Here is a 115,343-nt window from a genome sequence, read left to right as displayed (position 1 = left end):
CGGTACTTACAAACTCCATCTTACGTTTACGCAAATAATTGATGGATTTGTTGATCACAATTTGCTTTAACCAAAGCCCGAAAGTGGTTTCCTGCCTAAAATCTACAATTCTGGTAAACGCATCCAGAAAAGCTTCCTGTAAAACATCTTCTGCCTCTTCTTCGTAATTTAAAATGCGCAGCGCCACATTATACATAGCCTTTGCATACAATTTGTACAATTCAAACTGTGCTGCGCGGCTGCCCTGCATGCATTTTTTTACTAGCTCTAGGTTTTTATCGATGTATACGGCTTCCAAAATTTCGAATATTCTGATTATAAGACATAAGGGATTTTAAAACGTTGCATCAAGGTAGAAAAAAAGTTTAAAATATATTAACACAATATTAAGGTGAGGACTGAGTATAGCTTTTTACACACAGAAACGTAGCATAAAACAATCTCTTCATTCCCTAAAGAAGTGTTTTACAATGAATAGGAAATGACCGGTTTAGTGTCTCTGGCATTTTTAGCCAGGCAGGTGCAAGGAACCCAAATCTTTCATCCGCCAATAATAAAGATAGACTATTGTAAACAAACCTTTGTTAACTAAACCCGACAGCAGCGAACACGCAGTGAAACGAAGTAAAGCGAAGTAAAGCGAATGGCGGGGCTGCAGAACCCATGAAATACTGCACTTTCATTTCCAAAAAATAGACCGATTTATTAATAGGTAATAGGAAATGAACGGTTCTGTGCTTTTGGCAATTTCAGCCCCGCTTTTTGGTACGAGTTCCGATGCTAATTTAGTGCCTATTTATCGGTAAAGGATCGGAAGCCCTTCCCGACGGGTTTATTTTACCCAGGCCAGTGTAGGGAACTCAAATCTTTCATCCGCCAATGTAAACGGGCATCGAAAACAGACCTTAGTTAATAAACCCGACAACAGCGGGCATCCCGATTTAAGCACTATCTTGTTTTGTCTTTTATTGTGTGCTTGCTTGTTTCACAGGTTTCATCGGGATAAAGCTAATGGCGGGACGATAGCACCTATGAAATGCTGAGCTTTCATTTCCAAAAAAATAAAAATAATTATAGGTAATAGGAAATGAGCGGTTCTGTGCTTTTGGCAATTTCAGCCCCGCTTTTGGTACGAGTTCCGATGAAAGGTCGGAAGCTCTTCCCGACAATCGGGTTTATTTAACCCAAGATAGTGCAAGGAACTCAAATCTTTCATCCGCCAATGTAAACGGGGCATTGTAAACAAACCTTTGTTAACTAAACCCGACAGCAGCGAACACGCAGTGAAACGAAGTAAAGCGAATGGCGGGGCTGCAGAACCCATGAAATACTGCACTTTCATTTCCAAAAAATAGACCGATTTATTAATAGGTAATAGGAAATGAACGGTTCTGTGCTTTTGGCAATTTCAGCCCCGCTTTTTGGTACGAGTTCCGATGCTAATTTAGTGCCGATTTATCGGTAAAGGATCGGAAGCCCTTCCCGACGGGTTTATTTTACCCAGGCCAGTGTAGGGAACTCAAATTTTTCATCCGCCAATGTAAACGGACATCGAAAACAGACCTTAGTTAATAAACCCGACAACAGCGGGCATCCCGATTTAAGCACTATCTTGTTTTGTCTTTTATTGTGTGCTTGCTTGTTTCACAGGTTTCATCGGGATAAAGCTAATGGCGGGACTAAAGCTCCTATGAAACGTTGCACTTTCATTTCCTAAAAAAACATTTTACGTATTGATTGGAAACGACCGCTTCTGTACTTTTGCCATTTGTGGAAAATCAGCTGACGGATCATCATTAATTTGAAAACCCTGATACAAACCATTAACTTCATGCCATGGAAACCGATTTAATTCTTTCAGCAATAAATGAAATACACAAAAAAGCAGATCAGGCTTTAGAAAGTAAAGATGTAACAGCCTACACCGAGATGTTTGTTGATGGCTTAAGTTATACGCCAGCAGAGGGGCCCACGCTCAGTAAACGCGATTATGTGCTCGACTTAAAAAAACACTTCGGTAACCTTAAAGAAGTCCATACCAGTTATTACCGCATCAAGTACTCCTTTGAAGATGAGATTTTTACCGAAAAAATAGCCCGGAAATCGGTTATCCTAAAACCCAAACTACTTATTTTTTCGAAAAAACAAACCATCCAAACCGAAGAAATTTATCATTGGAAAAATATTAACGGAGAGTGGAAGGTTACTGCTGTAGAAATTACCTTGGAAGAGAAGTATTAAAGGTCTCTTTGGAAGATAAGAATATTAAAGCTATACTGTTTACTTGTAGTCTTCCTAACAAGTTGCAATAATAGATCTACCTCAGAAAAAATCAATCTGTTAGACACGGTTTCATTTGAACAGCTCTCAAAAATTTCATGTGAGTACCTTAAAAAACAATAAACCTACTGCCAGAATAAATAAAAATTGGCCAATATGAACGATGGGATTACGATCAATTAACGGGTAAACTCGTATTTAGCGATAAAGGGGTACAGAAAGTTATTATTGACTATGAAGAAGTTGGATCAGTATCACTAAAATCAAACACATGGTTGTGGGCTTGGGGCAATTCCTCAATAGAAGAAAATGTAAAAAAAGAAATAACAAGGGTTAGAACTTATGGTATTAAAAGAGGTTTTGAAAATCTTTTAACTGCCAAATGGCCTGCTGGTATAATGGATGGTTGGGATATGGCCGCAATTTCAGCATATATTTTAAAGGCTAAAGGTGTTTATCGCATTCCTAGCAACGACAATAAACTGTTTTCATTTATGCTTTTCAAAAAGATCACCCTTGTAGATTCTTTATCCAAAAAGAAATCACAATTATAAGTGTTTCCGTTTAATAGAAAAAACATAAAATCTTCTACTCTAAAGTTTAAAACAAAATCGGTATTTTTGCCGCTCAATTTAGATTATATATATGTTAAGAACAGTAACTTGTGGTGCATTAAACCTAAATAACTTAGGCGAAAGTGTTACGCTATGTGGTTGGGTACAAAAATCAAGAGATTTAGGCGGTATGACTTTTATCGACATCCGCGACCGTTATGGTATTACTCAGTTGGTTTTTAACATGGACGATAATAAAGCGCTTTGCGAAACTGCACGTACTTTAGGCCGTGAGTTTGTAATTAAAGCGATTGGTACCGTTGTAGAAAGAAGCAATAAAAACCCAAAAATGTCTACCGGGGATGTGGAGATTAAAGTTTCTGCTTTAGAAATTTTAAATGCTGCAAAATTACCTCCGTTTATGATCGATGATGAAACAGATGGTGGTGATGAGCTGCGCATGAAATACCGCTATTTAGATTTACGCCGTAACCCGGTTCGCAACAACCTGGTTTTACGCCATAAAATGGCACAATCGGTTCGCCGTTATTTAGATGCTTTAGATTTTATCGAAGTAGAAACACCTGTTTTAATTAAATCTACACCAGAAGGAGCAAGAGATTTCGTGGTGCCTAGCCGCATGAACGAAGGCGAGTTTTACGCCTTACCGCAGTCGCCGCAAACCTTTAAACAATTATTGATGGTTTCGGGTTTCGACCGCTATTTCCAGATTGTAAAATGTTTTAGGGATGAAGATTTAAGAGCCGACCGTCAGCCTGAATTTACCCAGATTGATTGCGAAATGTCGTTCATTGAGCAGGAAGATATTTTAAATACTTTTGAAGGTCTCATCCGTACTTTATTTAAAGAAGTACGCAATTACGACTTACCAGAAGTACCACGTATGCAATATGCAGATGCGATGCGTTTATACGGTTCTGATAAACCTGACACCCGTTTTGCGATGCAGTTTGTAGAACTTAACCACTTGGTAAAAGGTAAAGGCTTTCCGGTTTTCGATCAAGCAGAATTGGTAGTGGGTATCAATGCAAAAGGCGCCGCAGGCTATACACGGAAGCAATTAGATGAGCTAACGGATTTTATCAAACGTCCACAGATTGGCGCTACAGGTTTAATTTATGCCCGTCATAACGATGATGACACCATTAAATCTTCAGTAGATAAATTCTTCAACGAAGAAGATCTTAAACAATGGAGCGAGGCTTTCGGAACAGAAAAAGGTGATTTATTATTGATTTTAGCCGGTTCTACCGATAAAGTACGTAAACAGTTAAACGAGCTTCGTTTAGAAATGGGTAACCGTTTGGGGCTACGTGATAAAAATACATTTTCGGCCCTTTGGGTATTGGATTTCCCACTTTTAGAGTGGGATGAAGAAACTGAACGCTACCATGCGATGCACCACCCATTCACTTCGCCAAAACCAGAAGACATTGCTTTATTGGATACTAAACCCGGCGAAGTACGTGCGAATGCTTACGATTTAGTAATCAACGGCACCGAGGTTGGCGGCGGATCGATCCGTATCCACGATAGGGCATTGCAGGCTTTAATGTTTAAACATTTAGGTTTCAGTGCAGAAGAAGCACAGAAACAATTTGGCTTTTTGATGGATGCTTTCGAGTTTGGTGCACCTCCACATGGTGGTATTGCCTTTGGGTTCGATCGTTTAACCTCAATTTTCGCAGGTTTAGATTCTATCCGTGATGTGATTGCTTTCCCTAAAAATAATTCGGGCAGGGATGTAATGATCGATAGTCCAAGCACTATTGATGAGAAGCAATTGAAAGAATTGAAGATTAAGACAGATTTATAAAACCTAATTTAATCGAAGTAAATACCTTTATCCTCCGGTGAATCGGCCATATTCACCGGAGGATTTTTATTTAAGGCTTACATATCTTGATGATGGTAACGGGATTAGGTTTAAAACGAGTATTAATGGTAGCAAAAAACGCTGACAAAAACATCTGGATCACAAAAAGTTTACTGCTTTTAATTCATTAAGATGTAACAATAAACCTGGATTGCCCGAACAAAGTTATATCGTTGTAGACCATGATTTTAGCGCTGTTTAGGTAATCGTTAATCCTTGTATAATATTTCTTATTAAAGTATATATAAACTGATAGAAAAGTTTATATTTATAACAATTTTGTTATTGTAAATATCGTCTAACATTAAACCTCTACGCTAATGCGATTACTTAACGCCCTCACCATTGCTGTAACCATTTTGGTTACACAAAAAACTTTTGCCCAGCTGCAGCCTCAATTTCCAATCAGCATGCCAAGTGCTAATGCGTCAAACCTGGGTATGTATATGGAAGTACCAGTTTCAAAATATACCGGTATACCATCTATATCTATTCCATTGTATACAATATCTGATGGTAGCTTAAAATTACCTGTAGAATTAAGCTATCATGCAGGCGGAGTTAAAGTAGATAATCATCCGGGCTGGGTAGGTCTCGGCTGGTCCTTGCGGGCAGGTGGATGTATCACTCGAATCGTTAGAGGTCTGGAAGATGAACTTGAATCAGACCTAGGCGGCTTTTACGATAACTACGCTTCCAAAGCCGATGCAGATTGGTACACACCAGATAAACTCAAGGCAACAGCAGATAACAATATGGATGCTTCACCTGATGAGTTCTCTTTTAGCGCAGGGGGAATCTCAGGAACATTCTTATTAGACCATCAAAAAAACTGGCAAGTAAGGTGTGATCGTGATGTAAAAGTAATTTTCAATAGTGCTGATTTTATCTCACCATTTGTAACTTCAGCACCACCTAACACGAATGGAATCAGCAATTATCACCGGAACTTTGGTAAGTTTACACTGATTACAGGAGATGGCACCAAATATATATTCGGCGGCACTAACGATGCTATAGATTATAGCCTGGATTTTTTCAGCCAGAATTCAACTCAATGGACAGCAACTTCCTGGTATTTAACACAGGTGATCTCTGCAGATGGAAAACACAACATCAATCTGACCTATGAAAGAGACCAATATACAAATGTATTGTATTGGAGTAAATTCCAGAACTATTCTAATATCGAGCTTCCCAATAACCAGGTATGTACATCAGCGGCTATAACAGACCGAACATCTGCCTCACTTAGCGGTAATCTTATCGCACCGGTCTACCTGAAATCTATAGAAACTACCGATGAGTCTTTACAATTTGACCGCTCCACAACAACGGAACTCCGGTATTCCAATGCTATTTATGGTTCTACTTATGCAGTTTATGATAAAGTGAGGTCAAATAGTGCCGCATCCCAACAACAAACATTTCAAACTGATTCAGAAAGACAGGCAAGCATAGATACTACACTTTACAAGTTTATGCCTTACCTGAGACAAAATGGCCTAACAGCCTACCCTGGCATTTTGAATAACCTGCAATGGAAAAAACTCGATAAGTTCACACTGAAGGATAAATACAATAATCAGGTGATCAAACAATTCAGCTTCAATTATACCAACGACAACGACAAACGGCTTACTTTACTTTCTTTAAAGGAAAGTAACCCCTCCGCAAGTATTGCAGATACACTTCCACCTTACCGTTTTTATTATGAGGATACTTATCCACTAGGCAATTACCTGTCCAAATATGTAGATGACTGGGGTTACCGTACAAGTCCTTCGTCTGTTTCTGATGACATTGGCTCACCGCGTCTTGTAGATCCTGCTTATTGTACAACCGCTACTTTAAGGCGGATCGTTTACCCAACCGGTGGGTACAAACTCTTCTTTTTTGAATCTAATAGCTATTCTTCAACAGTTAATGATGCCAATAAATCTTTGCAAAGCAAAAACAGAATAGGAGGCGGCCTTCGGGTTAAGTCGATATTCGACTACGATCCTTTATCTAAAAAGGTAAAAGGTGTTAAGTATTATTACCTTAAAAACTTTACTTCACCAAACCAATTGGTTAAACTGTCCAGCGGTATAATAAAAAATGAACCGGAACACTACCGGACTTTTACTGATGCCTTACCAAGCGGTGAAATATTCAAATCTTCATTAAAATCACAAAATTCTGTTATTCCAATGAGCGAAAACGCAGAAGGAAGTCCGATTGGCTACTCGGAAGTTGCTGAAGTTTATGCAGATAACAGCTATATGTTAAGCAAATATACCAACTATGATGACGGACATCTTGATGAAAATGTGCTGGGCACACTTTTTTACCAAAAAAGCCTAACCAATAACTTTTCATCGCTTGCTCTGGAAAGAGGTAAGCTGAAGTATTCGGCCTTATTCAACAGTAATGGTACCAAGTTAAAATCAACCACCATCACTTACCAGCCTTTGCGGAATAACAAGACTTATATAAGGCAAAGTGATTCAAAAAAATACCAGGTCTGCAATTACGGCGTTGCGAATGCTTCTCTTAGCGGCCCATACGTATACGAAGGCGGCTCCTATAAATTTTACACCTATCCCTATGTGCCTATAACCGCTGTTGACAGTTTGTTTGACGGCACGGCGCCTGTGGTAAAGACGGTTAATTATTATTACGATAATCCGTTGAACAAGCTGCTTACCCGCACAGAGGTAACCAAAACGGATGGCAAAAAGACCACTGACCTAACTTTATATCCGCAGGATTACCTGTCAGGAACAGGTTTTATTGATCAGATGCTGGCAAATAATATTGTGGAAGAACCAATTGAGAATGTCCGGTATGTAACTGACCCTACTACTGGTGGCACCCGGATCATTTCCGGTAAGATCCAGACATACGATTTAACCAATCCGTTACTTAAAGTTGCTGATTTCCAACTGGAGAGCCTTACAGCTTTAGAGCTTGCCAATTTCAAATTCTCTGGCAGTACACAGGGCTCATTGCCCTACAATACAGGAAAGGGTTCTTTCAGCATGGACCAGCACTACAAAAACATTGCAAACTACACGTACAACCAGACTTACGCCAACCTCATACAAAGTGATGTGACTAACGGTACCTCAAGTTCGGTCATCTGGGGATATAACAACCAGTTACCAGTAGCTAAAGTTATCAATGCCGCCGCTTCCGAAATTTATTTCAACAGTTTCGAAGAAGATGTCTCGAACATATCCAATGACAGTAAAACAGGATTCAAGAGCAAATTGCTGAATGGAAGCACTTATACATTGCCTGTTATGCCCGGTTTAAGTGGTGGCAGAAAATATCTACTGAGCTTCTGGTATAAAAATTCAGGCGGTAGCTGGACTTATAGCGCGACGTCCTATGGTACACTTCCCTCATCAATCGGTGGTTATCAGCTGATAGACGAACTGAGAATCTACCCTGAAACTGCAAAAATGGTGACCACCTCTTATGTTTCCTCCCGTGGACAGCTATCTGCGGAGACAGATGCAGCAAGCCGATCTAAAAGCTATGAATATGATGCAATGTTAAGACTTAAAACCATTCGTGATGATAAGAAAAACATCCTGGAACAGTATGGTTATAACTTTGCGCCAGTAACGACTAATCCCGAGATCTTTTACTATAATATAGTTAAAACAGCTAGCTTCCAGAAAAATAGTTGCGCTAACGGAACGGGAACAATAGTTCCTTACGCAGTTGGTGCTGGGAGCTATGTGTCTGCAATATCTCAATCAGATGCAGATAACCAGGCCCAGAATGAAGTTTCGGCCAACGGACAGGCTAATGCAAACCTATTGGGCCAGTGCGTGTATTATAACATAGCTCAGCAGGGCACTTTTTATAAATCAGACTGTGTTTCTCCGCAGGTCGCTGCTCCTTTTTTGGTTTCAGTAGCGGCCGGAAAATATAGCTCAGAGATTTCTCAGGCCGATGCCGATGCACAAGCGGCCAGTTATATCAGTACCCAGGGGGCAGCGGTTAATGCTTTGGGAAGCTGCTATCTGCCTACCATTACCGTTAGTGTGGCCAATAATCAGAATACAACCAGTACGATTCAAGTGAAGTTTACCAAAACAGGCACCCCCACTAGTTATTCAACTGCAGCCATAGCTAAAGGGGCTTCGGGCAGCTTCAGCATTCCTCCCGGGCAATACAACATCACAGTAACTACAACAGGGCCTATCGGAAGTATCCGGTTGTATCGCAATAACAATTTTCAGAGCTGCAACCCTTCTTCGTGGGGAACGATTACCGTAGGAAGCTTCGGAAACGAAAACCTAAACTTTATGATGACCAGCGATACTTGTTCTACTGCGCCTCCACTAGATTAACTGCTATAACTAGTAAAACCGTAATCCCTCTATCTGTTAACCTCAAAGACCTCAGATCAGTCATGATTAACCTCCAACTAAACAGAATCATTCAGGGCGTTTTTTTAGCGCTGTTCCTATTTTATCATACCACATCAAAAGCCCAGATTTTAGTAACCTCTCCGATGGAAAGCCCAGCGGAACCCGGCGAATATTACAGTCCCACAAGCATTACGCTAAAACCGGGCTTCAGCTTTACCTCGGCTGAGGGTCGCAGTCTGCGACTGTATATCAGCAGCTGTTTTCCACTGAACGGTACCCCTTCCACCGGCCAGAATTACATCCTCAAAAGCATACCAAGAGTAGCCATCAATGATCCGCTGTTACTGAACAACCGTACAGCTTGCGATCTGATGCAAACTGTACAATACCTTGACGGATTGGGTAGGCTGGCACAAACCATTCAGATAAAAGGAAGCCCTTCTGGCAGGGATATTGTACAACCGATCGTTTATGACCAGTTTGGCAGGCAGACAATGAAATATCTTCCCTATACTGCCGAAGCTACCAATAGTGATGGTAGCTACAAAGTAGCAGCACTGGCAGACCAAGCTTCTTTTTACAACAGTTCATCAGGAAGCACAACAGAAGGAAACCGGGTTGGCGGCGTCATACAAACCACATACCCCTACGCACAAACCGTATATGAAAATTCACCGCTCAGCAGGGTTGTAGAGCAAGGCAGTTACGGGCTAGCCTGGCAATCCACAGCTTCTCCCGATAACGATCATACCCTGAGGGCTTCATTTACCAGCAATGAGCAAACCAGCACCTTCAACACGTCCAATACCGGTAATAACCCGGGAAGCAGGCAAGCCGCCTATTACCAGGCTATTGTGAACCCCGATGGCAGTTATAGCCTGCTGAGAACAGGCAATACAGCGACATATGCGCCTGGATTGCTTACCGTAAGCATCCTAAAAAATGAAAACTGGAAACCTGGTGATGGCTGTTTTGGCACCACGGAAGAATATAAGGACAAGGAAGGAAATATCGTACTCACCCGGAGCTATAACATTAAAGGATCTACAGCTGAAATGCTAAGCACTTATTATGTATATGATGAGCGCAATCAACTGGCTTATGTACTGCCTCCCGGGGTGAATGCTGACGACCCCTCTCCGATATCAGCGGCATCGATTAACGCAATGGCCTATCAATATCGTTATGATGCACGGGGCAGACAGACCCAGAAGAAAGTACCGGGAAAAGGCTGGCAATATATGGTTTACAATAAGCTCGACCAATTGGTAGCGATGCAAGACTCGGTGCAACGGATGAAAAGCCCGCAGCAATGGACAGTTACCAAATACGACGCCCTGGGAAGAGCAGTGATGACTGGTATTTATGAGTATGGTACTACTCCTGGTAATAATTACCTTAATGATATCAAAAACGCCGCCGATGCGACAGGTGCCCTATGGGAAACCCCCGCAGCAACAGCCGATGGTTACAGTAATACCGCCTGGCCAACAGTAATGTCCAGCGTACTTAAAGTCACCTATTATGATAGTTATTCGGGCATCCCCGGACTGCCTCCTGTATACGACCTCCAGAACAATAATTTATACACCAGACAAACCATCGGTTTAGTTACGGCTACCAAAACCCTGGTGCTCAATACTTCAGATTATCTATGGACGGTAAATTATTATGATGATGAAGGAACTGTTCTACGCACATTTGCACAACATTACCTCGGGGGTAGTTCTAGTCTGAGTACATTTAACTATGATGATATTACGGTTGAATATAATTTCCTGAAACAGCCGACCTGGGTGCGTAAAAGGCATTACGTTGCTAACGGCGGCAGCTCGGCCAGCCTGAAACTCACCGCCAGCGACGTGTATACGTACGACCATATGGGCCGTAAATTGAGTACACAGGATACACTGACCAATGGAACAGATGCGGCGCAAGCGCCCATTATGATCAGTAAGATCGATTACAACGAGATTGGACAGCCCATCAAAAAAGGATTACATTCGCTAAACGGATCCTCTTTTCTGCAAAATGTAGATTACCGATACAATGCCAGGGGCTGGATAACACATATCAACAATCCGGCACTCAACAACGACGGCGACGTAACCAATGCCGATGGCAATGATCTTTTCGGGATGGAACTGAAATACGAAAATGCAACCAATGCGCAGTACAATGGCAATATTGGTTCGGCAAATTTCAAAACAGCTCCCTACTCTGGTATAGCTTATGATGCCCTGTTATTCAATTATGATCATGATAAATTGAACCGGCTTACGTCTACGGTATCCTCAAGTGCAAGCACCAATGATGGCTTTTATAACGAGAGCGTGAGCTACGATAGGATGGGAAACATCCTCAGCTTAAAGCGCTATGAAAAAAACGGGGCCTCACCAGTACTTATTGATGACCTAAGCTATAGTTACACGGGTCAACAGCATGACCGTATTGATGATGCAACAACAGAGGCAAGCGGCTTCACTGATGCTGTTAAACAGGCGGGCGAATATGCCTATGATGGAAACGGCAATGAGATCAAAGACCTGAATAAGGGATTGACCAATATTGCTTATAACCTGCTGGATCTTCCACAAACGGTAAGCAAATCAAATGGAAATACAGTATCCTATGTTTATGATGCGGATGGGAATAAACTCAGGAAGCTCTCCACTGGCAACGGGATTACCGCCATAAACGAATACATCAATGGGATACAATACGAATATACAGGCAGCACACCCACCATCAGCTTTATACAGACTGAAGAAGGCCGTGCCCGGAGATCAGGCGCTGTATATAAATACGAATACGACATTAAGGACCACCAGGGCAATACGCGGGTTACCTTTACCTGGGATCCTGCTGATGCCACCAATCAGCTAACCCCGACCATGCTGCAGCGAAATGATTATTATGCTTTTGGTTCTGCCATTGCAAGCCGCTCGGCTGTGAACAGTCCAAAAAATGAGTATCTTTATAATGGAAAAGAACTACAGGAAGAAACAGAATGGTACGATTACGCGGCAAGGCATTATGATCCTGTAATCGGCCGGTGGACAGGCGTGGATGCGCTTGGGGAAATCTCTTTGCAATGGTCGCCATATACTTACGGAAAGAATAATCCGGTAAGGTACATAGACCCAAGTGGTATGGCCGACAAAGACTCAAAGGGTGGTGATTCCGACGATGACATGGATGAGGGGATGTTTGGCTCCGGTCAGGACATGTTTGGACGCGACAAATATGACCGTGGGTCGGGAATGTATATACCATCTTTTGAAAGAGGGGATATTGACTGGTCAAATTTATCCCGGATCTATGCTTCACAATCCCGTCCACAGAGGATGGCGGGGGATGAAAATGCTAATAAGGTAGGGGATCCACATGCTGCTGAATTGGCAAAATACGGGAAAGTTCAAACGGCATTTAATATCACAGGTACAGCTTCTATGGGATGGGGGGGAACAATAGAATTTGGCTATGTCACCTCAAGTAAAAACTATGCTCAATATTACTATACTGTTTACTACACAAACACGGTAGCTCTCGGAGTGGGGTCAAGTCTCTCATGGGTATTTAGTAAAAAGGGAAAGAATACAACATTTTCTGATATCGCTGGACCGGTATATGCACTTTCAGGTGGTGCTTATTATGGTTCTCTTTCATATAGTCAGTCATCTACCTACCATACTCTAGGCCCAGGACTCAGTGCAAGTTATGGATTTAGATACTCTGCTTCAGGATCAATTGGATACACCTATCTAATAGGTGAACCAATTCTTATGGCACCAAAAAATGGAGAATTTACAAATAGTTATATTAGTAGATTTGGTTTGAATTGATTAAGAAGCACATTTTTTTTTATAATATGAATTTAAAATTTAAGATCCTTATGTATTCCAGATTGGATTTAAGAGATTTAAAATGTAATATTTTAAAAACATTAAGACGTCAGGGCTATATTATTACAGATGAGAAAGAAAAGACGATTTCCTTTAAGGTAGACAACTTCGCGATAGCCTCAACAATTACTAGCTATAAGCAAGTTGATGGTGGCATATTCAATATTTATAATTCGCAAGAAAATTATATGGTTGAATATACATATTTAGTTTCATTATTTGGCCCAATTTACTTAATATCGTTAGCAATTTTTTTGAGTTTAGTGGTAATCGGTAATTCCTATGGTCTATTATCGGTTGTGCCAGCGATATTACAATTTATGTTTAGAATATCTTCTTTGAAATCGACAAGTAAAGACTTGCTGTCAGAAATTCTATTAGAGTCAAACGTAGAGACTCAGAAAGAATGAGAGTTAGATTTTAAAATACCTGTATTATTTTCGGGTAAGATGATCTTCTGATTTATTATATATAGTGTTTTACTTTACGGCGACAAAAATAATTTAATGATTTTTTACTCTAGTGATAATAAAAAATGATATGAAAAATTTATTATATATAATGCTTGGAATCTGCTTTGTGGGGTGTAAAAATGAAGCAAATAAGACTTATAGGACGTCAGATAAAGGCAATGCAAATTTTACTGTTGCCGTAGTTATGCTTTATCCAAATGAGAGGCTCTTAGTAAAAGTAAACAATGAGGTTTTACTCGATACAGTAGGTGGTATTCCGGGAAACCTCGACTCCCATATCTACTTCAAGTACCCAAAAAGAATCAAGACGGTTTCTGCTTCTGGAATTTATAATGGTCAGAAAACATTTAGTCGTGTTTTTAACGATACATTATCATACGTTCGAAAATTAACACTCGTTATACCTTTCCCCAGACCTAAGGAGATTTTGAAAGGCAATAATATTCACGATAATCGTGTCCCTATGGAAAGCACCCAGCGTTCAATCCAACTTATTGATGCTACCTTATATCCACAAGATAAGAACTTATTATAGTTAATTATTTTGGCATGGTAGTCTATAAAACAGCTATTAACTCTTATATGAGTGCACAAGCCCTAGGTAACAACTCAGCATGATATATTGCAGCTTGTAAAGGATGATAGTAAGATGAATATTAATAACTTGATGTTAAAACATGAGATTTCGCAACATACTAATTTGGATTTAGATATTGTTCGTAAAAAAACAATATCTAAACTGAAGAGGACAAGTATAAGATAACACAACAAACTGATGCATGTATTAGATTTGATAACATGGGACCGCCCACATTTGAAATGCGGGGTGCGTCGGCGTCTAAGCTGCAATCTGGCTCTTTAGAGTTAATGGAGACAAGTGGAAATAACATAAAATTGACTTACTTTGTTTCTTACAAATATATTCTCTTAGCACTTGCCGTGATATTGGTACTCGCTTGTTTGTACAGTTTAATCTTACTTGTTCTTGGAGCATTTTTGATAATTACGTTTGGTATTGAGCTTCTTAGTCAAAAGAGTAATGCAAAAGATCTTATTGCGAGAATATTATCGGCAGAAGAAAACTAGATTTTTCTTTCTTATCAAATGGGGATTTATCCTTTGGACAGGAAATACATTTAATTAGCATGACAGTAAGCTTTTAGGAAATTAGTAATTATGAGATTTAATTATAAAATAGAACGAGCATCAAAACTGGAGGGGAAAGCTTTAAGAGAAAAGATACTTTTATGGTTAAACAAAGCTGATTATAATTTAATTGCGCAAAATGATGAAAGCATTTCCTTTGATCTTCGGGGCTGGGGATCAAATGGTAAACAATTTGACAAAGTAAATGGAGGAAGATTCGAAATAATTGATTCTGGTGAAGAAAGGATAATAAGGTTCAGCTACTATTTAACATTTACATTCGAATTGTTTTTCATATCACTATTAACCGTAATGAGTTTTTTTAAAGGAGGTCCATTTCTATTTTTATTGATTGCTCTTATTTTGATCTTATTAGTTAGACATTTCATGGCGAAAGCCAAATGTCAAGAAGTGCTTGAAGTAATAGCAGCTGAAATCCCTTTACACCAGCGCGAAGTGCAAAAGGAATAATATTAGCGAATGGTCAATCAAGGTTTATTCCCTTTTTGAATAAGCATTTGCCTATAAACTGATTTAGTTTAGTACTTTAAGCTATACTTTTGTGGCACCAGAAACCTACTTGCCTTCACTTGTGGCCAAGGGCATTATGATCCTGCAATTGGCAGGTGGACTGGCGTAGATGCGCTGGGGGAAGTCGCTGTGCAATGGCCGCCATATACTTACGGAAAAAATAACCCGGTAAGGTTTATAGACCCAAATGGTATGGCCGATAAAGACTCCAAAGGGGGACACGACTCGGATGATGACATGGATGAGGGTATGGTTGGCTCGGGTAAGGACATGTTTGGCAGGGACATCTATGATAATAAGTCGGGATTGTATATACCATCGTTTGAAAGAGGGGCGGTAAATTGGTGTCACAGCTTTCGATAAATAACGCTGTAAACCCTCCCAAATTCATGATGAGTGATGGAAAAAAAGGTGATTTGTCTCCTGCTCAGGAGCTGGCTAAATATGGACAAATAAGCTGGGGATATAATATTACTGCTAGTGCTTCACTGGGAGCAATTGGCGGGTCGATCGAACTGGGCACACTTATTACAACTAAAGGTTGGGCCAGAGACTACAAAACTATTTATTATGCCCCAGGCTTTGCTTCACCTTCCGCATCACATAGTTTTTTCTTTGTATATTCGATGGCTGGCAAACGTCTACCCACATTTTCTGATTGGAACGGTCTAGCACAAGGCATATCTGGCTCATTTGATTTTATTGCATTGGGTGGTGGACTTGGATCAAATTATTCAGTTGGGAGTCTTGGTTTTAGTTTGGCTCCAGAATCACTTAATTTTATGAAAGAGAGCCGAGGAACCAGTAACCTTAATGTTGGTGTTACTTCTTGGCTAGGACCCGCTTATAGGATCCCTAATGATGGAGCAAGTCAGAGATATATTAACACAATGGAATATCAGGGAGGCTATTGATATGAAATTTAAATATAAAATAAAAAAAACACTACAAATTGAAGCTGACTTGTTGGAAGAAAAAATCAACAGGTACCTAATAAAAAACTCATATCGGATCACCGAAAGAGGCTTAGGGTACATAATCTTCGTTGAAGATGAATTTAGTGACAGAAGGAGGTCAAAATCAGATTTCCATACCCGAATAGGAGAAGGTAAATTTGTGTTTAACTCCATCAATCATGAAACAATTGTAGAACTAATTTATCTTACATCGGTTTCTTACTTTGTTGTTCTAGTAATGCTGGTTTGTGCATTTGGCATTTATACGAATAATATAGTTATGCCCATTCTTTCTTCATTTGCGCTAACACTACCTATTTTATTCAAGATTTTTTATCTGAATGAACACGTATTTAAAGAAATTATGGAATCTTGAGTTAAGCAGTCCGGTCACATAGCCGGCTTTTAATACATATAAGTTTTCGGTATAGTCTATCTAACATCAATACCCTAAAAATAAGAACCTCTACAGCGGACAAGGAATTGCGGGAAGAAATTCGATGGTCTAATGGTATAAGGTCTTGTATACTTAATCTTTCTGAGATCTTAATAGGATTGCGATTAAATATTAAGTACTAATGATAGCAAAAAAGCGCTAACTAAACCTGTTAAGCGCTTTTTAATTTTAAATTTGGTATTCTGATCTAATAGCTAACCAACTTTTGTTATTCAAAAAGTATGCTTAGACTGTATTAATACGTTTCACTATCAGGTGGAATCCCATAGTCTATAAATTTTTTGTCTTTTTTATCTTTCTTTTTCCCCAGCCAGCTCTTCACAGAATTAAAAATTGCCGACAGATGTTCCGCATCAAGCGATTTACCGATTTTTCCTGAAACCAGACCTACAGCTGCTTTGGTTAAAAAGCCTGCACCTCTAAATATGGTTTTATTCATAAACATGGGCAAAAGCAACGACATCGCTGTTCCGCTAATATTTAATTTTTCGTCGGCTTTAAACAGGTTGCTCGGTGTAGCATACCTCTTTATCAGCGCACCTAAGGTAAATTGATGAAAATAAGCTTTCGTATCGGCCTTAAGCATATTCTGCTTAAGGGTATATTCAACCTTAAGTTCCAATTTTCTAGCCTGCAGGTCTTCTAGGTTACGGATGTCTTTATACCTTTTCATCTTCCTCCTTATCTGCAAGTTTATCAAAATATTTCCTAATGGCTACATTAATAATTGCCTTCTCTATATACTTATTCTTGGTTAAATAAACGATTATTGCCAATAGAATATAAAATAAGGAAACGCAGCCAAAGCCTCCGGCGTAGCTACCTAAAAGAGCAGACAGATAAAGCGCCAAAGTTACCGAGCCAAATAAAAAGGCCAGTATAAAACAAACAATAACTGTTGTACTGGTTACTAGATCGGCAAATAGTTTAGAAATTTTTTCTAATAGGTAAAGTCTGGTATATTCAACCCTGGCCTCTAAAAAGTCTTTAGCATCGTCTACAAGATCTTCTATACCTTTATCTTTATTTTCCTGCATAATTCAGATTGATATTTAACCGGGCGATTGCCCGGCTATGCAATATTTATTTGTTACGCGTGCTCTACGTCGTCGCTGTATTCTTCTTCTACACTTCTTAATTTTGTTTTGATCGAGCTTACCACTTTATCCTTTAAACTGGCAAGGTGGTTAATTTCATCAGCAGCTTTATCCTTGATAGAATCGCCTAAATCTTTTAGAGATTGGCTTAGTTTATCACGGGTTTCATCACCTTTATCTGGTGCGAACAAAATTCCTAGAGCCGCACCGGCAGCTAATCCGGCTAAAAGCGCAACTACAACTTTTGAGTTATCATTCATAATTAATGTATTTTAAGGGTTTAACAATATGTACAATATAAAACTACTACATTATTTATTGTTAAGCTATATTATAACTCAGTATGCTCATTATTTGTTTTAATTCTTTCCAATCTTTCTGATGCTAGCGTACTGGTTTCGTAAATCTTAACGAGCAATATAAAATAAGATAACAGTAGCGGGCCAAAAACAAGGCCCAATATTCCAAATAAAGGAATACCAATAATTACGCCAATTACTGTAATTATCGGATGAATATTGCCAACTTTTTTTGCAATGATAAACCTAAGCACATTATCGATATTGATTATGACCACAAAACCAAAAATAAGCATGGCCCAACCGGCAAAATTATTCCCGTTTACAATCTGCAAAATCGCAGCCGGAACAAAAACAACTGGTGGCCCTAAAACAGGCACAAAAGAAATAAATGTTGTAATTACCCCCCAAAACACGGGGTCTTTATAACCCAAAACATAAAATGAAAGACTCAAAAGCGAACCCTGAACAAGGCAGATCAGTCCTTGCCCCAATACATTTGCATAAGTTGTATTGCGCATTTCATCGCCAAAACGAAGCGCATTCTGCTCCCTGAATGGCGCATATTTAATCAATGAAAATTCGAATTTTTTCCGCTCTATTAACATAAAGTAGAGTAAAAAGTACATCACCAATAAACTTAATATAATATTTACTGCACTCGATATTAAAGACGGAAAAAGCTGAGTGGCCCAATTCCCTAAACGGTTTAATCCTTCTTGAATAAGATCCTGATTAATTTTAACTGGAATAAGGTGCTGTAATTTAACCAGTAAATTCCTGAAAAAAACTTCATTGTTCTTCAATTCTGAAATTTTACTGATCACCATACTGCTTAATGCATAAAAAGGCATTATAATGAGTATGATAGAAATGGCGATAAGGAAAATAGCCGTTACTCTTTTATTCCAGCCCTTATTTTCTGCCAAATGGATATAGGCTGGCCGCATTATGGTATAAAGCACCAAAGTACTTAAAATAGCACTAAAAATACTTTGCAGGGAATATGCAATTAATACCCCAAGTGCAATAATAATAACCAGGTTAATATTGTTGCGTTGCTTATAAGAGAATACTGACATATTTAGATAATAAGGTATTCTTTAAATGCTAAAATGGCTAATTTTGTTTTTCCCGATTTAAAATTTATACACCATCATCAATCTCAACAAATTTGATTTTGTTGTAAAGTGTTTTCCTATCGATGTTTAAGATTTTTGCTGCCTTGGTTTTATTAAAATTAACTGCTTTTAAAACTTCTAAAATAGCTGTATATTCTGCTTCTTTGGCTGCATTTCGCAAATCAAATGATTTAACATTATTTAGTTCCCGCTGAAAAACAAGTGTTTTTTTCTCCTGCTCTGTCTTAGGATAATCACTCATTCCAAGCTCCAAGGGTAAAACATGGGTTTCTATCCTATCTCCATCAGTTAATAAGGCTGTCCGCCTGATCACATTCTTCAGCTCACGTACATTACCTGGCCAATTGTATGCTAATAAACATTGCTTCACTTCATCAGAAAAGCCTTCAATGTTTTTATTCAATTCTTTGTTCACTGTAGCCAAAAAGTGTTCAGCAAAGATAAGGATATCATTACCCCGGTGTTTCAATGATGGGACGTGTATAGAAAATTCATTAAAGCGGTGGTACAAATCTTCCCTGAAAGCGCCCTTCCTAATGCTTTCTACTAAGTTTTCATTTGTAGCTACAATAAGCCGCACACCCAGATCGATCTCCTTTGTACTTCCAATCCGCTTTATTTTCCGCTCCTGTACAGCCCTGAGTAAAGTTGCCTGGATTTCATAGGATAGGTTACCGATCTCATCAAGAAATAGTGTGCCGCCGTTGGCTTGCTCAAAGTGGCCGATTTTAGTGAAGGCTGCTCCGGTAAATGCTCCTTTCTCGTGTCCAAAAAATTCACTTGCAGCTAAATCTTTGGTTAAAGAACCACAATCCATAGCGATGAAAGGTTCTTTGCCGCGCGAACTGTTTAGATGAATGGTTTTAGCCACACATTCTTTTCCTGTGCCGCTTTTCCCTGTTAAAATGACAGTATATCCCGTTGGTGCTATGAGCTGAATTTGTTTCAATAAAAGCGCCGAAGCATCACTTGCACCATTTATATATTCAGGGCAATCTTGAAAATCGGGAATAGGCTGACCACCTGCATGTTCAAAATTTTGAGGTGGTTTTAAATCCTCTTGTGCTTCAAGAGCTTTATTTATAGTATTTAAAATTTCATCCGGGTAAAGGGGTTTCACAATATAATCAAAAGCGCCCAGTTTAATTAATTCTACAGCAAGCTTAATATCCGAATAACCTGTAATAATTATCACACCAGTAGCCGGATAGTTTTCTTTAATATGGATTAAAATTTCTTTTCCATCTGTATCATCCAAACGGTAATCGCATAACACCAAATCGAACCGCTCTTTTTCAAGAATTTGCAGAACCGTTTTACCAGTGGTTACATTTGAAACTTCAAATCCATTTTTAGTTAAAAATTTGGAGAGCAATAAACCGATGCTGATTTCATCGTCAACTATGAGTACCTTCTTTTTCATGAGTAGCGTTATTATAAAAACCAAAATGTAAGACAGCTACATTAGGGTTAGTAATGAATAACTCACAAATTACTCAAAAAAAATTGCTTTGGAAAACTTTTGCAATAATTTCACGACATAAATCATCAAATTAATACTACGCGCCTACTACTTTCCGGTGAAATTTGCTTTTCTCTTTTCAACAAATGCGGTTACTCCCTCCTTAAAATCAGTAGTTTCGAAACATTTGCCAAATTCTTCAATTTCTGTAGCGTAGCCATTGTTGTTATTTACAGCTGCAATTACAGATTTTATTGCAGCCGAAATGGCCAGCGGCGCACGTTGCTTAATCACATTCAGTATTTCTTCAGCCTTGCTAATTAGATCAGGCTGCGGAACAACATAGTTTACCAGGCCTATTTTTTCTGCCGCTGAAGCTGTAATCATATTTGCAGTGGTAATCAGCTCTATCGCTTTACCTTTACCCACCAGCTGGGTTAAACGTTGTGTACCACCATAACCAGGAATTAAACCTAAAGTAACTTCAGGCAGTCCTAGTTTTGCATGATCTGATGCAATACGGATATGGCAGGCCATAGCCAACTCTAGTCCGCCACCTAGAGCAAATCCGTTTATTGCGGCAATAAATGGCTTTGAGGAATTCTCAATAGCATTAAAAACCTGATCATGACCACGTTGCGCTAATTCTTCTCCCTGTTTGCCACTATAATCAGAAAACTCTTTAATATCGGCTCCGGCAACAAAAGCCTTTTCGCCTGCTCCGGTTAAAATAACGCCTCTTACTTCATCGGTTTTACCCGCAAATGCAATTACATCAGCCAGTTCGGCTAAAGTATCTTTATTTAAAGCATTCAGTGCTTTTTCGCGGTTGATGGTAACGTATAAAATATTTTCTTTTATTTCTGAGATTAAATTCTGGTATGCCATAGCTTAAAAATTTCTGTTTTCTGTAACCCAATTCTGAATATATTCTACAATGCTTGCCATTGTTGTACCTGGAGGAAATAGTTCTCCAACACCCATATCGGCCAGTTTTAACCGATCTGCTTCAGGGATAATCCCTCCTCCGGTTAACAACACATCATCTAACTGTTTTTCTTTCATAAAGTGAATAATCTTTGGAAAAACCGTCATGTGTGCGCCTGAAAGGATAGAAATACCGATGGCATCAACATCTTCCTGAAGCGCTGTGTTCACTACCATTTCGGGTGTTTGGCGCAGGCCTGTATAAATTACTTCCATGCCGGCATCACGCAAGGAAGTTGCAATTACTTTGGCCCCCCTGTCATGGCCATCTAATCCAACTTTAGCTACTAAAACGCGGATAGGCCGATTTAATACTTTGCTCATCATTCATATTAAGTTGACGTAAATGTATCGATTTTATTAGGTAATTGAGAAATAGGGAAAAAGCAGTTAGTGGTTAATCACTCATTGTTCATAGTCGTGGTTTTCGATGGAGAATTAGCCTATAATACTAGCTTATTTGTTCTTTCATAGTACTATAATGAAGTTCTGGGCTGCTAACTATCAACTATGGGCTAATAAACCCACAATCATTGTATAAATCCGCTCAATCTTTTTACATTTGCATTCCTAATTTACAGGTTTTTATGAGTGAAGAAAAGTCATTGAACTTTATTGAAGAAATTGTTGAGAACGACTTAAATAGTGGTAAGTATGAAACTTTGGTTACGCGTTTCCCGCCGGAGCCTAATGGTTATTTACACATCGGCCACGCGAAAGCGATATGCTTAAATTTCGGACTAACACAAAAATACGGCGGCTATACCAACCTACGTTTTGACGATACCAACCCGGTAACTGAAAAAACAGAATACGTAACCAGCCAGCAGGAAGATATTAGATGGCTGGGTTTTAACTGGAAAAATGAATTATATGCCTCAGATTACTTTGACGAGCTATATGGTTTTGCCATTAAGCTGATCGAAAAAGGTTTGGCTTATGTTGATGAAAGCTCTGCAGATGAGATTGCAGCCTTAAAAGGTACTCCAACTGAACCAGGACAGGATAGTCCATACCGTAACCGCAGCATCGAAGAAAATTTAGACATTTTCACGAAAATGAAAAATGGCGAATTTCCTGATGGCGCATATATTTTGAGAGCAAAAATCGATATGGCCAGTCCGAATATGTTAATGCGCGATCCGATTATCTACCGCATCAAGCATGCCGAACATCACCGTACAGGTAACAAATGGTGCATTTACCCGATGTACGATTTTGCTCATGGACAAAGTGATAGTATCGAAAACATCACACATTCTATCTGTACGCTGGAATATGTTTCGCACCGTGAACTGTATGACTGGTTTATCGAAAAATTAGAGATTTTCCCTTCAAAACAATATGAATTTGCCCGTTTAAACCTTACCAGCACGGTAATGAGTAAACGTAAGCTCCTTCAATTGGTTAACGAAAACTTAGTAAATGGGTGGGACGATCCGCGCATGCCTACCATTAGCGGTTTACGTAGGAGAGGTTTTACACCCAAAAGCGTACGTGAGTTTTGCGAACGTATTGGTATTGCCAAACGCGAAAATTTAATCGAGCTGAGTCTGTTAGAATTTTGCATTCGTGAAGATTTAAACAAAACGGCTAACCGTGTAATGGCAGTTTTAGATCCGATTAAATTGGTAATTACGAATTACGAAAAAGGAACAGAAGAGCTGATTGGCGAAAATAATCCTGAAGCTGAAGATGGTGGGGGTACACGTGTGATTCCTTTCAGCAATGAACTTTGGATAGAACGTGAAGATTTTATGGAAGTGCCAGCAAAAAAATGGTTCCGTTTGGCTCCAGGTGCAATGGTACGCTTAAAATTCGCTTATATTGTTAAATGCGAAGATTTTGTGAAAGATGAGAACGGAAACGTAACCGAAATCCACTGTACTTATATTCCTGAATCGAAAAGTGGAAACGATACCAGTGGCGTAAATGTTAAAGGAACAATCCACTGGGTAAGTGTAGCACATGCTAAAACTGCCGAAATTCGTTTATACGATCGTTTATTTACTTCAGAAACACCAGATGCTGAAGAAGGAGATTTTAAAGATTACTTAAATCCTGAAAGTTTGACGGTTTTACCTCATGTTTATATCGAGCCGGCATTGGCAGCAGCAGATCTGGAAAGCCGTTATCAGTTTATCCGCAAAGGTTATTTCTGTTTAGATAAAGATTCTACAGCTGATAAATTGGTTTTCAATAGAACGGTAACACTTAAGGATACATTTAAGAAACCGAATTAATCGTTTTTTAACCACAGATAGGCACGGATGAACGCAGATTTATCCGTGTTTTTTTGTTTTAAACTGTTTATTGACCTTTTGCTCTCTGCTCTTTCTTTTTATAATAAAAATATCTAGCATCTGCAAATGTCAAATAGGTGAGAAAAATAGTTATTATTGTCCCAAAAATAACGGCAAACCACCTTTCTTGATTTGCCTTTTGAATTAAAACGATTATAAAAACAAAAAATAAAACAGAGCTTAGCATATAAGTTTTGTATTTAATCTGTTTCAATCTGACTTCGTTAAGGCCATTTACCATATTGGTTGCTACGAACCAAACTATAAATGAAAAAACAGTTAAATGTGCTGCGATCTCTTCAACTGGTTTGTCAAATTCTGAATCTTTAACCCATTGGATTCCGATTAGACAAAAAGAATAAACTAGCAATAAAGAAAAGACTATTCTGAATATTCCTTTAATTCTAATGTGTTGTTTTTTATTCATTTCGTGCCTCCGTGGGAAAAAGCTTATCTAGTATTTCGTATATACATTATACAACACTAAAATATCCACTGGCGTTAAAGTAGGCGTAATATCACTTTGGATAAAATGAATTTTGAAAGCTGTAATTGCAGCAGGAAGGTTGCTTGTATCGTAACCAATATATTTTAAGGCCATTTCGGTATTAAAATCTACCGGTGGGTTTTTCAGCACATCATCATACCAATAACCAAAACCTTTATCGGCCAGTTTTTTCCAGGGCAAGTTTTTTGGATCGTTTTTACGTTTAGGTGCAATATCGGCATGACCAATAAAATTCGCCGTTGGGATGCCATACGTTTTCTTTAAAGTGGCCAACAGCTTTAGCAGACTGTTGATCTGCGCATCAGGCCATGGATCTGTTAAACCATTGTTATCCAACTCAATACCGATTGAAGAAGAGTTTAAGTCGGTATCTTTTCCCCATTTACTCACACCTGCATGGTTTGCGCGTAAATAATCATTCACCATATGCACTACTTTACCATCACGACCGATGACGTAATGTGCACTTGTACCAGCTTTTGTAGAGAAAAAAGTTTTTATCGTTTGTGCCAAACTATCCTGAGCGGTATGGTGGATGACCACAAAATTAGGTTTACGTATCCCAAAATTTACAGAACCAATCCATTCCTGATTTGTTGCTTTCAAAGAATCGTATAATTGGCCAACAGGCGGTGTGGCGTTGATTATTTTCGAAAAATCTTTTGCCTTTTCTTTATAGATTTTTTCTGTTGCAGCATATTTGCTGCTTCCACAAGCAGAAAAGATAAGCACAAGGGCAAAAGCTGAAACAGATAATGATTTTGATGACCTGGAAAATAACATGGCTTGAATTGTTAGCAAGTTGAAGTTACAAAGTTATGTTAAACTTCACCCAATGCATCAAACTTTATACAAAGCTTTCAAAATTTACTAATTTAGCGGCCATATACTTTAATATGAAGAATTTATACAAATCTACCCTGTTTTTATCGGCAGTAGCTATTTCTGTAGGCACTTTATCGTCTTGTACCGGCAATAATAAATCTAAGGATGAAAAGGCTGTGGTAGTACAAAAAGATAGTCTGATCAATTATGTTGCTCAACGCCTGCCTATTTACGAAAGGGTAAAATTAACCACCAATATTAACCAACTAAGTGTTAACGATCGTAAAATTTTGCCTTTGTTAATTCAGGCCGCAGAAATTATGGACCAGCTTTACTGGAAACAGGCCTACCCGCAAAGAGATAGCTTGCTGGCAACAATTAAAGATGAAAAAACACGCGACTTTGTTAATATTAATTATGGGCCCTGGGATAGATTAAATAATGATAAACCTTTTGTTGAAGGTGTTGGTGCTAAACCAGAGGGCTCATCTTTTTATCCATATGGAATTACAAAAGAAGCCATAGAGAAATCGGACCTCGCAGATAAATTTGGTGCATATTCGGTTATTCAAAAAGACAGTACTGGCAAATTATCAACTGTACCTTATCATGTATTATTTGCCTCAGAGTTACAAAAAGCAAGTTCGCTATTAAAACAGGCTGCTTTAATTGCTGAAGATGCCGGTTTAAAAAAATATTTAAACTTAAGGGCCGATGCTTTGGTAACGGATAATTTTACCGCAAGTGATTATGCCTGGTTAGATATGAAAACCAATGGTTTAGACATTATAATTGGTCCGATTGAAAATTACGAGGATAAACTGTTTAATGCACGTACCAGTTACGAAGCCTATGTTTTAATCAAAGATAAAGAGTGGAGCAAGCGTTTGGCCAAGTATGTAAAAATGCTTCCTGAATTACAGAAAAACCTGCCGGTTGCAGCAAAATACAAAACCGAAACACCTGGAACCGACTCTGAGTTAAATGCTTATGATGTGGTTTATTATGCAGGAGACTGTAATGCCGGATCAAAAACCATCGCTGTTAATCTCCCGAACGATGAAAAAATTCAACAGGAAAAAGGTACACGTCGCTCGCAATTGAAAAATGCAATGCAGGCTAAGTTTGATAAGATTTTGGTGCCGATTTCAAAAGAATTAATTGAAGCCGATCAGCAGCAATATATTAAGTTTGATGCTTTTTTTGCAAACGTCATGTTTCATGAGGTAGCACATGGTTTAGGCATTAAAAAAACCATTACCGGAAAAGGGTTTGTACGTGCAGCATTAAAAGAACAGTATAGCTGGTTAGAAGAAGGCAAAGCCGATATTTTAGGCTTATATATGGTAACCGACTTACTTAAAAAAGGTGAATTAAAAGGTGATATAAAAGATTATTATACCACATTTATGGCCGGCATTTTACGCTCTGTTCGCTTTGGTGTTTCTGAGGCACATGGAAAAGCCAATATGCAATGTTTTAATTATTTCCAGGAAAAAGGGGCTTTTGAGCGTACTGCTAAAGGTACTTACAAAGTAAACTTCGATAAATTTGCAACTGCCATGAACGATTTAAGCGCATTCATTCTTACCCTTCAGGGTAATGGCGATAAAGTTGCAGTAGGAAAAGCACAAAAAGAAAAAGCGGTTATCCATACAGCACTTCAAACAGACCTAGACCGGTTGACTAAAAAGAATATTCCGGTTGATGTTGTTTTCGAACAGGGTGTTGATGTACTTGGGGTAAAATAGAAATTCTTACTCAAAAATTAAAGGTCATGGATAGGCAAGTCTGATCGTGTTTGTCCATGACTTTTCTGCTTATAAATGAGGTTTACTGTTGAAACCCATTAATGTAATAATAAAAAGCTAAATAAGGGCTTGCATACTCTAAAGCTGTTGCAAGGCTTGCTTTACAGTATTTTTATTGGGCTTAGAAACGGGTATCTTTTCTCCGGAGATTAAGAGTAAAATACCACCATCTTCCTTTAACCAGCTTTTTACATATTTTGGATTTACTAAATGGCTTTGGTGCGTTCTTAAAAATCCGCTGGGGCGTAGTAAATCTGCATATTCTTTAAGTGGTTTAGAAACCAATATTTTTTCATTACTTGATAGGCAGAAGCGGGTATAAGTATTGTCGGCCTCGCAACGTATAATTTCTGATAAAGTAACATACCTTATTTCGCTTTGCATCTGCAGGGCAATCTTGCTAACATTGGTTTCTGGCTTTTTTAATTGTTGCAGCAAAAAGTCAAGCTGTAGATTTTGTATTTGTGCTGCCAGTTTATGTTCTGCTTTATTTACGGCGTTCATCAATTCCTCAATGTCAACGGGTTTTAAAAGATAATCTAAGGCGGCAAATTTTACGGCTTGTATCCCATATTGATCGTAAGCAGTAACAAAAATAACTTCGAAATTACGTGTTGGGAGCAGCTTTAGTACATCAAAACCTGTTTGCTCGCCCATTTGAATATCCAGAAAGACTAAATCAGGTGAATATTTTTCAATAATATCAACCGCATCATTAATATTTTGCGCCGTTGCCATTATAGTTACCTGCGGACAGTGCTTTTCTAACAAAGTCCGCAAGTTTTCTAAGTTGGAAATTTCGTCATCTATTAAAATTGCTTTCATTATAATGTTATAGCCACTCGGTTAATGTTAAGCTTATTTTAGTGCCATTAGTGCTTGATTGTATCACTAAAGTAAAGCGATTTTCCTTATAAATACTATTTAAGAGTGCTATTCTACTGTTGCTTAATTGAAGACCTAAACCATCGTTCTTTTTTTCTGTGTCAAATCCATTTCCATTATCGGTAACCGTTAACACCAAATCATTTGCCTGCTTGGTAAATGTGATTACAATTTTTCCGTCAATAGCTTTTTTCGATATGCCGTGCTTCACTGCATTTTCAACAAAAGGTTGTAGCAGCATGCTTGGTATTTCTATGTTATCTAGATCTAAGTTTTCGGAATGGTTAATTTCGTACTTAAAACCGAACCTCAGTTGTTCCATTTGCAGATAATCGTCTAATAAAGTTTTTTCCTGTGATAAACTAATCAGTTCCTTATCATCAAGTACATTGCGGGTTAAGCGGGCAAATTTAGACAGGTATTTATTGGCATTGTCTATTTCGTTTTTGTTCATTAAATTTTGAATGCCAGAGAGTGCGTTAAACAGAAAATGAGGGTTTAATTGCGCACGGATGGAGTTAAGCTGAAGCTTTGCCGTGTTTTTTTGCTGCTCTTGTTCTGCTAACCTTTTTTTGTTTCTTTTTTTGATAAAGTAAAGGATAATAAGAAAGATTAATCCAATAGAAAATGCTACTATAAATGCATATATAAAAAGTTCTTTTTTGGTATAGTTTTCTTCCTCTAAAGTGATAGAAAGTGTATATCTAGTTACGTATTGTTCTGTTTCTTTTGGTGAAATATCGCAATTAAGGCAATTAGTCCAATTAATTGATGGCTGAATAATAATTTCATAATCTCCCGATTTTTTGAAAATGTTCTTGTCGATATTTATTTCAGGTAAAGACTCATTTTTTTCATCAATGATGCCACCATATTTCCAGGTAGTTGATTCGAAAATTATTTTATTGGTTTGCTTGTCTTTTATTGTGGTGTAGTAGAGATAATCAATATCTGTTCTGTTTTTTACAATTGTTAGTTCGTCATCTTTTTTCGTGAGATTAAGGTTTGTTTTTTCTTTTGGGTCGGTTATGTAGCTGTAGTCAACGCCCTTTTCAATTATAAAACGCTTTCCAAATGCTTTGATTTTAGCTTTGGGAATAGGCTTTCCATAAAAAATAGTTTTGTAGACATCCTGAGGCTTTTTAATGTCATAAGTTATTATTGTAATGATTTTATCTTTTATAGGGAAGATACCAAGTGTTGTTGTACTAAATAATTCCTCATCGCCCTCGGCATGGGTATCTTTCAGTTGCGACATGTCGATTGACTTATTGAGCACAATTGGTTTATTATCCACTAAGATGGTGTACCGGTAGTTTGGTATACTAATATTTTTTCTAAAATTAATCGAGACACTTACATTGTGGACTTCGGGTAAGAAATTGAAAGATGTATAAGGTTGATTTGGAAACCCTATGGCGTAAAAAACATTTTTGGCTGCACTATCTACACACATGAGCAGTTTTCCTCCTGCAGGATATGTGTGATTAAAGTTGATGTCTTTTTGTGCATTTACGGTAGATACCGCAACAATGAAGCTGAGAAATATAAAGATGATCTTTTTCATAACGTTAAGTTTAATTTTCATCAAACTTGTAGCAATAATAACAAAACTAAAACCATAAAACAGTAAAGGCAGTGTTTGAAATAGCAGATGTATTGTTTTGCGCAGTATTTGAATATTGACTATGGAGAATTTTTTAAATAACGCAACTTCCAACTTTTTCAAAATCCCTGTAACCTTTTTAAAAAACGGTCGTCTTACCTATAACTAAACAAGCGGAAACCTTTCGTTTCCGGGCTAAACTTTAAAATAAGCAAGCAATTAAATTGAAAGCGCATGCACATGCGGTATAGAAATCTTTTTGCCCATTTTTTTAAGAATAAACACCTAAAAATGAAAACATTATACAAAATATCACTTATTGTTACTTTCCTTTTTACCATTACAGTGGGTTTTGCGCAAACAAATTCTAAACCGAATATCAGTGGCGTAATTTTAGATGAAACCAAAAAACCTGCAGATTACGTTACGGTTGTGCTCTTTAAAGCATCCGATTCGAGCGTGGTCAAAACAGCATTTACAGATCCGAACGGCGCATTTAATTTTAATGTTTCGGGCAAGGGGAGCTACTATTATAAAGCCAGTAACATGGGCTATAAAACGCTTAAAAGTAAAACTATCGTTTTAACAGAAGATAATCAAAAGGTAGATTTCGGAACCGCACAGCTTACCGCAAGCACTCAAAACTTAAAAGAAGTGAATGTAGCTGTAACTAAACCATTAATCGAGAGAAAAATGGATAAGATCGTGATGAATGTTTCCAATAGTTCGATCATGACAGGTTCTACTGCGTTGGAGGTTTTGCAAAAAGCACCAGGCGTAACGGTAGATCAGAATGATAAGATTTCGATGATGGGCAAACAGGGTGTTCTGATTCAACTGGATGGCAAGCAGACTTATATGAGTAGTGCCGATGTGGCCAACCTGCTACGCAATATGCAGAGCTCTGAAATCGAAAGCATTGAGCTAATTACCAATCCTTCTTCAAAATACGATGCCTCGGGCAACTCGGGCATTATCAACATCAAAACGAAGAAAAACAAAAATGGCGGAACAAACGGCAGTATAAACGGATCTTTAGGATATGGTAAAAACCTAAGGGCAAATGCGGGTTTAAACCTGAACCACCGTACACAGAAACTTAATCTTTTTGGTAACTACAACTATGGTAAGTTTGAGCGTGATAACCTGATCGCTATCGACCGGATTTCGAATGGTACACCCGACATTTACTTTATGCAGGTAGGTGAAAGCAAAAGAAAACAATATAACAATAACCTTAAAGCAGGTTTAGATTACTTTATCGATAAGAAAAATACCATTGGTATATTGGTAAACGGCTACTTTAATCATGGAAATGAAGCTGCGGGAAACAATACTTTAATTGGCCCATCTTTCAACCAGGTAGATTCGAGCCTGATAACCAATTCATTGCAGGTAAACAAATACAATAATGTTTCTTATAACTTAAATTATAAATCGGTTCTGGATACCGCCGGTTCAGAAATCTCGGCAGATGTAGATTATTCTAAATACAAAGGAAACGATGGTTCTAATTATGAAAACGATTATCGGTTTCCCAATGGAGACAGAATCCGCCCGATCAGGTATACCCGGAACAACACTCCATCGATAATCGATATTAAAGCATTTAAAGTCGACTATAATGTATCACTTAACAAAACGGTTAAACTCGAAGCTGGGGTTAAAAGCAGCTGGGTTAAAACGGATAACGATCTCCAGGCAGAAGCGTTCGTAAATAATGCCTGGCAGAACGATGTAAAACGCAGCAATCAATTTGTATACGATGAAAATGTAAATGCGGCTTATACCAATATAAATAAACAGTTTAAAAATACCAGCGTACAGATTGGCTTAAGGGTTGAGCAAACCAATTCGAAAGGAAATTTGATTACCAAAAACAATGTTGTAGAAAGAAATTACTGGGATTTCTTTCCAACATTGTTTGTTCAGCAAACGCTTTCAAAAAACAATCAGTTGGGTTTTTCTTATAGCAGAAGGATAGACCGGCCAAGTTATGATGCTTTAAATCCCTTTATTTATTACTTGGATGAATTTACCTATAGCAAAGGAAATCCCTTTTTAAACCCACAGTATACACACAATTTTGAGCTTAGTTATACGCTATTGCAAAAATACATGCTCTCAATAGGCTATAGCAGGGTTAATGATGTAATTGCAGAGGTAATTCTGCCCGATGCAGCAACCCAATCGTTATATCAAACCAATGCAAATATTGCCACCAACATTAGCTATAATGCCAATTTAAACGTACCTGTTCAGATTACGAAATGGTGGCAGACCAATAATAACTTAAATGTTTTTTACCTCAGTTTCAAATCGCCAGATTTGGCCGGGAGCGCTTTAAAAACCGGAAAAACCTCTTTCCAATTTAAATCGCAACAAACCTTTACCATTATGGATGGTTTTACGGCAGAAATAAATGGCAGTTACGAATCACCGCTTGATTATGGTACCTTAAGCTTAAAGGCCCGTTATTATGTTGATGCGGGTTTGAGCAAATCGCTGTTCAACAAAAAGGCAAGTTTGAAGCTGGCCTTATCAGATGTATTTAATATATCTGAAAACAATTTATCAAGTGCCTATCCCGGCTTAACTTACACGGTACATCAAAAAAACGAATCACGCATTGGCCGAATCAGTTTTACCTATCGTTTTGGGAAAAATGAAATCAAACCAGCTCGTCGTCGCTCAATAGGCACCGAGGCAGAACAAGGAAGGATGAAGAATTAAGGGTGATTTTATCGTCATTTCGACCGTAGTGGAGAAATCTTTGAACTATGGTAAAAGATTTCTCTCCTAAATATTCGGGACTGCACTTCAGTCGAAACGATTTGACTATACCTATCATAAATAGAATTATCATCCTGAGGGAATTTATTGTATAAAAATCAATATTAATAGTAGCCTATTGAAGAGCCTGCCATTATACCTGTCTCGGGCGTTTTGATACTTCGTCAAGCCCCAGTACAAGCTAAGCTCAACGTAACAAATTTAATGGAGGCTACAAAGTAAAATCTATTTCAGCATCTATCCTGCTATGAGATCCTGAAACAAGTTCAGGAGGACGGCCCGCAGGTAATTAAAACTTATATTCCATTACATAATCATCCATAAAATAACCATCACCTATATCAAGTTTTACCGATTCTTTAATGGTAAAACCGCCTTTCAGGTAAAAATCTTTGGCTTTATTATGTTTGTTCACATTCAATTGTAAAGCGCTTCCTCCTGCATCTTTCACCTGGTTAAAAACTTCGTTGATTAAGATTTTTCCAACTCCTTTGCTATGTGCAGACGGCAATACATAAAGTTTATGCAGCTTGTAAATACGCGCTTCATGTCCAATAATAGAATATCCTGCAAAACCGAACTGATTTTCGTCCTCTTCTGCAATCAGGAAAACATGCCCTTCCATAAATTGTTTCAGTAGTTCTCCTTTGTTGTACATTTTGTTCAACATGTAATCAATCTGTGCCTGCCCGATAATATCGAGGTAGGTTGATGGCCAGGTTGCCGCAGCAATATCCCTGATAATTTCTATATCTTCTTCTTTTGCTTTTCTGAGGGTAATCATATAGGTTCGCTAATAAAAATTGGTTGGCCTGAAAAGGTAAATTCTACAAAGCCATCTTTAACCACTGTAAAAATTTCTTCCTCATTCTGCTCAAGGTTAGTTACTTCGATGTATCGGTTACCATGGATCAAGAATTCGCTTCCCGCAGGTTTCCAAACCGAGAATCCCGATTTTATGGGATAGTGCTTTGCTCTTTCGGTAAATACAACCAGGTTAATTTTGTCTTCAAATCCTGCAAATTTCTCCAGATCGAATTTCTTTGCAATTACATTTACCGCAGGATATTTCTCTTCATACAGATAATTTACGGCCACCATGAAAGCATCAACAGGCCCCTGAACAACCTTTGTATCTTCCTGCGCTTCCTGCCCGTTACCATTTACCAGTACATCTACCTTTAAACCTAAAGAAAAAATCTTATCGTAATTTTCTCCGTTAACTAAAAGCGTAGGGCACCATTCAAGCAGTTGCCCTAAAAGCTCTTCGTTAAAATTCCCAAGCTCATCGATGTATAAAGCTGGCTCTTGTTTTTCTTTTACAATATGGTGTGAAGACATACTGCGAATATATAAATTTCACTTTAAGTACCGTATAAGAAGAATCAGCCAGGCGTAAAATGATTAACGATTGTACGGATATTCACTTATCCAATGGAATCCCCTATTGATGAGCTTAAAATCTTTAAGGTTTTTTCGCTTAAAACTGACCAGTATAGAGTCTTTCTCTTTTAGGCCCGATAGAATCAACCTATCTTTTCCGATAAAATTATAGTTTAGAACATAATTAGTGGAGTCTTTATCGGTTGATTTCAGTATCAGTTCTTTTTTCTTCTGATCAAAAACAGTAGTAAAATTAGCGGAACTGTCGTTCATCTTCTTTATCCGTGCATACCCCGAATAATTGATAATCATCTGTCTCCATCTCGTACTATCAGTAGTTAAAGGCGCTAAGGTTTCACCTTTAACTTTCATGCTTTCAACATTATAAATGCCGTACATAAATGGCTTAGGCGCCGCACTGCCATAAGCTTTCCTTTGTTCAATTAATGATGAGATCAAGAATACCAGCGAAGCCATAATGTACAGATATTTTGCACCATAAGCAGTAAAGTAAAGCCATCGCTTTTTAAACGTTGGGCGATACATTTTTTCGAGCTGCTGACTTTCGTATCTGATAAAAAAGCGATATAATTTTAAGAAATGTGGGGCCAAAATAAAAAGGCACATCACCACAAGTGCGGTTGAGAGTAGTTTTACAGGAACGTCGAAAAAATAATTCATCGACATTACATGTGCCGTTGCGGCCAGAGATAGAAAGGCACCCACAATAACCGTTCTCCGGAACAAAAGCATGATGGCTGAAACTTCTATAATACCCATAAAAATATTATAACCTTTTGAAAAACCGAGGAAGGTCCAGGCGAGGCCCATTGGAGATGCGTTTCCAAAAGGTTGAAGCAACCTCATTAATGAAGGATCAGGAAACTGGAGTTTGATTACTTTTATAGCGCCGTATAGTAGCAAAGTAAAGGCTAGATAAAACCTTACCAGTACCACAAGCCAGTAATAAGCGGCATTGTAGCTTTTGCGTTTGCGGTCTAAAACTGACCAAATGATGCAACCAATTACCGATACCAAAAATATAAAGAGCAGCAATACCCAATCATAAGAGGTATCGCCACTGCCGTTAGTGTAAATGGTAAAATCGTAATTATAGCGGATAATGTGTTTAGAGAACCAAGGAATAAAATCGTGCAATACCAGGTTTGGTAACTGCAGAACACTCGATAGGAACGTAAAGGCTCCATTATTATTCAAGATGATGAAAAGAGACAAGAGAATGAAAAAGAACCTGAAAGAGATTTTTTTATAACTGTTCCAGGGCGCATTGGTTTGAAGAGCGTTTTCAGACATATTTAGATGGGTTTTATCCAAAACTAAAGATTATCTTACTCGCTTCAAATTATAAAATGTTAATTAACAGCACTTTCTTTAACTAATGTGTAAAAATCATGATAGGCTTCAATAAAATCATCCGCAAAATTAATGGCCCCGGCAACGGCTATGCCGTAAATACCAGTTTGCATTAAAGCTTCTACGTCATAAGTTTTTATCCCGCCTACAGCCAATACCGGAATGCTGATGGCCTGAGCCTTCAATGCTTTTATTATATACTGATAACCCTCTATACCTAAGCACGCGTAATTATTGGGTTTGGTTTCAGTTTCAGCAAATGGACCATAGCCAGCATAATCTGCCCCTTCCCGGGCAAGTCTGATTAAATTTTCTGCTGTATTTGCAGATCCACCAAGGGTAATATCATTACCAACCAGTTTGCGCAGGGCAATAAAATCAGCATTCATATCTTCCATATGAAAACCTTGGATATCGGCCTTTCCGTTTAAATGAATATGATTGGTAACGATTAAAGTGGTACCCCAATCATCACAGATTTCGGCTATCGCTTTAATATCCTGTAAAAGTTCCTCATCATTTTTGCTCAGGCAACGGTACTGGATCCATTTTGCACCGGCCTCGCAGGCCAGTTGCACCTGTTCAATGTGCGAGAGGTGTGGGATATCGTGGGTAATATACTGGAGCTTTTCGATGTATTTCATTCTGGTTCAGGATTGTTGAGATTAAAAGTTTTTAAGATCAGGAGGCAAGATAAATAAAATCGCCATTGCAAGCCTATCCCGCAATGACGATCCTAGTATTTTTAATCTTTAGTCTTTTAGCTTTGGCCTTTCTTAAAACTTAACGTTCAAGCTTAGTAAAAAGTTGGTTCCTGCTTGTGGATAAAAGAAGTTTTCGGTTACCCTGCTTCCACCTGCCTGGTAGCCATAAGTATAACCATTGTTCTCATATTTCTTATCGAAAATATTGTTTACCAATAAACCCAGGTTAACGTTTTTAACGCCTGCAAATTTAAAATCGTAGCCTAAACGCGCATTGCTTACCCAGTAGCCGTTAATGGTCCTATCGTTGTTCTGCGTATTATCCAGATATTGTTTACTAACATATTTGCTCTGTAAGGCTACAGCAAAACCACTAATAGGTTTATAAACCAGCTCCCCAAAAAGAACGGCATTTGGAGAATAAGAGATATCGGTTAATTTATAATTGTTTACTACCTGTCCACCATTATCATAATCATCATAATATTCGGTAAAGTTCTTGATTTTGTTTCTGCTCAAGGCCGCATTGGCATTTAATGCAAATTGCTGGCTAATGGTGTAAGCTCCGTCTACCTCAATCCCTAAACGGTAACTTCTATCTACATTCTGACGGAAATTTCCGCCCACATCGTTTATTTTCCCCGTAACCACTAATTGGTTTTTATAAAACATACCATAAGCATTTGCGCCGACATTAAATTTATCGTTTTTAAACCGGTAACCTAATTCTACATCATTTAAACGTTCGGGTTTTGGCGAAATACCAACGGCAGCATCGGTATAGTCATCGCGGTTAGGCTCTTTGTTGGCCACACTGAATGAGGCATATACATTACTTTGTGGATTAATAAAATAAGTGGCACCAAATTTAGGGTTAAAGAAATTTAAGGTTTGGTTGATGGCCAATGTGTTTAACTTATTTTCTGTTCCGGCAATATCATAATACACCCGGCGGTATTGTAGGTCGGCAAATAGACTTAAGTCTTCAACAGGACTGTAGTTTACCTTACCATAAACGTTAAAATCGGTTTTGAAACCGTCATTATCATAATAATGCCTGTCTATATTTCCATTTGATGCATATTGTGCCCAGATTACCTGTCCAAAATGTGCGCCTTTATATTCATTGTAGGCACCACCTAAAGTAAAGTTTAAATTCTTTTCAGGCACATAATTGAAAGCGTAAGTAATACCGTAAAAATCATTATCCAACCAGCGCCTGCGGATCAAATCTGTTTCGGTAACCGGAGTTCCGCCAGGGATAACGACCGGATTTAAACCATAATTTTTCAACTTATCCTGTACCCTGTATTCTTCATAATAACCTTGGCCCTGGGTGTAATGTAAGGCGCCATTAAAAGAAAACTGATCAGAAAACTGCCTGGCATAAATTAACTGGTAATGGTTCTGCGTATAGTTATCTGTTTGGTTATTGTACAAGAAACTGTTATAAGTTCTGCCCGAATTTAAAAGGTTTGCGGCATCTTCTGCACCCAATCCATTTCTGGCAATATAGGCATTCATTCCGGCTACATCATTTTCTAAACGTGATTGCGGAATACCATTCCAAGATTGATAGGTTTTCTCATTTGCTGAAAAAACGTTTACACGCAACAAGTCCTTATTTCCGTGGTAAGCACCAGATAGGAAATATGATTTAAGCAACGACGAACCGCGGTCTACATAACCATCAGAGCTGATTCTTGATAAACGACCATCAAAGCTAAAGCGGTTATTAATCAATCCTGTTCCAACCTTAACGGTATTCTTCCAGGTATTGAAACTCCCGTAAGTACTGTTTACTTCGGCATAAGGTTCCGTTTCGCTTGCGGTAGTTTGGATGTTTAAACTTGCACCAAATGCACCTGCACCGTTGGTTGAAGTACCTACACCGCGCTGGATCTGTACGTTATCTACAGATGAGGCAAAATCGGGCATGTTTACATAAAACGTGCCTTGGCTTTCGCTATCATTTATCGGAATGCCGTTAACCGTTACATTGATCCTGCTATTATCGCTCCCACGGATACGGATGCCTGTGTAACCCACACCGGCACCAGCATCAGAATTAACCACAACACCAGGTGTATTTTGAAGAATAAAAGGCAAATCCTGTCCGAAGTTATTCTGTTGGATTTCTTCTTTGCCAATATTCTTATAGGTAGTGGCCGATTTTTCTGTCGCCCGTGTTGCACGAACAATTACCTCATCTGCCAAGAAATTTTGCGGCGAAAGGCTAAAATCTACGCTAGCATTCTGTTTAAGTTCAACAGCCTTTTCAATTGTTCTATAGCCTACATAACTTACCACAATAGTGTATTTTCCGTTAACAAGGTTGGTGATGCTATAATTTCCAGCGGCATCACTTACAACTGCTGTTTTTTGATTTCTTAATTTAACGGTTGCACCTGCAAGAGGCTGCTGGTTTTGATCTGTTATTTTACCTGTAACAGAAATTTGTGCCGATACAAAGAAGGGCAACATTGCAACAAGCGCTGCAAAAAGTAAATTCTTCAATTTTATTGTTTTTTAGTTAAACTCATCGGAAAGGGGCATTGCCGATTTTCAGTTAAACTTCCATAACTCCAATCCCTACGCCGGCATTACCCGGATCAGGTGCATTCGAGGTTGATGGCTGAAAGGTTTTAAGGCTGATGGGATTTACCCTCTACCTTTTTACCCTCTACCTTTTACCTCAAAATGGGTATGATCTCAGCCTGTTTTTGTGTTTATTTAAACAAGGCACCCCTAATGATAGGGCAAATGTAGAAAATATTTAGCAATTCGAATGTTTTTTAATGTATTGGCGGGTTAATTAGGAAAAAAACTGACAACACAATGGAAAGATCAGTTTTTTAGCTTTGGAAAATGAGGGTTTCTGTGTGCCTGGCAGCTACAGCTATCAATAGCAAATTAACCAAAAGTTCCATCAGGGCAACTGTTGGGGGCACCATGGTAACAGCCCTTGTTCAGTAAATCCGACAGTAGCGGCAGCCCAGTCCCATTTCTTAAAAAGAAAAATATTTTATTGTTAATTGGAAATGAGCGGCCCTGAGCTTTTGGCATTTTCAGCCCCACTTTCCTTATTCCTAAACTACAGGTCCAAAAAATCATCAATGGCTTTAATTGCATTCGCTACCCTTTCATTACCCAAACCACCAACTACTTTGTAGTTCGCATTTAAGGCGCGGAGTTCGTTATGCCAAACCTGCATAAAATATTCGCGCTTATCGGGGAAATCGCGAAGCGGATCGTCTTGCCATGGCAAATCGATATCCATTAACAGGTACAGGTCGTATGGTCGTTTCGGCAAGGCATCTAACACAATCTGGGGAGTTTCACCAAGCACTTCATCGCTCCATATCTTTACTGTAATAAAAGTGGTATCGCAAATAATAAAATCGTTTTCGGTAGTCACTAAAATGGCATCCTCTAGCGCTACCTGTCCGTAGTACATATTCACTTCATCTTGTAGGGTATAATCTGCAACCAGGTTTTCGCAGTAATAGCGGGCATACTCTGGTACCCACGAAACTTTATAGTATTTGGACAGCAATTGAGATATAGTAGATTTTCCCGTACTTTCCGGACCAACAATAGCAATCTTTTTAATATTTTTATTCACGATATGTTTTCTTGAATACAGTCAAATGTAAAAGAAAAAGCCTTAAAAGAAAAAATCCGGTTGAGGAGGGCTCCTCTAACCGGATAATAAACCAAACAAACTATTTATGAAGAAATCCTCATGGCGGGTAACTAATCCGCGGAGGAAGCTTTAGATCATTGTCTAAAGTATATACAAAACGTATATATGTTGAGCTTATTACAACATTATTGCCAATATTTCGATCATCACAACTTCGTGACTTAATTCTGACTCACAACGCCATTTTTACGAAATTCTTTTAACAATAATTAACATTTACAATAAAATTGTACATTTGGTTTTTACATCTATGTATAATTTATAGTACAATCAGAAAAATAGTGTTCACTATTTAAAACTATTTGTACTAAATGCCGTTACCTATTTAAGACATCAACAACTAAAACGTTATACCATGAAAAAGTTATGTGTTGTATTATCTCTTCTTATTGTGTTTGCTTTAGGTTCAATTGCCTTTACAAATATTAAACTGGGTGGGATAATAGGGAAAATTACACCAAGTGATGCGGCTTCTGCTGTTTCGCTTGTAGCGGCGACAGACACGCTAAAAGCGCAGATTAATCAAGGTGTTTTTACTTTTACTAACCTCAAAGAAGGCGTTTATACCGTTGTGGTAAAAGCCAATGCACCATATAAAGATGCTGTAATAGAAAAGGTTGCCGTAAAAGATAGCGCGACTACAGACTTAGGCGAAATTAAATTACAACAGTAGCTTATTTCTCAGAAGAAAAATCTAAAAAGAGCGCCCAAATAGTGCTCTTTTTTATTTTAAAAAAAACGGCTTAAAATCACATCTAAAGATGTATCTTTGCATCCCGACAGAACAGTTGGGATTTTTCTTCTTACAAGCACAAAATCTCGTTGCTTTCAGGGTTTCAAAAGAACCAACACTTTAGAATTTTAATTATTGTTTAAGCTTTATCATGCCTAAAGACACTTCCATACGCTCAGTACTGATTATCGGATCTGGACCAATTATTATTGGCCAAGCCTGCGAATTTGATTACTCAGGTTCGCAAGCGGCACTTTCTTTAAAAGAAGAGGGGATTACCGTTTCTATTATCAACTCCAATCCGGCTACTATTATGACGGATAAGGTTATCGGCGACCATGTTTACCTACGCCCACTAACTGTTGATTCAATAGAGGTTATTTTACAAGAGCATATCGACTCTGCTGATTTACCTAGAATTGATGCAGTACTTCCTACAATGGGAGGCCAAACTGCACTAAACCTATGTAAAGAAGCTGAAGAACGTGGCGTTTGGGAAAAATACGGTGTAAAAGTGGTAGGTGTAGACGTTGCAGCAATCGAAAAAACCGAAAACCGTGAAGCTTTCCGCCAGTTAATGGTTGATATAGGTGTAGGTGTTGCAGAATCGAGAATTGCCAACTCATTTTTAGAAGGTAAAGAAGCTGCACAAGAAATCGGTTACCCATTGGTAATCCGCCCTTCATATACTTTAGGTGGTTCTGGTGGTGGTTTCGTACACAAAAAAGAAGAATTCGACGCCGCTTTGAAACGTGGTTTAGAAGCTTCGCCAACGCACGAAGTACTGGTAGAGAAAGCGGTTTTAGGCTGGAAAGAATACGAGTTAGAGTTGTTGAGAGACAGCAACGATAACGTAATCATTATCTGTTCGATCGAAAATTTCGATCCGATGGGTATTCACACAGGAGATTCGATCACTGTTGCCCCGGCAATGACCTTATCTGATCGTTGTTACCAGGAAATGCGTAACCAGGCGATCAAAATGATGCGTGCAATCGGCAACTTTGCCGGTGGTTGTAACGTTCAGTTTTCGGTTAACCCGGTAGACGATGAAATTATCGCCATCGAAATTAACCCTCGTGTATCGCGTTCATCAGCTTTGGCAAGTAAGGCAACTGGTTATCCAATTGCAAAAATTGCCGCTAAACTGGCCATCGGTTATAACCTGGATGAAATTGAAAATCAGATTACCAAAACTACTTCAGCATATTTCGAACCCACTTTAGATTACGTAATTGTTAAAGTACCACGCTGGAACTTCGATAAATTTAAAGGCGCTAACAAAGAGCTTGGCCTGCAGATGAAATCGGTTGGTGAGGTAATGGCCATTGGCCGTACTTTTATCGAAGCATTACAAAAAGCTTGTCAGAGTTTAGAGATCAACCGCGCTGGTTTAGGTGCAGATGGCAGACAGGTACGCAATATAGAAGAGATTATGGACGGTTTGGAGCATGCTTCGTGGAACCGTTTGTTCTTAATAAAAGATGCCATGGCAATGGGTGTACCTTTGGAGTCGATCCGTAAAGTAACCAAAATTGACAAATGGTTCTTAAACCAGATTCAGGAGCTTGTACTCCTTGAAACAGAATTAAAAAGATATTCACTAAACAATATCCCTCAAGATTTCTTCGTAACGCTTAAACAAAAAGGGTTCTCTGATGTTCAGATCGCCTGGTTGTTAGGCAATGTTACTGAAGATGAAGTTTACGACCGCCGTAAAGCATTAGGCATAAACAGGGTATATAAAATGGTTGATACCTGCGCTGCGGAGTTCCCGGCCAAAACACCATATTATTACTCTACTTTCGAAGAGGAAAATGAATCTGTTCCATCCGACAGGAAAAAGGTAATTGTATTGGGTTCAGGCCCTAACCGTATCGGCCAGGGTATCGAATTCGATTACTCTTGTGTACACGGCTTATTGGCTGCCAAAGAATCAGGTTTTGAGGCGATCATGATTAACTGTAATCCTGAAACGGTTTCAACAGACTTTAACATGGCCGATAAATTATATTTCGAGCCGGTATTCTGGGAACATGTTCGCGAAATTATCGATCTGGAAAAACCGGTGGGCGTTATCGTTCAATTGGGTGGACAGACAGCCTTGAAAATGGCCGAAAAACTGACCGAAAAAGGCATCAAAATTATCGGAACATCTTTCGAGAACATGGACATTGCGGAAGACCGCGGCCGTTTCTCAGACTTGCTGAAAGATTTAGATATTCCTTATCCAAAATATGGTGTTGCAGAAAATGCTGAAGAAGCAATTGTTGTAGCAAACGAAGTAGGTTACCCAGTGTTGGTTCGTCCGAGTTATGTATTGGGTGGACAGGGCATGAGCATTGTAATTAACGATGAGGACCTGGAGAAAGCAGTAGTAAAATTATTGGGCGATTTACCGGGCAACCGTGTATTGATCGATCACTTTTTAGATAGGGCAGAAGAAGCAGAATCTGATTCGATTTCTGATGGTGAGGATGTACACATTGTAGGTATGATGGAACACATCGAGCCTGCAGGTATCCACTCAGGAGACTCATTCGCCGTATTACCTACATTCAGCTTATCGGAAACGGTAACTAAAGCAATGGAAGAATACTCGATCAAAATTGCTAAAGCATTAGATGTTCGTGGTTTATTAAACATTCAGTTCGCCATTAAGGATGAGAAAGTTTATGTAATCGAGGCAAACCCTAGGGCATCGCGTACGGTTCCTTTCATTGCAAAAGCTTACGATGTTCCATACATCAACATTGCGGCTAAAATTATGTTGGGCGTAGCAAAACTGAAAGATTTTACAATCGTTCGTAAACTTAAAGGTTATGCCATTAAAGAACCTGTTTTCTCTTATGAGAAATTCCCGGAGGTGGCGAAAGAATTAGGCCCTGAAATGAAATCTACAGGTGAGGCCATCCGTTTCATCAAAGATTTAGAAGACCCTTACTTCCGCAAGCTTTACAAAGATAAATCGATGTATCTGAGTAAGTAATCTGCTTCGAAAACTTAAATAAAAATGGCCAGTAAAAAAATCACTGGCCATTTTTATTTGTTCGATTCGTACAAACATCGCGGGTTTAAATATGATCGTCACCCTGAATTTATTTCAGGGTCTTAATAGCATGATAGATGCTGACCACGTAGTAGCTACAAGACAATTGAAAATACTACCCCTACTTGTAAAATAAATTCAGCATGACGAAATGCTACAAAAAACCCATCAGGCTTGAATGTTTTATTATTGCTTCAATTTCGGTATCCTGGTTGGGGTATCGGTGCCATTAACAATGCTGGTTGCACTCTTAGCAATTGCTTTAATAGTAGAAAGAATATTTTCTACATCTAAGGAACTGTATTCGTCTTTCACACTGTGGTATAGCTTATCAATATCGATTTTATCGGTACTGATGGTGTGCGCCGGAACACCTAAAGCAGCTAAAGTTGCATTATCACTTCTATAAAATAAGTTTTGATCTGGATATGGATCTGGATGGAAGGTAAATTCAGTTCCGGCTAAGTTTTTCTGCAAAATCTTACCAAAATCAGATCTTTCGTAACCGGTAATAAAGGCAGTATTCTTACCGAATTTCGAATCCTTACCAATCATCTCAATATTAAACATGGCCACAACATCATCCGGATTCAGTTTTTCAGAGAAGTATTTTGCACCAAAACCACCGATTTCTTCAGCAGTAAAGGCAACAAAGATTAAAGTACGCGCGTTGTTTTTTTGCGCTTTGTAATATTTGGCAAGAGCAATCATAGCAGTTGTACCCGAAGCATCATCATCTGCACCATTGGCAATACTATCACCTTCTACAGGCTTTAAGAAGCCTAAATGATCGTAATGGCCAGAGAAAACCACAATTTCTTTCGCTTTCGATTTACCTGGAATTACCCCTGCAACATTAAATAAAGGCATTTTATCTACCTTACTTTTAAATGTTGCCGAAAAATCAGTCGCGGCATCTTTGCCCAAAACAAAAACCTGTACAGCACTAGTAGTTGCTTTTACATCTTTTTCATCAACAGTTGCCGGTTTGCCGAAATAGCCTCTATAACGGTTAAAAAGATCTGCAAATTTGCTATCGACCAACACGATCTGATTTTTCTCGGCTCCCATCATTGCTCTTAGTTGCGCCACAAAAGGTTTCTCGGGGTCTAACTTAACAACAGTGGTATTCGATTTATCGAGGGTAACACTTTCTGAGGTTACGCCTGAAACGATTAAATTTTCTGGAGCAACTTCCTGTCCATCAATCTTAACACTTGTACTTAGATTGGTAACCTGGTATTTGTTAAAAGTTTGTCGGAAAGTTTTCTCACCAGCTAAAGGTTGCAAACCAATCTTTTTAAATTCAGATTCGATAAAAGTAGCCGCTTTATCAATGCCTGGCGTAAAGGTTGCACGCCCCTGCATATCATCGGCACTTAAGGTTTTAATCAGGTGATCGGTGTATTCGCGGGTAATGATTTTATCGATGTTCTGCGCTTTAAGCTGCAAACTTGCCATCCCGATAAGGGTAAAAAAGAATATTTTCTTCATATAATAAGTATTTTTAATGCTATTTAGATTTTACCTGCGATGTTAGCCATTTATCTCTAAAAGCCTGCATAGCTGGTGTTAAATTCCCACCTGTTTTTTCAACCGGAACAATTTCTAAAGTTGGATCTTCTATCAAGGTTAATTGAGCGGTTTTCTGCGCTCCACGGTAAAGATAAGTAACCTTCAGCACATCACCTGGTTTGTGGGCATCGGTAACGGCAGTAACCGCAGCTATATCTTTTAATGCCACACCATCTATGGTTAGCAATACATTATTAACATCTAAGCCTGCCAGATAAGCTGGTGTACCCATCAGCGTTTGCCCTAAAATCAGTTTCCCATCCAACAGATTAATTTTGCCAAAGCCAGCAAAAGCTTTACCAGGATTTGCTTTACGCAACACAAGGCCTGCATTTAAAAGTAGCTTGGCATAATCGTTCTTTTCTGTGCCATAAATATATTTTTTAAAGAAATCGGCAGCAAAAGCAGGATCCTTAGTTAGCGTTGCTAAGGTTTTCTCCAAATCGGGTACGGTATAGGCTATTTCTGCTTTGCCATAAGCTTTCCAAAGGGCACGCATATAATCATCAAGGCTGAGTTTAAATTCGGTTCTTAAACGAAGATCTAAAGCTAAAGCTGTGGCAGCACCATAGGTATAATAGGAGGTGAAAATATTATCTTTATTGGTCTGATCGATAGCCACACCCGCATCAGCAAACACAGCATATCTACTGGCCTCAATAGGCGAAAAGTTTTTTGCACCTGGCGATAGTAAAACAGTATTTACTAGTCCGTTAAAAGTCTGTATGGCATTGTCTGTAGTTTTTAAACCGGCCCGCGCCAATAACAGATTGCCATAATATTGGGTAAAGCCTTCAGCCAGCCAAAGTTCATCACTCATATTGGCATGTTCAAAATTGAAGGGTTCTAAGGTTTTCGGCCTTAAACGCTCTACATTCCAACTATGGAAATATTCATGCGAAAAAGTACCCAGGAGGTTAGACTCATAACCTTCTATTTTGGGCGTACGTTGTACAATGGAGGTAGAATTTCTGTGCTCCATTCCGTCGCCTGCGTTCTCGGGATATACATCATCCAGAAAATAATAATTACCATAATCATATGTGGGGAATTCGCCCCAAACGGCAAAATGTTCATCGACCATTTTTTTAAGCATTTCAGCATAATGATCAATGGTTTCCTGACTGTCGTTAGAATGCGTAATGACATGGATGGTTTGCACTTTACCATCGGTATTTTTAACCTGCCAGCTTGCCGTTTTATAATTAGAAATTTCTGTAGGGCTATCCATAAAATATTGGAGATTTGGGGCAAAATAGGCTCCATTGGCCATTGGTTTAAGCTGTGTGGCCACTTTCCAGTCCTGTTTTTCGGCATAATTGAATTTCACCAACCGCGGCCTGTTATCCATGCCTACAGGAAAAGCAAAAGTTGCCGGAATATTCATGTGTGCATGGGTTTCGTCGAAACCAGCGTAGGTTCCGTCAATCCAATTTCCAAAAAGTGTATAGGCTACTTTTATGCTGCTGCCGTGATTGGGGATTTCATAAACATCGCCCGCAGATTGTTTAATAATCAGCTGTTTTCCTGATGCATCGAATGCTTTCAGGTGATACACATTTTTTCCAAACTCATGTGTAGCATACCTACCCGGAGAAGATCTGCTCATTCTAATCTTTAGTGTACCTGCCGGAACATTGGGGATAAACATGCTGATTTCAGCTTCATGATGGATAGCATTTGGAAAGGAAACCGTATAACTGATCTCATTTTGGGCAAAAGCCTGAAACGATAGTAGACCAAATGCTGCTGCACCTAAAAATTTCTTCATAAAATCGGGATTATAGGGGCAATTTAGGAAAAAGGTGAGATGTTTGATGGTTCATAGTTAATTGTTTTTGGGTTGATAGTGTATTGTTCATAAGATAAGGTATAGACTATTAACCATCAGTCATCATTAATTATACATTAGCCCTCGCTGTCCCAATCGTGTTTTTCGAGGTCGCGGTACGCTTTGCCTTTTATAATTTCTTTCTTCTTTGACGATTCGGAATCGACTCTCGTTTCGTGAATATTATCAGCCACTTCAAAATGGAAATCTTTATCCTTTTTCGAATGATATATTGATACCTCATCTCCATCCGCTATCGCATAGTCATAAGGTCCGCGCGCGCTCATCAGTTTTACAAACACAGGCAAACATTCAAAAAAGATAAACAGCAGCCCGATAAAAGTAACAGCAATTGCCGTATTGTTATCCCGTGTGCCATCTACATTAAATTTAAGTTGCCCCAATGCCCAGTTGCGATCAGCAAAACCAGCAATATCCGATAAACTGTCTAACTGCTTTTTCGTATACAGTTTTTCGGTAAACAGTCCATCAAATTCTTTGCGTTTATCTACAAAAGCTTCTGATTTATTGATATTACCCTTTAGCGAGTCTAATTCTGCAGTGCGCTGTGCAATTTCGGCTTCCTTGCGTTTGGCATATGGCCCATAACCCATTACACCCGATGTTTCGGTGGTTTTGTTTCCGAAAATCTCGAAATTAAGTTTCTGTCTATCTGCTTTAATTCCTTTTTCAAGCGAATCCCTTGTGGCTTTCTGTTGATTTAACCTGCCAAATTCTACCTGATATTTTTTCTCGAAGGCTTTGTTCAGGGTATCAATTTTAGCACGCTGACCATTTAAGTAACTCACCTTTAGGCGCTCTTTAATTTCTTTATCGAAAATTTTAAGCTCTATGGGCCTCGAAATTACCATACCGATCATAATGGCCAACAGAATACGCGGCGTAGCCTGTAATAATTGTTTATTGGTACTGGCACTTTTATTAATACTCGATACGATATAACGGTCCATATTAAAGATGGCTGCCCCCCATAAAAAGCCAAAAACAATAGCGAAAATTACGGCCAGATCATCGCCTTTAAACACAAAATACATGGCGTAACCCCCAGAAAGTGCTGCAAATAAGCCAGTAAAAAAGATGGTGGCACCAATGCCAGTATATTTATTTTGTTCTGAAGGATACTTTTCCAGTGTCGGGATGTGAGCGCCAGAGCAAAACCAAAAGAAACGGTTCAGTTTGTCCATTTGTAACTATTTATAATTAAACGCCTAAGGGTTAAAGTTGTTACAGTTTCACACGAAATTTTATGGCATTTTTTTGATGGGGAGCGTAAAGTTGATTTTCCTATATTTGCATAAATACATTTAATAAAAATGAAAGAAATATCAGTACAAGAACTAAAAGAGAAAATCGATAACAAAGAAGATTTTCAATTGATTGATGTTCGTGAAACATTCGAATACGAGGTTTCCAATCTTGAAGGGGAGAATATCCCTTTGGGTGGAATTTTAATTGAGGCTGATAAGGTTGCTAAAGATAAGCCAGTAATTATTCAGTGCCGCAGCGGGAAAAGAAGCGCAGCAGCAGTGATGCAGTTGGAGCAACAATACGGATTTGAAAATCTTTATAACTTAAAAGGCGGTATTTTAGCTTGGCAAGAGGCTTTTGATCCGAGCATGCCGGTTTACTAATGATAGAATGAGTGAATTTTGAATGAGTGGAGTTATTACCGCTTATTCAAAATTCATATATCTTTTCCTTGCCCTTAGGCTGCCATTCAATCATTCTCTAATTTCGTCATTCAATCATTTCTACCATGGGTAAAAAATTTGCTTTAAATATCTTCTATAACTTAGCTATTATCCTTTCTATTTTCGGATTGGTATGGTGTTATAACAACGCTAAATATCTTCCAGCTGGTTTCTTGGTAGGCACTACGGCTTGTTTGTTCTACTTTAAGTATCAGCTTACTAAAGACATCAGAAAAAGCTTTAAAGAAAAAGATCAGAAGTAGCACCTGCTAAGCCCAAACCTGGCAGGTCTTTTAAGATATACTTACCATTTTCGAAAGCTGGATCGGTAAAGGGGTTATTTTTGGTCAGCCATGGCCCATCCAAATCTGCCCAGTTGCATAGGGGAGCTAAAGCAGCCGCAGCCAAAGTGGCGCAACTGGTTTCGCTCATACAACCAATCAGCACTTTCATTCCAAAAGAACGGGCTTTCAAAATCATCTGATGCCCTTCGTACATGCCGCAGCTTTTCATCAGCTTTACGTTAATGCCATGGTAAGCACCTTTCAATTTATCCATGTCGGCTAAACGCTGTACAGCTTCGTCAGCTAATAATGGAATCGGACTACGTTCGGTTAACCAGGCATTCCCATCGAGGTTATTTTTATCCATAGGCTGTTCAATTAACACCACACCCTGGTTATGCAGCCAATAAATTAAATCGATTGCTTTAATCTTATCTGCCCAGCCCTGGTTTGCATCCACATATAAGGGTACGTTGGTCATGCTCCTAATCGTTTCGATAATTTCCTGGTCGTTATCCCTCCCCAGTTTAACTTTAATCACTTTAAAAGCTTCGGCGTCTTTCAGTTTTTCGCGGATGACCTCAGGGGTATCAATCCCGATGGTATAAGAAGTTACGGGCATTTTAGCCGGGTCTGCACCGTAAATTTCATAGCAAGGCTTATTTAAAAGTTTCCCTTGAATATCGTTAAGGGCAATGTCTACAGCTGCTTTAATGGCCGGTTGGCCGGGCGCAAGGCTATCCAGGTAGGTAATAATTTCTTTGAAATCGAATGGATATTGGATTTTTCCCCAATCTACAAGGCTAAGAAAGGCTGCCGCACTTTCGTAACTCTCGCCCATATAAGGTACCATAGAGGCCTCACCATAACCTATTACACCTTCATGCGTTATCTTTAATAACATTAAGGGGGTACTGGTACGGGTAAATTTCGAAATCGAAAAAGGATGTTTTAATTCTAACTCAAATTGCCTGCAACTAATCTTCATTATCAATCGTCTTCTAAATAAATAAGGTAATTATCGCTTTACAAATTTATCTTTGTTTTATTAACGCAACTACCACAGCCATGAAAAACAATTCAAGATTACGGTATTTTATTTATTTATCCTTAATAATTATTGGAGGATGTACCACAGGAAAAAAAGCCTTACAAAAAGGCGATTATGATGCTTCGGTTGCTAAAGCAGTAAGCAGGCTGCAAAACTCGCCCAAAAATAGCGAAGCCATGGAAGTGCTAAAAACGGCATATGATTTAGCGCTGCAAGACCATTTGCGAAAAATTGAAGAAGCTAAAATGTCTAACGATTTATACAGGTGGGAATCGGTGATGTACGATTATCAAAAAATTAATCAATTGGCTGATGATATTAACAGCTGTCCTGCCTGCTTAACCATTGTCCCAAAGCCTTCAAAGTATATCAATGAGCTTGCTGATAGTAAGTATAATGCTGCTGGAGCACGATATAATTCGGGCTTAGGTTATTTAAGAGAAAATAACCGCAAATCGGCAAAAAAAGCCTATTACGAGTTCGAGAAAACACAGAATCTTCAGCCAAATTATAAAGATGTTAAGGCTAAAATGAACGATGCCTATTGGGCAGCAGTAACAAGGGTTGTGGTGCAGCCAATTATAGTAAACAGCAGCATATACAAATTAAGCGCCGATTATTTTCAGCAGCAGATCGATCAGTTTATTGGAAATTACTCGAGAAATAAGTTTGTGATTTTTTATGGCGAGGCCCAGGCTACCGATCAAAAAATTGTTCCTGATCAGGTATTGAGTTTAAATTTTGATGATTTTGTGGTAGGCCAAACCTATGTAAAAGAAAGGGTTGAAAAGTTAAAACGCGACAGCGTGGTAATCGGTGAAAGCCGAGATAAAAAACCAGTTTACGGTACCGTAAAGGCCACCTTAAGCATTTTTGAAAAGAATATATCATCGTCTGGATTATTGGATATGAGCATTACAGACTGGAATACAAAAAAGCTGGTACGCCAACAAAAATTTCCCGGAACTTACATTTGGCGCGATAGCTGGGCCAGTTTTCAAGGCGATGATAGGGCCCTGAGCAAGCAGCAATTGGCTATTACCAGAAGAAGGGAACAATTGCCTCCACCACCAAGTGCTTTGTTTTTAGAATTTACCAAACCCATTTACAACCAATTGGTTGAAGATATAAGCTATTATTATAATAACTACTAGCGCTTAAGCATCCTCCTTTAAAAGGAAGGGAACTGGAACCTCATCGTGTTAAGACCGCTGGTATGGCAATGTCCTTTGTCTCCCTATCCTCTAGGAGAGGGAAGCTGCTGAAGTGGGTAAAGCAAACCCGCTCACAGGGCGAAGTGGTTGTAATCCTTGCGTTAAAATAAAATATCGGTGCAAAGCCCTAAAAATATAATGGCTAATATTGCAGTAATGAATACCGGCTTATACAATCCTTTCCAAAACTTCGATTTTTTATACAAAATCTGCTTCCTAAGCGGCAAAACCTTTCATTCGCCTGTTGTTCAGGTGCCGTTAATTCCAAAATGGTTATTGGAACAGGCGGGCTTGAGCGGCGAAGAGCAGATTCAGTTTCTGGATGAGAGCATCCGTTCGTATAATACCTTGGTTATTCCTGTAAACACTGAGGTAAACGAGCAGTTTTTAACTCCGCTTGAACACCAGATCGAAGCTGCTTTTGCAAAAGGATATGATGCCGTTTCTACCTTGCCCGAGCTGGATCTTTTTAACTGGATCGGCAAGTTTTTATATGGCTTTGTATATATCGAAATGCATTCGGCATTACGCAAAGAAATGACTGCTGAGGGTTTAAACATGTCGCAATCGTTAATGATGAAATTTGCCAACCTGAATTTCATGCTACAGAATCTTTACACCAGCCTGGAGTTTGAAGATTTCTCGCCATGGTCTATCACAGTAGTGAAATTAGAAAACGGAGAAACACCATTCAGTTTCCGTGATGAGATAAACACTTTAACCTTCTCTTTAAAAATGAAAGATTTTGGTATAGTTGCCTGTTTACAGGATAACGGCACCAATAAGCGCTATCACCAGGACATTATTAACGAAATAAAAGGAAAAACCTTAACAGCCGAACAGTTTGAAGAGCTAAGCGCCCGTTTTTATTACTCTGCCTATCTGTTTAACCGCCTGCCCGAATATACTTTTATGCCTGTAGAAGGTACCACTTATATTGAGGCTATGCCTTTACGCGGAAACATGACCAAGCCGCTTTTTGATGTTTGGCAAAATAAGGTGTATGCGCAGGTATTGGAAAACTTCTGGAAACCTTGGGGTTATGTCGTATTCGAGATTATTAAAAATCCAGATGAACCGATGAGTTTCTTCGATAAGCCTTTTTTGCCTACGGCAGGGTAATCTCTTTGTCATTCGTCATACCCAGCTTGACTGGGTATCTTAAAGCGAAACACATCTAACTTCTTGCATTACGATTCCCGTTTTCACGGGAATGACAATTTTTCGCAAAAAATACTACCTCCCGCCCGTTAACATCGTAATAAAGTTCTGTAAAATACCCGGAACAAAAATGATCGTAAAAATCAATCCGGTTAAGGCACCAAAAAAGTGCGCATCGTGGTTGATATGGTCTCTGGAATTGCGGGAAGCGTAAGCACAATAAATTAAATACAAAATCCCAAATACTACAGCAGGAATCCCGATTGGGATAAACATGATGTAAATTTTAGCCATTGGATTATATAAAATATAGCTGAAAAGCACCGCGCTGATTGCTCCTGACGCGCCTAAACTATTATAGTTAAAATGATCTTTATGTTTGATCACCGTTGGCAAATCGCTCAGCACCAAACCCAAAAAGTAAAGTATACCAAAGCGCCAGCTACCCATCAAACTTTCGAGTGTAAAAGCGAAAGCATAGAAAGTAAACATATTAAAAAATAGGTGCATCCAGTCGGCATGAACCAGTCCGCTCGTAATTAATGTATATACATTCTGCCCTTTCGAAACACTAAAGGGATGCAGCATAAACTTTCCGTAAAGTGAATGATCGTAGAAAGCATAAAGGCTGGTAATAATGGTAAAAACAAAAATTAAGGATGCAACCGGTGCGATATTGAAGTATTCCATTTTGGCTATTTTAAATCAAGTTTTACGTCTGTAATTAAACGGGCTACCGGATATCTATTGTGTGTTTTTTCGTAATAATCAGAATTTTTATACACAAAATCAAGTTGTGCAGCTGCATTCTTCGCAAATTCGGTGTCTGAAGCTTTTTTCGCTTCCAGTTTACTTTTTAGTTCAGGGTTATTTTTTAGCAGTTCTGTAGCCGTATCTTCAAAAACATAAGCTGAATAATGCTCTTTCATATCCAGAATAGAATCGAAAAAATTCCAGTTGAAGTAAGAATCAGTAGCCATAGGTTCTAATGTTTCTACAATATACCGGTTACCCGGCTGGTTAACATATATCACAAAATCGCCTGCGTAATATTGCAGGTTTTGCTTAACCGGATTCACCTTTACGCCAGCGTGCAGGTAATGCCCCTCATACGGACTAGTGCCGGTTTTAAAATCGCCGATATAATAACTTTCTACCGCAATTTTCTGATCGGCTTTTAGCTCGTTGATTTTAACATTGTTCAGTTTAAGCAAGGCAATTACACGGTCCCAGGCTTTTGGAATGATATAGGCAACCGGTTTTTGAACGGAAACTGCGGGTTCGAATTTATTCCATTCCTTTATGGTTCTGGTGTAAGGCTTACTGCGGTCGTAATATAAACGATCAGCACCGCTTACCGTGCTGGTTTTTTGTCCGGCCTCGAAACCTTTAAAAGTCAGATCGTTTACCCCAGTTTTATCCAGCTTCCATGCTAAAGGAAATTCTTTCTGTGCGGCTACAAATTCGTCGGCCTTTTGCTTATTCTCTCCAATAATTTTTGCATCCCGTTCTACAACCTTAATATAGGTTTGCAAAAGCTTGTAAGTAGCATCCACGCGCAGATCGTACGATTTTAGCATATGAGTTTCTGGCATAAAACCGATGGTGTTGTGCAGCGTGGTATAACCAGTGGAGTAACGGGGCGATTCGATAAAGCCTGTTATCCCGGTTTCGGGGGTTTCGCCTATTGAGTTTACATAAGGAATCATTGGGTAACCTAGTTTTTCCATACCGGTATATAAATCAGGCACCAAAGTTTTGGTTAAATAATGAGAAAGGATTGGGTTTAGCTTATCTTTTTGTGTCGGGATAAGCGTCATCACATATTGATAATCGGCACCATTGCTGGTATGGGTATCTACAAATATTTCGGGTTGCCAGGTGTTAAAAATAAGTTGAAACGTTGCTGAATTTTTGGAATCGGTTTTAATGAAATCACGGTTCAGATCCAGGTTTTTGCTATTCCCCCTAAAACCATAGGCAACGGGGCCATTCTGGTTAGCTCTCGAAGTTCCGCTACGGTTAAAACTGCCATCTATATTGTAGAGCGGAATGATGCATATCACCACATCTTTTGGCAGCTTGCCCGCTTTAAGCAGATCGCGGGCCAACATCATCGATGCATCTATTCCCTCTGGCTCGCCCGGATGAATCCCATTATTGATTAACAAGATTCTTTTATTTTGCTTCCTGATTTGTACTGGATCGAAAACCTTATCGCGTGATAAAACCAATAGGTGTAAAGGTTTTCCAAAGTCGGTATCTCCATAGGTTAATAGTTTGGCTTCGGGGTAATTTTTAGCCAGGTTTTCGTAATAAGATATTGCTTCAGTATAAGTTGTGGTTTCAGTTTTTCCGCTTAATTCGAAAGGTGTTTTTTGTGCGATAGCTTTTAGCCTCATCGATAGTAAACACAACACAAAGAGTTTTCTCATACCTTAAAGCTAAGAAATGAAATGCTGTTATTAAAGTGTTTTACGATAAGATTTAATGTTACCCAACATGTATTTAAAACCTATAGTATAGGTATTATAAACATCAGGAGAGTAGTTTTTAAATTTCGCGCTCGAATCGTTATAACCGTCAAGTCCTTCGCCAAAAGTAAAGTTAGATTGCGCATTGATATTGATTACATATCGCATATAACCATAGCCATCGTTGATGTAATAGTTAAAACCGAAGTTTAAGGGTACCACCATGTTAAGGCTCTTATCTTTTCCGGGGAAGGGGCCATATCCGGGATCCACCGCAGCCCAGCTTGGCTTATACCGTACAATATCGGTAATCTTATTGTTAATTACCCCAAGGCCCAAACCCACATACAAACCCCGTATGTTGTATAAAAATTCACTTTGATTGTAGTCTACCACTTCACCAACCATCAATTTTACATTGGCTGTAATGGCCGTATATTTATTTACAAACTGGCGGTTGTGTGGGTCGGTTTCAATATCTCCGCCCTGAACCATGCCATACTGGCCCTCTAAACCTAAGGTTACAAAGGGAGTGATATAATAATCGAATACGCCATAGGCGGTGTAGCCAAAACTTCCTTTATACACATCGGTATATGATTTGTTTACTCCTCCACCAAAACCGTACGACATTTTAAAATAATTAGATTGAGCAAAAGAAAAACTTCCTATAAAAACAAGCAGAAGGGTTATATACGTAGCTTTCAGCAAATTAAAAATCATATCGTTTTTTTACAAAAATAATATGTTTATCGAATATCTATAACTTTTAACTTTGAATTATGAGCACATACACCAACTTTAACAAATCTCTCACGCAGCGATTTATAAAATATGCGAAGATTGATACACAATCAGATCCAAATTCTCCCTCTTGCCCATCAACCCTAAAACAAAAAAATTTAGGCAAAGAACTGGTTCAAGAATTATTAGAAATCGGCGTTTCTGATGCAGAAATGGACGATAACGGTTATGTGTATGGTACAATCCCATCAAATACACACAAGCAATTACCGGTAATTTTCTTCTGTTCGCATATGGATACCTCGCCTGATTGTAGCGGTGAAAATGTTAAACCGATTATTCATGACAAATATCAAGGCCAGGATTTAATTCTGCCAGATGACAACAATATTGTAATAAAACTGTCTGAGCACAAAGACCTAAAGCACCAAATTGGTAACGATATCATCACGGCTAGCGGAACAACTTTATTGGGTGCCGATAATAAAGCGGGGCTAGCAGAAATTATGGAAGCAGCTGCCTTTTTAATGAGAAATCCTGAGGTAAAACATGGAACTATAAAGTTACTTTTTACTCCTGATGAAGAAATAGGCCGTGGTGTAGACAAGGCAGATTTAAAGAAATTAGGTGCTGATTTTGGTTATACTATAGACGGGGAAACACTAGGCTCAATTGAAGATGAAACCTTTTCTGCCGATGGCGCCACCCTTAAAATTTATGGCGTAAGTACGCACCCGGGGTTCGCAAAGGGAAAAATGGAAAGCGCCATTAAGATTCTCGCTGAAATTTTAGACTCCTTGCCAAAAGATACGCTTACACCAGAAGCTACACATCAAAAAGAAGGGTTTATCCATCCGGTAAGTATGAACGGACAGGTAGAAGAAGCAGAAGCTCAGTTTATCATCAGAGATTTTACCGATGAGAAACTAGTCGCGCACGGACAGTTTTTGGAAGAAACCGTAAAAAAGGTAATGGCCAACTATCCAAAATCAACCTACAAGCTTAATATTAAAGCACAATATCGCAATATGAAACAGATTTTAGACCAACATCCTAAAATTGTGCAATATGGTATTGAAGCCATTGAAAGAGCTGGTGTGGTACCCAAGCAACAAAGTATCCGTGGTGGAACTGATGGCTCGCGACTTTCTTATATGGGTTTACCATGCCCCAATATTTTTGCGGGAGAACATGCCTTTCATAGCAAACAAGAATGGGTAAGTGTACAGGATATGGAAAAAGCTGTGCAAACCATTATTAATATTGCTTGTATCTGGGAAGAGAAGGGATAAGTCTTCAGTCAGTAGTCATGAGTCTAATAACCGATTAACAAGGACTCATGACTAACAACTTTGGACGCTAGACTAATAAGAAGCTTGCCCAATATCTAACCTCGCTATTTTTCCTTCCTTATTCAGTTGAAATTTAAAATAGGTTTTAAAATTGCCCCATTGGTCGGAGTGGAAATGACCATACACCTCCAGCCCATTGTTTTCAACTTTATCTATACTGGTAAAACGCTCATGGCCCAGCGCTTTCTTAAAAAAATTATTAAATTTCATCTGGTTCCCGTCATCATAAAAGGCAACCTCGGTAGCAAATAAAGGAAACCATGTTTTTTCGTCCCCCTTTTGCAATGCAGTAATAGCGGCCTTTACTTTTGCATTTGATAATTTTGTTAAATCTATCGCCATAGGTATCTGATTTTTTTTGAGCGAATTAAATGCGTAGTAATAAAATACAGGACATTAAGCTTTCCACTAGCTTAAGCTTTAAGTATAATGATCAAAATTAATAAAAAAGATGTTTTTAAAGCACATCTTTTTGTTACTTTTAGCTTGTAATGATAACTCTCGAGAACGACTATATAAAGGTTAGCCTGGCAGCTAAAGGCGCAGAACTTCAAGGCTTATTTAGTAAAGAAACCAAGCTGGAATATTTATGGGATGCCAACGCTAAGTATTGGGCAAAACACAGTCCGGTTTTATTTCCCATTGTTGGCGCATTAAAAAACAATAGTTTTATTTACCAGGGTAAAAACTACGAACTACCCCGTCATGGTTTCGCTCGCGATCATGTTTTTAATTTCGAAAAAATAAGTGAAACCGAAGCTGTTTTTACGTTAACCCAAAACGAAGATACCTTAAAAGTATATCCCTTTTATTTTGAGCTGAAACTGAGGTATCAATTAATAGATAGAAAACTGAACTTAACTTACGAGGTAAAAAACACAGGTACTGCTGAGCTTTTATTCTCAATTGGTGCGCACCCGGCATTTGCTGTACCCAATACGCCCAATACCGTTTACGAAGATTACTACCTGGCCTTTAATAGCGATGAGAAATTAACTTTCTGGAAACTTGAAGATGGATTAGTAGCCAACGAAACGGAGCTTATTGAATTGGGAGGCCACAGGTTAAACCTTAAACATAGCCTGTTTTATAACGATGCATTAGTTTTCAAAACTCTGCAGAGCAATTGTATTAGTTTACTTAACACCAAAAACGATTATGGCCTGCATTTCCACTTCGAAGAATTTCCTTTCTTTGGCATATGGGCCGCTACCGATGCACCATTTATTTGTTTGGAGCCTTGGTGCGGCGTTGCTGATGGTGTTAACCACGATCAGGAATTAGCACACAAAGAAGGTATAATAAAACTTGAAGTAGGCGAAAACTGGTCGCGGTTTTGGGAAGTAGAGTGTTTCTAAAACAAGTACTGGTGTAATGAAAAAGCACAGCCGTTTTTTGCTAACACTTATTCAATTCACATTAAAATTCTGTCGCAACGGTGTAGTGAAAAACACTACCCACAAAGGGGTATTTTTACCTTTTAATTTGATGTTAACATGTTGATAACTATATTTATTATGTTAAAATTAAATCAACGGGACGATTTAGATTAGAACACGAAGCCTTTCAGCAATGAAAGGCTTTTTTTTCAAAAAAACACGCCCTCAAAAAAGGACGTGTTTACTCAAACTTAAAATTATTTTGGGACGATTGAGAATTAATTCAAATAACTGTTTAATACCCTGATACAAATATGAAAAAGATATGGGACTTATTCCCGTTCAGTTTTATTCATCTGTAAAACAACAATTTACCAAAAAAGCACATAGAATGAATAAAACATTTTATTTTGTCAGAAAACGATTCTTTCTCAAATAGATTACCTCAATTGGGGCCATATCAATAAAGCCAGTTTTAACCAAAGTCTATTCATCTATGTCAAAAACGCCCTCACATTTGTCTCAAGCGCACCCATTTTATCATTACTAAGCGCCGTAACTTAGTTGTAAACAAAATAAATAAGATTATGGCAACCATGCACCCATACTTAAACTTCGACGGCAAGGCCGAAGAAGCTTTTAATTTTTATAAGTCGGTTTTTGGAGGAGAATTTACCTTCTTTGCAAAAATGAGCGATGCACCTGAATCGGACAAATTAACGGAAGCGGAAAAAAACCGTGTAATGCATGTAGCGCTACCTATTAATGAGCATACCACTTTAATGGCGTCTGATTGCGTACCTTCTGCAGGGCATGTACTTAAAGAAGGTAATAACATGTATATTAACATCCAGGCAGAGAGCCGCGAAGATGCCGATCGTTTATTTAATGGCCTTTCAGCAGGTGGCATTATCGAAATGCCAATGGAAGATATGTTCTGGGGTGATTACTTTGGTAGTTTTAAAGATAGGTTTGGCATCCAATGGATGGTTAATTTTAGAGCATAAATAAGTGATTTCACGTTTTTAATCCCGGATGCACACAGGCAATACGAATTTCCGTGTTGTCCGTATGCATCCAACAAAATGAAAACTTCTCATACACACCCAACGTTGTATATTTCCGTTCTTTTTCCTCTCTGCAAATTTTGTGGTTAAAAGTAAAGGAAGCACAAATATGGAATTAAAGGGATAACCTACTCAAAGTTTCTCTGGTCACGCCAAGATAAGATGCAATAAGGGTTTTCGAGATTCTTTTTTGCAAAGATGGGTATTGGTTACGCCATTGCTTGTAACGCTCGCCAGCATTGTTGCTTAATAAAGCCAATACCCTTTTTTGTAAGGCCATATTGCCAGTTGTATACTTTTTCCTGAAAAAATACTCCATTTTGCGAGATGAGGCGCAAAGTTTTTCCTTATTTTCAAAAGAGATAGAAAACGTTTCGGTATCTTCTATACAATCTACATTTAAAGTGGCGGGCATACCCGTATTAAAAGCATTTGGATCAGAAAACCACCATTCTTCCATGGCCAACTGTAAAATATATTCTTTTCCTTCATGATCGGTATAAGAAGATTTTACAATACCCTTTAATACAAAATGTTCCTGACTGGCCGTATCACCTGCCTGGATAATATACTGGTGTTTTTTATATTTTCGCTTGGTAAAAAAAGATGCAGCATGCCCAAATTCTTCATCTGTTAAACCAACGATCTGATGGATGTGTGCTCTTAAAAAATCTAATTCCATGTTTCTGATGCAAACAAATGTACTGTTTATTCAAGATTTTTAAACCTGATAGGTTTGTTTTGACTAAATATTTGCGTGATAATCATCACATTAAAATAGTGATGTATGTCCTTTCCTAAAATTTTTTCCTGCACTATGTTTGCGGAACACAACACACAAACACACAAATGAAACTTAAATCACTTGCCATAATTGCAGTACTACTTTCTCTAATTAGTATAAAAACCTATGCCCAGAGTTTAGGCAAAATGAACTGGTTTAACGAACCTGAAAAATGGGAGATTAAGGATAAAAACACATTTAGCATGTTTGTACCTGCCAAAACCGATTATTGGAGGATATCGCATTATGGCTTTACAGTTGATGATGCCCCTTTTTACTATGCTACTTATGGAGGTGAGTTTGAGGTAAAAGTGAAAATCACCGGAAATTATGTAACCACTTTTGATCAGATGGGGCTGATGCTCCGCATTAACGAAGAAGAATGGATTAAAGCTGGTGTTGAATTTGTAAATGGGAAACAGAACGTAAGCACAGTGGTAACACATAAAACCAGCGATTGGAGCGTAGTAGAATTGGAAAAAGCACCGGCATCAATCTGGATGAAAGCTGTTAGGAAATTAGATGCAGTTGAGATTTTCTATTCACTAGATGATAAAAAATATACCATGCTGCGCACCTGTTACTTTAAAGATAATGCACCTGTAATGGTGGGTCTGGTGGCGGCCTGCCCTGATGGTAAAGGTTTTAATGCCATTTTTGAAAATTTTAAGGTAACAGCTACACCCGACCAGCGCAGGTTGAATTGGGCAAAAAAACAACAGAATTAATCTGGTTTTAATAAGATGGTCGTCATTTCGACCGTAGTGGAGAAATCTTTTAACATGATTAAAAGATCTCTCCATTTCGCTTTGCTTCAGTCGAGATGACTTTTTCTAGAAACTCAGACTAACAGCTTGTTATAATTAAATCTGAACCAACGCCTTAACCAAATCCCGAAAACCAGGCCTCGCTAACGGCGATGCAACTAAACAAGCATCTCTTAAGGCAGCCAAAGCATCCGAACATGTTTTGTTTACCGCTTCGTTTTTTAAAGAAAGTAAATCATCAAGCAGGTAACCAAAAGCACTCACTTCTATCCGCTCTAAGGCAAAAGCAAGCGTAGCATCAGCCAGATCATAAAAACTTGCGGCACCGAAATCCCCGAACAAGGTGCTACCCTCATCATCAATTAGAATATTGTGTGCATATAAATCGCCATGCATAATGCCCGCTTCATGCAATTGTGCCGCTAATGATGCAATGGTTTTGGCAATGCTCAATAACTGTTTTTCTGACAATTGCATAGCTGACGGGAAAACGTCCCTAGTGCAGCTTTCTAAACTCGGCGGATGACCCAGATTATAGAAATGGTGCGGGATCAGATCCATCACAAGGCCTTTTTTATCTTCAGGGTGCAAAGCAATTTGCCCGATTAAATTAACCAGACCGGGGTGGTAACCCGCAGCAATATAGGCTGTCATTTCATCTTCTGGCAAGCCATCACTCGTTACATTGCCCTTAAATATTTTAACCGCCACCTCCTGGGTCTCATCACCAATGGTCCTGTTTGCTTTTGAAATAATGCCCGAAGCACCTTCGCCCAATAAATGATTAATCTCTAAATCGTGCCAATTAATTAACGAAAGTGTTTCTACAGCCGGGGTTTTGCTAAAATTGTTTCCCGAAAATGCAATCCACGAAAGTTTAGGCATAACAGCAATCCATTGTGGCAGCTCGTGCAGTTTATTGGCAGCAATACGCAATAACGATAAATTTTGGCAATTGCTTAGTTCATCGGGCAATTTTGTTAAGCGGTTGCCCGATAACATCAGCTTTTGCATCCGTGTACATAGACCAATTTCTTTTGGTAATTCGGTAATGTTGTTGTTTGTTAAAATCAGCCAGCGAAGATTAGGATTCAATGATTTTGCGGGCACCGATATAATCTGGTTAGATTTAAAACCTGCAATATCCAACAAAGGGCAATCGGCTAGTACCTCAGGTAGCACCTTAAAAAGGTTTTCAGAACAAAAGAAAATCTTCAATTTCTTTAAACGTCCAAAATCTGCCGGAAGGGTACTTAGTTTGTTAAAAGAAAGATCCAATACTTCAAGGGTATCAGCCAAATCGAATATTTCCCTTGGGAATTCCGTTAAATTTTCAGAAAGTTTTAACGATACCGCTCCTTTAAGTTTTCCGCTTTGTAATGCTAACACGTTTTGCATGGATTGTGCTGGTTTTAATTTAAAACGAAGATAAGGCTAAGTTTTGTTTAAAGATCAATTTAAGTCTATTGTATGCGCTACCGCTATCTGTTCTAAGAAATATTCATCATGCGATACCACCAAAAGCGTTCCTTGGTATTCGTTAATGGCTGATGTTAAAATTTCTATATTCTGGATATCGAGGTTATTGGTAGGCTCATCGAGGATCATGAGGTCAGGCGATTGGTTGCCGATGGTTAACGAACAAAGAATCAACCGCATTTTTTCGCCACCACTTAATGCCGAGCAGGATTTATCCCACTCGGTTTTATCAAATAAAAACCAGTTTAAGCGGATTTTTATTTCATGCTCCTGTAATGCGCCAAAGTTATATTGTTGTGCCTGTCCATAAACGGTAAGTTGATTATCAATCAACGAATAATCCTGATCAATATATATAGAGCTAATACCCGTTTGATTTAAACTCCCCATCGAGGGCTGCAGCTGCCCCAAAATAAGTTTGATCAAAGTGGTTTTGCCTGAACCATTTCTGCCTTTTATCACGTAACGCCCACCACTAAAAATCTGAAAGCTAATTGGTTCTTTCCAAATTAACTGATCGTGGAAAGCAAAGTTGATTTCCTTAGCCACTACAATACTTTTTCCTTTATGCAATGTAGACTGATTGAAACCGATTTTCATTTTATCGACATCGGGTAATGCCGAACGCAGTTGGCTCATTTCGGTTGAAATATGTTCGAGTTTTTCTGCGTGCACCCCTTTCAGTTTTGCGGTACTTTTTTCTGCATTATTTTTTAAGGTATTCATAGAAATGGTCGGTAATCCGGCTTTTTCCTGTTTTTTCTTCCCCCTGGCATCAGGCTTCTGTTGCCGTTCCAGCGATTCCCTTTCTACCTCTTTAGCCTTACGCAGTGCTTTTCCCTTCGCTTTTAAATCATTGTGCAAAGCCTCATTTTCAGTTTTCTTTTGTGCGGCATAGAAATCGTAATTTCCGCCATACAGGGTTATTCCCTGCTTACTTAATTCGTAAACTTTCTCCATTTGGTTTAATAAAGTCCGATCGTGACTCACTACCACTAAAGTAGCCCTGGCCAACTGGATATAATTATATAACCTGTTTCTACCTTCCAGGTCCAAATGATTTGTCGGCTCGTCCAGCAAAACAACATCAGGGCGATGTATGGCGATGCCCGCTAAAAATACGCTGGTTTTTTGCCCTCCGCTTAAACTTTCCATTTTCTGGCTTACATCTAAATCTTTCAATCGCCAATGGCTTAAGGCTTCTGCGCAACGTTCCTCAATGGTCCAGTCATCATTGAGCATAGCCATGTTTTCGTCGGTTACTTCTCCGTTGAGGATCTCATTCAATGCCTTTAGTTTATCTTCGATCCTGAGTGCCTGCGCAATTGTCAAATCATTACACTGACCAAAAAGCTGAGGTATATAGTAGGGTGGCGATTCTGTTTTAACATGCCCGGTGGTTGGCATGAGTTTGCCAGCTAAAATTTTTAAAAGTGTCGATTTCCCTGCACCATTATGGCCAATGAGTGCAATTTTTTCGTATTTGTTGATGGTGAGATTTAAATCTGAAAACAGTAAATCTCCATTAGCATGGATATAGCTAGCCCCTTGTAGATTAAGCATAAATTTCTTTTTTTATTGGTAAATAATTGCAGGAACGGAAATGCGCTGCCTGTTATCTATTTTTCTGAAAAAGAAATTAATCTTACATATATGAGGAGATTTTGGTGATGACGCAAAGATAAAGAATTTTTGCGTTTTGCAAAAGGTGGTTGGTGTGGATTGATGAGTTAGTCTGATTCGGGAGTTAGGGAAAAGTGTCGTCATTTCGAGCGGAGTGCAACGCAGTCGAGAAATCTGCCTAGGTAGATCTCTCCATTCCACTACGTTCCAGTCGAGATGACGAGTCGATAAGGTAGTTCTATATGTAAATTTTAATCAATAGATTTTATCTATATCAATTTTTATTTGCATTAAAAATTTAATCGCATATATTTACAAAAAACTTTAGGGGTGCCTACGTGCTGAGAAATACCCTTTGAACCTGATGCAGTTAGTACTGCCGAAGGGAAAAGTGAAAGCAACTTACATTGCTGTCTTTTCGATCTCCATTTTGGGGCAATCTCTATAGTTTTTCCAATTTTTTTAAAATTATGGAAGTAACTATAAACAATCAAAACCATCTTCTTAACGAGGCCTGTTCTATAGAACAGATGCTGGCTCTTGTACTCTTTTCAGAAACAGATGGCCTTGCCATAGCTGTAAACCAAACCATTATTTCTAAATCAGACTGGGCTACACATGCATTAAGCCAGGGCGATCAGATCATCATCATTAAAGCCACGCAAGGCGGATGAAAGAATACGGAATCATGAAACCTATGCCCAATTAATTATTCCCATTAATTAACAATCCAACCTACCCCCATATATGAAACAAGAAAAAATTCCAAACCAGGAAGTAATCAGCCGTAGTCCTTTTCCGGCTTCGCGCAAAATATTTGTACCAGGCAAAATCCACAATATCCAGGTGGCCATGCGCGAGATCAGTTTAACGGAAACCAAAATCCACAATGGCTTTGGCTTAACCGAACCTAACCCGCCTGTAACCGTTTACGATACCAGCGGACCATATACCGATCCTAATGTGGTGATCGATGTAAAAAAAGGCTTACCACGAATCAGGGAGCAATGGATAAAAGACAGGCTTGATGTAGAAGAACTCCCGCAATTGTCTTCTGCTTACGGACAACAGCGCCTGGCCGATGAGGAGCTTGATGCCTTACGCTTTAATTTTATCAAAAAACCTTACCGCGCGCAGGCCGGTGCTAATGTATCGCAGATGCACTATGCCAAAAAGGGCATTATTACAGCCGAAATGGAATATATCGCCATTCGGGAAAACCAACAGATCGAACTGCTCAACGCACAACTGGGTGAGCAGCATGAGGTAATGAACCACCAGCACCAGGGCAATAGCTTTGGGGCAAATACCCCTAAAGGTTACATTACACCTGAATTTGTAAGGGCAGAGGTAGCTGCTGGCAGGGCGGTAATCCCATGCAACATCAATCATCCCGAGCTCGAGCCTATGATTATTGGCCGGAACTTTCTGGTAAAAATTAACGCCAATATCGGTAACTCGGCCGTTACTTCTACCATCGAAGAAGAAGTGGAAAAAGCCGTGTGGGCCTGCCGTTGGGGCGCCGATACCATTATGGATTTATCAACAGGGAAGAATATCCACGAAACCCGCGAATGGATTATCCGTAATTCGCCTGTGCCTATTGGTACCGTTCCCATTTATCAAGCCCTTGAAAAAGTAAACGGAAAAGCTGAAGATCTTACCTGGGAAATTTTCCGCGATACTTTAATTGAGCAGGCCGAACAAGGTGTAGATTATTTTACCATCCATGCTGGTGTTTTACTTCGTTATGTACCCTTAACCGCGAAAAGGATCACCGGTATTGTTTCGCGTGGCGGATCTATTATGGCCAAATGGTGCCTGGCCCATCACAAAGAAAACTTCCTGTATACCCACTTCGAAGAAATCTGCGAAATTATGAAAACTTATGATGTAGCCTTTTCCTTAGGGGATGGTTTAAGACCTGGCTGTATTGCCGACGCTAACGATGCCGCACAGTTTTCGGAATTAGAGACGCTTGGCGAACTGACCAAAATAGCCTGGAAACATGATGTACAAACCATTATAGAGGGGCCAGGGCACGTACCCATGCACCTGATTAAAGCCAATATGGAAAAACAGCTCGATCATTGTGGCGAAGCGCCTTTTTACACTTTAGGGCCCTTAACTACCGATATTGCTCCGGGTTACGACCACATTACCTCGGCCATTGGTGCGGCCATGATCGGTTGGTTTGGAACAGCCATGCTCTGTTATGTAACCCCGAAAGAACATTTGGGCTTACCCAACAAAAAAGATGTTAAAGATGGCGTAATTACCTATAAAATTGCGGCCCATGCGGCCGATTTAGCTAAAGGCCACCCAGGTGCGCAATACCGCGACAATGCTTTAAGTAAGGCGCGGTTCGAGTTTAGGTGGGAAGATCAGTTTAACCTCTCACTCGATCCTGATACGGCAAAGGAGTTTCACGACGAAACCTTACCGGCCGAAGGTGCAAAGATTGCGCATTTCTGTTCTATGTGCGGCCCCAATTTCTGTTCGATGAAAATTACGCAGGACGTTCGCGAGTATGCGGCGCAACAAGGGCTCGAAACCGCCGATGCACTGGAAAAAGGAATGCTGGAAAAATCGAAAGAATTTACCCAAAAAGGAAGCGAAATTTATTCTTAAACTACTATGGAACTGATTGTAATCGCCGAGCCTACCGTTTTTAAGGAAGAATGCCATCTTGTAAACCGGCTTTTCGAAGCCGGTTTACCCGTTTTCCATTTGCGTAAGGATAATGCCGATGAAGCCGGGTACCGAAAAATTATAGAAGGGATCTTACCCGAATACCATCCACGCATTGCCCTGCACCATTTCCATGCCTTGGCCAACGATTATAACATTAAAAGAATCCACCATACCGAAAGCTTCAGAAAAAATTTAACGACCAATATATTACCCAAAAACCATATACTAAGCACTTCTATCCATCAATTATCGGCGATGGATGCTATTGCCCCGTATCATTACAGTTTTTTTGGCCCTGTATTTAACAGCCTCTCCAAGCCAGGTTATTTAGGCGTTATCCCTCCCGGCTTCCGGTTAAACAAGTATAACATCAAAACAAAACTAATTGCATTAGGTGGCATTGGTTTAAACCAGATCAGCCAGGTAAAAGAAATGAACTTCGATGGTGTTGCACTATTGGGCACGATATGGAACGATCCCGCTCAGGCTTTAATCAATTTTAAAAAAGCACAGCAACTTTGCCTGGCGCATCATCAACCACTTTAAAAATATCAATATGATCCACCCCTTACAATATATTTCGCAGGCAGCTAAAACAGGCACCCATATCGATGCCATTGAGCAGGTGCTTCAAGCTGGCGGAAAATGGATACAGCTCCGCATTAAAAACCAAACCGAAACCGAAATCCTGCCTTTTGCAAAAGCAGCGCAAGCTTTGTGCGAAAGTTACGGCGCCAAATTAATCATAAACGATTATCCGCAACTGGCAAAAGCCGTAAATAGTTATGGTGTGCATCTGGGCCTGCAGGATATGCCCATTCTCGAAGCCAGAAAAATTATTGGCAAACAGCAAATTATCGGAGGTACAGCAAATACTTTCGAACATATCCAGCAGAGAGTAGCCGAAGGAGCCGATTATATTGGTTTGGGGCCATTCAGGTTTACGCATACAAAAGAAAACCTGAGCCCCATTGTAGGTTTGGAAGGCTACCAAAAATTAATGGAAAAAGTGCGACAGGCAGGCATTAGCACCCCAATTATTGCTATAGGTGGTATTGAAGCAGCTGATATTCCGGCTATACTAGAAACCGGCATTTACGGTATTGCCGTATCGGCAGCACTTACCAACCAAATTCAAACTTCGGCTGCATTAGCAGAAATTAACAACAAAATTCACCATGCATTCGCTTTAAAACAATAGATATGTTAACAATTGCAGATCAAACCTTTAGTTCGCGTCTCTTTACCGGAACAGGAAAATTTTCTTCGGCCAAAGAAATGGAAAGCGCATTAATCGCTTCGGCCTCCGAACTGGTTACCGTAGCCCTTAAACGGGTTGATTTAAAAGGTAAGGATGATGATATCCTCCAGCACCTTAAACATCCGCATATTAACTTACTGCCCAATACTTCGGGTGTTCGTAATGCCAAAGAAGCAGTTTTTGCCGCACAGCTCGCGCGCGAAGCTTTAGCAACCAACTGGATTAAGTTAGAAATCCACCCGGATCCAAAATATCTTATGCCAGACCCCATTGAAACCTTAAAAGCCACTGAAGAACTGGTTAAACTCGGTTTTGTAGTTTTGCCTTATATCCATGCCGACCCGGTTTTATGCAAACGTTTAGAAGATGTGGGCACCGCAGCGGTAATGCCCTTAGGCTCGCCCATTGGCAGCAATAAAGGTCTAAAAACCATCGATTTCTTAGAGATTATTATCAGTCAGAGCAGGGTACCTGTAATTATCGATGCGGGTATAGGTGCACCATCTGATGCAGCTAAAGCCATGGAAATTGGAGCCGATGCTGTTTTGGTCAACACCGCCATTGCCATCGCCCAAAACCCGACTGATATGGCCACTGCATTTAAGCTGGCTGTAGAGGCCGGCAGAATGGCTTTTGAATCTAAATTGGGCAGCCAACAGCATTATGCCGCAGCCAGTAGCCCACTAACCGCATTTCTTGATGAACAGTTTTAACGGAGTATTCGAATCCTACAATTGGGACGATACCAAAGCCAGTATTTACGATAAAACAGCAGCCGATGTAGAAAGGGCACTGAACAATACACAGCGCAACCTGGAAGATTTTAAAGCGCTTATTTCGCCTGCTGCCTTGCCTTACCTGGAAGATATGGCGCAGGTTAGCCAGCGTTTAACTTTAGATCGTTTTGGTAGGGTAATCCAGATGTATATCCCCTTATATCTCTCCAACGAGTGCAATAATATCTGTACCTATTGTGGTTTCAGCTACGATAATAAGGTAAGGCGCAGAACGCTTAACCCGATGGAAATTATGCAGGAGGTTGCGGTAATTAAAGAGATGGGTTACGACCATGTTTTATTGGTTACCGGTGAGGCCAACCAAAGTGTACATACCGATTATTTTAAAAAAGTATTAGACCTCATCAGTCCACATTTTGCCCATATAGCTATGGAGGTACAGCCTTTGGATGTAGCCGACTACGAAACCCTCATTCCGCACGGGCTAAATACGGTATTGGTTTATCAGGAAACCTACCATCAGGACGATTACCGAAAACACCATCCAAAAGGCAAAAAAGCTAACTTTTTATATCGCTTAGAAACCCCTGACCGGCTAGGACAGGCGGGTATCCATAAAATGGGACTTGGTGTTTTAATTGGACTGGAAGATTGGCGGACCGATTCATTTTTTACGGCCCTGCACCTCTCTTATCTCGAAAAACAGTATTGGCAAAGTAAATTCAGTATTTCTTTCCCCAGGTTGCGGCCTTTTAGCGGCGGTTTAGAACCCAAGGTAGCGATGAACGATAAGGAGTTGGTGCAGCTCATCTGCGCTTACCGTTTGTTTAACAGCGAGGTAGAACTGTCTATCTCTACCCGCGAAACCATGGCTTTCCGTAACCAGGTGATAAAACTGGGCATTACGGCCATCAGTGCGGGCTCCAAAACCAATCCGGGCGGTTACCAGGTAGAACCACAATCTTTAGAGCAGTTCGAAATATCTGATGAACGTTCGGCACAGGAAATTGCAGCCATGATCAGAAAGCAGGGTTACGAACCCATCTGGAAAGACTGGGATAGGAGTTTAATCAGAAAATCATGTTAGTTAAAGAAGAATTAAACCGTTATACCCGTCAAATGATTTTGCCCGAACTGGGCCTGGCGGGGCAGGAAAAACTGAAGGCTGCCAGCATACTGGTTATTGGTGCCGGTGGACTGGGTTGCCCGGTATTGCAATACCTGGCTGCAGCAGGAATAGGCCAAATGGGTATTGTAGATAATGATGTGGTGGAACTGAGTAATCTGCACCGACAGATTTTATACAACCACATGGATGTCGGCCAGCCAAAAGCAAAGGTAGCAACCGAGAAACTCGCCTTACTCAACCCCCATGTTCAGCTCAGTGCCTATCACGAACGTTTTATGGCAAATAACGCTGTATCTATTTGCGAGGCTTATGATATAGTGATCGATTGTTCTGATAATTTTACTACCCGCTACCTCGTAAACGATACCTGTGTAAGCTTGGGAAAAACACTCATATTTGGCTCCATTTTACAGTTTGAAGGTCAGGTAGCCGTATTTAATCATCAAGGCGGACCAAATTATCGGGATCTTTACCCTGCACCACCAACTGAAAATATTAATTGTATTGAAGGCGGCGTAATTGGCATTTTACCCGGTATAGTTGGTTTATACATGGCTAACGAAGCAATAAAACTAACCTGCGGTATTGGCGAAACTTTAGCTGGTAAACTAATGACCATTAATGCACTGAACAATACTGTATTGGTATTTAACCTTGCAAAAGAAAAACCAACCAAAATAGTTAAAGCCGAAACGACAGTTAACACCGCAAAAGAAATCGATAAAGCGACTTTAAGTCAGTGGCTTTCTGAATCTACTGATGAAATTTTTCTGATTGATGTACGCGAAAGCTACGAACATGAAGAAAACAATATTGGAGGCATTAACCTTCCACTATATGAATTAAGGGAATCATTTTCAACTATTCCAAAGAACAAAAAAGTAGTTTGTTATTGCCAAACCGGGCAAAGGAGTAAAATGGCGGTGCAGTTATTGGCAGGGCTTTATGAAGGAAAAGTATATAGTTTAACTGGTTCGTTAAGTTAATCCTAGAAATTGGGAGCAGGGCAAAGCGGGGTGATTATCTTAAATTTAATATTAAAAACATCTCTTTCAGATCACCCATTCTGAACTTTCAGACTTATCCCTATGCAGTTCCTAATTCAGTCCCATTTATTATACGTTCCGCTTCTAGTACTGACTGTGTATCCGTACCAGCCGCTTCTTCCGGTTTCCTTACTGCCATCTCTTCTTTCTTTAATCTACTTGCCCAAATACCGCAAATGCTTATAAAAAATGCAGCACATAAAAACCACACTAACCGTGTAAGCATATACCTGTAATTGGAAATGTACTTGGTTAAGATTGTATTTGAAAGTGGTTTTAATACTCTTTGTGTATCTAAAGGATACGCGCCACTATCAGTAAAAAATTCATGATTCTTTCCATATCCTTTATACCATACTTTACCAATCGAATAACTGGTTAACGTATCAGGTAAATTGATTTTTCTTTGACGCGTTAACGTTTGAACATTTAACGGAATGATTGGCGTACCAACATTTTGTTTATCATCTTTAATTGGCTCATAGTGATCTTCATCCCAGTACATAAATTTCTCAACCGCATTAGGCATTCTAATTGGAGTAGGTAAGCGTTCCCAAACTGCTAAAGAAGTGGTGCTAACGAATAATAAAATAGTACAGGAAATAGTAATGTAGCGGGGTGAAAATTTTGGTACATAAACCGGCTGCTTAGGTTGTTCCGGTCGAGTCACATCTTCACCATTGCCTCCGCCAGTGGGCTTACCCATAATAAAAATTGGCTGAGGTGGCGGCGTGGATGTAATGTCAGGTACTTTAACCTCACCGGTAGGTTTAGTTGTAATTGGTTCAGTTATTTCTTCTTCGGGCTTTTTAGCCGCCTCCTCAAAAATAAGTTTTAGTTCCTCTTCACTAAGTTCTCTCCACTCATTATATGTAGGGAAATCTATTAACCAAGCCAGAAGTTTAACCAATTTTTCATCCCTAATGCTTGTTCCCTCTACCATAAAACTTACTAAAGATCTAAACTTATCTAGTTTAAATCTTTCAATACTTCTTACTTGATCATCAAATTGATTTTTGGGGTCGAAAACTAATCGGATTAAATCTTTATCCTTCTGCGTATTTTTTCTTAGAAAAACCTCTACACATTCAATTCTTATTTTTTCTCGACCAGGGTCTTCCAAATTAATAGAAAGTCGGTGATTTTTATTCTTTATCCAATAAAAATCTAAGAGTGATAATTTATAATTCTCAAACATTTTCTTTAAAAATTTAGCGTAAAAATAAGGCGGAAAAAGTGGAAAATTTACGGGTTCCCGGAATCTATGCGGAAACAAGGGAAACATCGGAATATATTAATAACTAATCTTTTGACTCCCCTCATATTTGTATCGTTGATCAGCACAGGCGGCGATTCATTATCAAAGCTAAATTAAAAAACTGATTAATAAAAGAGTGGAAATCGCGGTAGTGAATAGCCGGTTTGGGAAGCAGTTACTAGCTCCCGCGACAGACACTCAACACTTCCCAAATTTTCAGAAGGCCTTCTGATTTACAAACTGCAGAAAGGCCCGCGAATGGTTCGCGGGTACTCTGCCTAATAAATCAATTCTAAAAATTAAAGAAATGTTCATTCCATTATTTATTGCGATCCTATTGGGATTAGCAACACCTGCAAATACAAACAACAATTGTAATCCTAATGGTGGTACAACCGTAACCACTGCCGATACTGATCCGACCAATCCTGGTGACCCAGGCGACGGCACAGGAGAGGCTGGTGGAGATACTGGTGGCGAAACCGGACAAAATCCACCGCCTAAAATAGGTTAATTTAAAAGGTAAGGCGGTAAATCTGCCTTGCTTTTTATATTATAGTTAGCTTCAAATGAGAAGCTAACTATATCCCAATTTTAATAAACAATCGTTATTGTTTATTTTTTTAACTTAGGGGAAAAACTAAAAATTGTGAACCGCTTCTCCATCTTATTATTATTATTACCACTGGGACTTTTATTTTCTTGTTCCAAACCTCAACAAAAAGAGAAAACTAAAAAAGAGAACCCATTATACGATAAGGCATTTGAGTACCGGGAGCTTGGAAGAATTGATAGCGCTTTTAGCTATTTCAATCAAGCTAAAGATTTATTCTTATCGCAACGAGATAGTTTAGGTGCAGCAAAGTGCTTAGTAAATATGGGTATCATCTCGACGGATAAAGGAGATAATTTTGGAGGACAGGAAATTTCTTTAAATGCGCTTAAATATCTTGATAAGACCGATAAAACTCAATACCCATTCATCCATTCCAATTATAATAATCTTGGTATTGCTACCTTTAGATTGGCCGATTACTTAAACGCTTTAAAATTTTACGACTTAGCCATCGCCTTTTCTGAAAACCCATTAGATAAAAACTTATACCTAAATAACAAAGCCAAGGTTTATCAAGATGTCAAAAATTATGAGGCAAGCTTAAAAATTTATAATCAAATCCTATCTCAAAACAGCAAAAACCAAAAAGAATACGCTAGAGCATTATCTAATTTAGCTAAAACCAAATGGCTAATTAATCCTAAATATAATGCTGAAACTGAATTTTTAAAAGCATTAAAAATCAGGGAGCAAGAAAGAGATCTATGGGGGCTAAATGCCAGTTATGCACATCTTGCTGATTATTATACCTCTAAAAATCCAGGGCTTGCAATAGATTATGCAAAAAAAATGTACCACGTAGCCATTCAGATTAGTAGCCCTGTCGATCGGCTACAGGCTTTACAGAAACTAATTAAGTTGAGTTCACCAATAGCAACTAAACAGTATTTTGAGACCTATGAGGAATTAGCTGATAGTCTACAGACTGCCCGTAGTGCCGCCAAAAACCAATTTGCGCTTATTCGCTACGAAACCGAAAAAAACAAAGCAGATAATCTGGTGCTGCAAAAGGATAATGAAAAGAAAAAATATCAGGTTATTATTCTGGCTTTCGGTATCCTTTTGTTTGCAGTTGCAGGAACACTCTGGTACAGGAAACGAAAACAAAAACTAGAACTGGAGGCCAAAAATTCGATCCGCGATAGCCAGATTAAAACTTCCAAAAAGGTACACGATAAAGTGGCTAATAAAATTTACCGGGTAATGTCAGAAGTTGAAAACAAGAATGACCTAGACAGAAACCATCTGCTCGATCAATTAGAATATATTTATAACACTTCAAGAGATATTTCATACGAAATTACTGACAATAGATTAAACAAGACATTTAGGCAACAGCTTTCAGAGCTGTTCTCCGCCTATGTTGCCAGTACACGTTCCATTGATGTTATCGGTAATGAAGATGATCTTTGGGCAAATATTCCGGAAAACACAGCAAGTGAGATCTTTATTATATTATTGGAACTCATGAATAATATGAAAAAGCATAGTCAGGCAACAGTTGTCAAAATAAGGTTTAATAGAAACCATAATATCATATCTATAAAATATCATGATAATGGTATAGGACTACCGGAACAAGTGATACATAATAATGGTTTACGAAATACGGAAACCCGTATTAAAAATATCTCAGGCACTATTACTTTTGAAACCATGGATAAAAATGGTTTAGGAATTTCAATTTCTTTTCCAATTCGTTAATTAAGAAAATTATGTTTCAAAAAGTATTAATAGCTGAAGATCACGAAGGAATGAATTACTCAATGCAAGTTACATTGGAAAATTTAGGTATTGAGCACGATTTCAAAAATTATGTTTTTTACTGCGACGACGCTTTGAGTCGCATCCATAAAGCCAAATCGGAAAACAAACCTTATGAATTGTTAATAACAGATTTATCGTTCAATGAAGATTTCCCAAAGCAACAAATAACAGACGGTGCACGATTAATCAAGGCTGTAAAGGAAGTACAACCAGAAATAAAGATCCTGGTATTTTCTAGTGAAGGGAGGTTGTCAGAAGCTCAAATTCTCTTTGAAAGTTTGAATATAGATGGCTTTGTTCCAAAAGGGCGTGGCGATGTCAAAGATTTGAAATCTGCAATCCAGGCTATTTTTGATAATAAGAAATATATTTCCGCGAATCTCAAGAAAACAATAAACGAAAAGGTATATGACTTCGAAAAATTGGACATTGCTATTTTAACGCTGCTAGCTAAAGGAATATCCCAGAAAATGATGCAGGCGCATTTGCAAGAAATGGGTATTAAACCTAATAGCCTAAGCAGTATTGAAAAACAGCTAAAAAAAATGAGGGAAGCCCTTGAATTTCAGAACAACCCGCAGTTAATTGCCTATTGTATAGATAGAAAAATCATATAGTTTTCAATTCCATAAGTAATCTATGTTTGCAAACTCATCCCGAGATATAGTTATTCGGAATTTGTAATTTCCTCTTTTGAGTTCGATAATGGCGACCTGATTACCTATAAACTATTAACTACCTGACCAGTATACGGTTTCCCGTAAGGATACACCATATTCCTCCCATACTTTTGAATAGCTAAAAAAACAATTATGGGAAAATTTATCATTACCAAAAGAACAAACGGGCAGTACCAGTTTAACCTCGAAGCAGCAAACGGAAAAGTTATTCTCACCAGCGAGGGCTATACCACAAAAGCAGGTTGCAGCAAGGGCATCGAATCTGTTAAAGCCAATGCACCAACAGATGCAAGGTACGACAGAAAAATCGCCAAAAACGGATCACACTATTTCAATCTAAAAGCTACGAACGGCGAAATTATCGGTACCAGCCAAATGTATACCACTGCTGATGCCAGAGATAAGGGCATAGAATCGGTTAAAGAAAATGCGCCTAGTGCTGAAGTTGTTGATGAAACCATTTAACAAAACGCTATGGATCTTAAAATAAAATTAGAACAACTTCATCAACGGGTGGTTGGATTAAAAGACCAGATCAATACCGAAGAGGCTACAAAAAATGCATTTGTAATGCCTTTTATTCAAATCCTCGGTTACGATATCTTTAACCCTACCGAAGTGATACCCGAGTACATTTGCGATATCGGCACAAAAAAAGGTGAAAAGGTGGATTATGTAATCCGCAAAAATAACGAGCCCATACTCATTTTCGAATGTAAACATTGGAAAGAAAGCGCCGATGCACACAACTCTCAGCTGCACCGCTACTACCATGTTTCGAAAGCGCGATTTGGCGTATTAACCAACGGCACTGTTTATAATTTTTACGCCGATTTAGAAAAGCCAAATATTATGGACGAGAAACCATTCTTAACCATCGATATTGAAGACCTGAAAGATAACGCCATCAAGATCCTAGAGAGTTTTACCAAAAACGAATATAATTTAGAAACGATCCTCGATTCGGCCGAAGGCTTAAAATATATTAAAGCCATCAGAAAAGAATTCGAAAAAGAAATCGACAGCCCCTCTGATGAAATGGTGAAATTATTGGTGAACCGTTTTTTCGACAAACCTTTAACGGCAAACCGGATGATCGCCTTTAAAGAATATACTAAAAAAGCCCTTACCATTTCCATTAACGAATCTATTAGCGATCGTTTAAAATCGGCATTGAATATTAATGAGAAAATAGAAAAAAAGGAGGAGGGCAAGGTGGTTCCGATTAATGAAGACCTCGATATCTCTAAAATCGTAACAACTGAAGAAGAGTTAGAAGCCTTTCAGATTGTAAAAGCCATTTTACGCGAAAAGATTCCTTCGGCACGCATTGCTGCCCGGGATACACAATCGTACTTTGGGGTATTATTAGATGACAATAACCGTAAACCCATTTGCAGGTTCCATTTCAATACGGTTAACAAGTACATCGAAACCTTCGAGAAAGGGAAAGATGCCGGCGAAAAAAAGCAGCTGTTTAATCTCGATGAGCTTTACGATTACAGAAACCAGCTGCATCAATCTATTGAAAATTACTAATTAACACCGCTCAACACGCTCTTAAAATGTAGAGGTTGCTTCTCTGTCTGTTTTCGAAACAGGCAGGGCAATCTCTCATTTTCATATAAACAACCCGCTATCATTCCCTTTACTGTTAGCCGTAAGGAAACTGTTTTTAGCCTGAATACCTTAGGGGCATGAAACATCTTATTACACTGCTAATTTTAACATTCGCAACGGGCATGGTCCGGGCACAAAAAAAGAAAGTGATCACCTATCAGCTAATGGAACCTGGATTTAACACTAAAGTAATTAAAGGAACCATCAGCGAGGTATACACGACAAAACGTTACGGCAAAACTTTCTGGTGGGTAGTAATTGGTAGCGATACCATTATCCATGTTTGGCCCAGGCACCTCGATACCGCAACCATGAAACCTGGCATAAACCGTGGCTTCTATTCCATTAAACGCCTGGATAATAATTGGTGGAAGAAAGAAAAATCAGAAGATTATGTGAAACCAAAAACTAATTGATTCAGGAATGATTCGTCGACTTTCGATAAGTCAAATTACACCCATAACCAATTGTTAATGAGTTATCTAACACAAAAAAATATTATTCAAATATTTAGTTGGCTTTTACGGTTTCCCGTAAGGACGAGGGTTTTAGCTTGAGTACTTTTGACTAACAAACTCAAACACTTATAAAACTAATTATGGAATCACAATTACAAAATGAAATTACATTTTATCAGGATGTAAATGTTACAGTTACACAATCCAGGTATATAACTAACTCAAAAACTTATGCAATGAGGAACATATCCTCTGTTCATATTTTTGAAATAATAAAAAACAGAACACTACCTATTGTAATGGTCGTAATTGGCGTTCTGATGCTTTTTTCAGAATCGTCGAGGGTTTTGGGTTTTATTCTTATTGCTATAGGCATTCTCATCTTAGTCCTTACCAAAAATGAATTCACGGTAAGAATCAGTACAAATTCTGGAGAAGTGAATAGTATTATCTCAAAAGACAGGTCATATATTCAGAATATTGTAAATGCACTTAATGATGCAATTGTATTCAGAGGCTAAAACAATTTAATTCCTATAATTATGAGAGTTTTTCTCGTCATCTGCGCTCTTTGTTGTTTTGCGGCAATATTAAAGTTGCCTATTGAATACTACACCTTTCTTAGAGCTATTGTATCACTTGGGGCCTTATTGCTGATTTACATCTGGATAAAACAAAAAAACTATTCTTTAATAGCAGTTTTTATACTCATTCTTATCCTTTTTAATCCGTTATTCCCCATTTATCTGCACCGAAAAGGTATCTGGATCCCTCTTGATGTAATCACCGGATTACTCTTTTTACTAATCGCCTTTTATAACAAAAAACAATCTGCAAAAAAAGAAGAAAAGACTACTGAGGTCTTACCCGTTCAAAAATCATACGCCTGAGACCGGATTGTTTCCCCACAGCGTGAAATATAATCATGAATTAATAAATCAAACTCAAAACTTAACATTATGATTGCCCAAATTGAAGAATTTTTTAGTCCAAAAAAAATTGAAGCACCTCAAGATGAAAATGTAGAGATCAAAGAACCCGTTGCAGAAGAGACAGAGGAAGTTAGAAAAAGAACTTACCACGAAGCAGGCTTTAGAGATGGATCACGAAACAGTGGTAGCCCTTTGGCGCTTTCGATATGCCTGAATGCCATTTATGCCAAATTCCAAAACGAAGAAAAGGAGCTGGTAGAAAAACAGCAATTGGCCAAAGAGCCCTATATTAACGAGCAGAAAACCAAGGAAACCGAAATCAAAACGCTTGGCATCAGCAAAGAGAATAAAGAACAGCAGATTAGCAGGGTAGAAACCGATATCAGGGCTGTAAAGGACAATATTGAAGAATTAAAGTTCGAAATTAATGATCTGGCCAGGAACCCCGAAAAATATCACATTAGTACTTCAAAGGGTGCTTCAACCAAATTCTGGATCGGCTTGATCATCTTGATGCCCTTAAGTCTGTATTTATTTACCTTTTATATTTCTACCTCTTATTCGGCCTTTTTTAAACCTTTTGATGCCAATAGTACTATCATTATGAATGTACTCGATTCAAAGGCTTTTTCAAAAGCATGGCAAGATGGATCACTCGAAGGTGCCTTTGTAACTTTTATCCCATTTGTATTTTTAGGTTTAGGGTATTTAATCCATATGTTTGGCGAGAACAAAAGCTGGAAAAATTATACCAAAATAGGTTTGCTTTTACTTACCACCTTTGTTTTCGATGCTATTTTGGCCTATCAAATAGAAGAAAAGATTTACGAACTCACCAAAACTTTTGATACGCCTGCATTTAATCTCCTCATTGCCTTTGGCAAAATCCAATTCTGGGGAATCATCTTTGCAGGTTTTGTGGTGTATTTAATCTGGGGGGTGGTATTCGATTTTATCATGAAAGAGCACCGCGAAAAAGACAAAATCAAACACGAACAACTTCGCAGAAAAAAGGACATTCAAATTCATCAAGATAGGATAGGGGATATCGAACTCCAAAAAGCCAAATTGATAGAAGAACTTAATGAGATTAAAAAATCATCGGTTGAGGCGCAAGGACGTGTTACTACACTACAGCGCATAATTGACGCTGTAATTATTCCCACTAAAGAATATGTACTGTATGCCTCAGAATATATGCAAGGCTGGATTACATTCATCAATCAGAAACTGCACATTTCTCAATACGAAAAAAGTGCACTCGAAAACGAATGTATTGCTTGTTACCATGAGAACCTTAAAAATGTAGGGGCGAGCGAAGATTCACAAAATTCTGTTTATGTATCTACCTTATAAACTCGCAAGCATGAAAAGAAAACTACTAAGTTTATTGCTGATCTTTTTGATCGCCAGTACTTTCGCCGAACGAATTAAAGCGCAAAATCAGAGCCTGAACATTAGCTTTTTGTTAGATTTATCAGATAGGATTGCGCCCAAAAAGAACCCCGATTTTTTTCAGAGGGATCTTGGATACATAAAATCTATAGAAACAGCTTTTGTTAATCATGTAAAAGGGAAAAAAATAATGCTTTTAAATGATCAGATGCAGGTTTTCTTTGATCCCATTCCTAAAATTCCAAATATCGATTACTTGAGTCAACTATTGAAGGTAAGCTTTAACTCAAAAACAAATAAAAAGGACATTCTTAGCGTAGATAATGTTTACACACAAACTTCTTCAAAAATCTATTTACACACTATTAAAGAGAATAATTATGTTGGTTCCGATATCTGGAAGTTCTTCAAAAATAATGTTCAGAATTACTGTATTAAAGACAAACAACGAAATATATTAGTGATACTAACCGATGGTTACATGTATCATAAAAACAGTAAATTTTTAGATAAAGGTAAAAGCTCTTACATCACCCCTGCATTTATCCAATCAAAAAAGCTTATCTCTTCTGATTATCGGGCAATCATGAAAAAGAATAATCTGGGTTTCATCTCTTTTCCTTATAATTTAAAAGATCTGGAAATTATTGTTTTAGGCATTAATCCATCAAAACAGAACCCATATGAAGAAGATGTGATTAAACAATACTGGGCAGATTGGTTTACAGCTATGAAGGTGAAAAAATTCCACTTAATCTCAACTGATCTGCCTGCCAATTTATCTCCCGTGCTCCAAAAAATTATTTCGGAAAAATAGTTTATCTATTCACTAATTTTTAAACCAGCAACATTCACCTATATCACAACTTGTTAATTAACCCTTTTCAATAATACCTTTCCACAATCATGAAAACGCTTTCCCTATTACTCTTTTTCTTTACCAACATTACCTGCAAAGAAAGTACAACCGTATACATCTGCAACAGTCCTGGTGCTAAAAAATACCACTATACCTCCAGTTGCCGCGGTTTAAGCAATTGTACCTATAAAATTATAAAGGTGGATATAGAAAAAGTCAAAAAAGACGGAAAAACACTATGCGGCTGGGAAAAGTAAGCCTGCTGATCTTTTTTCTTGTGTTTCAGGCTTGCAACATTCAGCCATGGGAGAGTAAAGAGCTGGATTACACCCATCTTGTTTTTACAGCCAAAGTCATCCGGATTTTAGATGGAGATACGATGGAGGTCCTGTATCGGCATCAGCCTATAAAAATCCGTTTAGCACATATCGATTGCCCTGAGAAACGCAGATCGCAACCATACGGCAATAACGCTAAAAAAGCCTTGTCCGATTTATGTTTCGGGCAAATGGTTAATGTTCAAGGCCAAAAATACGATCGTTATAAAAGGTTAATCGCAGTAGTCGTTAACGGGAACAAACAGGTGGTGAACCAGGAAATGATTAAACTCGGAATGGCCTGGCATTTTAAAAGATACTCCAGCGATCCGCTATATGCGCAATTGGAAATCATTGCAAGGAAAAATAAAGTAGGCCTTTGGCAAGAAGCAGATGCCGTAGCGCCTTGGGCATGGCGGGAAACGAAGCATAGTTTGGCAAAGTAGTGCCATTATTTCTCGGTGCCATAATCTAATCGTGTTACACAAGAAAAATTATCAAGCTATAACCAGCTGCAGAATATTAAGAAAACTATCTGAGTTCGATCAATCAGCATTACAAAAATTTGGTTTGATGAATCTATTTTTGATATGATACAAAATAAACACTTAACACTGCACGATGTTTAGTCAATTTCCTAAAATAGACTTTCTTTTACTCCCAGAGGCAGCCCTATGCAATATTTTCTAGATACCGAAGCACTTCCTCCTTTTTCCTGCTCGAAACCGGAATATTTTCCTTGTTTTCCATTTGTAAATAACCTTCGCGGTAGTATTTTTTAACGTATTTAAAATTAATCAGGTACGATTGATGGCACCTTAAGAAACCAAAGGGCGTAAGCAAACTTTCATATTCCTTTAATCCTTTAGAAACCAAGATCTCGCTATCGGTATTCAGGTAGAATGTGGTGTAACCTTTATCACTTTTACAGTACATAATATCATCAATGGCTACAACCTCTATATATTCAAGGCTTTTTAACGCAATCCGTTTCGCAGCGGCCATTCCCTGGGCAAGATAATGCTCTTTAGCAATAGCAAGCTGTTGCTGCCCTAAAGTTTCCTGCTCACGGTGATGGTAACATTTGTTTAAATGTGCCGTTAGCGATACCTCATCGATAGGTTTGAGCAGATAGCCAAAGGCTCCTAAATTAAGCGCCTGTATAGCATATTGATCGTAGGCGGTGAGAAAAATAACCTGAAAATCGGTAACACCGATTTCATCAAACAGGTGGAAACTATCGCCATCCTTTAAGCGGATATCGGCCAGAATAATATCTGGTTTTAACACCGGTATTTCTTTCGTAGCCACTTTAATTTCTCCAGCCGTGCCAACTACTTCCAGGTATGCCAATTTCTTAACAATTTGTAAAATGTGTTGCAATATCCGGATTTCATCTTCTAAAATATAAAGCTTCATAACTGCTATTTAATGATTAATTATGGGAATCTGGATTTCGGCCAACACACCTGTTGCAGTGTCCCCGCCTTTGTTATTTACATTAAACTCCGCTTTCTGCCCTTTAGCAGTAAAAAGTAAATCAATTCTCTCTTTTAAGATTATCTGGGCCAACGACTGCTTCTTTTGATCTTCGACTGTTTTTTTGGTCAGCCCGCTGCCATTATCCTCAACTTCAATCACCAGCAAATCGTTTTTTACCTTGAAAGATATGGTTAACAAGCCTTTGTAAGCAATATTTCGGAAACCATGCTCAATGGCATTCTCTACAAAAGGCTGAATGAGCATTGGCGGGATGAGCGTTTCGTTTTGGTCCAGCTGATCATCAACAATAATTTTATAATCGAAAGCATCAGCATAACGCATTTGCTGTAACTGAAGATAATTATTTAAAGAAGCTATTTCTTCTTCAATTTCGATAAAATCTTTTCTGTTTTGCTCTAACACCCCGCGCAGCAAGCCCGAAAAAGACCGCAAATAAGATACTGATTCTTCAACATGCCCGGAGGCAACCAGGCTTTGCAAATTTGCAATGGCATTGAAAATAAAATGTGGATTTAATTGTGCCTGAAGCATTTTCTGCTCTACATTTAGCCGCTGGTTTTCTGATTTAAGCAGTTTATTTTTTTCTCTTAAGCGCTGCTGGCGATAAAAGATATAAAAGAAAGAAACTACACCCAGAAAAACCAGCAGGGTTAAAAAAATTGTTAAACGTTGCTGTTTAATAATGGTTTCGTTCAGTTTATTGCGGTTATTTAATTCTGCTATATTCCGGTCTTTTTTCTCTGCCTCATATTTTTCATGAATTTCGGCAACCTTAACGGCTTCGACCGCTTTAAAATTGCGCAGTTCGATCGTATAGGCAGAATCTGCGGCCTGAAGCGCATGGGCAAAATCGCCCTTCATTTTATAAGCTTCGATCAGGCCGTTGTAATAGATATCTTTTTGCCTGGCTGATGCATCGCGTTTTTCGAAAGCTATACCTGCCTGGTAATATTTAATGGCAGAATCGGGCTCATGATTCTGAGAAAATGCAGTAGCCAGGTTATTGTAAGCAATACCATTTAGGTTATTGTTTTTTTTAAGGTAGTTGAAATAAATTTTACTGCAGGCCAGGGCTTTGACAGTTTGTGATTGCCGGCTGTAAATCTGTGCTTCATTATCGTAAGTGCGGGCTATTGCCAGGCTATCGCCAACCTGCGCTGCCAAACGCCTTGCCTGGGCGTTATAATATGTCATTTTTTTAAAATCGCCCAACCGCGATGCCAGGAGGAACGAAATATCAAAATAGCGTTGTTTAATTACAGGGTGGTTATTAAAGGGATGATGCTTAAAGTAAATAGCCGCATATTCAATTGATTTTTTTTCGTTATTGTTCTGAAAATAGGCCTGTGCCAGCAAATCATAAAAAGAATAGGTTAACCGGCTATGGGCCTGTTCAGAGATTTTCAAAGCCGCAAAAATCTGGCTCATTAAAGCAGACTCTACCATAGATCCACCGACCATTTTATGGTTTAAAATACGATAGGTTTTCAATAACTCAATATCATCATTCGGGTTTAGCCCCTTCATTTTCTGGTAAGCAATTAAGGCGCTGTCTCTTTTCTTTTCAAAAACATATTTTCTGGCATGGAAATAATGATAATAGGGATTTGATTCTTTATCGGGGTCCTTGTCCAACAGGCTGTCTTGCTGGTAAATTATCTTTTTTATCGCCTCAGTTGATAAGGTATCGAAAGAAAGGATAAGCGATAAATTATCCCGAAAAGCAGTTTTTTTAACCATCTGGTGCTCAACATCAGGGGTATTTTCCTTATTTCTGCAAGCTGGAAGAATAAGAAAACAAATCGTAGAAAGGATAATCAGGGTTCTCGCACAGGTGTTCATTAACGAAAGAATTGGCTTATCATACATTTAACACCACTAATTGGGTGCGGGTTGAATTATTCTTTAAAAGTATAAATAGTATACGCTAAAAAAAACAGCAGACAAATATCTGTCAGGTTTCATTCTATATCTGTACCGATTTAATATTTATCTGAAAATTACCGCAATATACCAACAAAGGCCCGGATATGGATATGCAGCTTATTGGCGGTGTTGTATGCGTTTTTCCTTAGAAAAAAGGCAATTAACTTAGGGGTAAAAGACGGTGCTTTAAAGCCTTTGAAACTACCGGATAGCAATCGTTTTTAGCTGAAAAATTTGTTGGTCACCTACCAGGAAAGCCGACAAAAAAGCCGAATTTGATTACCCTTTCTGTACTTGTTGTTTACCCTTTCTTGCTACCAGGTTAACCCCAGGGTTACCTCACGGTTACCCTGGCTGTACCCTTTGGTTACCTAAAAGGTAAAGCCAGAGCCTGCTTTGGCCGATTGGACACACCCGTTATGGTTAGGCTGCCCTAAACCAGTCTGCAACAAATACCCCCGCTTCCCGCACTACGGACCAGCTATAAGGGTCCATTTTAGTCCATTTTAGCTCAAAATGTGGTGCAGTGTTGTCAAGTAGCTAAGTTTGAGCAGGGATTTAAACATAGTAATATAAACAGCGGTCCTTTTTTAAACAAACATTATCTCACTTAAAAAGCAAAAATTATGGCAACGCATTCAAAAGGCGCAAATAACATATTTTCCGGGCAATTAGACCGTGTAACTGGCAGCAATTGGCAAATTATAGGATGGGTAAACTAAAAGTACTTTAAAAATGAAAAACCCCAAAAAAAACAAGAGTGGCGGTCAATTTATAGGTTTTTTGAATCTCCTTCTTAAGATTAGCCAAAGGGGTATTTCTATATTTTTCATGGCAGGTTATCTTGGTGTAGTCCAGAACAGTTCAGGATTATTGGTTTTATAATTGATAAATTTAACCCCTGTTTTCTGATTTATTGATTCTCTCTTCTGCGGCCCCTGAACAATACCGTCCAATGGCAACAGTTCCACATAGGCCACCTCTTTTCCGCTGGTCCAGGTTTCGGTATCATACTGGCTAACTACGGGTGTTTCCAGGCGGTAAAGATTCTTTGCCATATAGGTCTGGAGGTAATATTCCTTGGATTGTAGCGCGGTGCGGTTCCAGTTTGCATCCGCATTTAATACCAGCGGCATACCTTTTACCAATCGCTCCCTTACTTCCTGTATACCGAGCAGGTTGCCTTTTTCATCCATCACATACGAATTAAAGGTGGGGTCAATCCATATCCACTTGCTAAGGTCCTTGCTGTAGACCATATTAATTACATGACAATCATCAAAGTTAGTCTCCTTTGGCATACAGGTAATATATCTGGAAGTGATGCCCATAGCGAGGTAACATTCGTTAAGTACTGTGGCCAGCATGCGGCAGTTTACCCCACGGTTCTGCTCCCGGCACACCCTGATCAGCTCAATCGCATTTTTAAGGTTCGGGTTATCGCTGTTTCCATCGTGCCTGATGAGATTATGTACCCAATGCATGAGGTTGAAGATTTGAGAAAGCTCATTTCCTTTGCCCGCGATTGAATCCAGCCTGAGCTCCTTTCTGATGCGCACCAGATTAGGGTTCTCCATTGATTGGTAGGTAAAGACCGGGACTTCACGTCTGTCTGAAAGGTTATATTTTCCCGCCTTTTGAAGAGTATCCAGGTAGGCAATGGGTTTCCGGCTTGGTGCCTTTGCATCGTATTTAACCTGTGTTCTTGCGGTATCGGTTCCATTTACCAGAATAATAAAATCATATTCCCCGACCTTTGGATCGACATTAAAAGATATGGATTCCTTGTCCGTATAGAAAGTTACTTTTTTGGCTGAGGTTGTATATACATCTAATTTTTCTTTAGGCATGACCGTCCAAGCGTTCTTTCTGACCGGGTAATTATCATCTTTGATATCAACACTGGTAGAAGTTGCCTTAACAATTTTCAGTTGCTTTTGGGCGAATGTGATTGTTACTGGAAAAAGGAGTAAGAATAGAATAGTGCGTTTCATTTTCAATTAGTTTAAGGTTCAGACTTAAATCAAAGACGTCCGAAAACTTTGAAAGGTTGCATCGAATCAAAATAATAATTTCCGACTTAAAGTCAAGGTTACTAGGCAGATATAAAAACGATCCATACCTAATTCTAAAACATACAATCATTATGGTTTCTCATTATACAGAAATATTCTTTGAATCCTCCTTAAATAAAAAAAGCCGCCCAATGGGCAGCTTTAGCTTATCTGATTGGTATTCTATTTTGCCAAAACCATTGCATTTTGCTCTGCTTCCATAATCGCTTCTGAAGCATATGAGGCAGATTTGATACTGGCAAAGTCAGCTAGTTTTACATTTTTCATGTTGCTTGCAATCATTGTACTTTGATCGGCAGTACCATTTAATTTTAATACCGCATCATCCTTAACGATGGTATATAAACTGCCTGTGGTAGTTTTAATTTTCGCTGTAGCACTTTGGCCCAAAAATAACTGCAGGTATTTTACATCAAAATTATTGCTGGTTACCACAACCGATTGTCCATAGGCTTCGATTCTTTCTAAATCTTTTACGGTAATATTCAGTGTTACCTGACTTGTTTCCATTGAATTGATGAACAAGGTTTTTCCATCAGTTGATACTGAGGTTTTTGTAGCGTCATAGTTGCTGGTACCTTCTACATTTTGTTTATCACCTTGCGTCAAGATAAGCTTCACGTTACCACTCACCCAGATCCTATCAAACTTTGATAAAGAAGAAGTTTTTGTTTCTGCTTTAACTGGCTCAGCGGCAAAAGTTGCCATGGCTGATGAAGTAAATACTACTGCTGTTAATGCTGCTGCGAATATTGTTTTTGCTAAAGTTTTCATATCTTTTATATTTTAGGTTTTTACTGTTGTTTTGTTATTAAGACGCAACAAGGCATCAAACGTTGCAGGCAAAAACCCGTTATTATACCAGCGTTGGTAACTGCTAGACCAACGCCTGTAATTTCTAGACGAACTGTTATTAGTGATTAATAGCTTGAACCTCGCTTGCTCATATTAAGTTAATCTTCAAGCTTATCGCATTACGGTTTCCTATCAGGTTAGAACGACGAATCGCCTAAACATTATTAATCCAACCCTTTTTGTAAAAGTGAATTCGGAATGCTGATCAATGCATGCCACTTTAAAACCATATAAGTTATTTAAGAAAATATAAGTTTAAATAACCTGATGTACTAAAGGTTCGCAGTTGAGAGGAAGAGAAAGATTATTCGTTTGATATTTTCTGGAAAAAATCAGGTTTCCACTTGCCAAACAAAAAAGACAAGAACTTTTGCAAAAAATTACAAGGTTCTTGTCTTGTGGTCCCGACGAAGCCAGAACAAGCTTTACCTAAATAACTTTCTGTATATCAAATACTTGAAAAACACAATTACGACTCACTAACGATCCAAAATGACTGTTATTGAGCTCAAATGTTATCACTCAAATTTACGAAATGAATTCGTTTAACACAAGAAAAATCATCTAAACACAACCTAGCTACAAAATATCAGGAAAATTAATAAATGATTTTCACGAGCATTTCAGTAACAACAACACATACATTTACCCTAATTCTATTACAATTATTAATTAAATTTACCCTAATTCTGTAACAGAAAAGCAATTAATTAACCCTAATTCTGCGACGAAATATTCATTAATTAAGCCTAATTTTGTAACAACAAGTAGTTTTGGAATTAAAATTTGTCAAATGTTCGATAGGATAATATTTACAGAGTTAGAAAAATGGCTTACTAAATCAAATCGTAAGCCATTAGTGATACGAGGTGCTAGACAGGTAGGTAAGACGACCGTTATTGGGCAATTTTCAAAAAAATTTAAGCAGTATATCTATCTCAATCTGGAACTTGCTGCTGACAGAAAGCCTTTTGAAGAGTTCACAACGATCGAATTACTCGTGCAGTCTTTGTTTTTTATTAAAAACCAATCGCTTACCAAAAGAAACGATACACTTTTGTTTATTGATGAAATACAGGAAGTGCCTGAGGCCTTAAACATTCTACGTTATTTTTATGAAGACCAACCAGGGATTGCGGTAATAGCCGCGGGTAGTATGCTCGAAACTTTATTTGATAAAAACATTAGCTTTCCGGTCGGAAGAGTGGAATATATGGTTTTAAGACCTGTTTCTTTTCCAGAGTTTTTGAGTGCTATGGATGAGCGGGAAGCGATAAATTATTTACAACAGGTACCCGCACCATCCTTTACACATGATAAACTCATGCAGCTATTTCATACCTATGCACTTATAGGGGGAATGCCAGAAGTTATTGCAGCGTATAGTAAAAACAAAGATCTACTGGAATTGTCATCAATCTTCGATTCGTTGATTACGGCATATCTGGACGATGTTGAGAAATATGCTGGCACAAGTGCACAGGCATTACATATAGGTCATGCGATAAGGGCATCATTTGGAAAGGCCGGTCAGCGTATTAAATTTGAAGGTTTCGGAAATTCGCCCTACCGGTCCAGGGATATGGGAGAAGCATTAAGAACGCTGGAAAAGGCGCTGTTAATTGAGCTCATTTACCCGTCAAGTGATGTAAAACTGCCTTTGCTGCCAGACTATCGGAAATCTCCAAGGCTTCAGGTGCTGGATACTGGAATGCTTAATTATTTTGCTGGTATACAGACGGAGATTTTAGGAACTGATGATTTAAATAAAGTTTATCAAGGGACCTTAATTGAGCACTTGGTTGGCCAGGAATTATTAGCCACACAGTTTAAATCCTTAAGTGCACTCCATTTTTGGGTACGGGAGAAGACTACTTCAAGTGCGGAGGTGGACTACGTTGTACCTTTTGAAGGGCAACTCATTCCGGTAGAAGTAAAATCAGGAGCTGAAGGTAAATTAAAATCTTTGCGTATGTTTATGGATCTGTCTCCACATCATATGGCCATCCGATTTTATGCAGGCTCGCTGCACATTACTGATGCCGTTACCCCCGGCGGAAAGAAATACAAACTATTGAATCTCCCTTATTATCTGGTATCTCAAATCGAGAATTACCTAACCTGGTTCAAAACACAAATCTAGATTAGCAAGTTTACACGAATTTTTTCAAAAGATTTAAAATTGACTAAATCGTAGGCTTAATTGGATAAACCAATTTTTTTGACCCCGTTATACCAATCTTATCTTATTCACAATACACTGATAATCAAGACCATACAATGAAACTATCTTTTAGCGAGGCAGGGTCGATAGACAGTGGTTTATCCAGTTTAACTAAAAATCCTTGTCACATTGGCTTGAACCAAGTGGCCATTTTTGGAAAATCCCATTTAGTGACTATTCATCATTTTGGTTATATTTCTGAAAAAACGTTGGAGTAGCGAACTTTCCTCTGTAATAATTTCCGCATCTGCCTGCATACCGTTCTTTAATACGATTTTATGCTCTTTGTCTTTATTCTCGAAATGTTCGAAGCTTACTTTTGCGACAAATACACTGTCGCGATAAGCCACGTCAGAAATATAGGTTAGTTTTCCCCTGATCATCCCATACTGTTCATAGGGATAACTACGCAATTTAACCAAAGTGCTCGCACCCTTTTTTATTTTTCCCATGTTGTACTGGGGAATATGTATTTCACCGAAAAAATCTGTATTGCCCGGATTGATAATGAAAACCTCTTGACCCGCTTGTATATTTTGGTTTTGTTGTACGATGCCTGCAAAACTTACCTTGCCATCAACAGGGGCAAATAAGATATGTTCCATCATCCAATTCTCACTCTCAGTAATACATTGGTTTAACGCCTGGACAAATTTGGCCTGTTCTTCTGAGATAGTATGGTTCAGTTCCAAAAGCTCTTTTTCTTTAGCGCTATAAGTCCCGGAATTATTAAGGATGGCTGTTTCAGTTTGCTGCAATGGGTATTTTGAAGCTAAATATTTGTTTTCCTGTTGGGTAAATTCGCTTCGGGAAATGACCTTGTTCTTATATAATTTTTTATACGCCTCGTACTCCTCTTCCTGGTTCTTATATTCCTGTTGTTGGATTTTCTGCTGTTTTAAGATCTGGCTGTTCAACGCCTTGATATCTTTCAGGTCCTTTTCAAGAAACGCCATACGGTTAAGGTAATACCCATTTTTGGTGGTTGCCTGATATTGCAGATACTGCCCGTAAAAGTTCTGATAGCTGCCCTGAAGCTCGCCGATATTTAGCCCCTCAGGTAGTAAAATAGCTTCAAATTGGCGTTTCGCAATCCTTAATTGTATTTTTTTCAGCTCCTGATTCAACCTCACCACATCCTTAGCGTTTGCAGTACTTTCCAGATACGCCAAGGCTTGTCCCGATTTTACGGACTGCCCTTCTGAAACAAGCAAGGCACTAAGCTTTCCCGTCTGTTTGGCAAGTACGGTTTTAGGGGCATTTAGGCAGTTGACCTTCAGGCTGGTTTTAACGATGTCGGGGTAATTGATAAATGAGGATAGTAAGATTATACTGCCCAAAATGCCGAATACCAGGGTAATTCCCCACTTCAATATCCATGACGGCACCGCAGTAATAATTTCGTCAATTTCCTCGCTGTTAACCTGCGGTTGTAATCTATTCTCTGGCATAACGATAAAAATTAATCACCTAATTCCAATTGGTTTTTCACAAGCTGAAAATACTCGCCCTTCAAGCTGGTCAATTCAGCGTGTGTTCCCTGTTCTATAATGATACCCTTGTCCAGCACCACGATATTATCGGCGTTTTTAACCGTGCTCAGCCGGTGCGCCACTACGACGACCGTCCGTCCCTTGAAAAAGTTCTCCAGATTCTGCATGATTACCTTTTCATTATTGGAATCCAGGGCGTTGGTTGCCTCATCAAAAAAGATGTATTCGGGATCTTTATATACTGCCCGCGCTATGAGTATCCTTTGCCGTTGCCCCTGGCTGATGCCGTTTCCTTCGGTGCCGATTTTCGTATTCAGGCCAAGAGGCAGGCTCTCTATAAAATCTGTTATATTCGCCATGTGGACGGCGTGCCTAAGCTTGACCATATCCGGATATTCATCTGCAACAGCAATATTCTTGGCAATGGTATCTGAAAAAATAAACCCGTCCTGCATCACCACCCCACATATGCCGCGCCAATAACGAAAGCTGATCTGGTCAAGGTAACCGCTACCGACTTTAATATCGCCCTTTTGCGGTTGGTAAAAACGCAGCAATAGTTTTAATATGGTTGTTTTACCGCTTCCGCTCATGCCTACTATAGCTGTGGTTTTACCCTGTGGTATAATCAGGTTTATCTTTGAAAGGACAGCTTCGTTTCCCGCTCCCGGGTAAGTAAATGTGATATCGCGTAGAGATAAGCTCATATCATCCGGAAGCTCTTTCACAAAGCTTTTTTCAACCGGCTCCTCATCTGCGAGTTCTCTCACTTCATTCAAACGTTCCAGCGAAATCTTCGCATCCTGTAGCTGCTGTACAAAGCCCAGCATCTGCTCAATAGGACTGTTAAGCTGGCCGATAATATATTGAACTGCCATCATAGCCCCCAAGGTCAATTGGCCGTCAATAACTGACTTGGCGACCAGAAAGGTAATCAGGATGTTTTTACCTTCGTTGATAAAAAAAGTCCCCGCCTGTTGGTACTGTCCAAGCTTCAGGCTGGAAATACTAAATCGGAAAAGCCCGGCTTGCAGATGCTCCCATTCCCAGCGTTTCTGTTGCTCACAATTATTAAGCTTAATCTCCTGCATCCCATTGATGAGTTGAACGATCGAACTTTGATTTTTGGCAGAGAGATCAAATCGTTTGAGATCAAGCTTACGTCTTCTCTTAAGAAAAATGACAACCCATAAACTATATAAAATCGTGCTTACCAAAAAAATGAGGAAAATGGTCACGTTATAATAAGCAAGTACAAAGCTAAATATAGCCAGGTTGAACATGGAGAATATAACACTCAATGTAGAACCTGTCAAAAAAGATTCTATCCGTTTCTGGTCGTTCATGCGTTGCATGATATCTCCGGTCATCTTCGTGTCAAAGAAGCTGATTGGCAATTTCATCAATTTGATGAGAAAATCGGTTAGGATAGAAATATTGATGCGTGTACTGATATGCAGCAAGATCCAGGACCTGATAAAGTCTACACTCATCCGGCCAATGAAAAGCATGGTCTGGGCAATCAGAATAATATAAATAAAATTCAGGTTCCTTGTATTGATCCCGATGTCCACGACAGACTGGGTAAGAAAAGGCAAGATCAACTGTAAGAGACTCCCAACGCCAAGACCGACTAAGATCTGGACCACCAATGCTCTATGCGGCTTTAGGTAGCCGAGAAGATAAGAAAGGTCTAATGGTTTTCCACCATCTCCCTGTTGCTCATAGAATTGCGGCGTGGGGGTAATAATTAGCCCAAACCCGTCAAGACTGCCATCATAAGCTTTTCCAATCCAATATTGCATCAATTCACTTTCAGAGTATGTTATCAGCCCGTTTCCCGGGTCGGCAATATAATATCGGCCATTCTTTATCCTATAAAGTACTACAAAATGGTTTTTATTCCAATGCAGTATAAGCGGGAGCTCAACTTCATTTAAAAGTTCAATATCCAGACGTGCTCCGTTAGCCCTGAAGCCAATCTTCTCTGCCGCCTCGCTGATGCCCAAAAGCGAAACACCCGCACGGTTGATGCCAGAGAGATCTCGCAGCTTTTGAAGACTAAAGTTTTTGCCGTAATGCTTCGCTATCATGCGCAGACATGTCGGGCCACAGTCCATTTGATCGGGCTGCTGGTAGTAGACGAAGGACTTCAATTTCGGAATTGGTTAAATAAATAACAGTAAAGTAAGCAGTTTTATATTTAGGTATTGATCATTTAGGAAAGAGCTCCTGGAGCTTCTTTTCCAGCATGTCACCCCGCAGGTCCTGGGCGATGACCTTGCCTGTAGGGTCTACGAGAAAATTTGAGGGAATGGCGGTGACACCGAAAAGTGATTTAGCCTTTTCATCGAAATCACTCACATTCGACCATAAATCTATACCGTCTTTATGCATGGCAGCGATCCACTTATCCTTATCCCCCTGGCGATCAAGCGTCACGCTTAAAATATCAAAGCCTTTTGATTTAAATTTTTGGAAAGCTTTGATCAGAGCGGGATTTTCGTCCCTGCAAGGCCCGCACCAACTTGCCCAGAAATCAAGCAAGAGATACTTCCCTTTATAATTTGACAGCGCAATCCCCCTTTTTCCCGTTGGATCCTGCAAAACAAGATCCGGTATATTTTCCTGTACTTTTACGATTGCTTTTGCTTCATCAATTTTAGCAGATAATATCTTCGCGGAAGGAAAACTTTTTATCCCTGTATCAAGCGATTGATAGAGTGAACGGATGAAGTCGGGCTTAGATTTTATTCTTGGAGACGCGATTGGCGTCATTGCGTATTTCCAAAGTGCATATAACCCTACCACAGATGATTTGTATATGAGCGCATTTTTTTTATATGCGTTCTCTTCAATAACAGTAGCAAGGGAATCTTTTAATCGGGATATTTCACCTTCGACCTGTTCAATGGACCTGTTTTCATAGCTGACGTTTTTGAGTAATGAATCCCTTTTGAATTTGATGGAACGCTCCTGCCTGTCTATTTCCAAAAAATCCTGGTTAATAGGTGTTTTGTTCCTCAATGCGGGCTGCAGGCCATCTTTAAAATAGAGCTCCTGCATGGAAGGTCCCGTCCAAAAACTTACTGACGTTGACTTCGATTTTTTCCAATAGAAAATAAAGCTAAGGAGCATTGGTTCCTCCAGAGCCATCGCAAAAGACAGTTTACCATCGATAATGGTACCACTATCATATCTGCTGGGAGCGCTGCTGATCGTATTGATCACAATAGCAATCTTTTGAACAGAGTCCTGCAAACCTTTTAGATCTGCAATAACCTTCAAAGGGCCTTGATTACTTGTCTGCGCAAATAAAAGTTGTGATTGAAAACAGACCAGGAAAAATAAGGTTAATAATCGCATCCTATTTATTTACTTTACAAAAAGACGATCCATTCTTTTCTTTAATGCAACTCCCTGCTTAGTTGACCTTAGCCGCTCGGACAGCAATTGATAATATGCCCGGGGATCTCTACCCTGAGCTTCAAGCTGGGAACGCAGTGGAAGTTCATACATCAAGACAACATATTGCAATTGAAAGAGACTCATTGGTGAATCAGGATATTTTTTTAAAAATCCAATCTCTTGATCATTATTCAACATCTGATAGTATTCTTCCATTTCTTTGGTCAGCTTCCCATCTTTTGTAATGCGCGCTGATGCCAAAGAATCCTTATTTTTTATTTCCACTGTCAAATCTTCCACAACAATATGCCTTGCCTTAGCAGACCAGATACCTTCTTTTACCTTGGAAATTGTTTCAGGCATGGTAATGTTAGCCCTATCGTCAACAAAAATATACGCAGTCTTTAAAATATCATCACCCAAGTCAACTGTGCCCTTGAATTCGGCGATCCCATCGTTGATCGGGACAATCAGGAACTTTCCCGTATCCTGGGTGGAGCTCAGATTTTTGGGCATCGCTAAATAGGCATACTTAGCTTTAACATTAGTACCGAGAACTGTCTTGATCTGATAGTTCATCGCTTGTCCACAGGTCACAACAGGCAAGAGCAACAAGAATAGGGTTTTGGTATATTTCATATAACTTGGTAGTTGATAATTGTAAGATAGGAAAAATAACAGGTCATGCGACCTGTTATTTTACTTTTAATTTAAGTTGTCTGACTAGTTTGATAACGCGCGCAGGAATTCGCTGCATGCTCCGATGAAAGACCATACGCAATGCTGCAATTATAGCAGATATCATAACTCGCCCAATTACCAGTTGTACATACATTTCCACCGGTTACATTTTTCATCTCAGCTTTGCTGAGTAACATTACTTTTTTCATTTTTTAAAGGTTTACGTTGTTGTAAATATTTTTGTCGTCCATCACGCAGGAGCAACTTCAGCGATGCAGGTAAACGCCGGCATTCGTTTTTCGGACAGCTTCGTTGCAACTTATCTGCCCTTTTTGCGCAAAAATTCCTTTCAACTTCGATTCGCTATGTCTCTATCAGATATTTCAGTTCAGAAGAAATCTGAGATCTTCAGGACTATATACACTCGGCAACTTATAACCGTTTATGAGAATGGTCGGCGTAAAAGTAATATCCGCCATTTCACACCACTCTTTTTGTATTTTCCTCACATTGTGACTGTTATCATTGTCAGATATTGGATATTTAACAGACCAGTTTTCATAGGTTTCTTTTTTCGAATACCAATGTGCCAACGCCTGTCCAGCAAGCTCCTTGTCATCTGCTAAGGTCAGTGCCGATAAATGCCGCGCGGCTTTCGTGCGAAAATCATCATCCCGGTCGGGTGTTGAAAAAAGGACTTTTACCAGTATATCCTTTTTGGTTTTCAATAAGTCTTCCATAAGGGCGTGTGCTTTAGCGCATGGATCACAGTATGGATTGCTGACCATAGTAATTACTGTTGAAGCGGCTGGATTTCCCAATAAAATAGGAAAAAGCTCATCACCGACTGCATATCTAGGCTGGCTGGTTAAAACCTGTCGGAATAGGGAAGTATTATATTTAAACTTATTCAATTGTTGCTTGAAGGGCCGCACCGCTCGTTTAAATGATATTTTTAACAATGACCATACGACAATGGGCGTCAAAAAAGAAATCGGCAGCATATATAAGAGTGCTACGTCAAATGTTTTACCGAAAGAATGAAAACTCACATTCACCAGGAACTCAGCCCAAAGCACAATTTGGATAAGAGAACATAAAATACACCACTGCTTATTCCAAAACTGGTAGCTTAGTGACCAGATGGTATATGGTAACGTGAGCACATTCAGCCATGCCAGTAAACCGATAGAAGAAGGATATATCAGTAATAGTAAAAACGAGCCCGTAAAATAATACAATCCGATCTCACTCCAGCTCAACCAAGAAGACAATTGCGCGAACTTCGATTTTAAGATGGTATCACAACCGCCCTTACCGCTTAGGCTGCATAGATTTTGTACAAGTGAGTTTCTTGGGTTTACACTCTGGATAAGCAATAACATGCTAATTGCGCAGCCAAAACATTTGATCAGGCACACAGCGAGATAACCACCTAAAAAAGAATGAGAAATAATTGTTAACCCAAGGATTGAAAGCCCTAAAACAAACGCGGTGGGATAAAGCATTTTTTGTAGAAAACCAAATACATACTGTCCCAGGTAACCCTCCTCGCCGCTCTGATCGGTTTTTTCCGCGTAAAGTGCAACCCCATCCCATCTTTCAAGAAAAATATTTTCATTCATTAAAGCATGTTTCTGGTATTCATCGCTATAATGTATGTTTCCATCTTCAATTCCATGTACGAGAATAAATCTTCCGCCATGTTCAGGGAAATGCGCAGTGAAAGGGAATAACAGATCATCACGGTCATAATCCGCTTTGTCAATTTTAAAGGCGTCATTTTTTACATCCCACTTATATAAACATTCACTCAATGATAAAATACTGGGATATTCAGGATGTTCCTGTACACAATTCTCCGCCGTCAGCTTGGTCACCCTAACATGCAAGTGTTTTAAAAGGTCAGTAGCAATACTTTCCAGGTTTTGTTTCTGTGTTGTAAAGAAATTCATGTTAAGTTGTGATCGCTTATATTTATTGTTCAGGTAATTAATAAGTAGGTTGCAAATAAAATTTTTGTAGAATAGGCCACGCTCGCCTCCCCCTCTTTGTTTTTTACTAAGTTTCTCACTTTTTATCTTTAATCAAAGGGGCCAGAACCACAATTACACCAAACCGTCTCTCAGATGGACAACATACCTACTGCTGATTGACCAACACGAAAAAAAACTGATAAGAAATGCTTTTTTTATGATGAAATCGAACCGCCCAAGCGTTCTTTATCGAACAGAAATTTCGAAAAAAAATCCTAAATGACACTTTCGACTCATAAAAACTACGTGGAATCGCAGAAAATCTGTAGTGCAATTGGATCAGGTCAGATATATTTTTTTATAGATCTTGGAATTTCTATTTAAAAGATGTACCGACCATACACGTATTTCGTCCTGAAATATAACCGTTTGGTGTATTACACTTGGAAACAATACTAATAAATTATACTTTTAATTAATTTCACAGATACTTTATACCTATTATTATGAACAACAAGAAACTAATAAAAAAAGTACAATTCGTTTTCAAAAGAAAGCCGATCATGAACCTTACAAAAGAGCAAATGCGACAAATTTACGGTGGAGACACCACGGTAACAACAGGCCTATCTAGCGAACCTACTTGTGTGGAAAACAAGCCAACGGTTGGTACTGTCAGCAACTAATAAAGTCAGGCACGCATTTTCAAATCATAAAAACTGAATACTGATAAAAATCAATATGTCCAAATATGTAAGGAATCTCGTTCCATTTTTTTTTATTTTCATTTTTTTTTCTTCAAAAGCCCAAAACTGCAATTGTGGGGACAATTTTAAGTTCGTTGTCGAAAGAATAAAAAAAAATTATGCTGGTTATAGCGACAAGGTAAATTTATCAAACAAACACAAATTTGAAAGATTTACCGATAGTCTACAGAATGAAGCCAATAAAGCAGCTACCTATCAGTGCCTGCCGGTTTTGAGGACATGGCTTGCTTTCTTTAATGATAAGCACCTTGGTGTCGCTTACGACGATAGTAGCTACAGCAAGGAACAAATTAGAGCCTATTATTCGAAAGAGGAGAAAACGAATTGGACAGATTCGCTCTACGCTACTTATCTAAACAAAAAGCAAACTGGTCGGGACAGCTTGGAAGGCTTGTGGAAAGATCAATCTGGAGCTTACCAGATAGGGATAGTCAGGGACAAAGGAAACAAAAATGATTTCATTGGCTTTATTATTAAGGCTGACGGTGCGCGATGGGTGCCCGGGCAGGTAAAACTAAAGATCTCCCAAAAAGGCGGACAGTATTTCCTTAAGTATTACAGAGCTATTGATCACTCGCTTAATTCTCTTTCATTTAATAAAAGAAATGATACATTAATACTTGGCGATGCCAATGTTACTGTAAAATGGTATAGGCACTCAGTTATTGTTCCTCAGTCCTCTCAAAATGAGCAGAACTCTGCCGTATCTTCGGTGTTTAGGGTTTTGGATGACAAAACCTGTTTATTTGAAATGCCTGCATTTGCATCATTAGAGAATGTAAAAGTGATGGACAGTCTTATCAAAAAAAACGCTGGTGAACTGGACAAACGAGATCATTTAATAATCGACCTTAGAAACAATTATGGTGGCTCAGTGCTCGGCTATGATAAATTGATTCCGTATCTCTATACAAATCCTATTTTAACTGAAGGCGCAAACGTACTGGCCACCGAAGAAAATATCCGGGATTATTATGGCAAGATCCCATCAAATGCTTCCGACACCAGAAAAAAGGTACTGGAGAGAAATCTCAGTATTCTCAAAGCACACGTTGGTGAGCTTTATCCTTTATATCCTGTCGATACGGTCAGAATGCCTAAAATCTTAAGTTATCCAAAATATGTATCTCTGATCGTCAACAAGAGCACGGCGAGTGCTGCGGAACTTTTCATCTTACAGGCAAAACAAAGCTCTAAGGTAAAAGTTTACGGCACTAACTCATCCGGGGCTATAGACTATTTGGAAGTGGTCAGGGCTGAACTGCCTTGCGGTTTTTATCGCCTTGGTTATCCGGCCTGTAAATCATTAAGATTGCCCGGGCAACCACTGGATAACATTGGAATCAAGCCTGATATAGAAATTCCACTCAAAATATCTGACTGGATAGATTTTGTAAGAACGAACAGGACAAAATAAAAGACATGAAAAAAAATCACAGAATAATACTATTCCATGTCATTTTTTGGTTGGTGTATATGCTGATAAGTACCCTTATTGAATTTGCCCTTAATCCGAAAGACTATGCATTTAGTATCGGAGATTTTTTCTTTAGCCAGTTTGCCAATATCTGTACCTTCTACCTATGCATTTTTGTATTCGCTAAATATGTCAGTCCGTTAAAAATCATTCCTCTGATAATTGCGATAATTGCTGTTTACCTGTTTTCATATGTACACTGGTTTGTAACAGCGTACCATATCCGGCCTTTGATAAAAGCCAATGGCGGGCCCACCACCACTTTTCATGTTTGGACGTTTGCAATTGCCGTTCTTTGGCTATATATCAAATATTCATTTTTTGCGTTCGGGTATTATTACTCCAACGAAACCATTAAACATCAAAAAAGGCTTCGCATTATCGAAAAAGAAAAGCACCACGCGGAGTATGCCTTCCTCAGAGCCCAGATCAATCCCCATTTTTTAAACAATACGCTTAATTTTTTCTATGCTAAATCATTGCCGCTGTCTTCAGAACTGGCCGACGGAATTATGGCGCTGAGTGAGATCATGCACTATTCTTTAAAACAGGACAGGGAGGACGAGACCACATTGATCGAAGAAGAGATTGCACACATCAGGAATGTGATCAACATTAATCAGCTCCGTTTTAATCATGAACTGCAAGTACTTTTCGAGGTACATGGCCGTACTGCAAATGCACGTATTATCCCCCTGATCCTGATTACCATCGTCGAGAATGTATTAAAACACGGTAATTGTACCGATGAGTCAAACCCAGCGAAAATCATCCTGAACATTAGTGAAGAGGGAGGTTATGTACAGTTGAAAACCTATAACGCAAAGAAAAAAGGCCCTAAAGAATTATCCAGTGGCATAGGCATGGAAAATATCAGAAAACGGTTAAGCCATCATTACGGAAAAGACTATGTGCTCTCTATCCAAGAAACAGAAACTGATTACACGTTTGAAATGACTTTATATCAGATCTACCACAACAAGGCAACAGCATACAATACCAACAATCACTCCACTTTATTTCAGCCAGTAAGCACTAAACCACAATATCCTTTAACATGATAAACTGTATTATTGTTGACGATGAAGCGCATGCTATAGAAGTTTTACAGCATTATATCAAATCTATTCCCCAGCTTAACCTGATCGCCAGTTTTACAAAACCCATGGAAGCGATTACTTTTTTGAATGGTCAGCAGGTAGACCTAATATTCTTGGATATCCATATGCCGGAAATATCAGGAATAGAATTCATTCAAACCATCCGCCATGAAAATTATCATTTTATTCTGACCACGGCATACCGCGAATTTGCTCCCGATGGATTTGATCTCGACGTGGTCGATTACCTCATTAAACCCATCCCCCTGACCCGATTTTTGCAGGCTGTTACAAAAGCCCAAAAGGCAATCAGCCAATCAAAAACAAATTTGATTAAAGATTCGATAGAAACAGATTATTTCATGGTTAAAGGGCAGATCAAAGGTAAGATGATCAAAATAAATCTCATCGATATTGATTATATCGAAGGCATGAAAAATTATGTTGCTTTCCATCACAACGGTATCCGTACCATAGCTCTGACAACCATGAAGGACATCGAGGGAAAATTGCCTGAACAATATTTTATCCGGGTTCAAAAATCATTCATCATCGCATTAAATAAAATTACTGCTCTTGACGGTAACCGGGTTATTCTTAAAAATATTTCATCAGAAATTTTAATTGGCGAAACCTATAAGCAACACTTCATGGAAACAATCAAGAAAAAGCAGATTATATAGTTCCTTCTTTACATTTAAGTAAATCAAACTTGATTGCGAGGAGGCTTTGGATCGTCTAGAGACATCTCTTTAAGGAAAAGTTCTTTTTAAAGCGGGCCGTTGTTATCAGCATTCCCGATAAGGGGAATATTTCGTAGCTCACTACCAGCCTTGGGCTAAAATACAATGTCCTTTCACTAGACCAATCTTACCTGATCGGTACACCCTCCAATAATCCAATGGCAAATACGCTTCGATTTGGCTTGCAGGCAAATTTTGGCAACAGAAAGCAGTATAATCTATTCACAGTGTGAGCTCGCCTGTGATTATGTCATTTTGCCGGGAATAATACCCATACATAAGGGTAAGAGATTAGTGCTAGGTCAGATTAGGGTTAAAAGTAGTAGGGATTTGTGAGAAAATATAAGAGCTGCCCATTTGGACAGCTCTTAATTCATTTGAAAGATAAGTTATTATTTTGCTAAAACCATTGCATTTTGTTCTGCTTCCATAATTGCTTCAGAAGCATATGATTCTGATTTAAGACTGGCAAAGTCAGCTAATTTTACATTTTTCATGTTGCTTGCAATCATTGTACTTTGATCGGCAGTACCATTTAATTTTAATACCGCATCATCCTTAACGATGGTATATAAACTGCCTGTGGTAGTTTTAATTTTCGCTGTAGCACTTTGGCCCAAAAATAACTGCAGGTATTTTACATCAAAATTATTGCTGGTAACCACAACCGATTGTCCGTAAGCTTCAATTCTTTCCAAATCTTTTACGGTAATGCTCAGCGTTACCTGACTTGTTTCCAATGAATTGATAAATAAGGTTTTTCCATCAGTTGATACTGAAGTTTTTGCAGCATCATAGTTGCTCGCACCCTCTACATTTTGCTTGTCACCTTGGGTTAAGACGATTTTCACATTCCCGCTCACCCAGATCCTGTTGAATTTTGATAATGAAGAAGTTTTTGTTTCTGCTTTAACGGGCTCTGTGGCAAATGTTGCCATGGCTGATGAGGTTAATACTACTGCTGTTAATGCTGCTGCGAATATTGTTTTTGCTAGAGTTTTCATATCTTTTATATTTTAGGTTTTTGCTATTGTTTGTTATTAAGACGCAGCTATACAGCAAACGTTGCAGGCAAAAACCCGGTATTATACCAGCGTTGGTAACCACTAGACCAACGCCTGTAATTTCTAGACGAACCGTTGCGAATTCTATAGCCAGATATGCATAAATCGAGCATTTGTGTCTATACCTATGTTTTTTGGCCTTTAAAAAATGTGGTGATGTCCATTTTATTCGTCTGTCAACATATCATGAACAGCTTGATTTCTTGAACACATCAGGATATACCTTAAAGGATATAATTTAGCGCGTTGAATTGTTGTTTATACCCTTTAGGGTATATTAATTTTTTCAGCACATTAAAACTAATAAGGGTATAAATAGACCTGCCATATCTTGATCGAACTGACCGACATAGATGTCGGCCAGTTATGATGCAATATCTTCAAATCGCATAAATAAAGCCGCGCTATACCTTCGTTTTTCTTGGGACTTGACAAAGAAAATAGGCCTTAAAGCTAGATCAATTGAATCAAATAATGAATTATTATGGCATTCCTCTGTTCAAACTCCATAATACGTTCTGACTTTCTTACCTGGAGGATTTATGCCACCCACAAGCCGGTTCAACGAAGCATGCCATAAATTTTTCATTGTATCATTGAACCTCTGACTTATCGGCAAGGAAATCGAGTACAATTTTATTAAAAAGGCCTGGGTTTTTCAGTGGTAGATAATGATCCTCACCCGCTATGATTTCTGCTCTCGAACTTTTGATAAGCGCGCGGATCAACATGGTATGTTCGGTTTTTATCACATCAGATTCACCAGCGAGGATAAGTGTAGGCATGCTTATCCTACCCAGGTCATCTGCATTTATCTGCGGTTCCTGCAATACCAATTGAGTGAGTCGCAATTGGTTATTAGATTCTGCATCTTGAAGATTCATCAGGCTATCTCTACGTTTTTCAAACATTCGGACAATATCTTCCTTTATGGCCCTGGTGCCCGGAAAAATATTTGCGCCCATCAGTACCATTTTATCTATTTTTTCAGGGTGTTTCAAGGCAAACTCAATGGCTGTATTTCCCCCATCACTCCAACCCAGTAAACTCGCTTTTTGGATGTGGATGGAATCCATCACCGCCTTTAAGTCATCCGCAAAAAGCCAATAGCTATAGGCAGTTGTATTTCTATTGATGCTGTTGCCATGGCCCCGGGTATCCATGGCAATGACCTGATAATGCTCAGATAGGGGCCCTATCTGGTTTCTGAACGAGCTGATACTCTCACTGTTTCCATGGAGCAGAATGAGTGGACTACCTTTTCCGTATGTTTCATAGTAGATTTCTCCGCCTGCTACCTTGATGCGCTTTCCATTGTTGTTTCCATATAATGCCCTGGATATCTCCGGATCAACTTTCGTTGTTTCATCCAGGTTTTCCTCTTTTTGTTCTTCTTCTTCAACTTTTTTTGTTTTCATGGTTGACACTTCTATGCCAATAAGCAAATGGGAACTGGAAACTTTTTGCCATGTCGCTTCACTTTTCATTCTGTAAAGGCTTGAGCGCAATGGGTTGGGGAATGAAGGTATAAAAAATGCCTGCCTGCTCGTATCTCCGGGTAAAGACTGGAGTTCAAGAATGGATAAGGAGACGGCAATTTCTTTTCTTCCCTTTATCTCTATCTGATAAGGACGCAAATCTATGGTCTGAACCTTTGGCATTCCCTGCTCAGATGAGCCAGACACATCGAACACTACATCTTTATCCAGCAAAGAGTGATCGGGAATTCCATTTTTAATTCCGTATACATTCAATCTAAGCTTTATCCTTTTAAAATGTCTTCTGTTAATGCCGAAGTTAAGTTTCCTTAAGTAAACATCCGGGCCTATTTTGAGAATAGTTGCCTGCTCACGGCCCTTTTCGTCACTAAATTTAGGTATTGTTTTGTACATTGCAGGAAAGAAAACAAGATTAGCCGACCAGCGTCCATAGCTTTTCATTTTTCTCACCTCAGCCTTGATCTTTACCGTTTTAAGCTGCAGCGGTAGTTCTTTTAACATAATGGTCTTGTTCCCGCTTAAAAATTGCTCGAGATCCATCTTTACAGTGTGGAAACCAATTGCAGAAAAAATGAGCGAATCTGTTTTTGAGATTTCATCTTGGCGATAGCTCAGGATGTAACGCCCTAAAGAATCAGAAACAGTACCGATAGCCTTGTTTTTAATGCCAATACTGACAAAAGGAACTGGCAGCCCGGTGAGTGCGTTTATAGTTTCCCCTGGTAATTCTTGGCTCTGGGCCCGAACTTTAATTGCAAAAAGAAAAAAAGAAGCGAGGATAAAAAGGACAGAAATTTTTAATGTAGCATATCGGGAAGTGATATTTTTTTGCATATTGAAGGACGTTTCAATAAAGATGAGATGTATGCTAAAAAGGTTGCAAGCATATGAATTTTTAGCATCTTGTATTCCAAAAAACACGCTGTGGGATAGTGTTGTCTAAATAGAATCCTAAAAAAGCAGAATAGCCATGAAAACTATATTGAAACTGCCGCTGATTTTTGTGATACTTATCGCTTCACTAACAATAGTAAACCACAACATGCTGACATACAGAGAATTACAAAAAAATAGCAATTTTCGACTCACTAAAATTAACCATTCAAAATGGTCGAAAACAAGTCTTAATGTGCTATAAAAAACCAAAACAAAGTCTTGAAAATCAACGATTTGCGTGACAGTGTTCTGGTTTGAATCTAAGGAAGTGGTCCCGACGAGAATCGAACTCATATCTAAAGTTTAGGAAACTTCTATTCTATCCGTTGAACTACGGGACCAATATTATTCTAAAACAAAGAAATTCAATGCAATAGAATGATTATCAATTAATTAAATGCTAATCACAGCTTTTAAGGCTTAGTTCATATTTTATTAATTGCTGCAAATATATCAATTTATATCAAAAGTTTATGATCATTTTGCCTCATCTGATGCCCCAAATTTTCATACACAAATCATTGTTTAAATTAAGATAGAACATTATTTATTAAACATTCAATACCAATTCTTTTTAAATCAATGCCGTAGTAATAACTTTATAGCGGGGGTTAAATAGCTCCGCTATAATATGGAATACTCGTTGATAATAGAACCAATAACCGGTATTAATGCCAATCTAGATTTAATTGCTAAATATCATAACGGTACTAAAATACTCCTTAACCCCAATCAAGAAAACAAAGTTAAAACACAGGTGGACTTAAAGCTAATGTTTGCCACCGATAATAATGGTGAATCAAAGATTGTAAACGATTACCATTATGGTAAGATTGTGGCAGAAACTTTACCAGATGTAAACCATGCTGGAAATTTACTGGTTTTAGCAAGGAATATGATGGATATAGATTGGCTCTACTATCAAAACCATACAGCAGAAACAATAGAGGGATCGGATATAAATCTTCATTCAGAACTAGAGCAACTCTTGAAGGATCTGAAAGTTTTAAAACTGCAGACCGCAAGTGATGGGATTTTACAGACCAAGGTTAAGCTTCGTGAACTAAGAAAAGTCGGTAAAAGTGAAGTTCCATATGATGTTGAAGATATGGGAGTAACGGTATACAACTTACATGAAAACAAGGAAATTGTAACGCTGCTTTTAAATAATAGACTTAAGCTGATATCTGAATTGGACTATTTGTATGTTCCGTTAATAGACACAACGCCAAACGAATGGAAAATCTCTGACATTGATGAACTATTGGCATATCTTAAACAGCCTTTTCCTGATTACAGAGCGAAATGGTTATTCGGTCGATACGCAACACAAACAATATTGACATACTTAAAAGGCGAAATGGATTGGAATCAGGGCGATGTTGAAGTTACCCAAAATCAAGGCGTCCTAATATATACACTTTTATTACTTTTTGGGGTTGTTCATTTGGATATAGATGAGGCCAATAATCCTAAGTACAAATCAGACCGTGATAAAGCCAAACTTATCCGCTCATTTCTTCGACAGGATCTAAAAGATAAGGAGGTTGAGTTCTATAATCTCATGTTTACTCCATTCTTAAATAAAATTTAATCGACTGATTATCAGTTGACACAGATTTCTAAAAAGGTAATTTTCTGTGGCTTTTTTCATTGGTGGATAATTGTACCAGAAAGCGAGACGGACGGGTTCGCTAAGTACAAAACAAACATAAATAAAAAAGACAATGAAAAATTTTCTTAAAGCTTTGCAAGCTAAAAATGCTGAAAAAAAAGGTACAGTAAATGAAGTGAATGAGACTTTATTCTTTACTGAAAACAATGTAAATGGCTTCTTTTCTAAAGAAGATTTTGCGAATTATTTTAATGCATCGAGTGATAGTGAACGTGATCATTTGGATAAATCTCTAGATGCAATATCCGAGGGTGCCAAATTGAATGAAATCCTAAAAAGCTCATTTGATAAAAATGATGGCCATGAAATAATGTGGCTAAAAGCTAAATTCCCAAATGCCGATTTACCACCAATGAGAATACTCTTTGATGATAGGATGCTAAGATTCTTTAAAACCTATCAAAAAAGCGAATTACGTTTCAACTTAAGCCTTGAAAAGCTTTTAATCATTGCAGGTGTAATCCCAGTCGAGGAACAAGCCTAATTCTTACGGGGGAAGCGATTGCTTCCCCCATTATTCTAAGCAACTTCTATAAATGTAAAATATGCGACAGGCAACGCATGGGAATCTTATTGCCAAAATATTATGAAAACTATCACACATAAAATAAATAAAAACCAATACTTAAGTCAAATTGAACCATTCAAGTCAAAAGGAATACCAAGCAATATAATACTATTCAAAGAATTGCCTGGATGTGGTGCAACAAGGTGCGAAATTGAGTTCCCTCGACACAGCATAATTGTCGAACCAAATGTACCCGTAATCAAAGGGAAGAAGAAACAATTTGGCAAGCTAGTGTGTGGAATATTTGAAGGAGTAAAAACAGATCATATATTAGAGTATTTAGAAAATGATGTGGAATTTAAAAAGCTAATTGTGACACCAGAATCATTTTGGAAGGTAAAAGAAGCGATCGAAGATTCTAAATTCAAACTTTACGCTGACTTCTTCTTATTGTTTGATGAATGCGAAAAGATAATCCAAGATGTTAGCTATAGATCTGATATATCATTGCCGATGGAAGACTTTTTTCAATTCCAAAATAAAGCGTTTGTGTCTGCAACTCCAATTTTACCAAGCGATCCTAGATTTGTTAACAACAAATTTAAAATACATACAGTCCAGCCCACTTTCAAATATGCACAACATCTCCAACTAATTTGCACCAATAACATCATTTATTCAATTGATCGTTACATAAAACAAAATCCAAGTGACAAATACTTCATTTTCTTTAATAGCACAGATACCATCCACGAGGTCATTGATAAAATGAAGATTATGAATGAGAGTATGATATTTTGTGCAGATAAGAGCCGAAAAAAGCTTATTGCTAACGATTATAAAAGAACTCAAGTGATGACTGATATTAGCACTTTCAAGAAATACAATTTCTTTACCTCTCGATTTTTTTCTGCTGTCGATATTAATTATGAGCTTTTCAAATGTGATCCAACGATCATTTTAGTAACAGATGTTGTATCCGCGGAGCACTCTATGCTCGATCCATCTACTGAGGCAGTACAAATTCAGGGCAGATTTCGAGAAACAGAAGACAACCCTATAACGAGAAAGATAATCCACATAGCTAACATTAAACCTGATTACACATCATTATCAAAATCCGAAGTAATTGAATATCTAAACGAATGCCATACCATTTATAAAGCTGTTCATAGATTCCACAGTTCAGCAACTACACCATCTGCAAAGGATGTACTCTCGCAGGTTCTTGAACGAATAGACTATGCCAAGTACTTAAAAAAAGGTACTATGGAAAGAAACTTTGATATGATTGACAATCTGATTTTCGAAGAGCAAGTTAAAGGGATTTACCAAAGTGCTAATCGATTGAAAACAGCGTATCAATTGTGTTCACATTTTCTTGTGGATTTTCAGGAAGAAAAATATTCTTTTTCAGATGAAGACCGTAAAAAGGCTACAGACAAAAACACACGATTAAAAAGCCTATATACAATAATCGGTGAAGGATTAAAGCACCTCCATGATCGCCAAAGCAAAGGCCATGTATCAGACTTTGAATATGCGAATGAGATTGCAAACTTTCAGATAGACTTTCCCGATCAAATGGCTATTATAAATAAATATGGTATCGATAATTCTTATAAAGTTGGATTTAACATTTACCAGATAAAAGCGATACTAATAAAGGAGCAAAAGAAAGTCGACCACTTCGGCATGATGACATTTATACACCAACAGTTAAAAGTCGGTAAAGTCTACACCTCCAACAAGCTCACGTCAATTCTTCGTGAAGGCTTAACAAACAACAAAATTGGTTTCCAAAACGCCACTCTACAGTATCTCAGGAAGAATTTTGCCGAAATAAGCGATCCGAGAGATCGTGTATATATGGGTAAGAATGAAAACGGTAAGGACATTAGAGGATATAAAATTCTTAGATTCCTAGACAAAGGTTTAGATTAATAGTTTTTAACGTGCAGTTTTGAAAAAAAGCTAACTCTATATGACCTGATTTAGAAACTGTACGTTTGTTCTAGAAATCACGTAAGCGATAAATATAGCTTCCCATTTAAAAATATTTTTTTTCTAATTTCAACTAGCCACTTAAATTGAACTCTGTACACCGCATTTACTGGGTGTATCATATCAAACCCCCGTACCTTGCTCTAAGGGGAGATACAATGATTTCCAACTTTACCTCAGAAAAACCAAGTCTGAACGTCGAACAAGGAGCCTAGCTAAAACCACCACTTTGAATTTAAAAACTGATGGATTACGACTTATCATTTACCAAAACAACACTTTATACCGATACGACATTTTAACTATAAAAGGATCTAAATAGGGTTAAATCGAATAAAAATCCTTAGCAATACAACTATATCAAAATCGACAATAACACAATGCACCGTCTGAAAATGGTGCATTTCCATTTATATACCAATTCAACATAGATGCTTCCAAATGGAGGCATTTTTCATTTAATCCAAGTTTCACATTTAAAATTCTATTAAGATGCAAACAAAAGCAAGAACTGCAAAGACAGTACCAACACAGACACAATTTGTTGTTATAAACGAACAACAAGTATTGGTAAACCAAGAAGTACAAAAAGCATACAATTTAATTGTTGATGCAGCTACCGAACAATTAAGGAAGTTCGACTTAGCCAAATATCGTACCTATGCAACGGTTGACCATGTAAAGAACGAATACAAAAGCAACATGATTTCAGAGCATCTAAACTACTTCTGGAACATTACACTATCCAACAGCAAGGATGGACGATCATTTATATTTATAGATCTTGGTGCTGAAGCCCTAGAACGCTTCGGATCAGGTTTAACGAATATTTTCCTTCGTAAAGCATATGAACTTACCCAATCAAACGACAATACAGGCGGAATCGAATATGCTTTAAGGGTAAACTTTCGGGAAGCGGATCAGCACCACAATTTCTTTTATCGCAGGGTTGCTGAAGGAGAGAATTCGTACGTGAGCTTAGCGACAGTTGACAAGCTTCCATCATAATTTAGGGGCAGAAATGCCCTTAATTTATTATTCAATTACGGTTTCCCATAACATAATACCATCATTGTAAAATAGCTTTGCAATAAGAAGTTATCTGTTTATGTTGGTTTCTGGTAGAAAATCTTTAGGGGAACAATTGAATATTACTGAAAGCTTATCAATATGGTCTAAGTTGTATTTAGACGGAGAATTAGGACTTTCTACCTGCCCTATGAAACCGTTAGAAACATTCAGCTTAAAAGCAAGCTCAGATTGACTAAGATTTGCTTGCTCCCTTAAAGCTTTCGCTTTACTGATTACAAACAATTCTATTTCTGATTTTACCGCCTCTTTAGCCACATACTAAAGAAGAAATTAATTTACAACCCTATACTTAGCAATAACTAAGTATTTATTACTTTTACATTAAATAAGATTCGATATGAAAATTAAATTGATTCTCTCGTTATTGCTCATATTTTGTACGTCTATAACTATGGCGCAAATAGAATTTCCAGTTTATAAGCCCTTACCCCCAATTCAGAGAGTACCACCACCTCCAATACAAACATGGGAACCTCAAAGGCGAGAGAGGATTTCAGAACAACCAGTACAACAGTCAGAAACAAATGTAATAGCTAAGTTCATTATTCAAAAGGCTACCGTGAACGGTAAAGATTATTCTGAACACTATGTTAATAATGAGGCTTGCTTAGTGATCTACACAGAAAAAGACTCAAAAGAGATTTTCTTTGCAAACTATTTACCTCTAATTAAATCGATTAGTACAGGGATGATGATTAATCCTGAACTAAGCAGTAAAGCAGCAACTTCGACGAGTTATAAGACTCAAACATCCAAATTTAAGTGGTCTTTTAGCAATAGTTATGATAGCGTAAAAGGTATAGCGGATGTTCATCTTCTAAAGATATATACTAATGAGGGAACAAGCTTTTCCTGTACAATTAGCTCAAAGGACACCTTTCTAAAATTCACTGGTCAAATGGAAAACCCTAACGATAATTAAAATGAAGAATGTAATTTCAGGACTCATAATCTTATTTATGTCTATACTTGAGTCAAATGCACAATCCACAAAGCTTGACGAAAAGAATGGCTTTAACGTATTTGTTCTTGGATCATCCTTAAAAGAAGTGAAAGCAGTTGCGTCGCTTCAAAAACTTAAGGATAATTCCGATAAGAATTATATCTATTACGGAGTAAAGAACCTTGACAAGTATAAGCTAATTGATAACAATTTGAGCAGCATACAACTTGTTTTCGTTAAGGATAGACTATTGGAGATAAATCTTTACCTCTCATATTTTAAGACTGCAAAAGACAAGTTTGTTTCAACCGAACTTGCACAAAAGATTAGTAACGAATACGGCTCTTGGCATGAAAGAGAATTGAGTGCAGTAGACCGATCCTCTGGTTTATCAATGAAGTTTGACATAACTGGTAACAATGTGACATTAATCCGGTACGTTTTTATTCACACATTCGATAACAATACATTTGGTTCTTACGGGGATCGATACTGTTTTATTAGCAACCAAGTTTACAGAGAGGCAGAAAAGCAAAAAGGAAACGGTCTATAAAAACACCTCTTTTAGGAAAAAGTTTAACTCATTTATTCTAATGAAATTTACAGCAGGAGAGCTACCATTCATTTACCAAAGTGAATTTTATAGCATAGCATGGGGAATGGAACATTATGGTTTCTTTATCGATCCACAAGGACGGAAATACAACTATAGAATATCCAAAGATTATCGCTATGCAGTTACCGGTAAATGGAATTGGTTTAAAACCGCCAAAACAGGTGACCCCTCAGATGATACAGTTTATACATGCGAAGAATATGGGACAATAACGCCAAACAACCTATTTGAGAATCTTATGAATTCGGTGGAGTATAAACCGTGGTTTGGATATAAAAAGAAAACCAATATAATAACCGAAGAAATGATAGCGGATCTACTACAGTCACCAATTAAGGATCATGGAGATATTACCTGTGATGCAGGATCATTTACCAATTCTTTATATGTTTATGATGCTGAAATGGGCATTTACAAACGAATTCTATTATCAATGGACGGAGATATTAAAAAAAGTAACCAAAGTATTTATACGCACAATATAGTTAAATGTTTCGGACAGACTCGGCTAAGCTTTCGCTAGACAACCAGAGTTGTTAAAAAGAGAGCCACCTAATGTGGCTCTTACTTTACTTTGTTTTAATTGGAGGTTTCTCCTGTTTCTCTCTCCTCACAGGCGATGCTGAGGGAGGTGGCGGTTTTGGTTTCTCATCTTTAGCCATTATTTATGTGGTTTTATTGGTGGCGGTGTTGGTTTTGGAATTGGTTGATTTCTCTCTCTCTTAACTGGACTTGCAGGTGGAGGTGGTGGTGGAGCCTTAGTTTTAGACATACTATATTGATTTGATGAAACAAATTAGGATTAGAAGTGCAAGACCAATGCTAAGTGATATACATATCGAAAGCTTTGCATAGAACAATGAATTTCCGCGAGTGTCATTTACAGCTGTATTGTTATTATTACAATCTAAGTACCACTCAATAGCCCTATCTTTCAAATTATCCATTAAAACTTCCTCAGACGTTTCAGGATAATTCTCTTTGGCATATTGTTCTAAAGCCTTAAAGTCGCCATTATAAACAGTATTACTGTCAGGAAAGGAGCAATAACGTCTTTTAAATCCGAAATAGACTACAAATAAGAAAATTAAAGTAACTACCAAAGCAATCAGCAATAAGATAACTAGGATCCATTTAATTGTGACTAAAGAACAGTTAATACCGATTAAACTAGAATCGCTAACCACAAAGTACGACCCAGCAAACAAAGCCGATAATACTGTAATAGGAGTACCTAATGAACTTTCAAAATCTTCTTTGCGCTTCTGCTCATATTCATACTTATCTCTCAATAAGGAAATTACGTAATCTTTACTAGTATCCATAAAGCTAAAATTACGAAACTGATTGTACTGTTTGGCTTCATTTTATCAACATTTAATCATTCCTAAGAGTAATCCATTCACTCAAAAAGTGGCTTAAGTGAGGAATGGATTCCTTTAGTCATTGGATTTGGTACTATGGCAACGATCAGCATTCTTTTAAGTTTCTGCGGTTACTTTTAGTCAGTGGTGCATCGGTGGGGCACTACTAAACCGATAGGAAGATAGGAATTCCGCACTGTCTAAGCTCACGAAAAACAGCACGCCATCGCTACACTCTGTCATGGTTTTTCTTTTGAGCAAGCGGAGTGCTGCATGAGCCTTCTCTCTATCTTTATCTAGGATTTGCTTCGCTTTATCCTGGATAAATCTAGTCAGGCTCCACTTTTCAGCTCACCTGCGCAATCGAAAATGCTGCACAACTGTCACGATATTTGGTGCAAATATCTCGCCAGTTGCTTGTGTAAAGAACATAGATCGAACCTCATTGCTACGCAATTACCAGTTCTCACACATTTTCTCAGTTCGCAAGCGGTGAGCGCTTGTACAAGTGTATTAATAGCATATATTTGTTTTACATCTTAATCATAGATATCATGACTCTAAAATATCTCGTTCTCACAATAATTGGACTCTCCTTTTTCAATAGTGTAAAAGCACAAATCTCTGACTGTCTAAAATTCAAACAGGGGAAGTTTAATATGATGTATAACGGAAAGTTATTAGTAATAAAACGCGATGCGACCCATCAATATGAATATTATGATGGTTCAACCGTTCCGAATTCTTATAGTATTGAATGGATTAGCAATTGTTCATATACCTTGAAACCTGATGCAGATAACTACAAGAGGTTCCCAAATACCCCCAAAAATGCACTTATTACCGTTAATATAATCAGTTACAGTAGAAACACCTACAAGATAAAGGCTACGTCAAATTTTAGCTCTCAGATACTTAAAAGTGAAATAACAAAAATCAACTAAGGTTTCGTTTTATCTATTTCAAACTATAATATTACGTCATTATTAAGAACTTTACTGCAACGACCTTCGCTCCATACGCGTGTCGGTACGCATACTCACATATGAGTAATTACGGTTTCCCGTATTGAATCTCATTTATTTAGTTAGATCTTTACCCAAATCGATATCAAAATGAAGGCACTATTTACTTCGTTATTAGTGTTTGCTTACTCGTAAACATCAGCTGGCTGTAATGATTTTCATTTGATTTATTAATTTACAGATAAACTAAACTAAGACAAACATGAACGTAACAGGAACATTTGCGATTACTTGTGACCATTGTGAAACGGAACATAAATTCTCACCGGATGAAACAGACTTTGAATCAGAATATTCATCCGAGAGATCGATGGGGGAAGAAATTGGATGGGAATGGAAGTATGAGTTTAATTGTGATAATGCTGAGTGTGCTAAAGAAATAGAAATTGAGTATCAAGTCTGGGAATATCCAGTTGGTGCTTATAATCACGAGATTATTAATGTAAACGGAGCACAAAAGACCGAAAGTTTTCAATATGACTTTCACTAGCCAGCGGATTAGGAAGCCTAGAAATAATTATTGATTGATAATATCAATAGAATAATCGGATTAGCATTAAGATACAATTTAAATAACACTTACAAACATGAACAAATTGCTTGTAAAATCGTCTGGATCTAAAGGAATCTTAGATGACGACTATACTTTGTATGCGGATGGAACAGTTTTGCATGAATATGATAGACACTCTTATCCAGGTGGACAAAATTTAACCGAATTATTAACCATTTCAGACCTTTCTGTTTTAATAAAAGAAAGATTGTACAAAGCATCATCTGAGGAAAACAAAAGTTATATCAGGAAGTTACTTGAGCTCGATGACCTAAACACCTCCCTATAGAATACTTTACTACTGCTATCTAGATAACCTCAACCCAATGGACAGAATTACCCAAAGCTTGATATCAGAGCTTATAATAAATTTAGAACTTCAAAGTGAAGGAGAATCGAAAGACTTTGAACGCCTTTCAAATTACTCCATCATTTCTAACGAGTATAATAAAACATTTGAGATAGATACTATAACAGTTGGTGACGGAAACGACACTGGAATTGATGGTATAGCAATAATCGTAAATGGTCAATTGGTCGAAACTGTTGAAGAAATTAAAGACTTATTGGAAAGGAACAGCTTCCTTGAAGTTACTTACATTTTCATTCAATCTAAAACATCCTCGAGTTTCGACAGCGGAAGCATGGGGACATTCCTTTTTGGTGTAAACGATTTCTTTCAAGACGCACCAAAATTAGTCAGAAATGAAGATATAAAAAGATTTGCCGAGGTTTCGAATTACATTTATGATAATGCGTCGAAGTTTAAAGCAAACCCAACTCTGAAATTATTCTACGTTACCACTGGAAAATGGGTAAATGACACCAATCTAAGAGGTATAATAGACAATGGTGTTAACACCTTGGAACAGACAAATCTTTTTGAGCAAGTTATATTCAATCCATTCGGAGCGAGAGAATTAGCTGCTTCATATCGCAAGACAAAAGAAGCTATAAGCACAACTATAACATTTAATAACAGAATAACACTGCCCAAAATAAATGGTATATCTCAAGCTTATATTGGTTTCCTTCCATTCAGTGAATTTGAAAAAATAGTTTCAGATGCTGAAGGAAATCTATTAAACGTATTTGAAGACAATGTTCGTGATTTTCAAGGCGATAACAATGATGTTAATGGTGGTATTGCCACTACAATTAATAACGAAGATTCTGAAATTTTCAGCGTTATGAATAATGGGGTTACTATCGTTGCAAGTTCAATTTCTCCAACAGGAGTGGAGATTTCGCTGAAATTGACCACCCCGTTTCGGTTTAAACTGACCACCTGTTCCGCGGGAAACTGACCACCTGATTTCGGGCCAAATTGACCA

General features: G+C 38.5%; 99 protein-coding genes, 1 tRNA gene, 1 pseudogene and 1 riboswitch (1 of these 102 running past the window's edge). Of the genes and pseudogenes, 57 read left to right on the top strand and 44 right to left on the bottom strand.

Annotated features, from left to right (window positions below; translation table 11 throughout):
* Nucleotides 1–250, bottom strand: partial view of an RNA polymerase sigma factor gene (locus tag HDC90_RS07805; protein WP_370576582.1) — the 5' end (the start) only. The gene continues 260 nt to the left of window position 1, outside the view; only the first 250 of its 510 coding nucleotides appear in the window; it begins with the start codon at nucleotides 248–250; its stop codon lies off the left edge, out of view.
* A gap of 1,586 nt (nucleotides 251–1,836) precedes the next feature.
* Here HDC90_RS07805 and HDC90_RS07800 point away from each other — a divergent pair.
* The 9 genes and pseudogenes from HDC90_RS07800 (at nucleotide 1,837) to HDC90_RS07760 (ending at nucleotide 16,070) form a co-directional block, all read left to right on the top strand.
* Entirely contained in the window at nucleotides 1,837–2,241 is a 405-nt protein-coding gene (locus tag HDC90_RS07800; protein WP_184465404.1) for a hypothetical protein, read from the top strand.
* A gap of 179 nt (nucleotides 2,242–2,420) precedes the next feature.
* Nucleotides 2,421–2,834 (top strand): DUF6882 domain-containing protein, encoded by a 414-nt coding sequence (locus HDC90_RS07795; protein WP_370576584.1) that lies wholly within the window; start codon nucleotides 2,421–2,423, stop codon nucleotides 2,832–2,834.
* 91 nt (nucleotides 2,835–2,925) lie between these two features.
* The gene (gene aspS, locus HDC90_RS07790) at nucleotides 2,926–4,671 is read left to right on the top strand and encodes an aspartate--tRNA ligase (RefSeq protein ID WP_184465402.1); all 1,746 of its coding nucleotides are present in this window, start codon (nucleotides 2,926–2,928) and stop codon (nucleotides 4,669–4,671) included.
* A 380-nt stretch (nucleotides 4,672–5,051) separates the two neighbouring features.
* Nucleotides 5,052–9,080, top strand: a complete 4,029-nt coding sequence (locus HDC90_RS07785) for a DUF5977 domain-containing protein (protein WP_184465401.1) — start codon at nucleotides 5,052–5,054, stop codon at nucleotides 9,078–9,080.
* Between the two features lie 62 nt (nucleotides 9,081–9,142).
* Nucleotides 9,143–12,946, top strand: coding sequence for a DUF6443 domain-containing protein (locus HDC90_RS07780; protein WP_184465400.1), 3,804 nt, complete (start codon nucleotides 9,143–9,145; stop codon nucleotides 12,944–12,946).
* Between the two features lie 600 nt (nucleotides 12,947–13,546).
* Nucleotides 13,547–14,014 carry a hypothetical protein gene (locus HDC90_RS07775; protein ID WP_184465399.1) on the top strand — a complete coding sequence of 156 codons (468 nt, stop codon included), beginning with the start codon at nucleotides 13,547–13,549 and terminating at the stop codon, nucleotides 14,012–14,014.
* A 641-nt stretch (nucleotides 14,015–14,655) separates the two neighbouring features.
* Nucleotides 14,656–15,096 (top strand): hypothetical protein, encoded by a 441-nt coding sequence (locus HDC90_RS07770; RefSeq protein WP_184465398.1) that lies wholly within the window; start codon nucleotides 14,656–14,658, stop codon nucleotides 15,094–15,096.
* Between the two features lie 135 nt (nucleotides 15,097–15,231).
* Nucleotides 15,232–15,519, top strand: a pseudogene (locus tag HDC90_RS25715) (RHS repeat-associated core domain-containing protein); the annotation flags it as partial.
* Nucleotides 15,520–15,545: 26 nt separating this feature from the next.
* Nucleotides 15,546–16,070: a hypothetical protein gene (locus HDC90_RS07760; protein ID WP_184465397.1), complete on the top strand. Its 525-nt coding sequence runs from the start codon at nucleotides 15,546–15,548 to the stop codon at nucleotides 16,068–16,070.
* Nucleotides 16,071–16,804: 734 nt separating this feature from the next.
* On the opposite strand, the gene HDC90_RS07755 is transcribed toward HDC90_RS07760, so the two are convergent.
* The 7 genes from HDC90_RS07755 to HDC90_RS07725 all read right to left on the bottom strand — a co-directional run bounded on the left by HDC90_RS07755 (nucleotide 16,805) and on the right by HDC90_RS07725 (nucleotide 21,880).
* Nucleotides 16,805–17,242, bottom strand: coding sequence for a hypothetical protein (locus tag HDC90_RS07755; RefSeq protein WP_184465396.1), 438 nt, complete (start codon nucleotides 17,240–17,242; stop codon nucleotides 16,805–16,807).
* Nucleotides 17,229–17,606, bottom strand: coding sequence for a phage holin family protein (locus tag HDC90_RS07750; RefSeq protein ID WP_184465395.1), 378 nt, complete (start codon nucleotides 17,604–17,606; stop codon nucleotides 17,229–17,231). The genes HDC90_RS07755 and HDC90_RS07750 overlap by 14 nt, the downstream gene beginning before the upstream one ends.
* A gap of 53 nt (nucleotides 17,607–17,659) precedes the next feature.
* Entirely contained in the window at nucleotides 17,660–17,926 is a 267-nt protein-coding gene (locus HDC90_RS07745) for a YtxH domain-containing protein (RefSeq protein WP_057930800.1), read from the bottom strand.
* 71 nt (nucleotides 17,927–17,997) lie between these two features.
* Nucleotides 17,998–19,047, bottom strand: coding sequence for an AI-2E family transporter (locus HDC90_RS07740; protein ID WP_184465394.1), 1,050 nt, complete (start codon nucleotides 19,045–19,047; stop codon nucleotides 17,998–18,000).
* 64 nt (nucleotides 19,048–19,111) lie between these two features.
* Nucleotides 19,112–20,530 carry a sigma-54 dependent transcriptional regulator gene (locus HDC90_RS07735; protein ID WP_184465393.1) on the bottom strand — a complete coding sequence of 473 codons (1,419 nt, stop codon included), beginning with the start codon at nucleotides 20,528–20,530 and terminating at the stop codon, nucleotides 19,112–19,114.
* Between the two features lie 147 nt (nucleotides 20,531–20,677).
* Nucleotides 20,678–21,457 carry an enoyl-CoA hydratase/isomerase family protein gene (locus HDC90_RS07730; RefSeq protein ID WP_184465392.1) on the bottom strand — a complete coding sequence of 260 codons (780 nt, stop codon included), beginning with the start codon at nucleotides 21,455–21,457 and terminating at the stop codon, nucleotides 20,678–20,680.
* A gap of 3 nt (nucleotides 21,458–21,460) precedes the next feature.
* Entirely contained in the window at nucleotides 21,461–21,880 is a 420-nt protein-coding gene (locus HDC90_RS07725; RefSeq protein ID WP_057930804.1) for a cobalamin B12-binding domain-containing protein, read from the bottom strand.
* A gap of 263 nt (nucleotides 21,881–22,143) precedes the next feature.
* Here HDC90_RS07725 and HDC90_RS07720 point away from each other — a divergent pair, with 263 nt between their 5' ends.
* Nucleotides 22,144–23,799: a glutamine--tRNA ligase/YqeY domain fusion protein gene (locus HDC90_RS07720; RefSeq protein WP_184465391.1), complete on the top strand. Its 1,656-nt coding sequence runs from the start codon at nucleotides 22,144–22,146 to the stop codon at nucleotides 23,797–23,799.
* 67 nt (nucleotides 23,800–23,866) lie between these two features.
* On the opposite strand, the gene HDC90_RS07715 is transcribed toward HDC90_RS07720, so the two are convergent.
* Nucleotides 23,867–24,286 (bottom strand): hypothetical protein, encoded by a 420-nt coding sequence (locus HDC90_RS07715; RefSeq protein WP_184465390.1) that lies wholly within the window; start codon nucleotides 24,284–24,286, stop codon nucleotides 23,867–23,869.
* Between the two features lie 27 nt (nucleotides 24,287–24,313).
* Nucleotides 24,314–25,150 (bottom strand): N-acetylmuramoyl-L-alanine amidase, encoded by an 837-nt coding sequence (locus tag HDC90_RS07710; RefSeq protein ID WP_184465389.1) that lies wholly within the window; start codon nucleotides 25,148–25,150, stop codon nucleotides 24,314–24,316.
* A gap of 113 nt (nucleotides 25,151–25,263) precedes the next feature.
* Between HDC90_RS07710 and HDC90_RS07705 the strand changes: the two genes are divergently transcribed.
* Nucleotides 25,264–26,943, top strand: coding sequence for a Zn-dependent hydrolase (locus HDC90_RS07705; protein ID WP_184465388.1), 1,680 nt, complete (start codon nucleotides 25,264–25,266; stop codon nucleotides 26,941–26,943).
* Nucleotides 26,944–27,081: 138 nt separating this feature from the next.
* On the opposite strand, the gene HDC90_RS07700 is transcribed toward HDC90_RS07705, so the two are convergent.
* Both HDC90_RS07700 and HDC90_RS07695 read right to left on the bottom strand, forming a co-directional pair.
* Nucleotides 27,082–27,828: a LytTR family DNA-binding domain-containing protein gene (locus tag HDC90_RS07700; RefSeq protein ID WP_184465387.1), complete on the bottom strand. Its 747-nt coding sequence runs from the start codon at nucleotides 27,826–27,828 to the stop codon at nucleotides 27,082–27,084.
* 7 nt (nucleotides 27,829–27,835) lie between these two features.
* Entirely contained in the window at nucleotides 27,836–29,455 is a 1,620-nt protein-coding gene (locus tag HDC90_RS07695; RefSeq protein ID WP_184465386.1) for a sensor histidine kinase, read from the bottom strand.
* Between the two features lie 330 nt (nucleotides 29,456–29,785).
* On the opposite strand from HDC90_RS07695, the gene HDC90_RS07690 reads away from it, so the two are divergent.
* A complete protein-coding gene (locus HDC90_RS07690; protein ID WP_184465385.1) occupies nucleotides 29,786–32,227 on the top strand; it encodes a TonB-dependent receptor in 2,442 nt (813 codons plus the stop codon).
* A gap of 349 nt (nucleotides 32,228–32,576) precedes the next feature.
* On the opposite strand, the gene HDC90_RS07685 is transcribed toward HDC90_RS07690, so the two are convergent.
* The 6 genes from HDC90_RS07685 to HDC90_RS07660 all read right to left on the bottom strand — a co-directional run bounded on the left by HDC90_RS07685 (nucleotide 32,577) and on the right by HDC90_RS07660 (nucleotide 39,373).
* On the bottom strand, nucleotides 32,577–33,071 hold the full coding sequence (locus HDC90_RS07685; protein WP_184465384.1) for a GNAT family N-acetyltransferase: 495 nt from the start codon (nucleotides 33,069–33,071) through the stop codon (nucleotides 32,577–32,579).
* Nucleotides 33,068–33,628 (bottom strand): thiamine pyrophosphokinase, encoded by a 561-nt coding sequence (locus tag HDC90_RS07680; RefSeq protein ID WP_184465383.1) that lies wholly within the window; start codon nucleotides 33,626–33,628, stop codon nucleotides 33,068–33,070. The genes HDC90_RS07685 and HDC90_RS07680 overlap by 4 nt, the downstream gene beginning before the upstream one ends.
* 63 nt (nucleotides 33,629–33,691) lie before the next feature.
* The gene (locus HDC90_RS07675; protein ID WP_184465382.1) at nucleotides 33,692–34,984 is read right to left on the bottom strand and encodes a hypothetical protein; all 1,293 of its coding nucleotides are present in this window, start codon (nucleotides 34,982–34,984) and stop codon (nucleotides 33,692–33,694) included.
* 59 nt (nucleotides 34,985–35,043) lie between these two features.
* Nucleotides 35,044–35,688, bottom strand: coding sequence for a thiamine phosphate synthase (locus HDC90_RS07670; RefSeq protein WP_184465381.1), 645 nt, complete (start codon nucleotides 35,686–35,688; stop codon nucleotides 35,044–35,046).
* A gap of 132 nt (nucleotides 35,689–35,820) precedes the next feature.
* Complete coding sequence (locus tag HDC90_RS07665; protein ID WP_370576579.1) at nucleotides 35,821–38,265, bottom strand: TonB-dependent receptor; 2,445 nt, start codon at nucleotides 38,263–38,265, stop codon at nucleotides 35,821–35,823.
* Nucleotides 38,266–38,842: 577 nt separating this feature from the next.
* Nucleotides 38,843–39,373: an ATP-binding protein gene (locus HDC90_RS07660; protein ID WP_184465380.1), complete on the bottom strand. Its 531-nt coding sequence runs from the start codon at nucleotides 39,371–39,373 to the stop codon at nucleotides 38,843–38,845.
* Nucleotides 39,374–39,809: 436 nt separating this feature from the next.
* Between HDC90_RS07660 and HDC90_RS07655 the strand changes: the two genes are divergently transcribed.
* Both HDC90_RS07655 and carB read left to right on the top strand, forming a co-directional pair.
* Nucleotides 39,810–40,127 carry a carboxypeptidase regulatory-like domain-containing protein gene (locus HDC90_RS07655; RefSeq protein ID WP_184465379.1) on the top strand — a complete coding sequence of 106 codons (318 nt, stop codon included), beginning with the start codon at nucleotides 39,810–39,812 and terminating at the stop codon, nucleotides 40,125–40,127.
* A gap of 211 nt (nucleotides 40,128–40,338) precedes the next feature.
* Entirely contained in the window at nucleotides 40,339–43,176 is a 2,838-nt protein-coding gene (gene carB / locus HDC90_RS07650; protein ID WP_184465378.1) for a carbamoyl-phosphate synthase large subunit, read from the top strand.
* Nucleotides 43,177–43,422: 246 nt separating this feature from the next.
* Here carB and HDC90_RS07645 read toward each other — a convergent pair whose 3' ends face one another.
* The 3 genes from HDC90_RS07645 to HDC90_RS07635 all read right to left on the bottom strand — a co-directional run bounded on the left by HDC90_RS07645 (nucleotide 43,423) and on the right by HDC90_RS07635 (nucleotide 47,847).
* Nucleotides 43,423–44,730 carry a M20/M25/M40 family metallo-hydrolase gene (locus HDC90_RS07645; RefSeq protein ID WP_184465377.1) on the bottom strand — a complete coding sequence of 436 codons (1,308 nt, stop codon included), beginning with the start codon at nucleotides 44,728–44,730 and terminating at the stop codon, nucleotides 43,423–43,425.
* Between the two features lie 19 nt (nucleotides 44,731–44,749).
* A complete protein-coding gene (locus HDC90_RS07640; protein WP_184465376.1) occupies nucleotides 44,750–46,582 on the bottom strand; it encodes a M61 family metallopeptidase in 1,833 nt (610 codons plus the stop codon).
* A gap of 137 nt (nucleotides 46,583–46,719) precedes the next feature.
* On the bottom strand, nucleotides 46,720–47,847 hold the full coding sequence (locus HDC90_RS07635; RefSeq protein ID WP_184465375.1) for a DUF4407 domain-containing protein: 1,128 nt from the start codon (nucleotides 47,845–47,847) through the stop codon (nucleotides 46,720–46,722).
* A gap of 129 nt (nucleotides 47,848–47,976) precedes the next feature.
* On the opposite strand from HDC90_RS07635, the gene HDC90_RS07630 reads away from it, so the two are divergent.
* A complete protein-coding gene (locus HDC90_RS07630; RefSeq protein ID WP_184465374.1) occupies nucleotides 47,977–48,294 on the top strand; it encodes a rhodanese-like domain-containing protein in 318 nt (105 codons plus the stop codon).
* 125 nt (nucleotides 48,295–48,419) lie between these two features.
* Nucleotides 48,420–48,617: a DUF6358 family protein gene (locus HDC90_RS07625; RefSeq protein ID WP_029277955.1), complete on the top strand. Its 198-nt coding sequence runs from the start codon at nucleotides 48,420–48,422 to the stop codon at nucleotides 48,615–48,617.
* Here HDC90_RS07625 and HDC90_RS07620 read toward each other — a convergent pair.
* Nucleotides 48,595–49,626, bottom strand: a complete 1,032-nt coding sequence (locus tag HDC90_RS07620; protein WP_184465373.1) for a dipeptide epimerase — start codon at nucleotides 49,624–49,626, stop codon at nucleotides 48,595–48,597. The two genes, HDC90_RS07625 and HDC90_RS07620, sit on opposite strands and share 23 nt — an antisense overlap.
* 80 nt (nucleotides 49,627–49,706) lie before the next feature.
* Here HDC90_RS07620 and HDC90_RS07615 point away from each other — a divergent pair, with 80 nt between their 5' ends.
* Both HDC90_RS07615 and HDC90_RS07610 read left to right on the top strand, forming a co-directional pair.
* On the top strand, nucleotides 49,707–50,843 hold the full coding sequence (locus HDC90_RS07615; protein WP_184465372.1) for a hypothetical protein: 1,137 nt from the start codon (nucleotides 49,707–49,709) through the stop codon (nucleotides 50,841–50,843).
* Nucleotides 50,844–51,041: 198 nt separating this feature from the next.
* Nucleotides 51,042–52,025 carry a hypothetical protein gene (locus HDC90_RS07610; protein ID WP_184465371.1) on the top strand — a complete coding sequence of 328 codons (984 nt, stop codon included), beginning with the start codon at nucleotides 51,042–51,044 and terminating at the stop codon, nucleotides 52,023–52,025.
* 114 nt (nucleotides 52,026–52,139) lie between these two features.
* On the opposite strand, the gene HDC90_RS07605 is transcribed toward HDC90_RS07610, so the two are convergent.
* Genes HDC90_RS07605 through HDC90_RS07595 form a run of 3 tightly spaced genes read right to left on the bottom strand, consistent with a single transcriptional unit; the run spans nucleotide 52,140 to nucleotide 55,171 of the window.
* The gene (locus HDC90_RS07605; protein WP_184465370.1) at nucleotides 52,140–52,754 is read right to left on the bottom strand and encodes a rhomboid family intramembrane serine protease; all 615 of its coding nucleotides are present in this window, start codon (nucleotides 52,752–52,754) and stop codon (nucleotides 52,140–52,142) included.
* A gap of 5 nt (nucleotides 52,755–52,759) precedes the next feature.
* A complete protein-coding gene (locus tag HDC90_RS07600) occupies nucleotides 52,760–54,499 on the bottom strand; it encodes a M14 family metallopeptidase (protein ID WP_184465369.1) in 1,740 nt (579 codons plus the stop codon).
* Nucleotides 54,500–54,529: 30 nt separating this feature from the next.
* Nucleotides 54,530–55,171 (bottom strand): hypothetical protein, encoded by a 642-nt coding sequence (locus tag HDC90_RS07595; protein ID WP_255497536.1) that lies wholly within the window; start codon nucleotides 55,169–55,171, stop codon nucleotides 54,530–54,532.
* Between the two features lie 149 nt (nucleotides 55,172–55,320).
* On the opposite strand from HDC90_RS07595, the gene pepT reads away from it, so the two are divergent.
* Nucleotides 55,321–56,574 carry a peptidase T gene (gene pepT / locus HDC90_RS07590; protein WP_184465368.1) on the top strand — a complete coding sequence of 418 codons (1,254 nt, stop codon included), beginning with the start codon at nucleotides 55,321–55,323 and terminating at the stop codon, nucleotides 56,572–56,574.
* A 72-nt stretch (nucleotides 56,575–56,646) separates the two neighbouring features.
* On the opposite strand, the gene HDC90_RS07585 is transcribed toward pepT, so the two are convergent.
* The gene (locus HDC90_RS07585; RefSeq protein WP_184465367.1) at nucleotides 56,647–56,976 is read right to left on the bottom strand and encodes a hypothetical protein; all 330 of its coding nucleotides are present in this window, start codon (nucleotides 56,974–56,976) and stop codon (nucleotides 56,647–56,649) included.
* Between the two features lie 149 nt (nucleotides 56,977–57,125).
* On the opposite strand from HDC90_RS07585, the gene HDC90_RS07580 reads away from it, so the two are divergent.
* Both HDC90_RS07580 and HDC90_RS07575 read left to right on the top strand, forming a co-directional pair.
* Nucleotides 57,126–57,992 carry an aldose 1-epimerase family protein gene (locus HDC90_RS07580; RefSeq protein ID WP_184465366.1) on the top strand — a complete coding sequence of 289 codons (867 nt, stop codon included), beginning with the start codon at nucleotides 57,126–57,128 and terminating at the stop codon, nucleotides 57,990–57,992.
* Nucleotides 57,993–58,600: 608 nt separating this feature from the next.
* On the top strand, nucleotides 58,601–59,020 hold the full coding sequence (locus tag HDC90_RS07575; RefSeq protein WP_184465365.1) for a VOC family protein: 420 nt from the start codon (nucleotides 58,601–58,603) through the stop codon (nucleotides 59,018–59,020).
* 175 nt (nucleotides 59,021–59,195) lie between these two features.
* Here the strand turns inward: HDC90_RS07575 and HDC90_RS07570 are convergent, their stop codons facing one another.
* Nucleotides 59,196–59,762 carry a Crp/Fnr family transcriptional regulator gene (locus HDC90_RS07570; protein WP_184465364.1) on the bottom strand — a complete coding sequence of 189 codons (567 nt, stop codon included), beginning with the start codon at nucleotides 59,760–59,762 and terminating at the stop codon, nucleotides 59,196–59,198.
* Between the two features lie 167 nt (nucleotides 59,763–59,929).
* Between HDC90_RS07570 and HDC90_RS07565 the strand changes: the two genes are divergently transcribed.
* Nucleotides 59,930–60,592: a DUF1349 domain-containing protein gene (locus tag HDC90_RS07565; RefSeq protein WP_184465363.1), complete on the top strand. Its 663-nt coding sequence runs from the start codon at nucleotides 59,930–59,932 to the stop codon at nucleotides 60,590–60,592.
* Between the two features lie 135 nt (nucleotides 60,593–60,727).
* Here HDC90_RS07565 and HDC90_RS07560 read toward each other — a convergent pair whose 3' ends face one another.
* The gene (locus HDC90_RS07560; protein WP_184465362.1) at nucleotides 60,728–62,029 is read right to left on the bottom strand and encodes a leucine-rich repeat-containing protein kinase family protein; all 1,302 of its coding nucleotides are present in this window, start codon (nucleotides 62,027–62,029) and stop codon (nucleotides 60,728–60,730) included.
* A gap of 54 nt (nucleotides 62,030–62,083) precedes the next feature.
* Nucleotides 62,084–63,673 (bottom strand): ABC-F family ATP-binding cassette domain-containing protein, encoded by a 1,590-nt coding sequence (locus HDC90_RS07555; RefSeq protein ID WP_184465361.1) that lies wholly within the window; start codon nucleotides 63,671–63,673, stop codon nucleotides 62,084–62,086.
* 376 nt (nucleotides 63,674–64,049) lie between these two features.
* Nucleotides 64,050–64,138: riboswitch (TPP riboswitch) on the top strand.
* A 65-nt stretch (nucleotides 64,139–64,203) separates the two neighbouring features.
* Here HDC90_RS07555 and thiS point away from each other — a divergent pair.
* From thiS to moeB, 7 genes are all read left to right on the top strand, one after another.
* Nucleotides 64,204–64,407, top strand: coding sequence for a sulfur carrier protein ThiS (gene thiS, locus HDC90_RS07550; RefSeq protein WP_184465360.1), 204 nt, complete (start codon nucleotides 64,204–64,206; stop codon nucleotides 64,405–64,407).
* 73 nt (nucleotides 64,408–64,480) lie between these two features.
* Nucleotides 64,481–66,364 carry a phosphomethylpyrimidine synthase ThiC gene (gene thiC / locus HDC90_RS07545; protein WP_184465359.1) on the top strand — a complete coding sequence of 628 codons (1,884 nt, stop codon included), beginning with the start codon at nucleotides 64,481–64,483 and terminating at the stop codon, nucleotides 66,362–66,364.
* 6 nt (nucleotides 66,365–66,370) lie between these two features.
* Complete coding sequence (locus tag HDC90_RS07540) at nucleotides 66,371–66,973, top strand: thiamine phosphate synthase (protein WP_184465358.1); 603 nt, start codon at nucleotides 66,371–66,373, stop codon at nucleotides 66,971–66,973.
* 10 nt (nucleotides 66,974–66,983) lie between these two features.
* The gene (locus HDC90_RS07535) at nucleotides 66,984–67,628 is read left to right on the top strand and encodes a thiamine phosphate synthase (protein WP_184465357.1); all 645 of its coding nucleotides are present in this window, start codon (nucleotides 66,984–66,986) and stop codon (nucleotides 67,626–67,628) included.
* A 2-nt stretch (nucleotides 67,629–67,630) separates the two neighbouring features.
* On the top strand, nucleotides 67,631–68,401 hold the full coding sequence (locus HDC90_RS07530) for a thiazole synthase (protein ID WP_184465356.1): 771 nt from the start codon (nucleotides 67,631–67,633) through the stop codon (nucleotides 68,399–68,401).
* Nucleotides 68,388–69,512, top strand: coding sequence for a 2-iminoacetate synthase ThiH (thiH, locus tag HDC90_RS07525; protein ID WP_184465355.1), 1,125 nt, complete (start codon nucleotides 68,388–68,390; stop codon nucleotides 69,510–69,512). The genes HDC90_RS07530 and thiH overlap by 14 nt, the downstream gene beginning before the upstream one ends.
* Complete coding sequence (gene moeB, locus HDC90_RS07520; protein ID WP_184465354.1) at nucleotides 69,506–70,540, top strand: HesA/MoeB/ThiF family protein; 1,035 nt, start codon at nucleotides 69,506–69,508, stop codon at nucleotides 70,538–70,540. The genes thiH and moeB overlap by 7 nt, the downstream gene beginning before the upstream one ends.
* 100 nt (nucleotides 70,541–70,640) lie before the next feature.
* Here moeB and HDC90_RS07515 read toward each other — a convergent pair whose 3' ends face one another.
* A complete protein-coding gene (locus HDC90_RS07515; RefSeq protein ID WP_184465353.1) occupies nucleotides 70,641–71,798 on the bottom strand; it encodes a hypothetical protein in 1,158 nt (385 codons plus the stop codon).
* A gap of 367 nt (nucleotides 71,799–72,165) precedes the next feature.
* Between HDC90_RS07515 and HDC90_RS07510 the strand changes: the two genes are divergently transcribed.
* From HDC90_RS07510 to HDC90_RS07460, 12 genes are all read left to right on the top strand, one after another.
* Nucleotides 72,166–72,372, top strand: a complete 207-nt coding sequence (locus tag HDC90_RS07510; RefSeq protein WP_184465352.1) for a hypothetical protein — start codon at nucleotides 72,166–72,168, stop codon at nucleotides 72,370–72,372.
* Nucleotides 72,373–72,507: 135 nt separating this feature from the next.
* On the top strand, nucleotides 72,508–74,178 hold the full coding sequence (locus HDC90_RS07505; RefSeq protein ID WP_370576577.1) for an ATP-binding protein: 1,671 nt from the start codon (nucleotides 72,508–72,510) through the stop codon (nucleotides 74,176–74,178).
* A gap of 11 nt (nucleotides 74,179–74,189) precedes the next feature.
* The gene (locus HDC90_RS07500) at nucleotides 74,190–74,858 is read left to right on the top strand and encodes a response regulator (RefSeq protein WP_184465351.1); all 669 of its coding nucleotides are present in this window, start codon (nucleotides 74,190–74,192) and stop codon (nucleotides 74,856–74,858) included.
* A gap of 195 nt (nucleotides 74,859–75,053) precedes the next feature.
* Nucleotides 75,054–75,386 carry a YegP family protein gene (locus tag HDC90_RS07495; protein ID WP_184465350.1) on the top strand — a complete coding sequence of 111 codons (333 nt, stop codon included), beginning with the start codon at nucleotides 75,054–75,056 and terminating at the stop codon, nucleotides 75,384–75,386.
* A 9-nt stretch (nucleotides 75,387–75,395) separates the two neighbouring features.
* Complete coding sequence (locus HDC90_RS07490) at nucleotides 75,396–76,460, top strand: type I restriction endonuclease (RefSeq protein ID WP_184465349.1); 1,065 nt, start codon at nucleotides 75,396–75,398, stop codon at nucleotides 76,458–76,460.
* A gap of 158 nt (nucleotides 76,461–76,618) precedes the next feature.
* A complete protein-coding gene (locus HDC90_RS07485; protein WP_184465348.1) occupies nucleotides 76,619–76,957 on the top strand; it encodes a hypothetical protein in 339 nt (112 codons plus the stop codon).
* 182 nt (nucleotides 76,958–77,139) lie between these two features.
* Complete coding sequence (locus tag HDC90_RS07480; protein ID WP_221451814.1) at nucleotides 77,140–77,520, top strand: DUF6232 family protein; 381 nt, start codon at nucleotides 77,140–77,142, stop codon at nucleotides 77,518–77,520.
* Between the two features lie 21 nt (nucleotides 77,521–77,541).
* The gene (locus HDC90_RS25710; protein WP_370576576.1) at nucleotides 77,542–77,889 is read left to right on the top strand and encodes a DUF6804 family protein; all 348 of its coding nucleotides are present in this window, start codon (nucleotides 77,542–77,544) and stop codon (nucleotides 77,887–77,889) included.
* Between the two features lie 69 nt (nucleotides 77,890–77,958).
* Complete coding sequence (locus tag HDC90_RS07475) at nucleotides 77,959–79,287, top strand: beta-carotene 15,15'-monooxygenase (protein ID WP_184465346.1); 1,329 nt, start codon at nucleotides 77,959–77,961, stop codon at nucleotides 79,285–79,287.
* Nucleotides 79,288–79,297: 10 nt separating this feature from the next.
* Nucleotides 79,298–80,143, top strand: coding sequence for a hypothetical protein (locus tag HDC90_RS07470; protein ID WP_184465345.1), 846 nt, complete (start codon nucleotides 79,298–79,300; stop codon nucleotides 80,141–80,143).
* A gap of 89 nt (nucleotides 80,144–80,232) precedes the next feature.
* A complete protein-coding gene (locus tag HDC90_RS07465) occupies nucleotides 80,233–80,442 on the top strand; it encodes a hypothetical protein (RefSeq protein WP_184465344.1) in 210 nt (69 codons plus the stop codon).
* On the top strand, nucleotides 80,424–80,948 hold the full coding sequence (locus HDC90_RS07460) for a thermonuclease family protein (protein WP_184465343.1): 525 nt from the start codon (nucleotides 80,424–80,426) through the stop codon (nucleotides 80,946–80,948). Before HDC90_RS07465 ends, HDC90_RS07460 begins: the two co-directional genes overlap by 19 nt.
* 226 nt (nucleotides 80,949–81,174) lie before the next feature.
* Here HDC90_RS07460 and HDC90_RS07455 read toward each other — a convergent pair whose 3' ends face one another.
* From HDC90_RS07455 to HDC90_RS07440, 4 genes are all read right to left on the bottom strand, one after another.
* Complete coding sequence (locus HDC90_RS07455; RefSeq protein ID WP_184465342.1) at nucleotides 81,175–81,921, bottom strand: LytTR family DNA-binding domain-containing protein; 747 nt, start codon at nucleotides 81,919–81,921, stop codon at nucleotides 81,175–81,177.
* 9 nt (nucleotides 81,922–81,930) lie between these two features.
* On the bottom strand, nucleotides 81,931–83,847 hold the full coding sequence (locus HDC90_RS07450; RefSeq protein WP_255497532.1) for a histidine kinase: 1,917 nt from the start codon (nucleotides 83,845–83,847) through the stop codon (nucleotides 81,931–81,933).
* A gap of 923 nt (nucleotides 83,848–84,770) precedes the next feature.
* Nucleotides 84,771–85,925, bottom strand: coding sequence for a transglutaminase domain-containing protein (locus HDC90_RS07445; protein ID WP_184465341.1), 1,155 nt, complete (start codon nucleotides 85,923–85,925; stop codon nucleotides 84,771–84,773).
* Between the two features lie 243 nt (nucleotides 85,926–86,168).
* Entirely contained in the window at nucleotides 86,169–86,780 is a 612-nt protein-coding gene (locus HDC90_RS07440; protein WP_184465340.1) for a GIN domain-containing protein, read from the bottom strand.
* Nucleotides 86,781–87,654: 874 nt separating this feature from the next.
* Here HDC90_RS07440 and HDC90_RS07435 point away from each other — a divergent pair.
* Nucleotides 87,655–89,004 (top strand): ATP-binding protein, encoded by a 1,350-nt coding sequence (locus tag HDC90_RS07435; protein WP_184465339.1) that lies wholly within the window; start codon nucleotides 87,655–87,657, stop codon nucleotides 89,002–89,004.
* A gap of 248 nt (nucleotides 89,005–89,252) precedes the next feature.
* On the opposite strand, the gene HDC90_RS07430 is transcribed toward HDC90_RS07435, so the two are convergent.
* From HDC90_RS07430 to HDC90_RS07410, 5 genes are all read right to left on the bottom strand, one after another.
* Entirely contained in the window at nucleotides 89,253–90,536 is a 1,284-nt protein-coding gene (locus HDC90_RS07430; protein WP_184465338.1) for an HlyD family secretion protein, read from the bottom strand.
* 11 nt (nucleotides 90,537–90,547) lie between these two features.
* Nucleotides 90,548–92,734 (bottom strand): peptidase domain-containing ABC transporter, encoded by a 2,187-nt coding sequence (locus HDC90_RS07425; RefSeq protein WP_184465337.1) that lies wholly within the window; start codon nucleotides 92,732–92,734, stop codon nucleotides 90,548–90,550.
* Between the two features lie 58 nt (nucleotides 92,735–92,792).
* The gene (locus tag HDC90_RS07420) at nucleotides 92,793–93,944 is read right to left on the bottom strand and encodes a peroxiredoxin (RefSeq protein ID WP_184465336.1); all 1,152 of its coding nucleotides are present in this window, start codon (nucleotides 93,942–93,944) and stop codon (nucleotides 92,793–92,795) included.
* Nucleotides 93,945–93,953: 9 nt separating this feature from the next.
* Nucleotides 93,954–94,625 carry a hypothetical protein gene (locus tag HDC90_RS07415; RefSeq protein ID WP_184465335.1) on the bottom strand — a complete coding sequence of 224 codons (672 nt, stop codon included), beginning with the start codon at nucleotides 94,623–94,625 and terminating at the stop codon, nucleotides 93,954–93,956.
* Nucleotides 94,626–95,050: 425 nt separating this feature from the next.
* The gene (locus HDC90_RS07410) at nucleotides 95,051–96,622 is read right to left on the bottom strand and encodes a thioredoxin domain-containing protein (protein ID WP_184465334.1); all 1,572 of its coding nucleotides are present in this window, start codon (nucleotides 96,620–96,622) and stop codon (nucleotides 95,051–95,053) included.
* Nucleotides 96,623–97,149: 527 nt separating this feature from the next.
* Between HDC90_RS07410 and HDC90_RS07405 the strand changes: the two genes are divergently transcribed.
* The 4 genes from HDC90_RS07405 to HDC90_RS07390 are packed head-to-tail and all read left to right on the top strand — an operon-like array spanning nucleotide 97,150 to nucleotide 100,670.
* On the top strand, nucleotides 97,150–97,329 hold the full coding sequence (locus HDC90_RS07405) for a hypothetical protein (protein ID WP_184465333.1): 180 nt from the start codon (nucleotides 97,150–97,152) through the stop codon (nucleotides 97,327–97,329).
* A gap of 55 nt (nucleotides 97,330–97,384) precedes the next feature.
* A complete protein-coding gene (locus HDC90_RS07400; RefSeq protein ID WP_184465332.1) occupies nucleotides 97,385–98,827 on the top strand; it encodes a S41 family peptidase in 1,443 nt (480 codons plus the stop codon).
* A gap of 5 nt (nucleotides 98,828–98,832) precedes the next feature.
* Nucleotides 98,833–99,948 carry a sensor histidine kinase gene (locus tag HDC90_RS07395; protein ID WP_184465331.1) on the top strand — a complete coding sequence of 372 codons (1,116 nt, stop codon included), beginning with the start codon at nucleotides 98,833–98,835 and terminating at the stop codon, nucleotides 99,946–99,948.
* Nucleotides 99,945–100,670 carry a LytTR family DNA-binding domain-containing protein gene (locus tag HDC90_RS07390; protein WP_184465330.1) on the top strand — a complete coding sequence of 242 codons (726 nt, stop codon included), beginning with the start codon at nucleotides 99,945–99,947 and terminating at the stop codon, nucleotides 100,668–100,670. Before HDC90_RS07395 ends, HDC90_RS07390 begins: the two co-directional genes overlap by 4 nt.
* Before the next feature lie 452 nt (nucleotides 100,671–101,122).
* On the opposite strand, the gene HDC90_RS07385 is transcribed toward HDC90_RS07390, so the two are convergent.
* From HDC90_RS07385 to HDC90_RS07375, 3 genes are all read right to left on the bottom strand, one after another.
* Nucleotides 101,123–101,734: a GIN domain-containing protein gene (locus HDC90_RS07385; RefSeq protein ID WP_184465329.1), complete on the bottom strand. Its 612-nt coding sequence runs from the start codon at nucleotides 101,732–101,734 to the stop codon at nucleotides 101,123–101,125.
* Between the two features lie 653 nt (nucleotides 101,735–102,387).
* The gene (locus tag HDC90_RS07380; protein WP_184465328.1) at nucleotides 102,388–104,127 is read right to left on the bottom strand and encodes an alpha/beta fold hydrolase; all 1,740 of its coding nucleotides are present in this window, start codon (nucleotides 104,125–104,127) and stop codon (nucleotides 102,388–102,390) included.
* Between the two features lie 371 nt (nucleotides 104,128–104,498).
* Nucleotides 104,499–104,570 (bottom strand) — tRNA-Arg (locus tag HDC90_RS07375).
* A gap of 290 nt (nucleotides 104,571–104,860) precedes the next feature.
* Between HDC90_RS07375 and HDC90_RS07370 the strand changes: the two genes are divergently transcribed.
* The 4 genes from HDC90_RS07370 to HDC90_RS07355 all read left to right on the top strand — a co-directional run bounded on the left by HDC90_RS07370 (nucleotide 104,861) and on the right by HDC90_RS07355 (nucleotide 109,424).
* A complete protein-coding gene (locus HDC90_RS07370; protein WP_184465327.1) occupies nucleotides 104,861–105,823 on the top strand; it encodes a hypothetical protein in 963 nt (320 codons plus the stop codon).
* Between the two features lie 133 nt (nucleotides 105,824–105,956).
* The gene (locus HDC90_RS07365) at nucleotides 105,957–106,388 is read left to right on the top strand and encodes a hypothetical protein (protein ID WP_184465326.1); all 432 of its coding nucleotides are present in this window, start codon (nucleotides 105,957–105,959) and stop codon (nucleotides 106,386–106,388) included.
* A gap of 102 nt (nucleotides 106,389–106,490) precedes the next feature.
* Nucleotides 106,491–108,356, top strand: coding sequence for a hypothetical protein (locus HDC90_RS07360; protein ID WP_184465325.1), 1,866 nt, complete (start codon nucleotides 106,491–106,493; stop codon nucleotides 108,354–108,356).
* 552 nt (nucleotides 108,357–108,908) lie between these two features.
* The gene (locus HDC90_RS07355) at nucleotides 108,909–109,424 is read left to right on the top strand and encodes a hypothetical protein (protein WP_184465324.1); all 516 of its coding nucleotides are present in this window, start codon (nucleotides 108,909–108,911) and stop codon (nucleotides 109,422–109,424) included.
* 90 nt (nucleotides 109,425–109,514) lie between these two features.
* Here the strand turns inward: HDC90_RS07355 and HDC90_RS07350 are convergent, their stop codons facing one another.
* Entirely contained in the window at nucleotides 109,515–109,763 is a 249-nt protein-coding gene (locus tag HDC90_RS07350) for a helix-turn-helix transcriptional regulator (protein ID WP_184465323.1), read from the bottom strand.
* 82 nt (nucleotides 109,764–109,845) lie between these two features.
* On the opposite strand from HDC90_RS07350, the gene HDC90_RS07345 reads away from it, so the two are divergent.
* The 4 genes from HDC90_RS07345 to HDC90_RS07330 are packed head-to-tail and all read left to right on the top strand — an operon-like array spanning nucleotide 109,846 to nucleotide 111,793.
* Nucleotides 109,846–110,430, top strand: a complete 585-nt coding sequence (locus HDC90_RS07345) for a hypothetical protein (protein ID WP_184465322.1) — start codon at nucleotides 109,846–109,848, stop codon at nucleotides 110,428–110,430.
* A gap of 1 nt (nucleotide 110,431) precedes the next feature.
* Complete coding sequence (locus HDC90_RS07340) at nucleotides 110,432–111,004, top strand: hypothetical protein (protein WP_184465321.1); 573 nt, start codon at nucleotides 110,432–110,434, stop codon at nucleotides 111,002–111,004.
* A gap of 40 nt (nucleotides 111,005–111,044) precedes the next feature.
* Complete coding sequence (locus tag HDC90_RS07335) at nucleotides 111,045–111,590, top strand: hypothetical protein (protein WP_184465320.1); 546 nt, start codon at nucleotides 111,045–111,047, stop codon at nucleotides 111,588–111,590.
* 32 nt (nucleotides 111,591–111,622) lie between these two features.
* Nucleotides 111,623–111,793: a hypothetical protein gene (locus tag HDC90_RS07330; protein WP_184465319.1), complete on the top strand. Its 171-nt coding sequence runs from the start codon at nucleotides 111,623–111,625 to the stop codon at nucleotides 111,791–111,793.
* Nucleotides 111,794–111,840: 47 nt separating this feature from the next.
* Here HDC90_RS07330 and HDC90_RS07325 read toward each other — a convergent pair whose 3' ends face one another.
* A complete protein-coding gene (locus tag HDC90_RS07325) occupies nucleotides 111,841–112,392 on the bottom strand; it encodes a hypothetical protein (protein ID WP_184465318.1) in 552 nt (183 codons plus the stop codon).
* Nucleotides 112,393–113,658: 1,266 nt separating this feature from the next.
* Between HDC90_RS07325 and HDC90_RS07320 the strand changes: the two genes are divergently transcribed.
* From HDC90_RS07320 to HDC90_RS07310, 3 genes are all read left to right on the top strand, one after another.
* On the top strand, nucleotides 113,659–113,946 hold the full coding sequence (locus HDC90_RS07320; protein WP_184465317.1) for a hypothetical protein: 288 nt from the start codon (nucleotides 113,659–113,661) through the stop codon (nucleotides 113,944–113,946).
* A 97-nt stretch (nucleotides 113,947–114,043) separates the two neighbouring features.
* Nucleotides 114,044–114,298 carry a hypothetical protein gene (locus HDC90_RS07315; RefSeq protein WP_184465316.1) on the top strand — a complete coding sequence of 85 codons (255 nt, stop codon included), beginning with the start codon at nucleotides 114,044–114,046 and terminating at the stop codon, nucleotides 114,296–114,298.
* A 37-nt stretch (nucleotides 114,299–114,335) separates the two neighbouring features.
* Nucleotides 114,336–115,316, top strand: a complete 981-nt coding sequence (locus HDC90_RS07310; protein WP_184465315.1) for an AIPR family protein — start codon at nucleotides 114,336–114,338, stop codon at nucleotides 115,314–115,316.
* Nucleotides 115,317–115,343: the final 27 nt, after the last annotated feature.

The sequence above is a fragment of the Pedobacter sp. AK013 genome (genome assembly GCF_014205835.1).
Lineage (GTDB): Bacteria > Bacteroidota > Bacteroidia > Sphingobacteriales > Sphingobacteriaceae > Pedobacter.
The sequence above is the reverse complement of the archived record's forward strand: the minus strand, read 5'-3'. Positions and strand labels throughout refer to the sequence as shown.

What these genes read in the sequence shown, in the direction of transcription:
- HDC90_RS07800 (WP_184465404.1), top strand. Translation starts at nt 1,837, where the DNA reads ATGGAAACCGATTTAATTCTTTCAGCAATAAATGAAATACACAAAAAA.
- aspS (WP_184465402.1), top strand. Translation starts at nt 2,926, where the DNA reads ATGTTAAGAACAGTAACTTGTGGTGCATTAAACCTAAATAACTTAGGC.
- HDC90_RS07785 (WP_184465401.1), top strand. Translation starts at nt 5,052, where the DNA reads ATGCGATTACTTAACGCCCTCACCATTGCTGTAACCATTTTGGTTACA.
- HDC90_RS07780 (WP_184465400.1), top strand. Translation starts at nt 9,143, where the DNA reads ATGATTAACCTCCAACTAAACAGAATCATTCAGGGCGTTTTTTTAGCG.
- HDC90_RS07775 (WP_184465399.1), top strand. Translation starts at nt 13,547, where the DNA reads ATGAAAAATTTATTATATATAATGCTTGGAATCTGCTTTGTGGGGTGT.
- HDC90_RS07770 (WP_184465398.1), top strand. Translation starts at nt 14,656, where the DNA reads ATGAGATTTAATTATAAAATAGAACGAGCATCAAAACTGGAGGGGAAA.
- HDC90_RS07760 (WP_184465397.1), top strand. Translation starts at nt 15,546, where the DNA reads ATGATGAGTGATGGAAAAAAAGGTGATTTGTCTCCTGCTCAGGAGCTG.
- HDC90_RS07755 (WP_184465396.1), bottom strand. Translation starts at nt 17,242, where the DNA reads ATGAAAAGGTATAAAGACATCCGTAACCTAGAAGACCTGCAGGCTAGA.
- HDC90_RS07750 (WP_184465395.1), bottom strand. Translation starts at nt 17,606, where the DNA reads ATGCAGGAAAATAAAGATAAAGGTATAGAAGATCTTGTAGACGATGCT.
- HDC90_RS07745 (WP_057930800.1), bottom strand. Translation starts at nt 17,926, where the DNA reads ATGAATGATAACTCAAAAGTTGTAGTTGCGCTTTTAGCCGGATTAGCT.
- HDC90_RS07740 (WP_184465394.1), bottom strand. Translation starts at nt 19,047, where the DNA reads ATGTCAGTATTCTCTTATAAGCAACGCAACAATATTAACCTGGTTATT.
- HDC90_RS07735 (WP_184465393.1), bottom strand. Translation starts at nt 20,530, where the DNA reads ATGAAAAAGAAGGTACTCATAGTTGACGATGAAATCAGCATCGGTTTA.
- HDC90_RS07730 (WP_184465392.1), bottom strand. Translation starts at nt 21,457, where the DNA reads ATGGCATACCAGAATTTAATCTCAGAAATAAAAGAAAATATTTTATAC.
- HDC90_RS07725 (WP_057930804.1), bottom strand. Translation starts at nt 21,880, where the DNA reads ATGAGCAAAGTATTAAATCGGCCTATCCGCGTTTTAGTAGCTAAAGTT.
- HDC90_RS07720 (WP_184465391.1), top strand. Translation starts at nt 22,144, where the DNA reads ATGAGTGAAGAAAAGTCATTGAACTTTATTGAAGAAATTGTTGAGAAC.
- HDC90_RS07715 (WP_184465390.1), bottom strand. Translation starts at nt 24,286, where the DNA reads ATGAATAAAAAACAACACATTAGAATTAAAGGAATATTCAGAATAGTC.
- HDC90_RS07710 (WP_184465389.1), bottom strand. Translation starts at nt 25,150, where the DNA reads ATGTTATTTTCCAGGTCATCAAAATCATTATCTGTTTCAGCTTTTGCC.
- HDC90_RS07705 (WP_184465388.1), top strand. Translation starts at nt 25,264, where the DNA reads ATGAAGAATTTATACAAATCTACCCTGTTTTTATCGGCAGTAGCTATT.
- HDC90_RS07700 (WP_184465387.1), bottom strand. Translation starts at nt 27,828, where the DNA reads ATGAAAGCAATTTTAATAGATGACGAAATTTCCAACTTAGAAAACTTG.
- HDC90_RS07695 (WP_184465386.1), bottom strand. Translation starts at nt 29,455, where the DNA reads ATGAAAAAGATCATCTTTATATTTCTCAGCTTCATTGTTGCGGTATCT.
- HDC90_RS07690 (WP_184465385.1), top strand. Translation starts at nt 29,786, where the DNA reads ATGAAAACATTATACAAAATATCACTTATTGTTACTTTCCTTTTTACC.
- HDC90_RS07685 (WP_184465384.1), bottom strand. Translation starts at nt 33,071, where the DNA reads ATGATTACCCTCAGAAAAGCAAAAGAAGAAGATATAGAAATTATCAGG.
- HDC90_RS07680 (WP_184465383.1), bottom strand. Translation starts at nt 33,628, where the DNA reads ATGTCTTCACACCATATTGTAAAAGAAAAACAAGAGCCAGCTTTATAC.
- HDC90_RS07675 (WP_184465382.1), bottom strand. Translation starts at nt 34,984, where the DNA reads ATGTCTGAAAACGCTCTTCAAACCAATGCGCCCTGGAACAGTTATAAA.
- HDC90_RS07670 (WP_184465381.1), bottom strand. Translation starts at nt 35,688, where the DNA reads ATGAAATACATCGAAAAGCTCCAGTATATTACCCACGATATCCCACAC.
- HDC90_RS07655 (WP_184465379.1), top strand. Translation starts at nt 39,810, where the DNA reads ATGAAAAAGTTATGTGTTGTATTATCTCTTCTTATTGTGTTTGCTTTA.
- carB (WP_184465378.1), top strand. Translation starts at nt 40,339, where the DNA reads ATGCCTAAAGACACTTCCATACGCTCAGTACTGATTATCGGATCTGGA.
- HDC90_RS07645 (WP_184465377.1), bottom strand. Translation starts at nt 44,730, where the DNA reads ATGAAGAAAATATTCTTTTTTACCCTTATCGGGATGGCAAGTTTGCAG.
- HDC90_RS07640 (WP_184465376.1), bottom strand. Translation starts at nt 46,582, where the DNA reads ATGAAGAAATTTTTAGGTGCAGCAGCATTTGGTCTACTATCGTTTCAG.
- HDC90_RS07635 (WP_184465375.1), bottom strand. Translation starts at nt 47,847, where the DNA reads ATGGACAAACTGAACCGTTTCTTTTGGTTTTGCTCTGGCGCTCACATC.
- HDC90_RS07630 (WP_184465374.1), top strand. Translation starts at nt 47,977, where the DNA reads ATGAAAGAAATATCAGTACAAGAACTAAAAGAGAAAATCGATAACAAA.
- HDC90_RS07625 (WP_029277955.1), top strand. Translation starts at nt 48,420, where the DNA reads ATGGGTAAAAAATTTGCTTTAAATATCTTCTATAACTTAGCTATTATC.
- HDC90_RS07620 (WP_184465373.1), bottom strand. Translation starts at nt 49,626, where the DNA reads ATGAAGATTAGTTGCAGGCAATTTGAGTTAGAATTAAAACATCCTTTT.
- HDC90_RS07615 (WP_184465372.1), top strand. Translation starts at nt 49,707, where the DNA reads ATGAAAAACAATTCAAGATTACGGTATTTTATTTATTTATCCTTAATA.
- HDC90_RS07610 (WP_184465371.1), top strand. Translation starts at nt 51,042, where the DNA reads ATGGCTAATATTGCAGTAATGAATACCGGCTTATACAATCCTTTCCAA.
- HDC90_RS07605 (WP_184465370.1), bottom strand. Translation starts at nt 52,754, where the DNA reads ATGGAATACTTCAATATCGCACCGGTTGCATCCTTAATTTTTGTTTTT.
- HDC90_RS07600 (WP_184465369.1), bottom strand. Translation starts at nt 54,499, where the DNA reads ATGAGAAAACTCTTTGTGTTGTGTTTACTATCGATGAGGCTAAAAGCT.
- HDC90_RS07595 (WP_255497536.1), bottom strand. Translation starts at nt 55,171, where the DNA reads ATGTCGTACGGTTTTGGTGGAGGAGTAAACAAATCATATACCGATGTG.
- pepT (WP_184465368.1), top strand. Translation starts at nt 55,321, where the DNA reads ATGAGCACATACACCAACTTTAACAAATCTCTCACGCAGCGATTTATA.
- HDC90_RS07585 (WP_184465367.1), bottom strand. Translation starts at nt 56,976, where the DNA reads ATGGCGATAGATTTAACAAAATTATCAAATGCAAAAGTAAAGGCCGCT.
- HDC90_RS07580 (WP_184465366.1), top strand. Translation starts at nt 57,126, where the DNA reads ATGATAACTCTCGAGAACGACTATATAAAGGTTAGCCTGGCAGCTAAA.
- HDC90_RS07575 (WP_184465365.1), top strand. Translation starts at nt 58,601, where the DNA reads ATGGCAACCATGCACCCATACTTAAACTTCGACGGCAAGGCCGAAGAA.
- HDC90_RS07570 (WP_184465364.1), bottom strand. Translation starts at nt 59,762, where the DNA reads ATGGAATTAGATTTTTTAAGAGCACACATCCATCAGATCGTTGGTTTA.
- HDC90_RS07565 (WP_184465363.1), top strand. Translation starts at nt 59,930, where the DNA reads ATGAAACTTAAATCACTTGCCATAATTGCAGTACTACTTTCTCTAATT.
- HDC90_RS07560 (WP_184465362.1), bottom strand. Translation starts at nt 62,029, where the DNA reads ATGCAAAACGTGTTAGCATTACAAAGCGGAAAACTTAAAGGAGCGGTA.
- HDC90_RS07555 (WP_184465361.1), bottom strand. Translation starts at nt 63,673, where the DNA reads ATGCTTAATCTACAAGGGGCTAGCTATATCCATGCTAATGGAGATTTA.
- thiS (WP_184465360.1), top strand. Translation starts at nt 64,204, where the DNA reads ATGGAAGTAACTATAAACAATCAAAACCATCTTCTTAACGAGGCCTGT.
- thiC (WP_184465359.1), top strand. Translation starts at nt 64,481, where the DNA reads ATGAAACAAGAAAAAATTCCAAACCAGGAAGTAATCAGCCGTAGTCCT.
- HDC90_RS07540 (WP_184465358.1), top strand. Translation starts at nt 66,371, where the DNA reads ATGGAACTGATTGTAATCGCCGAGCCTACCGTTTTTAAGGAAGAATGC.
- HDC90_RS07535 (WP_184465357.1), top strand. Translation starts at nt 66,984, where the DNA reads ATGATCCACCCCTTACAATATATTTCGCAGGCAGCTAAAACAGGCACC.
- HDC90_RS07530 (WP_184465356.1), top strand. Translation starts at nt 67,631, where the DNA reads ATGTTAACAATTGCAGATCAAACCTTTAGTTCGCGTCTCTTTACCGGA.
- thiH (WP_184465355.1), top strand. Translation starts at nt 68,388, where the DNA reads ATGAACAGTTTTAACGGAGTATTCGAATCCTACAATTGGGACGATACC.
- moeB (WP_184465354.1), top strand. Translation starts at nt 69,506, where the DNA reads ATGTTAGTTAAAGAAGAATTAAACCGTTATACCCGTCAAATGATTTTG.
- HDC90_RS07515 (WP_184465353.1), bottom strand. Translation starts at nt 71,798, where the DNA reads ATGTTTGAGAATTATAAATTATCACTCTTAGATTTTTATTGGATAAAG.
- HDC90_RS07510 (WP_184465352.1), top strand. Translation starts at nt 72,166, where the DNA reads ATGTTCATTCCATTATTTATTGCGATCCTATTGGGATTAGCAACACCT.
- HDC90_RS07500 (WP_184465351.1), top strand. Translation starts at nt 74,190, where the DNA reads ATGTTTCAAAAAGTATTAATAGCTGAAGATCACGAAGGAATGAATTAC.
- HDC90_RS07495 (WP_184465350.1), top strand. Translation starts at nt 75,054, where the DNA reads ATGGGAAAATTTATCATTACCAAAAGAACAAACGGGCAGTACCAGTTT.
- HDC90_RS07490 (WP_184465349.1), top strand. Translation starts at nt 75,396, where the DNA reads ATGGATCTTAAAATAAAATTAGAACAACTTCATCAACGGGTGGTTGGA.
- HDC90_RS07485 (WP_184465348.1), top strand. Translation starts at nt 76,619, where the DNA reads ATGAAACATCTTATTACACTGCTAATTTTAACATTCGCAACGGGCATG.
- HDC90_RS07480 (WP_221451814.1), top strand. Translation starts at nt 77,140, where the DNA reads ATGGAATCACAATTACAAAATGAAATTACATTTTATCAGGATGTAAAT.
- HDC90_RS25710 (WP_370576576.1), top strand. Translation starts at nt 77,542, where the DNA reads ATGAGAGTTTTTCTCGTCATCTGCGCTCTTTGTTGTTTTGCGGCAATA.
- HDC90_RS07475 (WP_184465346.1), top strand. Translation starts at nt 77,959, where the DNA reads ATGATTGCCCAAATTGAAGAATTTTTTAGTCCAAAAAAAATTGAAGCA.
- HDC90_RS07470 (WP_184465345.1), top strand. Translation starts at nt 79,298, where the DNA reads ATGAAAAGAAAACTACTAAGTTTATTGCTGATCTTTTTGATCGCCAGT.
- HDC90_RS07465 (WP_184465344.1), top strand. Translation starts at nt 80,233, where the DNA reads ATGAAAACGCTTTCCCTATTACTCTTTTTCTTTACCAACATTACCTGC.
- HDC90_RS07460 (WP_184465343.1), top strand. Translation starts at nt 80,424, where the DNA reads ATGCGGCTGGGAAAAGTAAGCCTGCTGATCTTTTTTCTTGTGTTTCAG.
- HDC90_RS07455 (WP_184465342.1), bottom strand. Translation starts at nt 81,921, where the DNA reads ATGAAGCTTTATATTTTAGAAGATGAAATCCGGATATTGCAACACATT.
- HDC90_RS07450 (WP_255497532.1), bottom strand. Translation starts at nt 83,847, where the DNA reads ATGAACACCTGTGCGAGAACCCTGATTATCCTTTCTACGATTTGTTTT.
- HDC90_RS07445 (WP_184465341.1), bottom strand. Translation starts at nt 85,925, where the DNA reads ATGAAACGCACTATTCTATTCTTACTCCTTTTTCCAGTAACAATCACA.
- HDC90_RS07440 (WP_184465340.1), bottom strand. Translation starts at nt 86,780, where the DNA reads ATGAAAACTTTAGCAAAAACAATATTCGCAGCAGCATTAACAGCAGTA.
- HDC90_RS07435 (WP_184465339.1), top strand. Translation starts at nt 87,655, where the DNA reads ATGTTCGATAGGATAATATTTACAGAGTTAGAAAAATGGCTTACTAAA.
- HDC90_RS07430 (WP_184465338.1), bottom strand. Translation starts at nt 90,536, where the DNA reads ATGCCAGAGAATAGATTACAACCGCAGGTTAACAGCGAGGAAATTGAC.
- HDC90_RS07420 (WP_184465336.1), bottom strand. Translation starts at nt 93,944, where the DNA reads ATGCGATTATTAACCTTATTTTTCCTGGTCTGTTTTCAATCACAACTT.
- HDC90_RS07415 (WP_184465335.1), bottom strand. Translation starts at nt 94,625, where the DNA reads ATGAAATATACCAAAACCCTATTCTTGTTGCTCTTGCCTGTTGTGACC.
- HDC90_RS07410 (WP_184465334.1), bottom strand. Translation starts at nt 96,622, where the DNA reads ATGAATTTCTTTACAACACAGAAACAAAACCTGGAAAGTATTGCTACT.
- HDC90_RS07405 (WP_184465333.1), top strand. Translation starts at nt 97,150, where the DNA reads ATGAACAACAAGAAACTAATAAAAAAAGTACAATTCGTTTTCAAAAGA.
- HDC90_RS07400 (WP_184465332.1), top strand. Translation starts at nt 97,385, where the DNA reads ATGTCCAAATATGTAAGGAATCTCGTTCCATTTTTTTTTATTTTCATT.
- HDC90_RS07395 (WP_184465331.1), top strand. Translation starts at nt 98,833, where the DNA reads ATGAAAAAAAATCACAGAATAATACTATTCCATGTCATTTTTTGGTTG.
- HDC90_RS07390 (WP_184465330.1), top strand. Translation starts at nt 99,945, where the DNA reads ATGATAAACTGTATTATTGTTGACGATGAAGCGCATGCTATAGAAGTT.
- HDC90_RS07385 (WP_184465329.1), bottom strand. Translation starts at nt 101,734, where the DNA reads ATGAAAACTCTAGCAAAAACAATATTCGCAGCAGCATTAACAGCAGTA.
- HDC90_RS07380 (WP_184465328.1), bottom strand. Translation starts at nt 104,127, where the DNA reads ATGCAAAAAAATATCACTTCCCGATATGCTACATTAAAAATTTCTGTC.
- HDC90_RS07370 (WP_184465327.1), top strand. Translation starts at nt 104,861, where the DNA reads ATGGAATACTCGTTGATAATAGAACCAATAACCGGTATTAATGCCAAT.
- HDC90_RS07365 (WP_184465326.1), top strand. Translation starts at nt 105,957, where the DNA reads ATGAAAAATTTTCTTAAAGCTTTGCAAGCTAAAAATGCTGAAAAAAAA.
- HDC90_RS07360 (WP_184465325.1), top strand. Translation starts at nt 106,491, where the DNA reads ATGAAAACTATCACACATAAAATAAATAAAAACCAATACTTAAGTCAA.
- HDC90_RS07355 (WP_184465324.1), top strand. Translation starts at nt 108,909, where the DNA reads ATGCAAACAAAAGCAAGAACTGCAAAGACAGTACCAACACAGACACAA.
- HDC90_RS07345 (WP_184465322.1), top strand. Translation starts at nt 109,846, where the DNA reads ATGAAAATTAAATTGATTCTCTCGTTATTGCTCATATTTTGTACGTCT.
- HDC90_RS07340 (WP_184465321.1), top strand. Translation starts at nt 110,432, where the DNA reads ATGAAGAATGTAATTTCAGGACTCATAATCTTATTTATGTCTATACTT.
- HDC90_RS07335 (WP_184465320.1), top strand. Translation starts at nt 111,045, where the DNA reads ATGAAATTTACAGCAGGAGAGCTACCATTCATTTACCAAAGTGAATTT.
- HDC90_RS07330 (WP_184465319.1), top strand. Translation starts at nt 111,623, where the DNA reads ATGTGGCTCTTACTTTACTTTGTTTTAATTGGAGGTTTCTCCTGTTTC.
- HDC90_RS07325 (WP_184465318.1), bottom strand. Translation starts at nt 112,392, where the DNA reads ATGGATACTAGTAAAGATTACGTAATTTCCTTATTGAGAGATAAGTAT.
- HDC90_RS07320 (WP_184465317.1), top strand. Translation starts at nt 113,659, where the DNA reads ATGAACGTAACAGGAACATTTGCGATTACTTGTGACCATTGTGAAACG.
- HDC90_RS07315 (WP_184465316.1), top strand. Translation starts at nt 114,044, where the DNA reads ATGAACAAATTGCTTGTAAAATCGTCTGGATCTAAAGGAATCTTAGAT.
- HDC90_RS07310 (WP_184465315.1), top strand. Translation starts at nt 114,336, where the DNA reads ATGGACAGAATTACCCAAAGCTTGATATCAGAGCTTATAATAAATTTA.